Below are 115343 nucleotides of genomic sequence, written 5' to 3' on the forward strand. Positions count from 1 at the left end.
CGGTCAGACCGGACGCTTACGTTTGAACCTCCAAAATGCTGCGCGTTGCATGTCTGGCGGCAATGACGAGCCGCGCCGCCGCATCTCGTGATACAGTGCCTTGGCAACGTCGGGTCACGACCGCACCATCCTGCCAAACGGCGGCGTGTACCGATGTCCTGAACATTTTGAACGGCGTTGCGGCGATGGTACCGGTCCTGCCATCACCGCCACCGGAAAATGCGATAGAAGCGCATATGCGGTACTTCACACCGCCGCGCCGCCCCTGTTCCGTGTCAGATGACCTACTTCCATCGAAGGTATCGCCGGGACCTGACCGAGCAGCGCCGCCGGGTCGGCTTGCCTATCTGGGTAGGTATTTGGCTGCCCAGACTGCCGCCTGGGTGCGGTTCTTGACCCCAATTTTACGATAACACGAGCGCAGATGTACCTTGACGGTATTTTCGACGATATTGAGCTTTTTCGCGATGTCCTTGTTCGAAGCGCCATCCCGCAGCTTTTGAATCACCGCCATTTCGCGGGCGCTCAGTTTGGTTTCGCGGGCAATTTCCTCCAGCGTGGCCATCCGAGGCGCAGTCGCGTCAGCGGGGTTTTCGGCCGCTGGCAGTTCGCAGACGTTTTCCAGACCGCTGGCCGTACCGTTTTCCATGCGCAGCAAATGCAGGCCGCCGGTGGACTGGGCAGCAAAGCCGGACTCGGCACTGCTGCGTTCTCTCAGCAGGCGGCTTTCCTCGGGCAGGCTGATGCGAAAGCCTTCGCGCACTGCGGAAAGCAGCCCGATCAACGATACTGCCGACAGATCGTCGGTAATGACCGCCTCGACCGAGGAACTGATCTCGTGCGAAATCTCTCCGACAACGGGGGCCGAGCCCAGAATGACCATGTTGGATTTTCCGAACCGCCGGCGGAAGGCCTCGATTTCTTCGAACGTGGGCAGATTTCCGGTCACGACATGCAGAATGGTGGTCGGAACCTCTGAATGTTCGGGAACGTCTGCAAGTGTCGGGTAGGCCCCACATACTGTCAGCCCATTCTGTGAAAGAACCGCTGTCAACGTTTCGGCAAAGAGCCGTCTTTGGGAAACAATAATAAACGACATGCGTAATTATCCCGCAAATCAAAAACCAAAAAATAAAAACCAGGGATTTGCCCGAATTGAGGGTCAAGTTCGAGCGTGCGCATCCCCATGCATCATTATCATCATACTTTTGTTGAAAATTCATCTAAAAAAAGCCAACTTCCTGAAAGAAAAGGGATAATGGTTTCCCGTAGCAACCGATGGGTGATTTGGAACATAGTGGGTATCCTTAAGGGGGAAATCCGAATCGAAAAAATGCGTGAAATGGACTAATCTATTGTTGGCGCTAACAGTGGTGAAGGTTTGTGCATCACGACCGGCACGACATTGAAAATAAAGAAAAAAGACAAAAATGCGGCAGGCTTAGTACTTAAGTATTATATCGCGCCATCTGCACGCAGAGAACGGATCAGAGGTCACGAAATGGCCCGTATCACCCGTTCGGAAGCTAATGGATTAATCCGCTTGCTGCGTTGAGGACAATTCGTTTCAAAGCATGTGGAATTCATGGTTAAGGCTGCCTGAGCCTAGGGCGTAGTACCTTGGGGGCACTTTCACTGAGGAAATTTTACTCATAGTATGTTCGAAGATTTTGAATTTCGATTGGAGGTTTATCTAGTTATTGTCTGAGCCTTTTGGGGGGTAGCATGAGTGTATTGGGTCGATCTGTTTTTTCGGCAGGTCAAATGTATCATTGTGAAGTATTGAAGAACTTTATTGGTCAGAAGTTCGCGATGTCCGCGGTTTGTCTGGACGTCACGGGCGCGCGCGTCGGGCTGACTTCGGCAGCTACGGGCGATTGCCCGGCCACGAATTTCGACGTCGAGCCGGAGACGGGCGCGCTGCGCTCGGTCGAATTGATGGACATGTCCATCGAGGACTCGTCTCTGTTGATCAACTTGTCATCCTTACAGGATGCCTATGAAGCCACGCGCCATTGGCAGGCGTATCGCTGTGAGTTCGAAAGCGGCGCCGTCGATATGTTCGCGGTCATCAGTTCCGAAACGCCTGAGATCAACGCCGAATTTCTGGCGATGATCTGGCCGGGATTGCGGCGCATGTGCATCCAGGAAACCTGTCAGTCGCTGTCAGATCTGTCCGACGATGCGATGCTGTGGATGGTCAGCCAGAAAGTCAACGCGTCGATTCTGGTTCTGGATCAGGACTGCAAGGTTCTCAAGGCCAACGCCGCCGGGCGCGATCTGATGTCCGAAGGCGTTCTGGTGCGCAACACGCCGCATGGCCTGGCCTGCGGCCGAGAAGACGAGTCGCGGCTGTTGCGCAAGGCGATCGCCGAAAGCAGCGCCGACGGTGGCCACGGCACGTCGGAATATGTCCTGATCCTGCGCGGGCCCACCAAGGCGGCACATGTCCCGCTGTCCCTGTCGCGCTATTTCGAACCCAAGAGCGGCCGTCAGCTGTTTCTGGCGATGCTGCCGATGCCGCCCGAACAGAAGCGGATCGAGAAACTGGCCATACGTCTGGGTCTGACACCATCCGAGGCGCGCGTCGCGGCCTTGATGCGGGCCGGACATTCCAACCGCAAGGCGGCCGAGATTGCCGGTCTCAAGATCGAGACTTTTAACACATACGCCAAGCGCGTCCTGTCCAAGATGAACGTGACCTGCAGGGCGGAAATGGCGCAAATGCTGACCTGGCAGTCGGCGGTGGAGCGTTCGCTATGAATATCGCAACGACACAGGACGAAAAGCAGAGGTTGAATCTGAAGATGCCGGACGGCGACGGAAAGAACATATCCGCGACGGTCCACGAGGACGATCTGGAACGCATGCGGGCCTATCTCAGTCAGGGGCTGGGCGGGTTCGCCCGGCAGGGGGACATCGTCGAGCTGCACAAGCGGATCGGCGAGAAATTCGAAAGGCTCCCAGGAGAGTTGCAGGCGCTGAATGACACAGCCGGCGACGATCGCCAGGCCGAATTCGAAGAGTTGCAGGCATCGCTGAACAGTCTCGAGGGCGCGTTGCGCATCGAACTGGCGCCGATGTTGCAGCAGGCGATCACCGAAACCCTGCAGAACGCGGATCCGGCCCGTGGCAGTGCCCGGAAAACCCTGTTCTGGGTCATTCTGGCGCTGGTTGCCGGCACCGGGATTGGCGTGGCGTTCCAGGAAACGATTCTCGGGCTGTTGTCTCAAGCTGGCAGCCTGTTGCTGGCGGTCGGCGGCGCCTGACGTTTCCACCCGTACCGGGCGCGCGGCCTGCCCGCCGCGCCCGTCCTTCGTTATTGTTAGTTTGTTATCAAGGGGCACATTATGCGCAATAGGCGAGTATTCGATGGCCAGCGCGGTTTGATCATAGCCGTGTTCGTGGCCAGCCTTTGCATCAACCTTCTGGTCCTAACGGCACCAATTTACATGCTGCAGCTGTTTTCGCGGGTGCTGTCCTCGGGCAGCATGTCGACATTGGTCGCGTTGACCATCGGCGCCGGCATCGCCCTGGTGTTCTTCATGCTGTTTGACGGGCTGCGTCAAAAGCTGATCTCACGGCTCAGTAACCGGCTCGAGGCGAATATCGGGCCCGCCATTCTGGGCGCCGTGGTCAAGGGCACTGGCGGGATTTCCGACACCCAGCCGGTGCGCGATCTGCATGAGATCCGAAGTTTCGTGATTTCGCCGATCTTCACCGCGCTGCTGGATGCGCCCTGGTCGGTGATGTTCGTCCTGCTGATCTATGCGTTCCACCCGTTGCTGGGCATCGTGGCCACCGTTGGCATCGGCATTCTGTTTCTGCTGGGCGTGATCAGCGAGCTTTCCGGCCGGGATTCGGCCAAACAGGCCTCTGAAACCGTGCGAAAGGCCAATTCAACCGCAGACGAAGTGCTGCGGAACGCAGATATCGTGCGTTCGATGGGCAAGACGCCTACGCTGGTGCGCCGTTGGCAGCAATTGTCCTTTGCCTCGATCGTGTCCGGCACCCGGGCCACCGACCGGGTGGCTGCGATGTCGTCCATGGCCAAGATGATCCGCATGTTCCTGCAGATTGCCGTCATGGCCACGGGTGTGATCCTGGTGCTGCGCGGCGAGATGGGGCCGGGCATGATGATCGCCGCCTCTATTCTGCTGGGCCGCGCGGCGGCGCCGGTGGAACAATCGATCGCCGGTTGGCGGACGTTGTTGCAGGTGCGTCTGTCGCACCAGCGGCTGAACGAGTTGCTGGCCTTGACAGAGGTCGAGCAGGCTCAGATGGAACTGCCGGAACCCGAGGGACACCTGTCGGTCGAGAATGTCACCGTGGTGTCGCCGTCGCGCCAGGATCCGCTGGTTCTGGATGTCAGCTTTCAACTCAAACCCGGCGACACACTGGGTCTGATCGGCCCATCCGGCGCCGGCAAGACAACGCTGGTGCGCGCTCTGGTCGGGCTGCAGCCACTGACCCGCGGATATATCCGCATGGATGACGCCGCGCTGACCGACTGGCCCCCAGAGCAGATCGGCCGCAATATCGGCTATCTGCCGCAGCGGGTCGAATTGTTCAACGGCACCGTCGCTGAAAATATCGCGCTGATGGATCAGGACGCCCAGCCCTCCAAGGTTGTCGAGGCGGCCAAGCGGGCCCAGGTGCATGAACTGATCCTGAGCCTGCCAGGCGGCTATAACGCGCAGGTTGGTCCGCATGGCGATTTCCTGTCCGCCGGACAGCGCCAGCGCATCGGACTGGCGCGGGCGTTCTACGGCAATCCGAAACTGATCGTGCTGGATGAGCCGAACGCCAATCTGGATCCGGCGGGCGAAGAGGCGCTGGCCGCCGGTATTCAATCCATGGCCGAGCAGGGCGCCGCGGTTGTCGTGGTCACGCATCGCATGAGCGTGCTCAAGGCACTGAACCATGCCGGGCTGATGGATCGCGGCCGGTTGGTCCGGTTCGGCAAGTCCAACGCCGTTCTGGGCGCCGAAGCCCAGCCGATGGCGGCAAAAGTCTCTGGCAACGACGAGAAATCCAAGGTCTTTGTGCTGAAACGCAAACCTGCGGACAAAGCCCGGTTGGTCGAGGAGGGCGCATCATGAGCCAGATTATTTCCATGACAAAGAAATCGGACGTGGCCCTGCGCGATCAGATGCCGAATTCGGATCGCCCGCTGGCGCAGCCGCCGACCCGCATAGGTCGTCTCGTTCTGATCCTGGTGTTGCTGATCGCCGGTTTCTGGGGCGGGCTCGGCTCGTGGGCCGCTCTGGCCCCGATCCAGAGCGCGGTGGTTGCGATGGGCAGCTTCAAGGTTTGGGGCGATCTGCCCGAGGTTCAGCATCTGGAGGGTGGTCTGATACGCGAAATTCGCGTCCGCGAAGGCGATCATGTGGATAAGGGACAGATCCTGGTGGTGCTGGCCGACACGGTTTCCAGCGCTCAGGAACGGATTCTGGCCAATCAGATGATCGGGTTGCTGGCGATGGAACTGCGTCTTCAGGCGGAATACGCCAATGACGATGAATTTGTCCTGCCTGCAGACCTGCAGGCGATGGTCACCGGAAATCCGGAATTCGAGGAACTGGTGGCCACACAGCAGGAACTGTTCCACTCGAATGACGAGATGTGGCGTGGTCAGGCGGCGATCCTGCGCGAACGCATGGCCGAGCAAAAGGAACAACTGGCGGGTCTGGCGGCGCGGCGTGCCGCGTTGGGCAGCCGGCTGGCCTTTATCCAGGACGAACTGGCGGATCTCAAGCAGCTCTACGACCGCGGGCTGATCACCAAGAGCCGCTATACCGCCCGCCGCGAGGCCGAGGTTTCGATCATGGGCGATGCCGATTACGTCGCCAGCCAGATCGACGGCGTGCGCCAGCGGGTCGCCGAGACCGAAGAGCGGATCCTGCAAATCCGTCGTGACAGAATAATGCGGATTTCCGAGGAACGTCAGAATGTTAAGCAGCAAATCTTTGAGTTGCGTCAGCGCATTGTCGCCAACGACGACATCAAGGAACGCCGGCTGATTCGGGCGCCGCTGGCCGGCCGGATCATCGATCTGCAATTCACCTCGCCGGGCGAGGTGATTCAGGATGGCGAAAAGATCCTGCAGATCGTTCCGGATGACGCGGTCTATGTCGTTGAGGGCCGCGTGCGGCCCGAAGACGTGGACCAGGTGGCCGAGGGCAACGCCGCTCGCGTGCGCCTGACGGCGTACAATTTCCGTACGACGCCGGCGGTCGAGGGCGTGGTCACCCATGTCTCGGCGGACAGTCTGACCGACAAGTCCACCGGGTTGACCTATTACGAGGTCAACATCGAGATCCCCGACGAAATGCTGGCCACGCTTCCCAATGTGGATGTTCTGCCCGGGATGCCGGCGCAGATCATGATCGCCACCGGCGAACAGACTGTAGCGGATTACCTGCTGAACCCGGTTATCGGAGGATTCGAGACAGCGCTGCGCGAAAGCGACTGAAGCCTGTCAAGACTTTCCTGAACATGTGTAGGGCGGGCCGTGTTTTAAGCACGGCCCGCCTTGTCGTTTCGGGTCGACCCGAAACGCCGCGATATCTTGTAAAAGTTTTGAAAAATAGCGTCTTTGTCCCTGAATGGGGGCAGTTCGAAGAAGCGGTTCGGCGCTTAATGGCGTCATGAGCGGTTTTTCGCTCGCGTGACTAAGCCGGTAACCGGTCTTTTTTTGAACCGCAGGTCCAACGCCGCATTTCCAATCGGCCGACCTGCAAAAACGGAGATTGATAATATGTCAGGTAAGAACCCGACCCCGTATGACTATTGGGGCGAATGCGATCCGAACAAGCCTTTTCCCGACCTCAAGGATGCGGTGCTGCAGCTCAAGGACGATGATGACATCGGCACGCTGACCTCCGATTTCGACGCGGACCATGTCGAAGCCGGCAAAGGAAACGACGCGATTTTCGGCAACGAGAATTTCAACTACATCAACGGCCAGGAAGGCCAGGACAAGCTCTGGGGCATGGCCGGCGACGACTGCATCTATGGCGGTGACGATGACGACTATCTGTACGGCTATGATGGCGACTACAACTGGCTGACCCCGTTCCCGCTGTCGGATGACGATTACCTGAACGGCGAAGCAGGCGACGACTGCCTGTGGGGCGAGCAGGGCAACGACCGCATGATCGGTGGTACCGAGAATGACGTCATGTGGGGCGGCGATGGCGATGACATCATGGCCGGTGATGACGCCACCATCGACGTCGAAAACGCCCGTGACGGCAACGACTGGATGGACGGCGGCGCAGGCAACGACTGCATGGACGGCGAAGGCGGCGACGACTGCATGTGGGGTGGCTCGGGCTACGACCTCATGTATGGCGGCACCGGCAACGACCGCATGGACGGCCAGAGCGGCGCCGACAAGATGGCCGGTGGCCTGGGCGACGACCTGATGCGTGGTGGTTCCGAAAACGACGAGATGTACGGCGACGTGCGCGTCGGACTGGGACCGAACCTGAACTATGGCACCGACACCACCAAAGACGGCAACGACTGCATGTATGGTGAAGGCGGTGACGACGAGATGGACGGCCAGGGTGGCAATGACACCATGTTTGGTGGCATTGGCCGCGACCTGATGTTCGGTGGCCGTGGCCGCGACACCATGAGCGGTGGCGAAGGCAAAGACACCATGAATGGTGACCAGGGTCACGACCTGATGCGTGGTGGCGGCGATGCCGACATCATCGACGGTGCAGCCGGCAAGGACATCATCTTTGGCGACAGCGGCAACATCTATGGCATCCGTGGCTATGACTGCGACGCCGATTGGTCCTGCCCGCCGATCGCCTTTGGTCCGCAGTCCAGCAAGCATGATGGCGACTGCCCGACCTACTGCCCGCCGGAAGGTGACACCGAGAACGAAGGTTGCGACAACATCCACGGTGGTGGCGGCGACGACCAGATCTTTGGCGAAGGCGCCGATGACCGTCTGTACGGTCAGGGTGGCGACGACTGCATCTCGGGCGGCACCGGCGATGACCTGATCAAAGGTGGCAATGGTGACGACTTTGTCCACGGCGACCAGGGCAATGACCGTATCTACGGCAACGCGGGTAACGACATCGCGTATGGCGGTTCCGGCAACGACAGAATCATGGGCAACGACGGCGACGACACGCTGAAGGGCAATGATGGCCGTGACTACATCAAAGGCGGTGAAGGCAACGACTGGGCCGAGGGCGGTAACGATTGGGACCGCATCTATGGTGAGAACGGTGACGATGTCCTGCAGGGCAACGGCGACCGTGACATGCTGAGCGGTGGTGACGGCAACGACATCATGTTCGGTGGCACCGGCTATAACGGCGTGCTCGATCTGAACCAGGATGGCGTCTGCGAAAACTACGCACCGCGTCCGGAGCTGTTCAAGCCTTATGACTGCGTTGGCGGCAAGGACGTTTCGGCATTGCCCGAACTGGATCGTGCCGATGACATGTCCGGTGGCAACGGCAACGACTTTATGTTCGGTCAGGCCGGCGATGACACCATGCGCGGCGATGCCGGCGAAGATGTCATGTTCGGGGGTGTTGGCAATGACAGCATGGACGGCGGCGCCGACGATGATGTCATGTTCGGTCAGGCCGGCGACGACACCATGAACGGTGGCACCGGCGATGACTGCATCTCGGGCGGTACCGGAAACGACACCATCAACGGCGACAACGGCGATGACTTCATCACCGGCGGCGAAGGCGATGATGATCTGACCGGCGGCAACGGCAAGGATGTGTTCTTCTCCGACCTGAAACTGTCCTGGGATGGCGAGAAGTTCGCGTTCAGCTCGAATGACGGCACCGACATCATCCGCGACTTCGACTTCAACGAAGATCAGGATGTGCTTGGCTTCCGTGTTCATGTCGATCCGAGCGCCGATGGTCTGCTGGGCGACACCATGGCCCAGATCCGCACCAAGATCTTCGAGTTGCTGGACGATGCGGCGACGGTCACCGAAGGTGACGCGGGTGTTGGCACCTCGGCTGCTGATACCACCATCGAGATCGGTGGGCACAAGCTGATCCTGCAGGACATCAACTGGCAGGACGTTGTGGACTTCGACTTCCCGGCGACCACGTTCACTTCGCTGGGTCAGGACGCCAACCCGCAGGGCGGCGTGGGCATCAATGCCACCGCAAACGGTCTGGACTCGGGCGGGTACACCGCTGTCGGCTCCTGGGATGCAGAAAACGATCTGTACTGCCCGAAATGCCCCGAGGTGACAGACTACTACTGCCTGCAAACCGAGGCCTAAACCCCGGAAAAGATTGTCCGGTGTATCCTTGATACATCGGGCAATCTTGCGCCCCTGTTCAGACGTCTCCAGTAGATCCCCCCAATGGGCTCCTGCAGAGATTTTTGGACGGGGCGTTTTTCGTTCGCGGCGTGTTACATTCGGCGGGGTGATCCCGCGCGGCCGGCAGACGCCCGGCCTGTTTGCTGTTCCTGCCAGGGTGGTGCGGCCTTTGGCGCGTCAGCTGCGCATTTTGCTGCCGCCCGCATCATAGATCGGGCCGTCCAGAACGGTTGCCTCGCGGAACTTGCCCAAGATTTCCACCTGCAGCGCAGTGCCCGGTTCGGCATGGTCGGTGGTCACATAGCCCATCGCCATGGATTTTCCGACACGGTGCCCATAGCCGCCGGACGAAACATAGCCGACCGCCGTGCCATCCCTTAGAATCGCTTCGTCGCCAGATACGTCGATGCCGGTGACGTCGATGGTCATGGTCACCAATTTGCGCGCCGGGCCGTTTTGGCGGGCCTGCAGCGTCGCCGCCCTGCCGACGAAATCCTTGTTCCAGTTGATAAACGCATCCATGCCGCATTCGACCGCGTTGAAGTCGGGGCGGTATTCCTGCGTCCAGACACCCCAGCCCTTTTCCAGCCGCATCGACATCAACGCCCGCGCGCCATACCAGCGATAGCCCAGATCGGTACCGGCCTCTTCGATGGCCTCGGCCAGGCGCAACAGATATTGCGGCTTGCAATAGATCTCGTACCCCAATTCGCCGCTGAAAGAGATTCGGTTCAGGATCACCGGCACGCCGGCGACGAATGTTTGGCGCAGATCACGGAACCTGAAAGCCTCGGCACGAACATCGTCGCGGGTGATCCGCGCCAGCAGGTCCCGCGAATTCGGCCCCGAAAGCGCAATACCGTGCCAGTCATCGCTGAGATTGGCATAGGCCACATCCGCTGGCAGGTCGCGTTCAAACCAGCGCCGGTGGGCGTTCTGCATGGCGCCCGAGCCGAACAGCATGAAATGATCCTCGGCCAGGCAGCCCACGGTCAGATCGCCGTAAAGGCGGCCCCCGGGTGTCAGCATCGGGGTCAGGGTCAGCCGGCCCGGTTTCGGCACGTGGCCCGCCAGCACCCGGTCGAGATAGGCGCGCGCGCCGGGGCCGGTGAACGCGTGTTTGGCGAAATTCGCGATCTCGATGCCGCCGACCGCCTGCTGCACGGCTTTGACCTCGCGCGCGACATAGTCATGGCTGCGATTGCGCTGAAAGCTCGGCTCTTCATGGGCGTCATCGGGCCCGTCTGCGAACCACAACGCGTTTTCCAGGCCGAAGCTCTGATCCATCACGGCCCCCTTGGCCCGCAGGCGGTCAAAAAGCGCGGTGGTCTTTTGCCTCCGTCCTTTGGGCAGGGTTTCATTGGGAAAGGTCATGACAAAGCGACGTTCGTAGTTTTCCGACGATTTCACCGTGCCCCAGTCGGGCGTTGCAAACTCGCCGAACCGCGCCACGTCCATGGCCCAGACGTCGATCGAGGGTTCGCCGTCGATCATCCATTCGGCCATTGTCAGCCCGACGCCGCCGCCCTGGCAGAACCCGGCCATGACGCCCACCGCGACCCAGTAATTCCGCATCCCCGGCACCGGGCCGATCATCGGGTTGCCATCGGGGCCAAAGGTGAAGGGGCCGTTGATCATGTCCTTGATGCCAGCCGCGCCGATGGCCGGGATGCGCTCGAACGACATCTCCAGCCGGTCGGCAATGCGGTCCAGATCGGGCTGCAACAGTTCGTGTCCGAAATCCCAAGGCGTGCCCTCCACCTTCCACGGTGTCGAATTGGGCTCGTAAGTGCCCAAAAGCATGCCGTGCCGTTCCTGCCGGAAATAGATATTGGCCTCATAGTCGATCCCCGCCGGCAGCCGCCCGGCCTCGCCCATCGCTGCCATGCGCTCGGCGATCATCGGGATCTTTTCGGTGATCAGATAATGGTGCTCCATCGGCTGAACCGGCAGGTGGAGGCCCGACATATGCCCGACCTCGCGCGCCCAGAGACCGCCGCAATTGACCACCTGCTCGGCATTGATCATGCCTTTGGGCGTGGTCAGGTCCCAACTGCCATCAGGGCGCTGGCGCATATTGGTGACACCGCAATGGGTAAAATACCGGGCACCATGCGCACGCGCCGATTTGGCAAAGGCATAGGTCGCGCCCGAGGGGTCGAGATCGCCGTCCTGTTCGTCCCAGAGCGCGGCATAATAGTGCTTGGGGTCGATCAGCGGGTGCCGCTCGGCCAGCTCGGCCGGGCTGATGAATTCCTGATGCAACCCCATATAGCGCGCCTTGGACCTTTCGCGCTTGAGATAGTCGTACCATTCCCGGGTCGATGCGGCATAGAATCCGCCGGTGATATGCAGCCCGACAGAATGCCCCGAGGTTTCTTCGATCTCCTTGTAAAGGTCGATCGTATAGCTCTGCAGGCGGCTGATATTGGGGTCCGAACTGATCGTATGAATCTGCCCCGCCGCATGCCACGAACTGCCGCTGGTCAGTTCGTCCCGCTCCAGCAGGACCGCATCCTTCCAGCCGAGCTTGGCCAGGTGAAACAGGATCGAGCAGCCAACGACGCCACCGCCGATCACCACCACCTTGGCATGAGACGGAAGAGCCTTGCCGCCGCCTTGCGTATCCGTCTGAATGTCGGGCATCGGGCTCTCCTGTGTTCACTGGGGCTGGACTTGCAGAAAACCGGGCAGGGCATACCCGTTCGATCCGGCGCCCAGGGCGCGGCGCCGAGCCTTCCACGGGTCGAATCGGTGGCGCCCCAGCATGTCGGTTCTCCGGGTTGGCGGCCCGCTAAGTCATTCAAAAAGAATGCGTAATTCAGGTGGCCGCGCTGTTCGGAAAAACTGTATCGCAGAGATATCCCCTTGACTATATGTGGCGATCACCCGGTGCCTGGAGCGTCGTCTGCCTGCCGTGCTGCGCCCCGTGTCATACGGAAACGGCACCCAGCAGATCCGCCTTGTCGATATCGGCCTTGGGACCGTGCAGCAACACGTCGCCGCGGCGCAGAACAAAGAACTGGTCGGCCAGTTCATAGGCAAACTCGAAATACTGCTCGACCAGCACAATCGCCATGTCGCCCTGATCGCGCAGGTGCCGGATGACCGCACCGATTTCCTGAATGACATTGGGCTGGATGCCCTCGGTCGGCTCGTCCAGCAACAGCAATCTGGGCCGGGTGATCAGGGCACGGGCGATGGCCAGTTGCTGCTGTTGCCCCCCCGACAGATCGCCGCCGCGCCGGGCCTGCATCCGTTTCAGAACCGGAAACAGCTCGAACATCTCTTCGGGCACCCGGTGACGGTCGCGCGGCAGGCAGGCGAACCCGGTTTCCAGGTTTTCGCGCACGGTCAGCAGCGGAAAGATCTCGCGTCCCTGGGGCACACAGGCCACCCCTTTACGGGCCAGGACATGCGCGGGCAGCACGCCCAATTCCTCGCCATCCAGCCAGACCTGACCCGCGGAGCGCGGGTGATTGCCCGAGATTGCCTTGATCAGGCTGGTCTTGCCGACACCGTTGGTGCCCATCACGCAGGTGACCTCGCCCATCCGGGCCTGCATCGAGATGCCGTTCAGGATTTGCGAATGGCCGTAATGCAGTGTCAGGTCTTGCAGTTTCAACATGGTTCAGCGCCCCAGATAGACATCGATTACGTTCTGATTTGCGGTCACGTGGTCCAGGCTGCCCTCGGCCAGCACCGCGCCCTCGTGCAGAACCGTGACCCGGCAATCCAGGCGGCGGACGAACTCCATGTCATGTTCCACCACCACCACGGCGCGGGTCTCGGCAGCCTGCAGCAGAATATCGGTCGTCTGTTCGCGCTCGGCCGGGGTCATTCCCGCGGCGGGCTCATCCACCAGCAACAGCCGTGGTTCCTGCGCCAGCAGCATGCCGATCTCCAGCCATTGTTTCTGCCCGTGGCTCAGTTCGCCCGAGCGGCGCAGCAGGGCTGCGGCCAGCCCGATCCGGTCGGCCAGTTCGGCGACCTTGTCCAGATCGCCCGAACTGGGCCGAAACGCCAGGACCGACAGCCAGCCGCGCGGTTTCTTCAGGGCCATCAGCAGGTTTTCCTGCACCGTCTGATCCTCGAAAACGGTAGGTTTCTGGAACTTGCGGCCAATGCCGGCCTGTGCGATCTGCGCTTCGTTCATCTTGAGCAGGGATACCGATTTCTCGCCCCACAGGATGCGGCCCTCGTCGGGTTTGGTCTTGCCGGTCACGATGTCCATGAAGGTGGTCTTGCCAGCACCATTGGGGCCGATTACCGCGCGCAATTCGGCCTCGGCGATCTGAAAGGACAGGTTGTTGATGGCGCGGAACCCGTCAAAGGTGACGGACACGCCGGACACTTCCAGCAGGGTGCTCATTGGCTGGCCTCCTTTTCGCGCAATGCGCCATCATCCGGCCCCAGATCGGCGCCATGGCGGTCGGGCGTGCGGCGCTGGGTCCACAGATCGACCAGCCCGCCCATGCCCTTGGGGGCAAACAGGGTCACGGCGACAAAGGCCAGCCCCAGCAGAACAAGCCACCAGTCGACCCATTTGAGGGTATAGAAACCCAGCGGGATGTCGGGCGCCTGTCCGCCGGTGAACCAGGTCGACAACAGGCTGACCGAGGCCGCGCCGATCACCGCGCCATAAAGCCGGCCCCGCCCGCCGATGGCGACCCAGACCGCCAGATAGATCGAGGCGATCGGGGCGATCTCGGCCGGGTTGATGATGCCCGCCTGCGGATAGTAAAGCGCGCCGGCGATGGCCGAGATACAAGCGGTCAGCGTGAACACCACCAGCTTATAGGTCTCGACGGAATAGCCCAGAAACCGCACGCGGGCCTCGTTGTCGCGGATGCCGCGAACCACCGAGCCGAACTTGCCCGATACGATCCACGCGGCCAGCACATATCCCGCCGCCAGCGCCAGCGCCGATCCCCACAGGAACCACAGGGACACGACGGCCTGCGAGGCGGTCACCCCGGGCAGGTTCTGCAGGCCCGACAAGCCGTTATTGCCACGCAACCCGCTGTCGTTCTGAAACAGGTACAGCGCCAGTGCCAGGGTCATCGCCTGCATCAGGATCGACAGATAGACCCCGGTGACGCGGCTGCGAAAGGCCAGCCAGCCAAAGACCAGCGCCAGGAGGCCGGGCACCAGCAAAACCATTGCCAGTTGCAGCCCCAGACTGTCGGCAAATCCCCAGATTAGGGGAAAGTCGCTGGAACCGACGACACCGAAAATCTGGTTGCCGATGGCGTCGACGATCTCGGTTTCCGTCGGCGGTATCTCGGATTGCGCCAATGCGCCGGCGACGATCAGGCGCGTGCGCTCGTACATCAGCCACATGCCGATCATATAGCCGCCCAGTCCGAAAAACGCGAAATGTCCGAGGCTGAGAATGCCCGCAAAGCCCCAGATCAGATCCATCGCGATGGCAATCAGGCACAGGCACAGCGTCTTGCCCAGGGCCTTGACGAAACTGGTCGAGATCACGCCGATGCCAAAGCCTTCTGACAGCACCGTGACACTCAGGGTGAACAGGGCCAGCAGGGCCAGAAAGACCAGCACGGACGGGTTTTTGGCGATAAAGGAACGTTGCATGGTTCAATCCCCCGCTGCGCGGCCCTTGAGGGCGATGATGCCCCTGGGACGGAACTGGATGAAAATGATGATGAAGACGATCATGTAGGTCTGGGCGGCCAGCGTGTTGGATGGGTTCAGCCACTCGATGCCTTTTTGCAGAAACCCGATCATCGCGGCCCCGGCCAGCGTGCCCCAGATATTGCCGACACCGCCGACCACCACGGTCATAAAGCTTTGCACGATATAATCCGAACCCAGTTCCGAGGTGACCTTGGCAAACAATCCGATGGCGACGCCGGCAACCCCGGCAATGCCCGATCCCAGCCCAAAGGTCAGCATGTTGACCCGGCCCGGATTGATCCCCATCGCCGCCGCCATGCGCGGGTTCTGCGTCACGGCGCGGGTTTCCAGGCCCAGCCGGGTGCGTTTCATGATGAACAGGAACAGACCCAGGAAGACAAAGGCCAGGACAAAGATCGCGATGCGGATATAGCTGATCGCCACCACATCGTTCAGCACCAGCGCGCCGTCCAGCCAGGCCGGCGACGTCAGCGGCCGCGCCTGGGTGCCAAAGATGTTCTTGGCCAGCTGTTGCAGCGCGATCGAGATGCCGAAGGTTGCCAGCAGGGTTTCCAGCGGGCGGGCATAGAGCCAGCGGATCACCAGCCGTTCCATCGCCACACCGGCGGCAAAGGTGACGGCAAAGGCCAGCGGGATCGCCAGGATGATCGACAGCGTGTGATCGGGAACGATCTGCTGCACGACATAGCCGGTATAGGCGCCCATCATGATAAACTCGCCATGCGCCATATTGATCACCCCCATAACGCCAAAGGTGATGGCCAGACCGATGGCCGCCAGGAAATAGATCGAGGCCAGCGACAGCGCGTCCAGCGTCAGATCCAGCGTCTGGTTCAACCCGACGCGCAGGTCGATGTCACGCAGGGCCTGCACGGCCGCCGCCGTTACCGCCGCCGAAGGTTCGGCATAGGCATCGTAAAACACATGGGCCTGCAGGCTGGCGTCGATCTGCGCCTCCGTGACAGGGGCGGCCACCTGTCCGGTTTCGGCCAGGGCCCGATAGGCGCGCAGGCGGGCGGCATCCGTGTCCAGCCCGGCCACGGCAAATCCTGCGACGCGCCCGGCAACGATGTGCTGGGCCAGGGCCTGACGCATCTCGGCGCGGTCCACGCGGGCCGAGGCCAACCCTTTGGCGACCAGCAGGTCATAGGCCTGATCGCGCGAAAATCCGGGGTCTCCGGGCTGCAGCACCGCCGCCGGGTTCACCCCGGGCGGCACCGCACCCGGTGCCGCATCGCGCCGGGTGGCAACCAGCGGGTTCAGGGCCGAGCGCAGATCGACGCCCAGATCGCCCGACATTTCGCCGATCGCGGCAACGCGGGCGTCGGTGTCGGCGCCGTGACCGATGATCAACAGCCGCAACTGCCGTTCCTTTTGCGCCTTTAGCGGGGCATCCGTCTCGGTGGCCAGCGCGGCGCGCAGGGGCGCGATCAGGCCGGCATCCGGTGCGCGCTGGATGGCGACAAGGGCCGCGGCGCGCTTTTCCGGGTCCGGGTCGGTCAGTTGGAAACGCACCAGCGCGGTTGCGATCAGCGCCCGCACGCCGCTGTTGGGCTTGAGCTGTTTCAACTCGGATCTGGCGGCCTGACCGACCGCCTGGCCGCTGTCGAAATCATAAAGTCGATAGGTCTTGTCCCCGGATTTTTCGGCGCGAAAAAACAGGCCGTCCGCCCGGCGCATCCACAAGTCCTTGGCCGCCCAGGCCTCTAGAACCGCCTGGGCCTGTGGCAGACCGCTTTCGGCGATCGCAGTGATGGCGGGGCCAATCGTCTTGCGTGAGCTTTTGGCGATAGTGGTCTGATTATCCTGTAATATGACCTGAATGCCACCCTCTTGGGCCGCAGCGGGCAGGCACAGGAACAGCAGCGCAAAAAGCGCGGAAGAGAGATGTTTCATGTCAACGGGGTCCGTGTGTCGCGAAAGGGGGCGCCACGGCCCCCTTTCCTTGGTCGGGGATCAGTAGTTGGACAGGGTCTGTACGCAGATCTCGGTCTGGGTGTTGTACATGCCGCAACCCAGATCCTTCCAATCCGATTTCAGCACCGCCGATTCCGGCAGATAATCGGTCCAGGCATCGCCCGGAACCTCTTCGGTCTGGCTGATGATGTCGAACTGGCCATCGTCCTGGATTTCGCCGATCAGCACCGGCTTGGCCAGGTGATGGTTGGGCAGCATCACCGCAGTGCCACCGGTCAGGTTCGGGAATTCCTGTCCGTACATCGCCGCGCGCACCGCGTCGATCTCGGTGCTGCCGGCCGCGGTGGCGGCATTCACCCACATGTTGAACCCGATGTAATGCGCCTCCATCGGGTCGTTGGTGACGCGATCCTCGCCCATGCGCGCCTGCCAGGTCTGCACGAATTCGGCGTTGACCTCGGTATCGGCCGACTGGAAATAGTTCCAGGCGGCCAGGTGCCCGACCAGGTTGGCGGTATCCAGACCCGACAACTCTTCTTCGCCAACCGAAAAGGCCACGACCGGAATGTCATCCGCCGACACGCCGGCGGCGGCCAGTTCCTTGTAGAACCCGATATTGGCGTCGCCATTGATGGTCGAGATTACTCCCACCTTTTTGCCGTCCGCCCCCAGCGCGACCACGTCGGCGACGATCTTGGACCAGTCGGAATGGCCAAAGGGCGTGTAGTTCACAAAAATGTCGGACTCGGCGATGCCTTTGGAGGTCAGATAGCTCTGCAGGATGTTGTTGGTCGTGCGCGGATAGACATAGTCGGTGCCCAGCAGCGCGAATTTTTCGACGCCCAGTTCTTCGAGGAAATAGTCGGTCGCCGGAATCGCCTGCTGGTTGGGGGCGGCGCCGGTATAGAACACGTTTTTCGAGGATTCTTCGCCCTCGTATTGCACCGGATAGAACAACAGCCCGTTCAGTTCCTCGATCACCGGCAGCACCGATTTGCGGCTGACTGAGGTCCAGTTGCCAAAGATCACGTCGACCTCGTGCACGGTCAGCAATTCGCGGGCCTTTTCGGCAAAGAGCGGCCAATCCGAGGCCGGGTCGACGACCACGGCTTCGAGTTGCTTGCCCAGCAGGCCGCCCTTTGCGTTCTGCTGCTCGATCAGCATCAGAACCGTGTCCTTGAGCGTGGTTTCGGAAATGGCCATCGTGCCGGACAGAGAATGCAGGACGCCGACCTTGATCGTGTCTTCAGAGGCCAGGGCTGCGGTGGACAGCGCGGCAAAGACCAGCGATCCGGCGAGCGTGGATTTCAGAATGTTCATGCTTTTCTCCTGGCGGAAACGCCGGTGGGGCCTTGCGCGCCTGCGCGGACTTCCCTTAGCTGTTTCCGCAACTTCGTGTTGCAATCCGTGTGGCGGCCGTCTCGAGGTCCAATTCGCAAGGTCGCCACACACCCCCGGTTTCAAGTCCGATCGCAGAACCGATCCCTCCGGCGGGCGCCCCAACTGATTCTGCATCGCAGCGCCAATGGCAAATCCGCGGGGTCGCAATTGCCCCGGGCCGCTGCGGGCTGCCTGTATTTTCACCGATGTTTTGCGGCGGCGATTAGAAATTAGACATTTCGGCGGGGTCTGAAGGGCGTGGATACCGATTCCGATAGCGCTGTGACCGTGTGGCGGCAAAACCAAGGGCAAGTTCACACCGACGAGGGGCCCGATGACCTGCCACACCGCGATTGCCAACGCTGCGACACCGGCCTGCCAGCCGCGGGCGCGGGGTACGCTGCGGCTCAGCACCAAGCTGTCGGGCAATAGCACGGTGCTGGACGGGCTGCGCCAGGCGGGGGCGCTCAAGGGGCTGTTTCCGCGCGGTGCCGGCGGCGCGCTTCAGGCGGTGACGCTGAACACCGCAGGCGGCATTACCGGTGGCGACCGCCTTTCCGTCGCGATGCGCGCCGCCCCGGGTACCACATTGACCGTGACCACACAGGCCTGCGAACGGATCTATCGGGCGCAGCCGGGCCAGACCGGACATGTGCGCAACCGGGTGCGCATCGCCGATGGGGCGCGGGTCAACTGGCTGCCGCAAGAGACCCTGTTATATGACGGCGGCGCGCTGCGGCGCAGCCTGACGGTCGACATGGCCACCGATGCGTCGCTGCTGTTGGTCGAACCCATGGTCTTTGGCCGCGCGGCGATGGGCGAGACGCTGACCGATATCCGGCTGGACGACCGGATCGAAATCCGCCGCGCCGGTCAACCGCTCTATCTTGATGCACAACGGCTGCAGGGCGACGCCGCTGCACATCTGCGCCGGCCGGTGATCGCCGATAGCGCCGGCGCGATGGTCGCGCTGGTTTTTGTCGCGGCGGCGGCCGCTGCGCATCTGGATGCGGTGCGCGCCGCGCTGCCCGCTACCGGCGGTGCCAGCCTGATCCGCGACGATGTGATGGTGCTGCGCCTGCTGGCCGCAGACAGTTTCGAATTGCGCCAAGTGCTGCTGCCGGTGCTGCAGCGCCTGCTCGGCGGCGACCTCCCCAGATGCTGGATGATATGACATGAACCTGACCCCACGAGAAAAAGACAAGCTGTTGGTGGCGATGGCCGCCGAAATTGCCCGCAAACGCCTGGCACGCGGCGTCAAGCTGAACCACCCCGAGGCCATCGCGCTGATCACCGAAGCGGTGGTCGAAGGCGCGCGCGACGGCCGCTCGGTGGCCGACCTGATGGAGGCCGGCGCAAATGTCGTCGCGGTCGATCAGTGCATGCCGGGCATTTCCGAGATGATCCACGATGTCCAGGTCGAGGCGACCTTTCCCGACGGCACCAAGCTGGTGACCGTTCACAACCCGATCCGCTAGACGCAAAACAGGAGCTTTGCCATGAAACCCGTTCTGACCCTGATCGCCGCCTGCGCCGCAGGCCCCGCACTGGCCCATGATGGCGCGCATCTGCATCCGCATACCGCATCAAATGGCTGGCTTCCGCTGATCCTGGCGGGGCTCGCGATCATTGCGGCAGCCGGGCTGGCCCGGAGGCGCCGGTCGTGATCCCGGGGCAGATCCTGCCCGCCGCGGGCAGTCTGACGCTGAATGCCGGTCGCGCGGTGACCGTTCTGATGGTCGCCAATACCGGCGACCGGCCGGTGCAGGTCGGCAGCCACTATCACTTTGCCGAAACCAACCCGGCGCTGGACTTCGACCGCGCCGCAGCCCTGGGACAGCGGCTGGACATCGCTGCGGGCACGGCCGTGCGATTCGAACCCGGACAACGCCGTGAAATCGCACTGATCCCGCTGGCCGGTGCGCGCCGGGTGTTCGGGTTCAACAACCGGGTGATGGGGGCGCTGGACGCCACCTAGTCCATTCGCGCTTCGGACGCCCGCATCCGATCACCCAAAAACAGCAAGGAGCCGAGAATGCCCGCAACCATTTCCCGAGCCGATTATGCCGCCATGTTCGGTCCCACCACTGGCGATCGCGTGCGTCTGGCCGATACCGATCTGATCATCGAGGTCGAACGCGATCTGACCAGCTATGGCGACGAGGTCAAGTTCGGCGGCGGCAAGGTGATCCGAGATGGCATGGGACAGGCCCAGACCACGCGAAAAGAGGGGGCGGTGGACACGGTCATCACCAATGCGCTGATTGTCGATCACACCGGGATATACAAGGCGGATGTCGGCCTCAGGGATGGACGGATTGCAGGCATCGGCAAGGCCGGCAACCCGGACACGCAACCCGGGGTCGATATCGTCATCGGGCCGGGCACCGAGGCGATCGCGGGCGAGGGGCGGATACTGACGGCGGGCGGGTTTGACAGCCATATTCATTTCATCTGCCCGCAACAGATCGAAGAGGCGCTGCATTCCGGGCTGACGACGATGCTGGGCGGCGGCACCGGTCCGGCGCATGGCACGCTGGCCACGACCTGCACGCCCGGGCCCTGGCATATCGGGCGCATGCTGCAAGCCGCCGATGCCTTTCCGATGAACCTGGCCTTTGCCGGCAAGGGTAATGCCAGCCTGCCCGCAGCACTTGCCGAACAGGTCCTGGGGGGCGCTTGCGCGCTGAAACTGCACGAAGATTGGGGCACCACACCGGCAGCCATCGATTGCTGCCTGTCAGTGGCCGATGATCTGGACGTGCAGGTGATGATCCACACAGACACCCTGAACGAGTCGGGCTTTGTCGAGGACACCGTCGCCGCCATGAAGGGCCGCACCATCCACGCCTTTCACACCGAAGGGGCCGGTGGAGGGCATGCGCCTGATATCATCCGCATCTGCGGCGCGCCGAACGTTCTGCCCTCGTCCACCAACCCGACGCGTCCATTCACGGTAAACACGCTTGAGGAACATCTGGACATGCTGATGGTGTGCCATCACCTGGACAAGTCCATCCCCGAGGATGTGGCCTTTGCCGAAAGCCGCATCCGCCGCGAGACGATCGCGGCCGAGGATATCCTGCACGACATGGGGGCGTTTGCGATCATCGCCTCGGACAGTCAGGCCATGGGGCGGGTCGGCGAGGTGCTGATCCGCACCTGGCAGACCGCCGACAAGATGAAGAAACAGCGCGGGCGGCTGCCCGAGGAAACCGGCGACAACGACAATCTGCGGGTGCGCCGCTATATCGCGAAATACACGATCAACCCGGCCATCGCGCACGGGATTTCCGGCCATATCGGCTCGGTCGAGGCGGGCAAACGCGCCGATCTGGTGCTGTGGGACCCGGCGTTTTTCGGCGTCAAGCCCGAGATGGTGCTGCTGGGCGGCAGTATCGCCATGGCTCAGATGGGCGATCCGAATGCCTCTATTCCGACGCCGCAACCGGTCTATTCGCGACCGATGTTCGCGGCCTTTGGCCGGTCCGTCGAACAATCCTCGGTCAGCTTTGTCAGCGCGGCGGCGCAGGATGCCGGCATCGGCGCGCGTCTGGGGCTGGCCAAGAGCACGCTGTCGGTGGCCGAGACGCGCAGCATCGGCAAGCGCGATCTGGTCCTGAACGACGCTATGCCCGAGATCGAAGTGAATCCCGAGACCTATGAGGTGCGCGCCGACGGTGTTCTGCTGACCTGTCAGCCGGCGGAAACGCTGCCGATGGCGCAACGCTATTTCCTGTTCTGAGAAAAGGCCTTCCCACAAATGCAACATCCCATCTGCCGGCAGATCCACCGGAACGGGCATTGGACCGGCGACAGCAGCCGGGTCATGCTGAACTATGAGCAGCGGTTTCTGCGCCGCATGGTGCTGGAGACCGCGCACAAGCAGCGGTTTCTGGTCGATCTGGCCAAGACGACCTCGCTGGATCACGGCGATGCCTTTGAACTGGAAGACGGCCGTCTGGTCCAGGTGATCGCCGCGGATGAGGACCTGATGCAGATCACCGGCGACGATCTGCTGCGCTATGCCTGGCATATCGGCAACCGTCACACGCCCTGTCAGATCGAGGCCGGGCGTCTGCTGGTACAGCGCAACCACGTGATCCGCGACATGCTCGAACGGATTGGCGCGACGGTCACCGACGTGACTGCGCCTTTTGCGCCCGAGGGCGGTGCCTATGGGCATGGACGGACCCATGGCCACGCCCACTGACGCCGATGTCCTGACCCTGTCCCAGTGGTTCTCGCCGGCCTATCCGGTGGGGGGCTTTGCCTATTCACATGGTCTGGAATGGGCGATCGACAGCGGTGCGGTCACCGATGCCGAACGTGCCGGCAACTGGGTGTGCGATGTCCTGCGCCACGGGGCAGGGTGGAATGACAGCCTGTTTCTGATCGCCGCGTACCGGGCCGGATCGCCCGCCATGGTGGCCAAGGCAGAGGCGCTGTGCCGCGCCACGGCCGCCTCGCGCGAGCGACTGCAGGAAACCTGCCTGCAGGGTCAGGCCTTTTGCCGCATCACCAGCGACATCTGGGGCGGCGGGCTGCACGATCTGACCTATCCGGTGGCGGTGGGACGCGCCGCGCGGCAGTTGAACCTGCCGCTGGAACTGACGGTGCAGATGTATCTGCAGAGCTTTGGCGCCAACCTGGCCGGTGCGGCGATGCGTCTGGTGCCGCTGGGCCAGACCGAGGGGCAGGCGATGATCCGCGATCTGGCGCCGCTGTGCCGCCAGATTGCCGGGCGGGCGCTGCAATCCGGGCTGCAGGATATCGGCAGCACGGTCTTTCTGGCGGATATCGCCGCGATGAGACACGAGACCCAGCAATCAAGGATATTTCGCACATGACACAGATGAACGGCCCGCTGCGGGTGGGCATTGGCGGCCCGGTGGGCGCGGGCAAGACCACGCTGACGGCGGCCTTGTGCCTGGCGATGCGTGACACCCATTCCATCGGGGTGATCACCAATGACATCTATACCCGCGAAGACGCCGAGGCCCTGATGCGGCTGCAGATCCTGCCCGGGGACAGGATCATCGGGGTCGAAACCGGCGGCTGTCCGCACACGGCGATCCGCGAGGATGCCTCGATCAACCTGGGCGCGGTCCACGAGATGGTGACCCGTCATCCCGACGTCGAGATCGTGCTGATCGAAAGCGGCGGCGACAACCTCTCGGCGACGTTCAGTCCCGAACTGGCCGACCTGACGATCTATGTGATCGACGTGGCGGCGGGCGAGGACATTCCGCGCAAGGGCGGGCCGGCGCTGACCCGGTCCGATATTCTGGTGATCAACAAGACCGATCTGGCGCCTCATGTCGGTGCCCGCCTTGAGGTCATGCAACATGACGCGGGCGCAATGCGCGGCGATCGTCCCTTTGTGTTCGCTTCGCTGAAAAACCGGCAGGGGGTCGCGGAAATCGTGGCGCTGATCGCCCGGATCGGCGGTTTGGACATCGGCAGCGACCAGCCTGCCGATCAGACCGTGTTTGCCGAGGTCGCCGGAGCGCGCTGACGCGGGGACGGCTGAACATGACGGGGCCGGATCGTGCCGGCCCATCGGTCCCGCGGCACTTTGTGGCTTGAAATCGCGCGAGGGATCGGTAGTTATAAGGCTATAACCTAAATCCTCTCTCAGCCCCTCTGCGAGCCAGCGATGCCGTCACAGTCCGAAACCCGAACGTCGCATTCCATTACGCGCCCAGATCCACCCCGGCGGCGCTGGGCGCGGCCGGTGGCGGTACTGGCGGCGGTGTTTGGGCTGGCTACGCTGGTCTCGGGCGGCGGGGTTCTTTTCGGCCCCGAGGCGGTGCAGGCGCGGGCGGGCAACTATATGCCCTTTGTCGTCTGGTTCAATTTCCTGGCGGGGACGCTGTATCTGGCCGCCGCTCTGGGTCTGTGGTTGGGTCGCGGATGGACCTTGCCGCTGAGCCGGTGGATCGCGCTGTTGACGGCCGGAGTGGCGCTGATCTTTGCCGTTCAGGTGCTGCGCGGGGCGGCCTTTGAGATGCGCACCGTCGGCGCTTTGATCCTGCGGACCGGGTTCTGGGCTGCCATCGCGCTGGCGCTGGGGTACCGCCGCTCATGAGCCAGCGAAAACCCGCCGCAGACCGCAAGGACGACATACGGGCCGCCACGCTGGCGCTGGCCTTCGAGGTTGGTCCCGACCGGGTGACGACCGGTATGGTCGCGGACCGCCTGGGTCTGACCCAGCCGGCGATCTACAAGCATTTTCCGCGCAAAGAGGATCTGTGGCTGTCGATCACCGAGCATCTCTGCGCGGAGATTACCGGCAATATCGCCCGCGAGACCCGCCATGCCTGTCCGGTCGCGCGCCTGCGCGGGCTGGTTTTGGGGCATCTGCGCCTGGTGCATGCCACCCCGGCCATGCCGGCGATTATGGTCGCGCCCCCCGGGGATGGCGCGCAGAGCCTGGTGCGCTCGGGCATCCGCAACCGGATGGAGGGCTTTTTCGACGCGCTGCTGGCGGCGGTGCGCGCGGCCCAGTCCGAGGGCTGGTTTCGCGCCGAAATCGATGCCCGCGACATCGCCCTGCTGGTTATGGGGGTGGTGCAGAGCCTGGTGCTGCGGCTGCTGATATCGCGCAATCCCGAGGTGCTGCTTAAGGATGCCGACCGTTTGCTGGACCTGCAATTGTCGACTTTCACCCGCCATGGAGAGCGCCCATGAAGATTGGATTCAAACTGGCGCTGGTGACCTTGCCGCTGGCGACCATGGGGGCGGGTTTTCTGGCCTATGTCATCGCGTCGCGCCCGCCGCCGGTGCAGACGCCCCCGAGCGAACGCGCCACCGCGGTGCGGGTGATCGAGGCGCAATCCCGGGCGGTGGCGCCGCGTGTCACCGGTTTCGGTCTGGTCGAGCCGGCGCATGTCTACGAGGCCATCGCGCAGGTCGGCGGCACCGTGGACTATGTCAATCCCGATCTGCGCAAGGGCGCGATCCTGCCCGCCGGGTCGGTGCTGATGCGGCTGTCGCCGGCCGATTTCAACCTGGCGATCGCCCAGGCTCGCGCCAATATCCGGGCTGCCGAGGCGAAACTGGCGGAATTGGCGGTGTCCGAAGAAAACCAGCGCGCGGCACTCGCCATCGAAACCGAGGCGCTGGCGCTGAAGGAAAAGGAACGCGAACGGGTCGAGTCGCTGTTTCAGGGCGGCACCGCTTCGCAGAGCACGCTGGACACGGTCCAGAGCGCGACCCTGGCGCAGCGGCAAAAGGTTCTGACCATCAAAAGTTCGCTCTCGCTGATCCCGACACAGCGTCAGGTCCAGCGCGAGCAGATCGCCGTCTACCGCGCCAATCTGGAAACCGCGGCGTTGAATCTGGCCCGCACCGAACTGACGCTGCCCTTTGCGGCGCGGGTTGCGGCCGCCCCGGTCGAGACCGGGGAATATGTGCGCGCCGGCTATACGGCCGCGGTGCTGGACGGGGTCGAGACCGCCGAGATCGCAGCCCAGGTGCCGCTGCCGGCCTTTCGCACCCTGATGCACCTGACCCGGTCCGATACGGCGGGGATCCTGCCGGATCCGTCGATGCTGACGCGGGTGCTGCGGCAATCGAACCTGTCGGCCGAGGTGCGCCTGTCGCTGGGGCCGGAAACCGTGCGCTGGCCCGCCAGGGTCGACCGGATCAGCGATACGCTGGACCCCAGGACCGGCACGCTGGGGGTGATCGTGCAGGTTGACGATGCCTATGCTATCGCCCGGCCCGGCGACCGTCCGCCGCTGGCCAAGGGCATGTTCGTCGAGGTGGTGCTGACGACTGGCGCCGTGTCCGGCACCGTCATCCCGCGCAGCGCGCTGCGCGATGGCCAGGCGCTGGTGGTCGGCGCCGATAGCCGGCTGGAACTGGTGCCGGTGACGCCGCTGCTGGTGCAGGACGGCATCGCGGTGATCCCGGCACCCGACCTGCAGGGCCGGCAGGTCGTGGTCAGCGATCCCGGACCGATCCTGCCGGGCATGCTGTTGCAGACGACCCCCGACCCGGGGCTGATCGACCGTCTGATCGCCGGGGAACCGGCGCCATGATCCGCTATTTCGCCGGCCATCCCACCGTCGCCAACCTGTTGATGGTGCTGTTTCTGCTGTCCGGGCTGTTCGTCGGCCCGTCGCTGTTGCGCGAGACCTTTCCACGCGCCGCCCCCAACGAGCTGGAAATCACGGTGCCCTATCCGGGCGCGCGTCCCGAGGATGTGGAAAGCACGATCTGCCTGCGTATCGAAAACGCGCTGGATGCGGTCACGGATCTGGAGCGGCACAGTTGCGAAGCGCGCGAAGGATCGGCGCGCTCGGTCGTGCGGATGCGCGAGGGCAGCGATTTTCAGGCCTTTGTTGCCGAAGTGAAATCCGAGATCGACGCCATTGACGACTTTCCCGACCGGGCCGAGATGGCCCGGGTGAAACCGCTGGGCCTGACCGAATTCGTCGCTTCGGTGGCGATCACCGGGCCGCAATCGCGCCCCGATCTTGAAGCCTATGCCGACATTGTCCGTACCCGGATGCTGCACTGGGGCGGCATTCCAAAGGTCGACATCCGGGGCTTTTCAACGCTGGAACTGCAGATCGAACTGCGCCCGGCGGCCTTGCGGCAATTCGGGGTGTCCGTCGCCGATGTGGCGCGCGTGGTCGGACAGGCCAGCCTGGATCTGCCGGCGGGCACTCTGGATTCGACCACCGAAAGCCTGCTGATCCGGATCGTCGAGGAACGCCGCAGCCCGCGCGAACTGGCCGGGCTGATCGTGCGTGCCTCGCCAGAGGGCGGACAGGTCCGGCTGGGCGACATCGCCGACATCACCCGGCGGTTCGATCTGGAAGAGGACAGCATCTGGTTTGACGGCCGGTTGGCGGCGATGCTGGACATCTCAAAGACCCGGGCCGAGGACAGCCTGCGGATCATCGACGCGCTGACCGCCTTTCTGGCCGCCGAACGGGCGCAGGCACCGCCGGGGGTGACGATGACCCTGACGGCGGACGGTGCCTCGGTGGTGCGCGACCGTCTCAGCCTGGTGGTCAGCAACGGCGCCCAAGGGCTGGCGCTGGTCTTTCTGGTGCTGTGGCTGTTCTTCGGATTCCGCTTTTCCTTTTGGGTGGCAATGGGGTTGCCGGTCTCGTTCATGGGCGGCGTGGCGCTGATGGGGCTGGTGGGCTATTCGCTGAACCTCATGACCACCCTGGGTCTGCTGATCGTGATCGGATTGCTGATGGACGATGCCATCGTCATCGCCGAGAACATCGCCCGGCTGCGCGAAAAGGGTCACAGCGCGATCGAGGCCGCCGTCCGCGGCGCGCGGCAGGTCTTTCCCAACGTGCTGGCCTCGTTCGGTACCACGGCGATGATCTTCGGCTCGCTGGCCGTTCTGTCCGGCGATCTGGGGGCGGTTCTGCGGGTAGTGCCGGTGGTCATGCTGTTCGTGCTGTCCGTATCGCTGATCGAGGCGTTTCTGATCCTGCCGCATCACCTGATCCACAGTCTGCAGGCGCCGCGCTCCGAGACCGGGCTGCGCGCCCGGGTCGAGACCGGCCTGGCCGCTGCGCGCGACCGGCTGGTCGGCCCGCTGGTCGATCGCAGCATCCGCTGGCGCTATGGCGTGGCGGGACTGAGCCTCGCCGGGCTTCTGATCTCGGTCAGCATGATCGCCGGCGGTTTTCTCAAGTTCACCGCTTTTCCCGAACTGGACGGCGACACCATCGTGGCGCGGGTGCTGTTGCCGCAGGGAACGCCGCTGGCGCGCACGCAGCAGGTCGTGGACCGGCTGGTGGACGGGCTGGACCGCACCAACGCATCGCTGTCGCCGCAACAACCCGGCGGGGCGGCGCTGGTGCGCCATGTCACGGTGTTTTACGGGGTCAACAGCGATGCATTTGAGAACGGCGCGCATGTGGCGACCGTCAGCGTCGATCTTCTGGCCTCGGATCGGCGGACCCTGCGCCCGGATGCGATCATGCAGGACTGGCGCAACAATGTCGGCCGGGTGCCGGACGTGATCAGCCTGAAATTCGCCGAAAGCCGGATCGGCCCCGCCGGTGTCGCGATCGACATGCGCCTGCGGGGGGACGATCTGCAACAACTGAAATCCGCCGCGATGGAACTGCAGGACTGGATCTGGCGCTATCAGGGGGTGACTTCGGTTCTGGATGACCTGCGCCCCGGAAAGCGCGAACTGCAGATCACCCTGACGGATGCCGCCGGACCGATGGGCATCACCGCGGCCATGGTGGCCGACCAGCTGCGCGCCGCCTATTTTGGCGCCACGATCAGCGAATTGCAGGTGGACGGGCGTACCGTCGAGGTCACCGCGCAGGTGGCCGGCCCGGATCGCACAGGGTTTGCCGGCTTTGACGATTTCCGCATCACCCGGGCAGACGGCGCCCATGTGCCCATCGACATGATCGCCGATATCCGCGTGGGGCGTGGCGTCAGCCGCATCAACCGCGAAGACGGCCGGCGCACGGTTACGGTTCAGGGCACGATCGACACCCGGGTCGCCAATGCCAACGCCATTGTCGGCGACACGCTGGCCCGGTTCGTGCCCGACCTGCTGACGCGGCATCCGGGCCTGTCTCTGGATATCGAAGGCCAGCGCGCCGAGGCCGGCAAGACCCAGAAATCGATGATGAAGGGCTTTGCGATCGGGCTGATCGGCGTGTTCCTGCTGCTCAGCTTTCTGTTTCGGTCCTATGTCGAACCGATCGTCGTCATGCTGGTCATTCCGTTTGCGCTGGCCGGGGCGATCTTTGGCCATATGGCCATGGGTCTGGATTTCTCGATGCCCAGCATGCTGGGATTTGTCGCGCTGGCCGGCGTGGTGGTCAACAACTCGATCCTGCTGGTGGATTTCGTCAAACGCGAACATCAGGCGATGCCCAACGTCGCCGCCGCGGCGGCGCTGGCGGCGCGGGCGCGTTTCCGGGCGATCTTTCTGACCACGACGACGACCACCGCCGGGCTGCTGCCGATCCTGACGGAAACCAACCTGCAGGCGCAAATCCTGATCCCGCTGGTGACCAGCCTGGTCTTTGGTCTGTTGACCGCGAGCCTGGTCGTGCTGTTCGTGCTGCCCGCGGTCTATGCCATTCTGGACGATCTGGGCGTCAGCACGTTGTCCGAGAGACGGTCTGATCAGCCCGGCGCTGCAGCGGATCCGGCGCCGTAAGCTGTTGCTTTGGATTGGGGCAGGTGAGACGAGCTCTGCTCGCAGTGGCCGCAAGGCCGGATGGTCGGACACGGGGCCGGTTTGACTTTTGTCAATCTGTACGCGGGCTGTTTCCAGTATTCCGGCGGCACGCCCCGTCGCAGTGCGATACCAACAAAGTCAGCGGAATGAGACAACCTCCACGCCTCCGCGTCCTGGCATTCTGTTGGGACGCACCGCACAAACCTCTGTTTCTGGCGTCGGTCCTGTGCGCCCTGATGGCGGTCGCATGGTGGCCCCTGGGGGTGCGGCTGGGCGTCCCTGCACCGGCCCTTGATCCCTTGTCCCTGTGGCACGCGCATGAACTTATATTCGGCTTTGGCGGTGCTGCTGTCGGCGGCTACCTGCTGACGGCCTTGCCCAGCTGGACCGGGGCTCCACCGCTGAACCACGCGCCGTTGATGGCCCTGACCGCGATCTGGGTTCTGGCCAGGGCAACAACGGCCCTGGCCGAGCATCTGCCACAGGTGCTGCTGATTGCGGCGAATGCGGGGTATTTTTTCGGCCTCGGTGGGATCATCGGGTATCAGCTCGTTGCGGCGGGGGCCTGTCGGAAACTGGGGTTCTGCCTGATCCTCTTATTGATGGGCGCGCTGGATGGGCTGATCCTGGGCAATCTGGCTAATCGGGAACCGGCGATCGGTGCGCGCCTGTTGGCGGTGGCTCCGATGATCCCGGTGATCCTGATGGTGCTCGTCGGCAGCCGTGCCATCCCGGCCTTTGCGCGAAACTGGCTGTTGCGCACCGGCCAAGCGACGGGGTCGAACGCCCCGGGTCCGGCGTCCGGGCAACCGGCAATCGCGGCAGTGTCGCTTGCGGCCGGTTTTGCCTTTGCCGGGTGGCAGGCTGCAGCGGGCATCGCCGAGGGATGTGCCGCGATCCTGCTGGTTTGGCAGATGCGCCGCTGGCCGATCCGTCGGACCATGACCAACCCGTTGCTGGCGGCGCTGCATCTGGGGTTTTGCTGGCTGCCTGCGGGGCTGGCGCTGTCGGGATGGGCCCGGCTGTTTCCCGGCAGTTACCCGGCGGCCGATGCGGTTCACGCCATCACCATCGGGGCCATGTCCGGCCTGATCATGGCCTTTGCCGCCCGCGCGGCGGCGCATCGCGGCGGGGGCGATCTGCGCGCCCGCTCGGGGTTTCGCGCCGGTTTTCTGCTGCTGTGGTCGGCCACCTGGGTTCGTCTGGCCGTGCCGCTGTTTGCGGATCACTCCGCCGCGCTGACCGGCCTTGCCGGAGTCATCTGGTGCGCCGGATGGGGGCTGTTTCTACCGGGTTTTCTTGCCGGGCTGGCAGGCCCAGTCAGACGTCCGGTCCTGAGCGGCAAGAAACATCCACAGGACATCAGCCATCCCGCAACTTCCACCGCGCGGACTGCGCCGCCAAGCTCAAAGCATGCAGGGCGCCGGTAGGGACTCGCCGTCGTGCACCGTCGCAGTCCCGGCCGCGGTTCGCACCACGGTCCGAGGCGCCCGCTCGCAATCGAGGTAGGGGATTCGCGGAAACCGCCGAAACCGCAATGAAATATGATTGATGGTGCCCCATAGTCAGTCACATGAGACGCCAAGTGATCAATGGGTTACGATGAAAGTGTACCACAAAGAAAGTGAACTGGCGCGGTGGATACCCCCACCCAACGGCACCGAAAATGCCATAACGCGAGCCGGCACATGCAACCGCGGAATTCGGCCTCGATGCGATTGAGCCTACCGGCAGACAATGCATCTCATCAGGCAGAACACCGCCACAACTCTCTTTCTCCAGTAAAAAACGGTCGCCCTATTGATTTCGGTCTTGCGACAGACCTCCGCAGCCGGTGTCCCTTGCGCGCCCTGTTTCAGGATGAAGCCCTCAGTGTTTCCGTGGGTTTCGGTGCATTCATGCGGCTCCGTTTCTCGCCCAACCCTGGAAGCTTCGCGGAAAACTTCGGCTTCAAACAATTCACTCCAAAGGGGCAGAGCCTGGCAGATTGATCCCGACATTCTTGTCCGCGTGCTGCTATTTAGTTCGGGCGCGCGAAATTGCGCGACCAGCGGACCAGAGCATTGGGGTTGAACGGACGGGGAGTGGCGTCGGATGGACATAAATGAATTCGGCAGCTGGCCAGCCAAAAGCCCGCAGAATACTGACGGTATCGCCACCTGCTGTGCGTATCATATGCTGGATGTGGCTGCGGTTGCAGAGGTTCTGCTGCGGCCCCATGCGGGCCTTGCAGCCTTTCGCGACGCCCTTGTTCTGTTGGTCGCGCTCCATGATCTGGGAAAGGTCAGCGACGATTTCCGCAACATGCTCGAACACGGAACTCGGCAGAAGTCCCGACACTGGAAACTGAGCGAAGCGCTGTATTACCTGAATGACGATCTGCTTGGTGCGCAATTGGGCAGTACGCCGCGACCACGCCAAGTGCTGTATGCTGCAGTCGCGGGGCATCACGGAACACCTTCCGAGTTGGCCCTTGGCCCTCTGCCGACCGGCCGCCGCCCGGCACCGGACTTGCACAGGGCGATTTGTGACATAGGCGGTGGGCAAGACGACGCAAGGCGCCATGTCAAAGCGTTTTGCGCACTTTGGCCGGACGCCTCGCTTGGCGAGATATCGCTGGCAGAAGCGCAGCAGTTGAGTTGGTGGCTGTCGGGACTTTGCACCGTAGCGGACTGGATTGGCTCGAATATCGATTGGTTCCCGCCGCGTTTTCCGGATCTTTCGCTCGCTGGCTACCGCGACCTTGCACGGGACCGGGCCGAACGGGCGGTGGCCGAGGCCGGGTTGGGCGGGGTCCTGACCCGGGATGTGGACCTCTACGATTTTTCCCTGCGGCCGATGCAGAAAAAAGCCATGGACATGCCCCTGACCGACGGTCCGATGCTGGCGGTGATCGAGGATGAAACGGGCTCTGGCAAGACCGAAGCCGCGCTGTTGCTTGCGCAGCGAATGCTGCTTGCCGGCAAGGGGCGCGGACTTTACTTCGCGCTGCCGACCATGGCCACGGCGGATGCGATGTTCGCGCGCTCGGTCGAAGTCATGGGACGATTGTTTCAGGAGAACCCGACATTGACGCTGGCGCATGGACGGGCGCGGCTTTCGCAGGATTTTGCGTCCCTGCCGGACTTCGCAGATCTTCGGCCGCATGGCGCGTCCAGCCCCGATGCCGCGACCTGTTCGGACTGGTTGCGCAGTTCTCCACGCCGGGCCCTGTTGGCGGATGTCGGTGTGGGAACCGTGGATCAGGCGCTGCTGGCGACGCTACCGGTCCGGTTTCAGGCCTTGCGCGTCTGGGGGCTGTCTTCGAAGATTTTGATTATTGACGAGGTCCACCAGATGGGCGTGCCCTACATGGCCGCCGAGCTTGAGGCCCTGCTGAAACTGCATCGGGCGCAGGGGGGATCGGCCATTCTGCTCACGGCCACCCTGCCGCTGGACCAGCGCGCGCGACTGTTGGACACCTATGACGGCACAGCCGATGACCCGGCCTATCCGGCACTCACCATCGCCGGTGGAGCCACAGCCGTCGATCTGCCGCAGCAGACTGGCGCGCGTGGCGCGGTCGAGGTCGTGCGCCTTGCACAGCAGAAAGAGGCGGTACGGCTGCTAGCAGAGGCAGCCCGCGCTGGGGCGGCATGTGTCTGGGTGCGCAACGCCGTGGATGATGCGATTGCCGCGGTTGAGGCTCTGCGCGATGCCGGGATCGATGCGGATCTGTTGCATGCCCGCATGGCGCTGTGCGACCGCAAGCACGTCGAAGCCGAGATGCGCATGCGGTTTGGCAAGGACGGTGGCGATCGTGCGGGTCGGATCCTGGTCGGCACGCAAGTACTGGAATCCTCGCTGGATCTGGATTTTGACGTGATGGTCAGCGACCTCGCACCGATGGCTTCGCTGATCCAGCGGGCAGGGCGGCTCTGGCGGCATATGGATCACCGGCCCGCCGCGGTGCGACCCGTCAAGGCTCCCGTGCTTTATGTGTTGTCTCCGGACCCCGGGCACGTCGAAGATGCGCGTTGGCTGCACGGCACGCTGGATCGCGGCGCCTATGTCTATCCCGTCAGCGAGACTTGGCGCACCGCGCGCGTGCTGTTTGACGCCAACCGGATCGTTGCACCGTCGGGACTGCGGGCGTTGATCGAGGCTGTGCATGGGGCAGAAGCAATAGACCTGCCCGAAACATTGCAGACCGCCGAGTTTGAAGATTTCGGCAAGCGGGCCGCGGAAAGGGGGCACGCCGCGCAAAATATCGTCGATTTTGCATCCGGTTATCGGGTTGCGGGGCGCGGCGATGACGACACCGATTATCCGACCCGGCTGGGCGAGCCACAGCGGATACTGGTCCTGGCCCGTTCTGAGGGCGGGAAACTGCACCCCTGGTCGCGCGGCAATAGTCTTGAAGAATGGGCGCTTTCGGAGGTCTCCGCCCGGCGATCCCTGCTTGACGCTTTGCCGCTGCCGGATCAGCAGGCGCCAGAGATCCAGAGCGTCACGGCGGACTGGCCCGACTGGAAACGCCGCGAGATGCGTCTGTGCCCGGTGGAACGGGACGGGCGGATTTGTGACGGGTTGCATTACGGCCAGCGGCGGGGCCTTCAATTCAGGCGGCAATAACCGTCAAATTGCAAATTTTTGCCGTTTACAATTATTGCGTTTGCTTGTCACATGGCATGAATTATTGAATTAAGGCTTTTCATGCCCCTAAATCTCATCGAATCCGCATGGATTCCAGTGCTTTGCAATGATGGATCGCGTCGGATTATCGCGCCGTGGCAGATGGCCGAGGCCGATATCCTGCGCCCCGACTGGCCACGCGCCGATCTCAACCTGGGCTGTCTCGAATTGCTGATCGGGCTGGTCTATCTGGCCGATCCGCCCGTCGATATCGAGGATTGGGATGCCCGCCGCGACGGCGATCCGGTGCGGTTGCGCGAAAAGCTTGGGCCTTTTGCACCGGCCTTTGATCTGCTGGGCGATGGTCCGCGTTTCTTGCAGGACCTGGAGCCGCTGGACGGAACACCCGCCCCCGTGGACATGTTGTTCGTTGACAGTGCCGGCGGCAATACCGCGCGGAACAATGCCGACCTAATGGTGCATCGCGGACGCTATCCGTCGCTCGACGTTGCCACCGCTGCCATGGCGCTGTTCACCTTTCAGGCCCATGCGCCGTCGGGTGGCGCAGGCAACCGCACCTCGATGCGCGGCGGCGGACCGATGGTGACGCTTGCCGATCCGCAGCAGGACCTCTGGTCGCTGGTCTGGGCCAACGTGCCCGAGGGAAAACCTGGCAGGATCGAGGAACTGCCATGGATGCGCCCCACTTGCGTTTCCGACAAGAAACAGGAGGTGCACCCGCCAGAGGGGCGTGTCTTTTCGACCGAAGCTTTCCTTGGCATGCCGCGCCGGTTGCGGCTGATCGAAAAGGAGGGCGCGATCACAGGGGTAATCCAGAAACCCTGGGGCACGAATTATGCGCTTTGGAAGCACCCGCTCAGTCCACATTACCGGCAGAAGGCCGGACAGAGCTGGCTGCCGAAACATCCGCGCGCCGGGCATTTCGGCTTTCGCAACTGGGTCGGCGTGATCGTCAATGGCGAAAAGGACACCTTGACCGAATTGGCGCGTTGTCTGAGGGACGGTCAGCAGCGGGGCGGCCAGGCGGTGCTGGTCGCAGGGTGGTCCATGGACAACATGAAGCCGCGCGATTTCATCTGGTCTGAACAGCCGCTGGTCGATCTGTCCCTCGACGCTGAATTGCGGGTGATCGGAATGATCGAGGCAGCCGAGGCTGCGGGGGTCGCCCTGCGCGCGGCGCTGGCTCCGGTGCTGGCCGAAGGTGAAAGCCGCGAGGCCGAGCGCGAAGCCTTTTACCTTGATGCCGAGCCCGCCTTTCTGCGCCAGGTGCAGTCGCTTGCGGCGAAAGGCGACCAACGCGCGGAATGGCTTGATCATCTTCGTGACGTGGCCTTGCGGCGTTTCGGGGCGCTGGCATTTGACGGGTTGGACCGCCGGCCGACGCGCGAAATTGGCGCAATCGTCAACGCGCATCGCAATCTTCAATCCAGTTTTCGGGGCTACGGAAAATTCGGCGGTCAGATGTTCGATGCCCTGGGTTTCGATCGTCCGACCGGCAAGAAGGGAAAAGCGGCATGAGCGAAGAAAAGCAGAGTGTCGGCGGCATTGTTCTGGGCTGGTGGTCCAGCAGGATCGGCAATCGCGACATTGCCGGGAACAGGGCGCTGGCGGCCAGGTTGCGCAGAGCCGGCCGCGTCGAAGTGCTGGCCGAGCGCGCGGTTATCGATTTCGCCGGACAACTGGGCATTGGTGCCGGCAGCGAACGGCTGCAACGCTTTGTTGCAACTGTTCGCCTTTTGTCCGAGGTGCGCGCCCATGGGGGCAGAACGCTGGCGCGTCGTATCGGCGGTGGCGATCCGCTGGTGTCCGAATTGCGGTTTCAGCGGCTCTTGCGGGCCGAGGGCGACGAGTTCGAAGGCCTGATGCGACGCGCGATCCGCATGGTGCCCGACCGCAAATGCAATGTCGCGTCGCTGGGGGCGGACCTGCTGTTTTGGGACGCACCTGTCCGCCAGCGATGGTGTTTCGAATATTTCGGCGCCGAGGCGCCCGCAAACAATTTCAAAGAGAGCCAGAAATGACCACATTCATCCAGTTTCACAGCCTGACCCGTTATGGTCTGTCCAATCCCAACCGCGACGATCAGGGTCGCCCAAAGCAGGCGATGATCGGCGGCAGCCCGCGGTTGCGCATGTCTTCGCAATCGGTCAAGCGCGCGTTGCGGGAAAGCGCCTTTTTTGCGCTAGACCTGGGCGGCAACAGGGGCATCCGCACCAAGCGGCTGCACGATCATCTGCTGGACCGCCTGATCGCTGCGGGTCAGGCAGAGGCAACGGCCGCCGAGATTGCCGAGCAGGTCGCGGGTGTCTTTGGCAAGCTTGACGCTCCGGCCAAAGGGGAACGGCGTCGCCATGCCACAACGCTGGCCTTCATCTCGCCCGAGGAGTGGGCCTTTGCCGAAGAGCTTGCCGACAAGGCCGCGGCAGGCGAGGCGCTTCCCGACAAGAAGGCGCTGACCAAGCTGATCCTGCGCCGGGCCGATGGCGCGGTGGATATCGCCATGTTCGGGCGGATGCTGGCGGACAATGCCGACTATAACCGCGAAGCCGCGGTACAGGTCGCCCATGCCTTTACCACGCATGCCGCACAGATCCAGGAAGACTGGTATTCTGCGGTCGACGACCTCAACAAGAAGGAAGAAACCGGCGCTGGCCATCTGGGCGAAACCGGGTTTGGCTCGGGTATCTATTATCAATATGTCTGCGTGAACGCCGATCTGCTGATCGAAAATCTTGCCGGCGACAAGGAACTGGCCGCCAAGGGCGGCGAGGCGCTGACGCAGGCCCTCGCGCTGGCCACGCCACGCGGCAAGCAGAACAGTTTTGCCCATCATCCTCACACCGAATATCTGCTGGCCGAGGTCGGCCCGCAGACTCCGCGTGACCTGTCGGGGGCGTTTTTCGCGCCGGTGCATGGACAACCCTGGTTTGAAACCTCGGTGGAGGCGCTGCACAAGACGCGCGCCGACCTGGACGCGGCCTACGGGCCGAGCTGTGCGGAGCACCGGCTGATGCAGGTTGGCCAAGGCGGGACGCTTGCCGATATCGTGGCCTTCGTCGGTGACACGATCCGGGGGCTGTAATGCGCCCATATCTGATCTTTACGCTGACCGCCGCGCTCGGGTCGATGGGCGAACTGGCGGGTCATGAACGGCGTGGCACGCTGTTGTGGCCGGGCCGGTCGGCCATCCTCGGTCTGCTCGGCGCGGCCTGCGGCATCCGTCGCGGCGGCGATTTCTCGCGGCTGGACAGGCTGTCGCTCGCGGTCGCGATCTTTGACGAAGGGCAGGCTTTGCGCGACTATCACACCTATCAGACCATTCCTTCGGCGGCCGTTAAGGCACCGAATTCGCGCCCCGAGGCGCTGATCGCCGCGGGGCTGCGCAGCAACACCGCGATCACGTTGCGCGACTACCGCTGCACCCCGCTATACGGCATCGCGTTGTGGTCCGATGACGACGCGCCACTTGAACCTTTGCGCGATGCGCTGCGCCGGCCGGCCTTCACCCTCTATCTCGGACGCAAGGCCTGCCCGCTGGCGGCACCGCCGGGGGCGCAGGTGATCGAGGCGCACACGCCGCAGGACGCTTTGCAGCATCTCAACCTGCCGGCCTGGCGCAAATACGCGCGGGCGCACCGTCTGGTGCGCGATGCCGCCACGGGCGAGGTTGTCCATGATCTGCCGCTTGACCGTCTCAAATGGCATTTCGCCCCGCGATCCGTCGCCATCGACCGGGTCGATATCGCCCCTTCGGAGGGGGCATCATGAGCCTGTATCTGTCCCGCCTGGAAATCGCCTCCAACCCCTCGACCCGGGCGCTGTCGCGTCTCATCTCGCCGGATGAGGCCGGCGCCCGGCGCGGCGCCCATCACCGGCTGATTTGGACTGCCTTTGCCGATCATCCCGGCCGCCAGCGCGATTTCCTCTGGCGCGAGGAGGGGCGGGGCATCTTCCTGACGCTGTCGGCGCGCCCGCCGAAGGCCCTGGACCTGTTCCGGCACCCCGATGTCAAGCCCTTTGACCCGCAGCTCGCACCCGGCGACCAATTGGCCTTTTGCCTGCGCGCCAATGCAACCCGCAGCCGCAAGGGGGCAGGGCGGGTCGATGTGGTGATGGATGCACTGCACGCTCTGCCGAAGGATGAGCGGGCCGAAGCGCGCGGGGAGGCTGCGCAGCGCGAGGGTGCCGCCTGGCTTGCGCGACAGGGACAGGATGCAGGCTTTCGGCTGCAGGAATGTACAGTCGAAAGCTATGCCACCGAAACGCTCCCCGAATATCGCGGTCCGCGCAAAGGCGCGCCGCGTTTCGGCATCCTCGACATCCGGGGGCAGTTGGAAATCACCGACGCTGACCGTTTTCTCACGCGCCTTGTGCAAGGCTTCGGCCGGGCCAAGGCGTTTGGCTGCGGTCTCATGCTGATCCGGCGCGCCGGATGAGCAGCGGGCCGCCCGGCCTGAAGCCGCCAAAACCCATCCCTCTCAAGGATCGCGCCTCGCTGGTCTTTGTCGAACGTGCCCAACTGGACGTGATCGATGGCGCTTTCGTCGCGGTCAATGCCGATGGCACGCGCACCCAGATTCCGGTCGGCGGGCTGGCCGGGATCATGCTGGAACCCGGTGCCCGGATCAGCCATGCCGCAGTGGCGCTGGCCGCGCGTGTCGGCACGCTGATCACCTGGGTGGGCGAGGGCGGCGTGCGGCTCTACTCGGCCGGACAGCCGGGCGGGGCGCGGTCCGATCGGCTGCTCTGGCAGGCCGCCATTGCGCTGGACGATGCCGCCCGGCTCCGCGTCGTGCGCAAGATGTTCGAGTTGCGCTTTGGCGAGGCGGCCCCTTCGCGCCGCTCGATCGATCAGTTGCGCGGCATCGAAGGCGTGCGCGTGCGCGAGACTTACGCCCTGCTCGCGCGCCAGCATGGCGTGGATTGGCGCCGCCGTGCCTATGATCCCAGCGACTGGGAGGCCGGCGACGTTCCCAATCGTTGCCTTTCCGCCGCCACAGCATGTCTGCACGGTCTCAGCGAAGCGGCGGTATTGGCCGCTGGCTATGCCCCGGCGATCGGCTTTCTGCACAGCGGCAAGCCGCGATCCTTCGTCTATGATATCGCCGACCTCTACAAGCTCGAGATCGTGGTGCCCGAAGCGTTTCGCATCGCCGGCCAGGCGGCCAGGGGCAAACTCGACATGTCGCCGGATCGGGCGGTTCGTCTGGCCTGCCGCGATGTGTTCCGAAAGACCGGGTTGCTGAACCGGATCATCCCCACGATCGAAGAGGTGCTGTCCGCCGGCGCAGTGCCGCGCCCCGATCCCCCGCCCGAAGCGATGCCGGTGGCATTCGAAGAGCCGAAATCCGATGACGGGGGACACCGCACATGATGGTCGTCGTGGTTTCCAACGCGCCGCCCAGGCTGCGCGGCCGGTTGGCGGCATGGCTGGTCGAGCTGCGGGCCGGCGTCTATGTCGGCGACTATTCCGCCCGAACGCGACAGATGATCTGGCAGCAGGTCCTGGGCGGTCTCGATCAGGGGGATGCGATCATGGTCTGGAAAGCGCCGACCGATCAGGGCTATGAATTCCAGACAGCCGGGCGCAACCGGCGCATGCCCGTCGATTTCGATGGCCTCAAGCTCGTGGCATTCCGGAACTGAAGGCTCTGCCGACCTGTTTCTGATCAGCGTCGTTGCGCTGGTACGTTCTTTGACATTGCGAAAAATTCGGTGGATCAATGGGTTCCACAAAGACCGTTCCCCGCCCACGCGGGGATGAACCGTGGCTGCCGTGCATGTCACAGGGCGTTCGGCGCCGTTCCCCGCCCACGCGGGGATGAACCGGCGGCCTATAACTGGGTCAATGGGTCAGCCTGCCGTTCCCCGCCCACGCGGGGATGAACCGTTTGGGCGCGCTGCCGGGTGGCCAGCGGATCGCCGTTCCCCGCCCACGCGGGGATGAACCGTGGTTCGGCGCGGTGTTTTTACATTGCCGAAGCCGTTCCCCGCCCACGCGGGGATGAACCGCCAGCACCGTGATTGGCGGATTGATCAGTACCCCGTTCCCCGCCCACGCGGGGATGAACCGCGTGAAGTACGCGTTCCACTCACGCACTTCAGCCGTTCCCCGCCCACGCGGGGATGAACCGATGACATCGAAAGAAACAACGATTGGCGTGCGCCGTTCCCCGCCCACGCGGGGATGAACCGCGCTGCGGGGAAACGCCGAAACCCGCGCGCGACCGTTCCCCGCCCACGCGGGGATGAACCGGATCCGCAATAGCTTCATGCAGCCGGATGCGACCGTTCCCCGCCCACGCGGGGATGAACCGCCCGCCAGCCGCCCGTCGCCTTCCTGAATGTCCCGTTCCCCGCCCACGCGGGGATGAACCGTTGGCAGGGCAACTGATGCAGCAGGGGCTGTTCCGTTCCCCGCCCACGCGGGGATGAACCGGATGCGAGGGCATATGCCTTGAGTTCGGAGCGCCGTTCCCCGCCCACGCGGGGATGAACCGGCATGAACATGCCGCGTATAAACAAACCCGTGCCGTTCCCCGCCCACGCGGGGATGAACCGGCGGCACGGGTTGCTGGGCGATCCATGCGTCCCCGTTCCCCGCCCACGCGGGGATGAACCGGTCACGTGCCGGTTGCGAGACATGCCGTGGAACCGTTCCCCGCCCACGCGGGGGTGAACCGGGCATCAGAAAGTCAAAGACACTTCCGACCAACCGTTCCCCGCCCACGCGGGGGTGAACCGGGCATCAGAAAGTCAAAGACACTTCCGACCAACCGTTCCCCGCCCACGCGGGGGTGAACCGGGCATCAGAAAGTCAAAGACACTTCCGACCAACCGTTCCCCGCCCACGCGGGGGTGAACCGGGCATCAGAAAGTCAAAGACACTTCCGACCAACCGTTCCCCGCCCACGCGGGGATGAACCGTGCCCGCCCTTTTTGTCCGTGCGGGCGAGCAGCCGTTCCCCGCCCACGCGGGGATGAACCGGGCATCAGAAAATCAAAGACACTTCCGACCAACCGTTCCCCGCCCACGCGGGGCTGAACCGATGGACGGGCAGGGGATCGACCCGTCGATGCCCGTTCCCCGCCCCCGCGGGGATGAACCGAGCATCAGAAAATCACAGACACTTCCGACCAACCGTTCCCCGCTCACGCGGGGATGAACCGGGCAGCAGAAAATCAAAGACACGTCCGACCAACCGTTCCCCGCTCACGCGGGGATGAACCGGGCAGCAGAAAATCAAAGACACGTCCGACCAACCGTTCCCCGCTCACGCGGGGATGAACCGGGCAGCAGAAAATCAAAGACACGTCCGACCAACCGTTCCCCGCCCACGCGGGGATGAACCGAGGTTGGGCTAGGTCTCACCTGCGCCGTGCCTCCGTTCCCCGCCCACGCGGGGATGAACCGATGGACGGGCAGGGGATTGACCAGTCGATGCCCGTTCCCCGCCCACGCGGGGATGAACCGGCCGGTCACAGCTATGCGCTGAATTGCCAGACCCGTTCCCCGCCCACGCGGGGATGAACCGTTCCCCTTGACAGCATCGACTGCACAGGGCGGCCGTTCCCCGCCCACGCGGGGAGGAACCGCTCTGGATCAAGTCGAACGGACTGGAGATGAGCCGTTCCCCGCCCACGCGGGGAGGAACCGCTCTGGATCAAGTCGAACGGACTGGAGATGAGCCGTTCCCCGCCCACGCGGGGAGGAACCGCTCTGGATCAAGTCGAACGGACTGGAGATGAGCCGTTCCCCGCCCACGCGGGGAGGAACCGCTCTGGATCAAGTCGAACGGACTGGAGATGAGCCGTTCCCCGCCCACGCGGGGATGAACCGAGGCGCATTTGGCGCATGCGGTGCCGTTGGCGCCGTTCCCCGCCCACGCGGGGATGAACCGGGCGGCCAGTCGGTCGCCCGTCGCTTTTACGGCCGTTCCCCGCCCACGCGGGGATGAACCGCTCTGGATCAATTCGAACGGACTGGAGATGAGCCGTTCCCCGCCCACGCGGGGATGAACCGGTTTATTCTGCATTTTTGTTCAGCAGCATCCTCCGTTCCCCGCCCACGCGGGGATGAACCGGATTGCGGCGCAAGGCTCACAATATCCTCATCCCGTTCCCCGCCCACGCGGGGATGAACCGACAAATCGGACCTGGGATCGTGAATGCGCCGGCCGTTCCCCGCCCACGCGGGGATGAACCGTCGGTCACCATGAACCTTGCTGGTCAAAACCCCCGTTCCCCGCCCACGCGGGGGTCAAACAGCTAAACTCTTTGTCTCAAGGCCCCGGTCGCTCTTGCTATTGGATGCCATTGGCGCGCTGCAATGCCCTGACATAGCTGACGATGCCCTTGACATCGCCCTGTGTCAGCCCCGCGACAGGTGGCATGTTTCCGAACGGCCAGTGGTGGCTCTGCACGCCATTCGCCACAGCCATCTGAAATGCATAATCCGCATGATGGCTGGGTTCGTAGAGCTTGTGAATAAATGGTGGCCCTGCGCCGTCTTTCCCCAAACCGTCTTCTCCGTGGCAAGCCGCACATTTTGCGTCAAACGCAATTTTGCCCAATGTTTCTGCCTCATTCAGAGGCGGAATATTGATCTCCGCTCTGGCGGGAACAGGGTGGGATGGCGGAGGGCGCATCCAGATCGCAACCGCTGCGACGACTGCAATGGCGGCAAACGCGGCAATGTATTTCTTCATGTTCGGTTCCGTTTCAGATTTTTTCGCGCGGGCCGAGAGACCATCAAGGCCCGCGCGGGTATCAAAGGTTATTTCAATTCAATGACGGTCAGTTTGCCGTTCACCCGGTCTGCGACGAACTCGATGTTCTGACCTTCGGACATCTTTGAGATCATTTCCTCGTCGACGCGGAACACCATGGTCATCGCGGGCATTTCGAGATCAACGAGTTCCTCGTGAATGATTGTGACCTTGCCAGCCTTTTCATCGACCTTCTTCACCGTGCCCTTGGTGAAGGTTCCAGCCATCGCCACTGACAGCATGGCCGCCAGGATTGCCGCGGTTGCGGTGCTGATTTTCAGAAGTTTCATGTCCGATCCGATCCTCAGGAGCCTTGTTTGCCAACATCGAGCGCGCCGTGCATACCGGATTCGTAGTGTCCCGGGATCAGGCAAGCGAACTGGAACCGCCCCTCATTGGAAAAGGTCCAGACGATTTCGGCGGTTTGACCCGGTTCCAGACGGGCGGAATTGGGATCGTCATGTTCCATGTCGAACTTGGCCATCATCGCTTTGTGTTCTTCGTTCTCTTCATAGGTATCCATCACGAATTCATGCTCGAGTTCGCCGTTGTTGGTGATGATCAGCTTGACGGTTTCGCCCGTTTCAAAATCCAGCGTTCGCGGTTCGAACAGCATTTCACCGTCGTCGGTTTCCAGCATCGAGATTTCAACCGTGCGGGTTGCGTGGTGATCGTCGCCGGGGCGGCCGATTTCCGTTTCATCTCCATGTCCGCCGCCATGGGTTCCGCCGGCGAAGGCGGGCGCGGCGAGCGCCAACGCGATGACGGTCGTGAGAAGTGGTTTTTTCATGATTTGGTCCTGTTTTCAGTGGTTTCGTTTGGGTTGATGGTACAAGGGGCCCGGTCAGCCCCTTGAGGTGGTTTTGGGCGTGATCCGGGTTTTGGCATCGTGAACTTGCGCGAAATCGGGCAACTCCCCGGTCCATTCATAGGCCTGCGTTCCTGGCGGGTTTTCGTACCATCCAGGATCCGAGTAATCGTCGGCGCCGATTCCCTCACGGACCTTCACGACCGAGAACATGCCGCCCATTTCGATCGGGCCGTATGGTCCCCAGCCGGTCATCATCGGCACCGTGTTGTCGGGCAGCGGCATCTCCATCATGCCCATGTCGGCCATCCCGGCGGTGCCCATCGGCATGTATTCGGGTTGCAATTCGCGGATCTGCCTGGTCAGTTTGCGCTTGTCGACACCAATGAAGGTCGGCACGTCATGGCCCATCGCATTCATCGTGTGATGGGACTTGTGGCAGTGGATTGCCCAGTCGCCGAGATGGTCCGCAACAAATTCATATGCCCGCATTGCACCCACGGGGATGTCGATGGACACTTCGGGCCATTGCGCCTCGGGCGGTACCCAACCGCCATCGGTGCAGGTCACCTTGAAGTCATATCCATGCATGTGGATCGGGTGGTTGGTCATCGTCAGATTGCCGACCCGCACCCTTACCCTGTCGCCCTGATTGACCACCAGCGGGTCGATGTCCGGAAAGATCCGGCTGTTCCACGTCCACAGGTTGAAATCCGTCATCGTCATGATGCGTGGCACAAATGTGCCTGGATCAATGTCAAAGGCGTTGAGCATGATCAGGAAATCACGATCCACCGGCATGAAGGCCGGGTCCTTTGGGTGGACGACGAACATACCCATCATCCCCATCGCCATCTGCACCATCTCGTCGGCATGGGGGTGATACATGAAGGTGCCGGATTTGATCAGGTCGAACTCGTAGACATAGGTCTTGCCGGGCGGGATTCCCGGATGGGACAGCCCGCCGACCCCGTCCATTCCCGAGGGCAGGATCATCCCGTGCCAATGGACCGTAGTGTGTTCCGGCAGCTTGTTGGTCACGAAAATGCGGACCCTGTCGCCTTCCACCGCTTCGATGGTGGGTCCGGTCGATTGCCCGTTATAGCCCCAGAGATGCGCAATCATCCCATCGGCCAGTTCTCGTTCGACGGGTTCGGCAACCAGGTGGAATTCCTTGATCCCGTTGTTCATCCGATGCGGCAGGGTCCAGCCGTTCAGCGTGACCACCGGATTGTAGTCCGGCCCCGTTGTCGGGCGGGTCGGCGACTGGGTCGCCGCACTGTCCATGAACGCCGCCTCGGGCAGCCCCATGTTGCTGGTCTGCCCCCAGGCTTTTGAAGAGACCAGTGCCGCTCCTGCAGCTCCGGCACCCAGCAGTTGACGTCTGTTCATCATTTTATCAGCCCCTTCAATGTCCTGCACCGCCGCCGGACGCGATTGTCATGCCACCGCCATCGCCTGCAGCACCGGACCCGCCGCCGTAGATCGCCGCCGTCAGATTGGCCTGCGCTATCCAGAAATCGCGCTTGGCATTTGCGGCTTGCAGCGAACTGGCCAGCTTTTCGCGGACATCCGTCAGCAACTCGAAAGTGTTGGTGATCATGCCGTTGTAACTGAGCAGTCCCTCTTCCTCGATTGTGGTACGCAAAGGCACGACCACGTCGCGGTAATGGCGGGCAATCTTGTAGGACGAATGATAGGACACCTCAGCGCTTCGGGCCTCGGAGCGTACATTCACCGCCTTTTCCGCCAGTGAGTTCGCGGCCTGCATATAAGCCAACTCAGCCTTGCGCATCCGGGCCTGACCGGTGTCGAAAATCGGAATTGCAAATTCCAGTTCGATCTGTGGCCGGGTGCTGGTGTCGGTGTTGCCGTCCTCGCGTTCACGCTCGGATTCAAACCCTGCGATCAACTCCAGATCCGTCACAAGCCGGGTCTGATCGGTCAACCCAAACGCACGCGCCTGCGCCTCCAATCCGGCTTTGACGACTTTCAGATCAACCCTGTTGGACAGTGCCGCTGCTTCGATCGAAGACACGCGCCCCAGAGATTTCGGCAGGCTCGGCAGCGCGTCAGGGACAAAAAAGTCAACGTCGGTGCCCCACAGCCCCATCAGGCGGGTCAGTTCCTCTTTTGCCAATGTCGCATCCAACCGCGCCCTCGCGACCTGTCCCGCAAGTTCAGCATTGAACGCAAACTCGCGTGCCTGCCCCGCCTTGTTCAGCGCCCCGGTCTTGCCCAGTTGCTCGGCCAGTTCCGCCCCGGCTCCTGCAGCTTCACCAGCCTTGCGTAAATAGCTCAGGGTTTCGAATGCCGCCACGGCATCGATCCACGCCCGCCGGGTCTGGTTTGCCAGCGACAGGGTGTCATTGACAGCGTTCAACTGCGCCTGTTGGAACTGGGCGTCAGCGACCGCGATCCGCTGTTTACGCGTTTTGACATCCAGCAGATTGAACGCGATCATCGTCTCAAGGGACCTGTACAGCCCCAACTCGGGCGCACCGACGCCGAAAAGCCCAAGCGAAACGACCGGGTTCTGCGGCGTGGACTGCTGCCAGACCTCGGCTGCCGACAAGCCGACATTCGCGTAGGACGCCTGCAACCCCTTGTTGTTCAACAGGGCCGCCTGCACGGCGGTGTCCGCCGAGATGGTCTTGCCTTGCACCATGCCGCGCACCTCTTTGATCAGCGCGTCGTTCTCGGCCCGTGTCTGTGCGAAAGCCGTTCGCTTGCCAATCGCGCCATTCGTTTGGGTGGAGACGGCCAGAAACCCGGCCTTGGCATCGGTGTATTTCATCGGAACTTGCGGCGCGCAGGCCGCCAGCACCAGCGGCGTGATCAACAGCGCCGGCCATTTGATGCTCGCCATCAATTTGCCTCCGACTGCTTGTCATTCGCAGCCCGCCACGGGGCGGGGCCAGACGGGACATAGCCCTGATAGCCGGCAAACGGGTTCTGATAGCCGACAGCGGACGAAGAAGAGGATGGCAACGTGGTTGCCAGTTGTGCCGCACTGTCCGGCAGCGGCGTAGGCTCGGACGAGCACGCAGCAAGCGCCAGGGCCGAAGCCCCGAGCAAACCTGGAATTTTCATGGTATTCACCTGAGAACTATAGAGGAATAGTCAACGCACAAGCGCCGACCTGGTTCAGCATCAGGGCCGGGCGGCCCTATGTCTCAGATACTTGGGGGCCGCAAAAGTCCATGCGTTTCGCGCGAGGTCAACGCCTGCAACGGCAGTCCGAAATGGGAGTCTTGTTGATCAGATGTCGCGGCGGCAATAGCTTCAACCAGAAATGCCGTCGAACACATGGCCGAACAGCAGTTCAAGCCATCATCAGTGAGAGAACCGTCCTGTGCCGATGACGTACAATCAGCCGACTTGGCCGTCGCATGTTGCATCATCGCTTGTTCATCCGCAGCCTCAGAGGCAAACGTGCCGCTATGATGTTTCATTGAGGCATGCGCCGAAGAAGAAGTAGAAAGCGTCAGCGCGCAAAGGCTGACCACCATCAAGGCGATCTGCAAAAGTCGAGTTATGGTCACAGGTTTGCACACAGCCGCTTTGTGCCCATCCAAGCACCATCGGTCAAGCGCCTTCATCTTTTAGGTCGGCAACGTCCGTGCGATCTTGAAACTGCCGCCAATGGTGCTGCCGTTCGATCCCTCATATTGCGGTTCTGTCTATCGACAACGGCTTTGGTGATGGTTTTCCGGCGCAGGTCGCGGCGAGACGCTGGACCATCCGACACCTCGTCGGTGATTCGCCGTCTGTTGCACCTCGATCATGCGGGCTGGCCTGGCAGCGTGGAAGAGTCCAGGTTGGCTGAGAGCCATCCGGACGATCCGCGGGCGGACAACGCCCGCCTCTGCGCCGAGGCAATCGCGCGCGGTGTCCGGGCCCTGGCGGCTCTGGATCGCGCCCGCGTAAATCCAATGCTGGGGGTGACGTGATGGATGCAATCGTTGATCCCCCGGCGGAAGCCAGGGCGCTGACATTGCGCGCCGGACGCTGGCTGGCGCTGCTCGGGTTCCAGACACGCCCCGGCGCCCCGCGCTTTTTACCGGGCATGTGCAGCTATCACGACATGCTCGACCCCGCCGCGCCAGATGAGAGGCACCGTGTCTCCGTCCGCGCCCTGCTGCCGGCGGTGGAAAGAAAGACAGAGATCGAACGCTGTAAAGGCGGGGAGGCCTTGGCCGCAAGACCGCGTCATGATCCACATGGAGGCCAATGGCGCATGACCGAGCGTGGCGCCGCCCTTGAAGTCACCGCCGGTCTTCTGCGGGACGCAGTCAAACGCTATCGGGCTTGGGAAGCCAACTGAAAACACCCCGGTGGCGGCGTGATCCGTTCAGGCCGCCGCCGACCAGATCGAAGGCCCGAGGACGGCCTGCCGTCGCCCGCAGACCGCGTGGCGCACCTATTCGGGCACCGGCTAGGGGTAGACCTGCCCGACGTGCTGACGGTCGCCCTGTCGTCGCCTGCGCAAAGCTTCATGGACGTTCTGGCCGGGGAAGGGCTAGGCGACTTGGACCTTGCCGCCGTGGCCGTCTTGGCGGTGCCCCTGTGGGCACTTCCCGCCGATCAGCGGTCAACCGTCGCGTCCCTGTGCGAACACCCCTGACAACCAATCCCTGGTGCCAAGGGCAACTAGCCCCGGTTCGCGTGCACCGACGCAGCCGGGGCATTTTTATGCACTCACGTCGTCGTAGTTGCTTTCGCCGCGCGGGCAGTTTTCCCGCAGTAGGTAGGCACAGCGTTTCAAGGACGGGTCGTCGGTGCCGAAGCTTTCTTCGGAATGGCCGCACTTGCTGCAAGTCACTTCGACGCCTTCAACGGTGCCGTAGTCGCCGTCTAGGTCAACATAGTCGGTGGTCGTGGAAACGTAGCCCATGCTGAAAACTCCTACGTGTCGTCGGGATGGGGGGCTTGGGGAACTCTGTGGCACCAATACGGCATGTCTCGTGCGTCAGCTTCGCCCGGCTCATACCACTTATGCCCCGTCCACATCCAAACTTCCCAATCTTTGCCGGGCTGCGTGACAACGTAGTAATACCCCGGTCGGCCATCGTTCGTGTCTTGGGTCATGGAACGAACTCCTAGCTGCAAAGAAGAATATCCGCGTATATAGTCGCATTAGGCCGAAGCGACGCAAGCAGTTGTGGCGTAGTATACACCGGGCAGGCACACGAAGGAACTGCGCATGGCACTCAAACCGCTAATCTGGAACGGCTACGCCTACACGCTTTCCATTCGTCGTCACTGGAACACGTTCTTCGGGCTTGCGACTATCTGTGAAATCAATGCCCCTCGCATGACGAAGTTTCTGCCCGAAGGTGCGGGCCACCACATCACCGGGCTTCACGAACTTGTCGTTGGGGCGAAAGACTACTTCGACACGTTCGACAACTGGTGGTCGTATTCGTGTCGGCTGTGCGATCAATACTGCGACTTCTACGTGATGGAACGCCCGCGCGAGGGCAACACGTTCAACGAATTCCATAGCACCTACATCAACGACCGAACCGCCGTCCAAGACTTCGCCAAGGCGTCACGCGGCTACGTCGGGCCGGATCAGTGGAAGCTGACGTAGGCGAAGGGGCTTGCAAGGTGCGACATGCGGTCACGTCTTCGTGAGCGTCTACGGGGCTTTCGGGCAGCCTGTGCGCTTGCATTAGAGAATGTATAGAAATCCAGCTTTCTGAATTTCCGCTGCAAAATCAATATTTTTCAAGGAAAAGTGGCAGCCCGTAGGGGAATCGAACCCCTCTTTCCAGGTTGAAAACCTGGCGTCCTAACCGATAGACGAACGGGCCACTGTCGGTGTGCGGTTCATTAGGCAATCGAACCCTGTGGCGCAAGCGAAAAAACGCAGTTCGGGCAAGAATTCGACGCTGGTGCGACGTCAGCCCTGGTTGGCGGGGGCGGCGTCGTCCAGGCGCAGCTGTACGTTCTGCCTTCCGCCCCAGCTGTTGACCTCCAGACGGCCGGCCATGTGAAAACGGGCGCCGCCATGGGCGCTGAGCCGAGGACCCAGCTCGGTGTCAAAGGCGCCAAAGGCGATGGCGTCCAGACTGCCGCTGAGACCGTCCGACAGCGAAAGTTTCAGGTGCGACTCGCCAACCCGGCGGGCATGGCGAATCTGCAGGTCAGGCAGGGCATAGCGTGGCGCGGGCGCCCCGGCCCCGTAAGGACCGGCCTGATCGATCTGTTCGATCAGATCGATACTGGCCGCGCCCGGCATAAGAGCACCGTCCAGTTTCAGATCGGCCGGCCCGCCCTGACCGGCCCCCTGCCGGGCCAACAGCTCGGACAGGCGCTGCATGGCCGGTTCCAGCTGGGCGCGCTCCACGGTCAGGCCAGCGGCCATCCTGTGGCCGCCGCCCTTGATCAGCAGGCCTTCGCCCGCCAGCCGATGGATCGCCGCGCCCAGATCGACGCCCGCGACCGAGCGCCCGGACCCCTTGCCAAGATCGCCGTCCAGACCGATCACGATGGCGGGCCGGTTGGTGGCTTCCTTGAGGCGGGCGGCGACGATGCCGACGACCCCGGGATGCCAGCCCTGACCGGCGGCCCAGACCAGCGGCGCTTCCAATCCGCGCTGTTCGGCCTGTTCCAGAGCCGCGGCGCGCACCGCGTTCTCGATCTCGCGGCGTTCGGTGTTGAGGATGTCCAGACGTTCGGCCAGGGCCTGCGCCTCGGCACCCGATCCGGTTGACAGCAACCGCGCGCCCAGGTCCGACTGGCCGATCCGTCCGCCGGCATTGACCCGCGGCCCCAGCAGAAACCCCAGGTGATAGGTGCTGGGTGCCGAATCCATGCGCGCGACATCCGCCAGCGCCACCAGACCGGGGCGCTGGCGATGGCCCAGCACCTTGAGCCCCTGACGCACCAGCGCCCGGTTGGCGCCGATCAGGGGGGCCACATCGGCCACGGTGGCCAGCGCCACCAGATCCAGCAGCGCCATCAGGTCGGGGCCGGGGCCAGCGCCGGCCTCGCGCATCTGGCGGCGCACCTCGACCAACATCAAAAAGACCACGCCGGCGGCACAGAGATAGCCCAGCTCGCCGCTTTCGTCCTGCCGGTTGGGGTTCACCACGGCCAGGGCGGGGGGCAGGGTCTCGGCGCCCAGGTGATGGTCCAGCACGATCACGTCGGCGCCGGCGGCGGCGGCGATCGGCTCGTGGGACAGGGTTCCGCAATCGACGCAGACGATCAGGTCGTGGTCGGTCGCCAATTGCTGCATCGCCGGCACGTTGGGGCCATAGCCCTCGTCGATGCGATCCGGGACATAGAGCGTCGCGGTCAGCCCCATGTCGCGCAGCCAGACGATCAGCAGGGCCGCCGAACTGCCGCCATCCACGTCGTAATCGGCAAAGACCGCGATGCGCTGGCGGCGCTGAACGGCGGTCAGAAAACGCGCCGCGGCAATCTGCATGTCCCGAAGGCCGCGCGGGTCGGGCAGGAGGTCGCGCAGTTGCGGTGTCAGAAACGCCCGCGCCTCGGCCGCCGGCACGCCGCGCCGGGCCAGAACCTGGCACAGGGCGCGGGGCAGGCCGGTCGCTTGCACCAGGGCTTCCGAGGCGCGTTCGGTCTCGATATCCGGACCGATCCAGCGGCGACCGGTCAGCGAATGCTGCACTCCGAGAAAACCCATATCCGCTCCTGTCGCAAACCGCCGGATCACGCCTGACCCGGTCCGTCGCTTGTCCTGCGCAAGGGCTGGCAGGGCAAGCGGTCGATCAGACCGGGCTGCGATACTCCATGCGCCGCACCGATCCGGTCTTGGAGCGCATCAGCAGGGTCTGGGTGGTGACCCAGCCGGGTTCGCGCTTGATCCCGGCCAGCAATGTGCCGCCAGTGACGCCGGTGGCGGCAAAGATCACGTCCTGCTGCACCATCTCGTCGCGGGCGTAGATCTTGTTCAGATCGGTGATCCCGGCCTTTGCCGCGCGGGCCTTTTCATCATCGTTGCGGAACAGCAGGCGGCCATAGATCTGTCCGCCCATGCATTTCAGCGCCGCCGCGGCCAGAACCCCCTCGGGCGCACCGCCCGAGCCCATATACATGTCGATGCCGGTCTTGTCGGCCTCGGCGCAATGCATGACGCCGGCCACGTCGCCATCGGTGATCAGACGGATCGAGGCGCCGGTGCCGCGTACTTCGGCGATCATCTCTTCGTGGCGGGGACGTTCCAGAATACAGACGGTGATGTCTGACGGTTCACAGCCCTTTTCCTTGGCCAGCGCCGAGACCCGGGTGGCCGGCGGCATGTCCAGGGACACCAGCCCTTCGGAATAGCCCGGCCCGATGGCCAGTTTTTCCATATAGACATCAGGTGCGTGCAGCATCGAGCCGCGCGGCCCCATCGCGATCACGGTCAGCGCGTTGGGCATGTCCTTTGCCGTCAGCGTCGTGCCTTCCAGCGGATCCAGTGCGATATCGACGCCGGGGCCGCTGCCGGTGCCGACTTCTTCGCCGATATACAGCATCGGGGCTTCGTCGCGCTCGCCTTCGCCGATGACAACGACGCCGGCGATGTCCAGCAGGTTCAACTGTTCGCGCATGGCGTTCACGGCGGCCTGGTCGGCAGCCTTTTCATCGCCCCGCCCGATCAGCGAGGCCGAGGCCAGGGCGGCCTGTTCCGCCACGCGGGCCAGACCCAGCGACAGCATGCGGTCATGAAATTCGTTTGTGCCGGTCATGAAAAAAGCTCCTGTTCGGGTCGGGGTCGGGGTCGGGGTCGGGGTCGGGGTCGGTATGTGTGGCTGGAACGGTTCAGACGCTTTCGATGCGCAGGGCAACGGGCGGCGCCACCACCACATCGGTTTTTTCGATCGCTTCCAGCGCCTCGTCCAGTGCCGTGCGGGTGGTCTTGTGGGTGACAAACAGCACCGGCGCGGCGGGCTCGGAATGGCCGTACTGGCGCATCCGGTCGATCGAGACGCCGGAATTGCCGAGGATCGTGGCGACCTTGGCAAGCGCGCCGGGTTTGTCCAGCAGGGCCATCCGCAGATAGAAGGGCGCCGGCAGGCCGGTGCGCGCTGCCGGGGCTTCCTGCAGGGTTTGCGCCGGCTGGCCAAACGTTGGCAGACGCAGACCCCGCGCCAAGTCGCAGACATCGCCCATCACCGCGCTGGCGGTCGGACCCTGTCCGGCACCGGGGCCGCGCAGCACGATCTGTTCCACCGCGTCACCCTCAATCACCACCATGTTGGTGCCGCCTTCGAGCTGCCCCAGGGGCGAACTGTCGGGTACCAGACAGGGCTGCATCCGCTGTTCCAGCCCGCGGCCGGTACGTTGCGCGACCCCCAGCAGCTTGATCCGGTATCCCATGTCGGCGGCCTGACGGATATCCTCGATGGCGATGCGCTCGATGCCTTCGATCTCGATACCGTCAAAATCCGGTTTCGTGCCAAAGGCGATGGAACTGAGCAGCGCCAGCTTGTGCCCGGCATCGATGCCGCCCACATCCAGCGTCGGATCGGCTTCGAGATAGCCCAGATCGTCGGCCTCTTTGAACACGGTTTCATAGGGCAGACCGGCATGTTCCATCCGTGTCAGGATATAGTTGCAGGTGCCGTTCATCACCCCCATGACCCGGGTGATTTCGTTGGCGGCCAGGCCCTCGGTCAGGACCTTGATTACCGGAATGCCGCCGGCGACGGCGGCTTCATAACGAATCTGGCGGCCAGCGGCCTCGGCGCGTTCCGCCAGCGCCTGGCCGTGAATGGCCAGCATCGCCTTGTTGGCGGTGACCACGTCCTTGCCGCCATCCAGCGCCGCTTCGGTGGCGGCTTTTGCGGCACCATCCTCGCCGCCCATCAATTCCAGAAAAATGTCGACATCATCGCGCCGGGCCAGCGCCACCGGGTCGTTTTCCCAGGCATAGGGCGACAGATCGACGCCACGGTCCTTGCTTGGGTCGCGCGCCGAAACGGCGGTGATCCGGATGTCGCGTCCGGTGCGCGCGCGCAACAGCTGGGCCTGACGCCGGACGATGCCGACGACTCCCAATCCCACGGTCCCCAAACCGGCCACTCCCAGGCGCAATGGTGTCGTCATGAGGCTGTCCCTTGATCTTGTGTTTGGCTGTGCCTTAGCGGGTTCGGCGAAAGGGTGCAACGTATCAGGTGGCGTCCTTTGCTGGGCTCTATCGAGCAACTCCGCTGCGCATGCGCGCTGCGGTCGCGTCATCGACGACCGGCGCGTTCATCTGCCGGGCGCGCTGTTGCAGCCCGTCGCGCCGCGTCTCCAGTTCGGCGCGCAAGGCGTCGGCCTGTTGCTGCGGCGGCGGCAGCGGCGTCAACAACCCGTCCAGCGGTACCAATGCGGGGTAATCCGCCTGTTTCAGATGCGCGGGGACGGTTGCGTCCAGTTCCGGGATATCGGTACAGGCCGCCAGCATGGGACCGGCCAGCAGGGCAAAGGCGGCGGGGAGAAGCGGGCGGAAAGGTGGCAAAGCGGTCATCTTGGCACCGGTTTTCTGACGAAAGGTTCGCAATCGTGATGCACTGTCGCGGGAAAAGTCGCAAGCAAGGGTTTTTTCTGAACGAATGTTCAGATAGCCTTGGGGCATGGCGCGCACGACAGGTTCCCATTCTGACATCACCGGCCCCCGCATCCGCGACGCGGCGTTGCAGCTTTTCGCCCAGCACGGATATGCTGCGGTCTCGATGCGCCAGATCGCCGGCAAGGTCGGGGTGCAGGCGGGCGCGCTGTACAATTACACGCCGGACAAGCAAAGCCTGCTGTTCGGTCTGATGAAGGGCCATATGGAGGATCTGCTGGCCGCCCGGGCCGAGCGGGAAGCGCCTGGCGATCCAATGGGGCAGCTCGAGGATTTCACCCGGTTCCACATCGCGTTTCACCTGCAGCGTCTGGACGCGGTTTTTGTCTCTTATATGGAACTGCGCAATCTGGACGAAGAGAATTTCATTGCCATCGAGACCCTGCGCCGAACCTACGAGGATCAGCTGGAAGAGATCCTGCGGCGTGGGGTGGCGGCAGGGCTGTTCGCGGTTCCGGACACCAAGATCGCCACCCTTGCGGTCATCGCGATGCTGACCGGTGTCACGACCTGGTATCGCAGCGGCGGGCGTCTGTCGGTGCCGCAGGTCGAGACGATCTACTGGGACATGGTGCGCAAGTCGGTCGCCGCCTAGGGCACCAGCGCGGGTGCCAGTTCATAGTGGCTCAGCCGCCGGTCGCGGACCAGTTCGGCCTCGGCCGGATCAATATGCGGCTGCTGCCAATCCTCGCCGGAAAAGGCGCGGATGGCATCGACATTTTCCCAGACCATGACCATGCTGAACTCGGTCGGACTGTCCGGCCGCGGCAGTCCGGCTGTCAATGAGACCAACCCGGGCTGGCTTTTGACCAGCGGAATCGCGGTTTCGATGAAAAACCTGCGGAACGCGTCGACCTTTTCCTCGAATATGCTCACCTGAAAAATCCGTACAATCATTTTGCCCCCCATTTCTCGCAGGGGGCAATCATAGCACAGATCCGTGCAATCTACCGCGCTGGCCGGATAAAGCTGCCATTTCGCAGATCGCGCATCGCCTGGCGCAATTCCTCTTGGGTGTTCATCACGATCGGGCCGTGCCAGGCCACCGGTTCGTTGATCGGCGCGCCCGAGATCAGCAGAAACCTCACGCCTTCCTCGCCGGCCTGAACGGTCACCTCGTCGCCGGTTCCGAACCGGATCAGGGTGCGGTTGCCCGACAGGTCGCGCATATTGACCTCTTGCCCGGCGACTTCCTTTTCCAGCAACACCCCGGCCGGGGCCGCGGCATCGGCAAAGGTCGCAGCACCCTCGAAGACATAGGCAAAGGCGCGGCGATAGGTGTCGATGCGAAAGCTCCTGCGCAGGCCAGGTGGCACGCTGATGTCAAGATATTGCGGATCGGCGGCGATACCGTCGACCGGGCCGGTCCTGCCCCAGAAGGAGCCGACAATGATCCGGACACGGGTGCCGTCGTCGTCGATCACCTCGGGTATTTCGGCGGCGGCAACGTCCTGATAGCGCGGCGCGGTCATCTTCTGCGCGGCGGGCAGGTTGCCCCACAGCTGAAAGCCGTGCATCTGACCGGCGGCGTTGGCCTGCGGCATCTCCTGATGCATGATGCCCGAGCCAGCGGTCATCCATTGCACGTCCCCGGCGCCCAGCCTGCCGGTATTGCCCAGCGAGTCGCCGTGATCGACCTGACCGGCCAGGACATATGTAATGGTCTCTATTCCGCGATGAGGATGCCAGGGAAACCCCTTGATGAAATCCTCTGGGCGATCGTTTCGGAAATCGTCGAACAACAGGAACGGGTCCAGTTCCGTGGGATCCCGAAAGCCAAAGGCGCGGTGCAGTTTCACCCCCGCGCCCTCGATCGTCGGGCGTGCCAGGCGGGTTTCAAGCGTCGGTCTGATGGACATGGGCGGACCTCATCTGTGCGGTTGCGGTTCACAACACAGCTAGGCCGGGCGGGCGCGGATACAATCCGCGCCTATTCACCGGGCCTGTGCGCCGATGCGCATTGGCCGGGTTCAGCAGGCAGATGTCAGCGTCGCCGTCCCGTTGGCCCGCGTCCGCGCCGAGGCGGGCGGGCGGTGACCGGCACCGGGACGGGCGCGGGGGTCAGGCCCCACAGCGGCAGCTGGGCCGCGGGGGTGTCCTGACAGGCGCGAAACAGTGCGCGGCAGAGTCGGATCAGGATGTGATGCAAAACCAGGCCCCTTCGATGCAGACGGTTTCCGGCTCGGCGCAATGGAACCGGTAATAGGTCATCTCGGTCTGTTGCGACCGGTGAATGCTGGGATGGCCCTCGAAACCGGATGCGGGGCCGGTCTTTTGAGCGCCGACCAGCCCGGTGGTACAGATGATCTGGGCCGGGGACACCAGGATATTGCGCTGCGGCGTGCCCTTGCCCAACGCGCCTGCCCGCAGGTGCAACGGGTGGGCCTCGGTATGACGCGCCATGAAATCGGCATCCAGACGGATTTCATCGATTTTGACGACTTCCTTATAGGCGCCGGACAGGGTCTTGACCCGGTCGCGCACACGTAGAGCCTGGATTGGCAGTTCGCCAAAGCTGGTCGAGACCCGGCAGCGGCGGTCGAACCCGGGCAGGCTCCATACCAGTTCGGCCGATTTCGGCCGGTTCGGGCCAGGGGCCTCGGCCGCGCTCGATTCCAATGCCGATCGTATCGCCGAGGGCGCCGCCGGATCCGATCCGGCGGGCCACCCGGCCTTTTTCAAAACCGAGGCCAGAAGCGCGATGTCCCTTGCTTCGTTTTCACCCGTGCCCGAGGGGGTGCCCGGCCGCTTTTGGCGGTCGGGGCGCGGGGCGAGGTCCTGCGGTTTCGGGCGCGCCATCGGCTGTATCGACCCCACCGGGCGAACAGGGCGCACGCCGGGGCGGGCTCCCTGCTGCGGGTCGCGTTGGTCGCTGGCTGACGCCTGTCTATGTTTCTTCAATTCCATGTAAATCAATATAAGTATTTTCGGGAAAAACGCTACAAAATCAATGCGTTTAGGTTAATCATTGAATGCGTTACGGAAACGGTGAACCGACCCGAGGCGCCATTGTTGCCCCCAGCGCGACACTGACCCGTTGGACAGCAGCGGGCGTAGATCAACGAGTACCGCGTCGCGGTATGAGGTGTCGCAAACAGAGGCGACTGTCGCAAACCGACTCGCCAGTCTGAAGCCAGTCACAGCCGCGGAGGGCAGGGAATGCGCGTTGGTTTCATCGGTTTGGGCAATGTCGGTGGCAAGCTGTCGGGCAGCCTGTTGCGAAACGGCGTCGCGCTGCAGGTGCACGACCTGAATGGCGATCTCGTGGAACGGGCGGTCGCCGCCGGGGCGCGTGCCGCGCCCGGACCGGCGGCCATGATGCGCGATTGCGATGCGGTGATCACCTGTCTGCCCAGCCCCGCCGCCAGCGCCGCGGTGATGGTCGAGATGTTGGCCGAAATCGGCCCCGGCAAGATCTGGATGGAAATGTCGACGACGGATGAGGCCGAGATACGGCGCTTGGGAGCCGAGGTCATGGCGCGCGGCGGGGCGGCGGTGGATTGCCCGGTTTCCGGCGGCTGTCATCGCGCCGATACCGGTAATATAAGCATCTTTGCCGGCTGCGACCGTCCGACATTCGAACGGATCCTGCCGCTGCTGACGGTGATGGGCCGCCGGGTGCTGCATACCGGCGATCTGGGCAGCGCCAGCATTCTCAAGGTGGTCACGAACTATCTGGCGACCGCCAATCTGGTCAGTTGCGCCGAGGCACTGGTGGTGTCCAAGGCCGCCGGGATGGATCTGAACGTGGCGTACGAGGCGATCCGGATCAGTTCAGGCACCAGTTTCGTGCACGAGACCGAAAGCCAGGTGATCCTGAACGGCAGCCGCGATATCTCGTTCACCATGGATCTGGTGGCCAAGGATATCGGTCTGTTCCAGCAGATCGCCGAGCGCGCCGGCGTGCCGCTGGAACTGAACCCCCGGCTGATCGAGATCTTTGCCGACGGGATTGCCCGCTATGGACCGCGCGAATTGTCGCCCAACATCATCCGGCGGCTCGAGGACGCCACCGGACTGGAGATTCGTGCGCCCGGATTTCCGGCCGAAATGGTCGATGACGAGCCGGAGGCGCCCGGCACCGAGATCCGGCTGGACCGCCCGACGGCGGATTGACCTGTTCGCGCCCGCCGGTTCCGGGTAAACCGGTCGCGACCGGACAGAGGGACAGAGCATGGAAACCGAAATCAGGGCCGTCATCGAGGCCAGCGCGCTGCGCCGCTGGGTCGGGGTGGTGACGCTGGCCGCCATCGCGGGGTTGTTGATCTATGGTGTGCTGGCGCTGCCCGGCGATCCTTTGGTACAGGCAGTCATGGCCGGGCTTGGGGTGGCGGCGTTATGGCTGGCCGAGCGGTTGCGCCGTGCCACTGGCCATCGAATCGAGTTGACCGGGACCGAACTGCGCGACAGCAGCGGCGTCTGCATCGTAAAGATCGACAATATTGTGGCTCTGAATCGCGGCTCCTTCGCCTTCAAGCCGACAAACGGGTTTCTACTGCGGACCAAAACGCCGGGTTCCCGGGCCTGGCGCCCGGGCATGTGGTGGCGTATTGGGACGCGGATCGGGATCGGCGGCGTCACCCCGAGTCATCAGGCCAAGGCGATGGCCGCGCTGCTGGATCAGGACATCGCCGCGCGTGGTCAGGCGTCAGACCACTTGATCTGATCGACAAAGCGCGGGCGGGTAAAGACGAAATTGTCCAGATCCCGGTCGCCCATGCCGATGTCGAAAAGCGGGTGAAAAACATTGTTGGTTTCGACCAGAATGACGATTTCATTGTCGGGCATCGCGGGCAGCTTGCTGGCCAGATCCGAGACATTGGCGTTGGTCAGATCCGCCGGAAAACCGCGATTGGCCGACCAGTTGACGTAGTACCGGTCGTCCGGCCCGTCCCAGCGGATCACGGTGATGCGCATGCTGCTATCCGAGGGCGTGCGCGTCATCAGTTCGAACAGATTGACCATGCTGTCGATATATTCGTCGTTGATATCGGTGGTTTCGCGCGAAATCAGGTCGCTGATCGTATAGGCGGCTTTCAGGTTTGACGCACTTTGCTGGTAGCCGTCGAAATAGACGAATGTCGCCATAAAGGCCCAGAAGATGAAGGGCATGGCCAGAATGAACTCGACGGTGACGCTGCCGTCGGTGTCGTCGCAAAAGGCCTTGGCGCGGGGGAAAAGACGGAGTTTCAGCATCGTTTACCTCGGTTCCTGAACGAAGACAGAGGTCGAGACCAGGGCGTATTGACCGGCTCCGTCCTTCTGGATGTTCTTGCCCAATCCGGTCGTCGGAAAGACCGGATCGATCTTGGCGCAGGCCCGCAGGATCATCAGTTCGTTGTCTGCGGCATCATTCTTGAAGGTGGTCTTGGGCTGCACCTCCTTGGAAGCGTCCGAGCAGGTTGCGTATTCGGAAATGCCGACCCAGGCACGGGGATCGACCTGGACCATTTCCAGTTTCAGGTTATCACCACAATTGTGGATGAACCCGGCGCGCTGACAGATGAGGTCCTTGATCTGATCGTGTTGCGGCGCCGACCCGGTGCTGAGCCGGATATCGCGCACCGTCAGGTCCATCGCCCGCTCGAGACCCGAGTGATACAGGGTCACCATTCCCAGTTCGATGCCCGTCAGCAGGAACATCATCATTGCCGGAAAGGTGATGGCGAATTCAACCGTAGCGTTGCCGTTTTCACAGCCGGCAAACCGCTTGGCCTTGGACATCAGGGTTCGGATCATTGGGTCAGCCTCAGCTTGCGGATCGAGGATGCGATCGAGGCGAAGGCATCGGTGATTTCCAGACCGTCGACGTCAAAATAATGCGCGTCCGAGCTGGCGCAGTCCTTGAGCACTGCCTGACCGCCGTCCGGAGCTTCGAATCCGATGGTAAAGACGATGATCTGCTGATCTTTGGCGGTATCGCAAATAGCCTTTGTGCGGGCATTCTTGATCGTCGAGTTCACATAGTTGCGCACGTCGTAATACCACTGGCTATAAGCCGTGCTGTCGTTCATGAACGGGTAATAGCGGCGTTTGACATTGGCCTTGAGCGAAACATAGGCCCACAGGTCCGGATAATCGACATTCTCGGCCGTGCCGTCCTCGGTCCGATTGCTGCAGGACCAGCTGGCGACGCTGTCGCCGACGCAGCCCATGCCGTCCTGACCATAGGGATGATCGGCCCATTGGTCGTTATGCGGCCAGTAATAGGCGTCATAGGGCGGGTAATAGACTGACCAGCGGTCTTCCTGATCGTTGAACCACAGGTCCGACGGACCTTCGCGGAAACCGTCATTGATATAGTATTGCGACGTATTCTGACCGTCGGTCATCAGCACGATGACTTTCAGCGTATCGCCGTCATTGTAGTTGCCAGGTCTGGCGGCAAAATCGGCGGGCACGATGCCGTCGCCGATCATCGCGTTGATGGCCGGGCGCAGGCTGGGATCCAGCAGGGCCGTGCCCCATTTCATGCCCACATCGATCGAGGTGTTGCCGCGGGCGGTCAGATTGCTGATGTAATTCTTCAGCACGGTCGTGTCCTTTTGCAAAACCAGGACTTCGCGGCCCGACATCGCCTCGCAGACCGGCAGCGTACTGCTGGTGTCGCCCATCAGCACCTTGGGGTTGTTGTCCATGCCGTCATAGTCCTTCCAGGGATCGAAATGCATGGTCCGCTGATAGGCCTGGGTCGAGGACATGGACGGGGTGTCGAAATCGGCGCTCTGAAAGTTGATGCAATTGGAATAGTCATGTTCGGTCGAGACGTTGAATTCGGCCATCAGCCCGTCCGGCACCGACACCTGAGTAGCGTAGGGAATGATTGAGATCGACAGATCGCCATCGACGCTGTTGTTGTCCATGGTGTCGACGAAATCGCGGGCGGCGACGATCAGGTTGGGCAGGCGGCTGTTGCTGTTCATCGACCCGGAAACGTCCAGTACCAGCGAGATTTCCACCCCGTCGATGCGTTCTTCGGCGGTTCCCACCGCCGGAGCGGTCAGGGTGTCGACGCCGTTCATGTGCATGAACTGGGTCTTGACGTCGGCACTGGCCGTGGCCGAGACGACGCGATAGCCGGTGCCCTGATCGACCGAGACCGAGGCCAGATAATCGCCCAGCCCGGACTTGGCAAAATAATCCTGCACCACCGCTTCGGGTTGCATCGGCTGGTCCAGGTCGGCGGCAGCCAGCACCGCGCGATCCAGCGTGTATTGCAAGCGCGAGCGGTCGCGTTCAAAACGCATCAGGTCGATGCCGATTCCGCCGACCATGAGGATGATCAGAAAGGTGTAGACCGCGAAAACCAGCATGGCACCGTCTTCATCGCGACAGAACCTGCGCAGGAAACCGGCGCCGTCACGCAAGGGCGGAACCGGAGCGTATCGGTCTCGGGTCTTTGTCTGTCCTTGGTGCAGAAACATGGGTCACCTCGTTTGCCAGCTCTGGTTTTCTGGCCTTCGGATACATTGATGCCGGACCTGAATGCTCTGAAAACATGTCCGAAATTGGGCGAAATCGGTTCGAATCCATGGGAAATGGCCAAAATCCGCGCGACGAAACGGGCCGTCGGACCGGACTGTTACCGGATTGGCGACATCCGGTACGTGGCCGGAAAAGCTGCGGAAAAAGGCGAAATCGGCGTCTCGGGATGAAAAAAGTCGCACAACTTAGGTATCTCGTCATAGTCTGACGGACAGATAGAAACTGATGCTGAGTCGCTGCAACATATGTAAGGAGCGCAAATGACCCTCAAGCACGAGCCCACCTTCCGCGAAAGCGTGGATTTGATGTTCAACCGCGCCGTGGCCCTGATGGACCTGCCGCCGGGGCTGGAAGAAAAGATCAGGGTCTGCAACGCAACCTACACCGTGCGGTTCGGCGTGCGTCTGCGCGGCCAGATCCAGACCTTTACCGGATACCGCTCGGTCCATTCCGAACATATGGAACCGGTCAAGGGAGGTATTCGTTTCGCATCCAGCGTGCATCAGGACGAGGTCGAGGCGCTGGCGGCGCTGATGACCTACAAATGTGCTCTGGTCGAAGCCCCTTTTGGCGGCTCAAAGGGCGGGCTGCGGATCGATCCGCGCCAGTATGACGAACACGAGCTGGAACAGATCACCCGCCGTTTCGCCTATGAACTGGCCAAGCGCGATCTGATTCATCCCAGCCAGAACGTGCCGGCCCCCGACATGGGCACCGGCGAACGCGAGATGGCCTGGATCGCCGACCAGTATGCCCGGATGAACACCACCGACATCAACGCGCGGGCCTGCGTCACCGGCAAGCCGCTGAATGCCGGCGGTATCTCGGGACGGGTAGAGGCGACCGGCCGTGGCGTGCAATATGCGTTGCAGGAATTCTTCCGCAATCCCGAAGACATCCAGGCCGCCGGGATGTCCGGCAGCCTGGACGGAAAGCGCGTCATCGTGCAGGGGCTGGGCAATGTGGGCTATCACGCCGCCAAGTTCCTGGCCCAGGAGGACGGCGCCCTGATCACCGGGATCATCGAGCGCGATGGCGCGCTGTTCAACCCCAAGGGGCTGGACGTCGAGGCGGTCTATAACTGGATCAAGGGGCGCGGTGGCGTGACCGGCTTTCCGGATGCCGCCCATACCGCCGAGGGGTCGGCGGTGCTGGAGGAAGAATGCGACATCCTGATCCCGGCGGCGCTGGAAGGGGTGATCAACCTGACCAACGCCGACCGGATCAAGGCGCCCCTGATCATCGAGGCGGCAAACGGGCCGATCACCGCCGGTGCCGATGACATCCTGCGCGCCAAGGGTACGGTGATCATTCCGGACATGTATGCCAATGCCGGCGGTGTGACTGTTTCCTATTTCGAATGGGTCAAGAATCTCAGCCATATCCGCTTTGGCCGCATGCAGCGCCGTCAGGAAGAAGCCCGCCACCAGCTGGTGGTGGACGAGCTGGAGCGGCTCGACCGCTATCTGGGCGAGGCCTGGTCGATGACGCCGGACTTCAAGAAGAAGTACCTGCGCGGGGCCGATGAGCTGGAACTGGTGCGCTCGGGGCTGGATGACACGATGCGCATCGCCTACCAGTCGATGCGCGAGGTCTGGCATGGCCGCGAGGACGTGACCGATCTGCGCACGGCAGCCTATCTGGTGGCGATCCAGAAGGTCGCGGCCAGCTACCGCGCCAAGGGGTTGTAACACGCGCCGGTCGGCCGGTGCGATCCCGGCCGGCTGCCGCCTCTGCCGATGGGGGCCGCCGGGACCCGGGCGCCGGCACGTTATCTGCCGCTGGCCATCAGCAGTTGCCAGGCCGCGGCTATATGCGCGGTGTCAAAGCTGTGGCCGCCCTCGAACTGGCAAGACCCGAGGGTCGTGCCCGCATCGTTGCGTCGGATCCGGCAGGTCAGACCCGCCATTTCATGCGAATGAGGCGGGCCGTACCGACCGTGCCGCGCATAGGTTGACAGCGCGGCGGCAACATCGCCCTGGCGGGCATCCTTGATCGGGCGCCCGCCCGGAGGCACCACCCTGTCCGCCGTGCCGTGAATGTGGATCAGACTCGCGGCAGGGCTGGGGCAGGTGTCAGGAACCGGGTCCCAGAACGTGCCCGACAGCGCGATGAAACCGGCATAGCGGTCGCCCCGTTCGCAGGCCAGCGTCCAGACCATCATCCCGCCCGACGAGAATCCGGCCGCCACGATCCTGTCAGGATCAATGGGCAGCCGTTGCGTTGCATCGGCAATCACGGCGTCGAAATAGGCTGGCTCGTCGATATCGGCCATCCGGTCTGGGGACGGTGCGTTGGCGATGGACCAATCCTGCCCGACCGCCTGTGGTGCGATCAGCGCGACACCCAGATCGCCTGCCAGCCGGGTCAGCCGCGCATTGCCGATGACGGTGGCGGCCGTGCCCTTGTAGCCATGCGCGAATATCAGCGCCGGAACCGGCTCTTTGGCCACGCCGTCAGGCATTCGGATGCGATAGCTGCGCGTGCCGATCAGACAATCGCTGTCCGGACCGCAGGCCGCGGCAGGGTCGGGGGACAGCGCGACCGTCAGAAAGGCCGCCAGGAAAGCGCGCTTGCATGGCGACAATGCGAGAACTCCCGTATGTGTTGCCTGTCCGGACTCTGGCAATCTGTCCTGCGCCGGGCAAGCCGGCGTCGATCACGTTGGCATGATCCGGCGCGCCGGGGCGGAAACCGGTCCGCCCGCGCCGGGCTGAACGAAAAAAGTACCGGTTCGCAGGGGCGTCACCCATTGCCAGAGGCCACCGGAATTGCTTCACTCCGTTCGGACAGGGCGGGGAGTCTGGACATGCGTTTTTCGGGGCTTCGGATTCTCAGAGAGGGTCTGACCGGCAACCGGGGCTGGACACCGCATTGGCGCGATCCCGAGCCGAAATCCGAATACGATATCGTCATCATCGGCGGCGGCGGACACGGGCTGAGCACCGCCTATTACCTGGCTGCCGAACATGGTCTGCGCAACGTCGCGGTGCTGGAAAAAGGCTATATCGGCGGTGGCAATGTCGGGCGGAACACGACCATCGTGCGGGCGAACTATTTTCTGCCCGGCAACTCGGAATTCTACTCGCATTCGCTGAAACTGTGGGAAGGCCTGGAAGCCGAACTGAACTATAACGTCATGCATTCCCAGCGCGGGCTGATCAACCTGTTTCATTCCGACGGGCAGCGCGATGCCTTCGTGCGGCGTGGCAACGCGATGATCAACCAGGGCGACGACGCGATCCTGCTGGACCGCGAGGGCGTGCGCCGGCATTTGCCCTATCTCGATTTCGACAATACCCGGTTTCCCATTTATGGCGGTCTGCTGCACCCGCGCGGTGGCACCGCGCGTCACGATGCGGTGGCCTGGGGTTATGCGCGCGGGGCCGATCAACGCGGGGTCGACATCATCCAGAATTGCGAGGTGACCGGTATCGACATCGCCGGCGGCCGGGTCGCCGGCGTTCAGACCACACGCGGCGCGATCCGCGCCAAAAAGGTTGCCATCGTCACCGCCGGCCGGTCCGGTCAGGTGGCGGCGATGGCCGGGCTGCGCCTGCCGATCGAAAGCCATGTGCTGCAGGCTTTCGTCACCGAGGGTCTGAAACCGGTGATCGACCATGTGGTCAGTTTCGGCATGGGGCATTTCTATATCAGCCAGTCCGACAAGGGCGGTCTGGTCTTTGGCGGCGATCTGGATTTCTACGCCTCCTATGCCGCGCGCGGCAACCTGCCGATGGTCGAGCATGTGATGGAGGCCGGCATGACCCTGATGCCGATGATCGGCAAGGCGCGGGTGCTGCGCAGCTGGGGCGGCATCATGGACATGACACCGGATGGCAGCCCGATCATCGACAAGACCGACACCGAAGGACTCTATATCGACTGCGGCTGGTGCTATGGCGGGTTCAAGGCCGTGCCGGCTTCGGGTCATTGCCTGGCCCATCTCATCGCCACCGACCGCCCGCACGGCGCGGCGACGCGGTTCCGGCTGGACAGGTTCCGCACCGGGCGCGGTCTGATGGACGAAGAGGGCACCGGCTCTCAACACAATCTGCATTAGCTTTGGGGGCAGGGATGCAAAGCAGCGGTGCGATAACAGGTGGTGGGCACGGCCCAAGGGGGCGGCAATGAGGATCCCTTGCCCGATCTGCGGTTCGCGCGACCGGCGCGAATTCTACTATCAGGGTGCGGCGGCGGCGCTGGATCGACCGGCCCCGGATGCCGGCGACGAGGCCTGGCAGGACTATCTGCATCTGCGCGACAACCCCGCCGGGGTGACGCGCGACCTATGGTTTCACGAGACCGGCTGCACAGCCTGGATCGTTGTCACCCGCGATACGGTGACGCACGAGGTTCTGCATTGTGAGCTGGCATCGGATGCCGGGACGGGGGGCGGGACATGAGAGTCGCGCACAAGGGGCTGATCGACCGTCAGACTCCGGTGGCTTTTACCTTTGACGGCACGGCCTATTCCGGGTTTGCCGGCGACACGCTGGCCTCGGCGCTTTTGGCCAATGATGTCCGGCTGATGGGGCGTTCGTTCAAGTACCATCGCCCGCGCGGTGTTCTGACCGCGGGCAGCGAAGAGCCCAATGCGCTGATGACCATCGGCACCGGGGCCGCTGCCGAGCCGAATGTGCGGGCGACGGTGCAGGAACTGTATCCGGGGCTGACGGCCAACAGCCAGAACCGCTGGCCCACGCTGGAAGCCGACCTGATGGCGGTCAACGATCTGGTGGCGCCGTTTCTGGGGGCGGGGTTCTATTACAAGACCTTCATGTGGCCGCGTGCCTTTTGGGAGCGGCTTTATGAGCCGGTGATCCGCCGCGCCGCCGGGCTGGGCGCGCTGTCGGGTGCCCACAACCCAGACAAGTACGAGCGCGCCTATGCCTATTGCGATCTACTGGTGATCGGCGCGGGGCCGGCGGGTCTGATGGCGGCGCTGGTGGCGGGCCGGGCCGGGGCAGACGTGATCCTGGCTGACGAGGACAGCCGCATGGGCGGGCGGCTGCTGGCCGAGACCGGCGAGATCGACGGTCAGCCGGGGTCGCTCTGGGCTGACGGGGTTCTGGCGGAACTGGCGGGCATGACCAATGTGCGCCTGATGCCCCGCACCACCGTGACCGGCGCTTATGATCAGGGCGTGTTCGGTGCGCTGGAGCGGGTCGCACATCACCGCGCGGCGCGGCCTGCCGGCCTGCCGCTTGAAACGTTCTGGCGGATCACCGCCAGACAATCGGTACTGGCCGCAGGCGCGCTGGAACGCCCGGTGGCGTTTCGCAACAATGACAGGCCGGGGATCATGACCGCCGGCGCGGTGCGCGCCTATCTCAATCGCTGGGGCGTCGCACCGGGGCGGCGCGTCACCGTGTTCGGCAACAATAACGACTCCCACCGCACGGCCCGCGATCTGCTGGCCGCCGGGGTGCATGTCGCCGCCGTGATCGACAGTCGCTATGATGCGCCGGATATCGTCGGGGTTCCGGTCATCAAGGGTGCGGTGGTCAGCGACAGTGGCGGGCGGCAGCGGCTGGACAGCATCACCATCCGGTACGGCGATGGCCGCGAGGACAGGCTGGCCACCGATTGTCTGGCGATGTCCGGCGGCTGGAATCCCAGCGTGCATCTGACCTGTCACCTAAACGGCCGTCCAACCTGGCGCCCGGACGTTCAGGCCTTTGTACCGACCCCGGGGGCTGTGCCGAACATGCATGTGGCCGGGGCCTGCAACGGTGCCTTTTCCTCTGCCGCCTGTCTGTACCAGGGCGTTCAGGCCGCCAGCGACGCTCTGGTTGCTCTGGGGGTGAAGGTGCCCGACAGCGCGGTGCCGCGCGCCGAGGATGCGCCTTGTGCCATCGCGCCGCTCTGGGCGGTGCCGGGCCGCGGGCGGGCCTGGCTGGATTTTCAGAACGACGTCACCGTCAAGGACGTAAAGCAAGCGGCGGCCGAGAATTTCCGTTCGGTCGAGCACATGAAACGTTATACGACGCAAGGCATGGCTCCGGATCAGGGCAAGAATTCAAACGTTGCCGCTCTGGCGGTGCTGGCGGATGCGACCGGACGCGGCATACCGGAAACCGGCACCACCACCTTTCGTCCGCCCTTTGCCCCGGTTTCCATCGCGGCGATGGGGGCGGGGGCGCAGGGCAAGGGTTTTGCGCCGCAGCGGTTCACCACCAGCCACGCCGCCAGCGTCGCGCGCGGCGCGCCTATGATCGAGGCCGGGCTGTGGTATCGGCCCAGCTATTTCCCGGCGCCGGGCGAGAGCAACTGGCGGCAGTCCTGCGACCGCGAGGTGAAAACGGTGCGCAAGGCGGTCGGCATCTGCGACGTGTCCACGCTGGGCAAGATCGACATCCAGGGGCCGGACGCCGCCGCGTTTCTGGATTTCGTCTATGCCAACACCTTCAGCACCTTGAAAACCGGGCGCGCGCGCTATGGGCTGATGCTGCGTGAGGACGGGCATGTGATGGATGACGGCACCACCGCACGGCTGGGGGACCAGCATTTCCTGATGACCACCACCACGGCGGCGGCGGGGCAGGTGATGCGGCATCTGGAATTCGTGCATCAATGCCTGCGTCCCGATCTGGATGTGGCGATGATCTCGGTCACCGAGCAATGGGCGCAGTTCGCCGTCGCCGGTCCCCGGTCGCGCGAGTTGCTGAACGGGGTGTTGCAGGACCGGTTGAGCGACGCGGACTGGCCCTTCATGTCCTGCGGGCCGGTCATGGTTCAGGGCGTGGCCGGCCGCTTGTTCCGCATCTCGTTTTCCGGCGAGCACGCCTATGAACTGGCGGTACCGGCGCGTTATGGCGACAGCCTGTACCGGTTCCTTGTTCGCCGCGCCGAGGCGCTGGGCGGTGGACCCTACGGCATGGAGGCGCTGAATGTCCTGCGCATCGAAAAAGGGTTCGTCACCCATGCCGAAATCCACGGCCGCACCACTGCATTCGACATCGGCATGGCGGGCATGGTGTCGGCGAAAAAGGACTGTATCGGCAAGACGATGAGCAAGCGCGCGGGGCTGAGCGGCGCGCATCGCGAACAACTGGTCGGTCTGAAACCGACCGGCGCGGTCCGGCAGTTGAACGCCGGAGCGCATCTGTTCGACCCCGCCGATACGCCAGAGCGGGTGAACGATCAGGGCTATGTCACCTCGGTCGCGTTTTCGCCGACTCTGGGGCACATGCTGGCGCTGGGCTTTCTCAGAAACGGCCGGGCACGGCATGGCCAGACAGTGCGCCTGGTCGATCATCTGCGCGGGTTGGATGCGCTGTGCGAGGTGGTGCACCCGGTGTTTTTCGATCCGGATGGGGGGCGGGCGCGTGGGTGATCTGACAGCAGAAACGCCCGGCAAGGGCCTGTTGCCATTGGATATCGGGGGCATCGTTCTTCGCCAGGAAGAGGTCGGCACACTGACCTCGCTCGTGGCGTTTCGCGGGCGCCAGGGGGCGCTGTCCGAGGCGCTGATGGCGGCCCATGGCATGGGGTTGCCCCAGATCAACCGCAGCTCGGTCTCCGGGCGCGCGCGGGCAATCTGGTTCGGCCGGGGGCAGACAATGCTGCTGGGGGACGCGCCCGATCCCGGCCTGTCACGGCACGCGGCCCTGACCGATCAGAGCGACGCCTGGGCCGCGATGCGGCTGCACGGGCCGGGGGCTGTCGATGTGCTGGCCCGCCTGGTGCCGCTGGATCTGCGTTCGCACCGGTTCTTGCCGGGGCACACGGCACGCGCGCCCCTGATGCACATGGCGGCGTCGATCACCTGCCTGGACGATCAGGCATTCCTGATCATGGTTTTTCGCTCGATGGCGGCGACGGCCGTGCACGAGTTAAAAACGGCGATGGAAGGTGTCGCCGCACGCCGCTAGTCTGTGCCAACCCCAACTGATTCCGGAGACGTCCCGATGTTCCGCCTTGTGCTTGTCACCTGTCTGTTTGCGACACCCGTTCTTGCCGCCGAATCCAAGGAGAAAAGCTGTGGCTATCAGGGCCAGGTCATGAGTGCGGTGCAAAAGGCCCGGCTGGACAAGGTGAAAGAGGCGGATGTCGCCGCCACCATTGCCGCCAGCAATCCGCCCTGGCCGGCCAACTACAGCGCCGCCATCCCGCAGCTGACGCAATTCGTCTACAGCCAGAAGATGCGCGATCTGCGCAAGAACGATCTGGGCGCGTCGCTGCGCGCGCAATGCATCGAAAACTGGGACCAGATTCAGAAAATGCAGAAGAACCTGAAGAACTGACATGTCCCTGCCGCCCGGTTTCCTGGATGAATTGCGCAGCCGCACCAGCCTGTCCCAGGTGGTGGGACGCAAGGTCATCTGGGACAGCCGCAAATCGAACCAGGGCAAGGGCGACATGTGGGCGCCCTGTCCGTTCCACCAGGAAAAATCGGCCTCGTTCCACGTCGACGACCGCAAGGGATTCTATTACTGCTTTGGCTGTCACGCCAAGGGCGATGCCATTTCCTTCGTGCGGGAAACCGAGAATGTCGGCTTTATGGAGGCGGTTGAAATCCTGGCTCGCGAATCCGGTCTGGCGATGCCGGCGCGCGATCCCGGTGCCCAGCAGAAATCCGACCGCCGCAGTCAGCTGGCCGACATCATGGAACAGGCCGTGCAGTTCTATCGCCTGCAGCTGCGCACCGGGGCGGCGGATGCGGCGCGCACCTATCTCGGGCAGCGGCGGCTGGACGACGCCCGGCTGGAACGCTGGGAAATCGGTTTTGCGCCGGATGGCTGGCAGGCGATGTGGGATCACCTGCGCGGCAAGGGCGTCGCCGAAGACCTGATTCTGGCCGCCGGTCTGGCCAAACCCTCGACCAAGGGCGGGCGGCCCTATGACACCTTTCGCAACCGCATCATGTTCCCGATCCGGGATGCGCGCGGGCGCTGCATTGCTTTTGGCGGCCGAGCGATGGACCCGCAGGACAAGGCCAAGTATCTGAACTCGCCGGAAACCGACCTGTTCGACAAGGGACGCAGCCTGTACAACCACGGCCCGGCGCGCGCTGCCGCCGGCAAGGGACAGCCCCTGATCGTGGCCGAGGGATACATGGATGTGATCGCGCTGGACGCGGGCGGTTTTTCCGCCGCCGTTGCGCCGCTGGGCACGGCAATCACCGAAACCCAGCTGCAGATGCTGTGGCGCATCGCGCCCGAGCCGATCATCGCGCTGGACGGCGATGCGGCCGGATTGAATGCCGCGATGCGTCTGATCGATCTGGCGCTGCCGCTGCTGCAGGCCGGCCAATCCCTGCGCTTTGCGATCATGCCGGAAAAAATGGATCCCGACGACCTGATCCGCGACAAAGGGGCGGCGGCGATGCAGCGGCTGCTGGATAAGGCGTTGCCGATGGTTCAGCTGTTGTGGCGGCGCGAGACCGAAGGGCGGGTTTTCGACAGCCCAGAGCGCAAGGCGATGCTGGACAAGGCGTTGCGCGAAAAGATCAAACAGATTGGCGACGCTTCGATCCGCGCCCATTACGGGCAGGAAATCAAGGCTCTGCGGTGGGAACTGTTCGCGCCGCGCCGGGGCAGGGGCGGTGGCAAAAAGTGGACACCCGGGCAAAAGGCTGCCGCCGTCCCGCTGGCCGAGACCCGCGCTTCGTTGCTGGCGGCAGCGGACGAAGAGGCCCAGGATCATTTGCGCCAGGCAGTCGTCCTTGCCTCGGCCATCGCCACGCCCGCCGTCATCGCCGAATTTGAAAGCGGGTTGGAAACCATGCGCTGTTCCGACCCGCAGCATGCGCGCCTGCGCGATCTGATCCTGCAGCACGCCGACAGCGGCGGGCTGAAGGAGCGGATCTCCGAACAAATCGGCCCTCAGGTCCTTGAAAACCTGTTTTCCCTTCGCCATGTCGCCATCAGCCCCTGCATGCGCAACCCCGGCGATGTCGACCTGGCACGGATGACTCTGGCCGAAGAACTCGCGAAACTGTCGGCGCGGCACGGGCTGGATGCCGAAATCGCCGAAGCCGTCGAGGATCTGGGCGGTGTGGCGGACGAGGCCCTGACCTGGCGGCTGTCGCAGGCCGCCCAGGCCCGCAATATGGCGCAGCGCAGTGAACACAAGGACAAGGCCCAGTATGACACCGGCGACAACGGCGCGCGAATCAATCGGGACGAGCGCGCGCGTTTTGACGCCCTGTTGCACCAGATCGGGCACTCAAAGCCGCAACGTTGATTTGAATTGGTAGAGAATCGCTAACAAAAAGCAGGTAAACGGGTGGCCGAATCACCAGATCGCGCTAATGATTCGCAGCAAGCGAATCACCCTTGCCTTGACCCATCCCTTGCAGGAGCACCGAATGGCCGCCAAAGACACCGATGACCGCAAGTCTGACAACCAGGACGCTGAAATTTCCCTGGATATGAGCCAGGCCGCAGTCAAGAAGATGATCGGCGAAGCCCGCGAAAAAGGGTACATCACCTATGATCAGCTGAACCAGGTTCTGCCGCCGGATCAGGTCAGTTCCGAACAGATCGAGGACGTGATGTCGATGCTGTCCGAAATGGGCATCAACATCATCGAGGATGAAGAGGCCGAGGAGGAAGAGCAGAAAGGCTCGACCGAGGTCGCCACGACGGACACCGCGCGCGAAGTCACCCTGTCCAGCGGCACCACCGAAAAGTTGGACCGCACCGACGATCCGGTGCGCATGTATCTGCGCGAGATGGGCAGCGTCGAGCTGTTGAGCCGCGAGGGCGAGATTGCCATCGCCAAGCGCATCGAGGCCGGCCGCAACACGATGATCGCCGGGCTGTGCGAAAGCCCGCTGACCTTTCAGGCGATCACCATCTGGCATGACGAACTGCTGTCCGAGGACATCCTGCTGCGCGACGTCATCGATCTGGAAACCACCTTTGGCAACCAGATGGACGAAGATGGCGAGGTCGAGGCGCCGGTCGTGGATGCCAACGCCACCGCCGCCAAGCCGGCCGAAGAGGAAAAGCCGGAACTGGATGCCGATGGCAATCCGATCGTCAAGGACGATGACGACGACGAGGACGATCAGGCCAACATGAGCCTGGCCGCCATGGAGGCGGCGCTGAAGGACCAGGTGTTGAGCACGCTGGAAACCATCAGCAACGACTATGCCCAGCTCAGCGAGATGCAGGACAGCCGGATCTCGGCGACCCTGAACGAGGACGGATCGTTCAGCGCGGCCAACGAGGTGACCTATCAGGCGCTGCGCTCGGAAATCGTGTTGCTGGTCAACGGGCTGCATCTGCACAACAACCGGATCGAGGCGCTGATCGACCAGCTTTACGGCATCAACCGCCGGGTCATGTCGCTGGACAGCGCCATGGTCAAACTGGCCGATCAGGCCCGGATCAACCGGCGCGAATTCATCGGCGAATATCGCGGTCGCGAACTGGATCCCAACTGGCTGGCGGAAATGGCGGAAAAGCCCGGCCGTGGCTGGCAGATGTTCATCGAACGCTCGACCGAAAAGGTCGAGGGACTGCGCGCCGACATGGCGCAGGTCGGGCAATATGTCGGTCTGGACATCAGCGAATTCCGCCGCATCGTTCAACAGGTGCAAAAGGGCGAGAAAGAGGCCCGGCAGGCCAAGAAGGAGATGGTCGAGGCGAACCTGCGTCTGGTCATCTCGATTGCCAAGAAATACACCAACCGCGGCCTGCAATTCCTTGATCTCATTCAGGAAGGCAATATCGGCCTGATGAAGGCGGTGGACAAGTTCGAATACCGTCGCGGGTATAAATTCAGCACCTATGCGACGTGGTGGATCCGTCAGGCGATCACCCGGTCGATCGCCGACCAGGCGCGCACCATTCGTATTCCGGTGCATATGATCGAAACGATCAACAAGCTGGTGCGCACCGGCCGCCAGATGCTGCACGAGATCGGCCGCGAACCGACGCCCGAGGAACTGGCCGAAAAGCTGCAGATGCCGCTGGAAAAGGTCCGCAAGGTGATGAAGATCGCCAAGGAACCGATCTCGCTGGAGACCCCCATCGGCGATGAGGAAGACAGCCAGCTGGGCGATTTCATCGAGGACAAGAACGCGGTGCTGCCCCTGGACAGCGCCATTCAGGAGAACCTCAAGGAAACCACGACCCGGGTTCTGGCCAGCCTGACCCCGCGCGAAGAACGGGTGCTGCGGATGCGCTTTGGTATCGGCATGAACACCGATCACACGCTGGAAGAGGTCGGCCAGCAGTTCAGCGTCACCCGCGAACGCATCCGGCAGATCGAGGCCAAGGCGCTGCGCAAGCTGAAACATCCCAGCCGCTCGCGCAAGCTGCGGTCGTTTCTGGACCAATAGCCGAAAGATAGCGCCTGCCCGCCTAGTCGGCGATCTCGTCCTTGGGCAGGTCTTCGATCAGGCGGGATTCCAGCAACTGGCCGGTCCGGTACAGGATCGGATAGGCGATAGCCGAGATATGGCTGTTGAACTCGCGCAGGGCGCGCAGGGTTTCCAGGTGGATGTCACTGGTCTTGAAGCTGTCGGAATTGCCGCTTTGCAGCCGCCGCAGATGCCGTTTGCGGCTGTCGCGCTCGGCGCGCTTGAACTCGGTTTTTTCCACGTTCAATAGGCGGGCGCTTTCCAGATCGTCCGAGATCAGCACGTTGCTGGCCAGGCGCAGATTGGCCTGGATGCTTTCGTGCAGATGCACCAGTTCTGACCAGCCGTCTTTGCTAAAGGCCACACGTTGCCGCCGCTTTGCCTCGGCCAGAACCGTCAGACGTTTCGAGACGACATCGCCGGCGGTTTCCAGGCGGATCGCGTATTCCATCAGGTCCCGCGCGGTCTTGAGGTTCTGTTTGCCAAAGTCGTCCTGAGGCAGGGCCGCGACAAAGCTGCGAATGCCCGACAGGCTCTGGTTGACCTGTTCATCCATCGCCCGCACTGCCCGGATCGCGTGACGATCGCCCGACTGGTACAGGTCCAGCGCCGGGCGGAACATGCTTTCCACAAGGTCGGTCATGCGCAGCAACTCGCGCTTCAGGCTGGACAGGGCCTGTTGCGGGCTGCCGATCTGCTGCGGGTCCAGCACGCTGACCGGCTCGATGACGGCGGCCGCATCCGGGGTCTGGGGCGCCGGTTCGGGCAGCAGATGCTGCATCGGCGCCTGCAACAGGTGGCAAAAGGGCAGGGCCAGCACCAACAGCGCAGCGTTAAAGATCAGATGCGCATTGACCAGCATCTGGCCGCCCTGCAGATCACCCAGCAGTCCCGCGCGCAGCGCCAGATTAGCCGCGAACAGGGACGCGACCGCCCAGGTGCCGCGCAGCAGCAGGTTGGCCACGGGAATGCGCCTTGCCGGGTTGACCATGCCTCGGGTCAGCCAGACCGGGATCCAGGCGCTGCCGAAATTGGCGCCCAGCACCAGCGACAGGCCGGCGGCAAAGGGCAGGGCGCCGATCTGCACCAGCGTTACGCACATCAGGATCGCCGCCACCGAGGAATGCATGACGAAGGCCAGCGCGGCGCCGACCAGAAAAGCCGATATGTAATCCTGTGCCAGATAGTCGGCGATGGCCGGCAGAAAGGCGCTGTCCCGGATCGGTTCCATCGCCTGACGCAGAAACCGCAGGGAAATCAGGATAAAGGCGATGCCCATCAGGATGCGGCCCAGTTGCCGCCATTTCTTTTGTTCGACCTTGACGAAAAGGTATCCGCCGGCGGTCAGCAGCAGCGGCACCAGCCAGTCCAGATCAAAGGACAGGATCTGGATGATCAGCGCCGAACCGAGATCGCCGCCCAGAACGATGGCCAGTCCAGCGGGGAAAGCCACCATTCCCCCGGCGGCGAAGCCCGAAGCCAGCAACGCCACCGCGGCCGAGCTTTGCAGCACGATGGCCAGAACCAGCCCGACCATGCTGGCGCGCAAGCCGCTGCGTTGGCGCGTCATCAGCCGCTGGAACGAGGCGCCATAGCTGCGCTCGATCCCGGTGCGCACCATCCGCACCGCAAACAGCAGCAGCATCGTCGCGCCAGCCAGGCTGATGAGGAAATTGACAATTGCCATGGGTCAGCTGTCAGACCGGTGCCGCAAAGATGCCCACGAACTGACTGGGGCGAGGCAAGAGGCCGCGTCGTTTCGGGTCGGCAACATGCGGGCCTCCGGTGGTCAAAAGGGACGCTGGGTTCGGCCGGCGCGTCCGGGGAACCTTGGGCAGATTGACACGCGGACGGAAATCACGGCATCCGCGTCGCATGACACTGATCGCCTCGGGATACCGAAGACGAACAACATTTGTCAAAGATTACGTCGGAATATCCCGGAAAGCTCTGACAAAATGCACGGGATCGGCCGGGATTGGCCGGAACCGGTCGCGAAATTCCGGGACCGCTCTGGATCACACGGGGTTTGCCCCTTTGCGCGTTCAGACACCAGACGATAGGAATGCGTGCCCGACCTACTTGAGCTGATGCGGGATTTCGTTCTTGCTCAGCAGATCTTTTGCCCGATCGAACAGCTTGCCTCCGTCGCGATATGACATTCCGGGGATGCCGGCCGGCGGTTTCACATCGGCGGGTCCGGCAGTCGTCTGTTGCAGTGTACCGGGGGCCAAGGGTGCGGCACTGGGTGGCAGGCGTTCGCGCGCCCGGGCGTCCTGGTCCAACGGCTTTTCTTTTGCCTGGGATGCCTCGGGTTTCACGTCCTCCTCCTGTTTCACAGGTTTGTCTTCGGCGGACGTTTTCTTTGGCAAATCTTCTGCCTCGGGCTTTACATCGAGTTCCTCGGCTTCGGGTTTCGCCTTCTTCTCTTTCTCGGCGGCAATCGCTTGTTCGACCTTGGCGGCTTTGCCCAGGTAATAGTCGCGGTTTTCCTTGCGATAGATGTCGTTGAAACGCGATAGGCGGCGAATGGCTTCTTGTGCTGCCGCCTTGGCAACCTTGTTGGCGCTGTCTTTGTCCTTCATGGCGAACAATTGCTCCAGCAGGTCGATATGGGCCGTGATGTCCAACCGCTGGGTCACCATGGCCACGATCTTGGCAACCTTTTCCGGTGTCAGCCCCTGTTCGATGGCGTGGAAAAGCTCCGGATTGTTGACCACATCGGCCACCCCTTCGAGATAAGGCATCGCCGCGATGCAGTCGTCCAGCTTGGCAAGCCCCGCCTCGGGATCGTCGCTAAGACTGCGGATTGCCGCGTCGGCGCGATGCACCAGCAGTCTTTCGCGGCATTCCGGGCTGACCTGATCCAGCCCGCACTCCATCAGCGGATCCATCAATGCGTTGAATTCCGCATCGGCGGGCGGGTCGGTCTTGGTATCGCCGGGCTCGCGTTTGAATCCGATCGCCAGCATCAGGGCGCAGGAGGCGACAGCATTGGGCAAATGCGCCGCCTCGGGCGGCAGGCTGTCCGGCACCGGGCCATCCCATCCGGCGCGGACCTTGGTACGCAGGCTGTTGGCCTCTTCCAGTTCGGCCAGTTTCATGCGCGTCATGTCCGCCGCCACGGCTCCGGACTCGACGGCCTGAATCCTAGTCTTCAACCGCCCGATCTGCTGCAGCTTGTCAAAGCGGCCCTTGCCTTCCGAACGGGCAATGGTTTCTTCCAGATCGGTCAGCTTTTCGGCCAGCGGGCGGGTGTCCTCGACCTCGGAGCCGCCGCTTTCGGAAAGCAGTTTTTCAGCCGCTTCCTGCGTGGATTTCTGGCGTTTTTGTGTCGCTTCTTCAATGCTTTGCAGGAACTCTTTCATCTCTGCTTCGGGCAGTTGCCCTTGCAGGTTTTCCTGCGCCTCTTTGAACCAGGCGGCTTTTGCCTCACCCACAGCCTTTGCCAGGGCGGCGTCCAGTTTCGCGGGTGGCAGAGCACTGACGGTCCCGCGCTCGGCCGCGGGGATCAGTTGCAGGGCGTCGGAGCGGCGCTGTTCCAGTTGCTGCGCCTTCAGCTGTTCCAGGCCTTTGCGCAGCGCGCCGTCCAGTTCGGCGTCAGGTTTCTTGAAATTGTACTCTTTCAACAGCCCGGCCTTGATCAGCTGTTGGGCGGCGGTTCGGCGCCACACATCGTCACCGGTATCCGGCAGGTTCAGATCGGTCTGCGTCGGATCCTTGGGTATGCGCGTGGTGGACAGGTCATGCGCCTTGTCCTGAATCGTGTCGGTGCGCATGGCGGCGATCAGCTTCATCTGATCGGTCGGGACCTTGGCGATCTCTGCCAGCTTTGCCTGCAACTCGGTGTCCGAGGGTTTGATGATCATGGCGTCCGGGCCGCCGCGCAGGATGTCGGCCGGCTTTAGCAGTCCCGCCTTCAGCAATCGCCCGACGGTCGTCTCCCGCCAGCCGTTGTTGGCTGCCATATCCTCAGTGCAGACGGCACCGCGCAAATCCGCATCCTTGTCGTCCAGCCCAGTGCGCAGGGCGCGGATCTTACCGGCCAGGACCATCTCGGGAGTCGTGGGCGGTTTGATGTCCTTGATGGCTTCTGCCGCCAACTCCCATTCGCCGGTTTCGCCGATCGTCAACCCGGTCAGGGCCACGCCATTGGCCTCGGCCAGCTTGCGTTCGGCTTCGGTGGCTCTGGCACGCGCCTCTTTTGCCAGCGCGTCCAGTTCCTTGCTGACATCGGGATTCTCGTCGAACTTGTTCAATGCCATCTGGATATCAACGCGCAGGGCACTGTCCTCGGGCAGGATTTTCAGGCCGTCCGCTAGCGCCTGTCGCTTCCTATCGTTTTGCTCGTTGGTCAAATCCGCATTCAATTCGGCCAGTTTCGCCTGGATTTTTTCGTCCAGTTCCTTGCGCTGTGCCGCAATCACATCGGCAACGTGTTTTTCGTCATAGACAGCGGCGATTTCCGCGTCCCTGTCACCCGTGTAGTCCTTTTTCTTGGCCGCCTCATTGATCGCGCTTTCTTCCAGCCACAGCGCCTGTTCAAACGGAATCACCACGTCGCCGTTTTCGTCGCGCTCTATGAAGGGCAGGCTCGTGAAACGATCAGCATGGATTTCGAGCTGTTGAACCGCCAGATTCCGCCAGCGGTCCTGATCGTTCGGATCCTCGGGATAGACTTTCAGCGCATCGGTCGGCAGTCCGGATCCCGCCGTCCCGGCGTGCTGGGCGCAGGCTGCCAACTGCGTTATCTTTTGGCGTTCGGCGCGCAGTTCTTCGACGGCGCCCAGGTCGGCGGGCGTGGACAGAGCGTCCTCGTCCAGGCCGCTGAACACCGTCTCGTGCAAGGCCTTGCCCGCGATGGCGATGGCTTCGCTGGCCATGTCCGTCAGCACCTTGGGCGTGACAAGGTCCGGGGCCGGCTTTTTTACCTTTGTGGCCTCTTTGCCGTCCTTGCCCGGTACTTCCTCTTCGGTTTCCGGGCGTGTCAGTGCCGCCAGCCGTACCGTGGAGTACATCTTTTCCATCAGTTCGCCCTCGGGTTCGACCCCGATGGCCAGACGCATCCGCCCCGGGTCGATCCCCAGACAGGCCGAGTTTTGAAACGCGAAACTCATACGGTTTTCCAGACCCATGCCGTGGAATATCCACTGCATCTTTTTGCCTTCTGTGCCGCGTCCCTTGCCGGCAAAGGTCACCGGCGTATCGTCCAAGACCACGAATGGCAGCCCTGCGTCATAGGCCTGCCGTTCGGCGGCCTGATCGGAAATTTCCTCGGGCAAGAAGGAACTGACAAAGCTGGCATTCTTGGCGGCCCGGTCCAGCATCTGCCGTTCGATGTCGTCCTCATGGGTCAGGAAATGCATGACCAGCTGGTTTTCCTCGCGGTCCATGTGACCTTCGGCGCGCTGCGTTTCTAGGGCATCGGTCATCACGGTATCCACCGGATCGCCCGTGCCGATGATGGTCAGCCCGCCGGCCATGGTTTTCCCAACGCCCAGAGCGGGATATTTCTGATAGCTCTTGTTCAGCATGAACATCAGTTTGCCCTGCTCGACGTCGTCTCGAAACAGCTTGACCAGCATGTTCACGTCCTGATCGTCCTCGGACCCGTCCTTTTCGACGGTAATGTCGATGATCGCGACCGCAGGCTTGTCGGTCAGCTGGTCGCGGATCGGTGCCATGACCTTTTCGATATGCGCGTACAGCATCTCGACCGTCCAGACCTCGCCCTCGTCCTTGCGCTTGACCGGGGTCGACGGGTTCAGCGTGCCCAGGATCACGGGCGGCGTGAAGGGCGGTTTCTCGGTTGGGACTACGTCCTTGTCACCCTCGCTCCCGACCCGGCTTTCGGCACCGATGACGTTCCGTTCGACCTCGAAATAGGTGGCCCCGAAAGTGCCGGGATGGTCGACCACGTTCACCTTGTTTGACCCGGTCAGCGCATAGGCGGATTCGATGGCCATCGACATCGCCCCCATGCCGCTGGAGGTCATGAAAGTCTCGCAGGACACGTCTTTCAGGTCCTTGATCACGGGAATGCGTTTTTCCGAGATCTTCTTGGTGGCCTCGTGAAAGTCCTTTTCCTTGTAGGGTTTGGTGATCGCCAGCACCAGATAGACCTCGTCGGCCAGCAGATCGAAGAACCGCGAAAACCGGGGGGCGTCCTCGGTATAGGTGGACAACATGTCCATCAGCCGGTCGATCTTGGCCAGGGCCGAGCCCAGCACCGCATTCTGTTTCAGGTGATCCGGCGCCTTGGCCAGCGCAGCGGCGGCGCCGGATTCTGCGTCGTATCCGGGGCAGGTCTTGGCCAGCGCGTCGCGCAGACCCGTGACCATGTTGGCCGCCGCCTTGGCCGGCTGTGCCATCGGGTGATCCCCGGGAATGGCGGCCAGCATGCGGCAGGCAGAATTGTCGGCCATGCCGGTCAGAGCCGAACCGTTATCCAGTTCCGGGTCCATCGGCCCTTTGGTCAGCAGGTCCGCGCTGTCCGGATACTTGGCGCGCAGAACGTCATTGTTGCTGGGAATCGCGCCGGTGCCGTCCAGCAGACGGGTTTGAAAGTTCTCGGCGTCCTTGTCGCTGAGGTCGGCCTTGTCCATGATCAGCGCCAGCACCCCCGGCGCCAGTTCGACGAGTTCGCGAAAATAGGTTGGCTTGAACTCGACTGCCGGGTCCTTGTCGGGGTTCGGGTCTTTCCAGGTCGGGCCATAGATGCTGTTCAGCCGCTTGACCACGGACTTGGAGGAGACAAAGAACACGGACTTGGAATCAAAGGGCGGGTAATCCTTGTCCTTTGGCACCAGTTTCATGTCCTCGGTGGCTTTAACGAGTTTTTCCTGGTTCGCCGCCAGTTTCCCTCGCGCGATCTCCAGCAACTGCTCGGGGGTCTTGGGGGGCTTGCTCTTTTTCTTCTTTTGCTGGGCCTTCTTGCCGCCGGTTTCCGGTGCCGTCACCACTGGTTCGGTGTCGCTGACATCGGATTCGCTGCCCGGTTTGGTCGGTGCCTTCTTGGCTTCCTGGATCTGCCGTTCAAGCGCCAAGATCTCTTCTTTGGTGCTGGCGACGATGTCCGTGTATCTGGCGAAGTCCTTCTTGGTCTGGGCATGTGCCTGGCATTTTTCGTCATAGAGGTTCTTGAGGTCGGTCTTGTATTGCCCGGATGTATCTCCGCGCTGATAGGCGGCGTTATAGGGGTTGTACAGGCGCAGGCCGGCATGCGGGTCATCCGCCTTCAATTCATCCCGGTCGGCGATGGTGCGCATCGCAAAGGCTTCGATCAGCAGATGGGATGACTTGTTTTTCTTGCCCTTTGGCTTGCCAAAGATCAGCTCTGTCAGCTCTGCCTGACGTTCCACCGAATAGAACGCGCGGGTGACCTGATCGCGCGTGGCGCTGGCATCGGCGGCGCGCCGGTCGCGGACACGGTTCTGGATCGATTGTGCCAGCGGTGCCGACATCGGATCGTATTTCAGCGCGTCGATCTGGTCTGCCTTGGCGCGCAGTTTGGCGACGCGGGCGAGATCCTCTTCGGTCTCGGCAGTCTTTGCGTCCTCGTCGGCCATGGCACGCAGCATCGCCGACGGATCGCCCATGGTTTTGAGCTTGCCGCCCGGTCGCACCGCCAGATCGTCATAGCCCCACAGGCGTTTCCAGGCTCGAATTTTTTCCAGATCGCGCATCAGGACCTCGCCTTTGCCGAAAGTCGACACCGATCACTGTACCAGTCGCTGACTGATTTGAAACACCGCCGGCTTTGCTCATGTCAAATTCTTCGTGCGCCTGTCGGCATGCCCGGGACGGTTGAAATGATCAGGATCTGCCGTTTAGATATGGGTGTTGCTTTGTTTCCGCAGGCGGTCGGGCCGGGGCAATCCAATTCGCGACAATGGTGGATCACGCATGTCATTGACAGAGACCCAGGCGACGTTTCTGACCACCTTCCTGGGGGTGCGCTGGCCGCCCGAGGGCGCCCCTGCCGGTGACCAGGATGGTGTCGCGCTGTCCGAATATGCCGGAACCATCGGCAGCGACATCGCCGGGCTGAGCGCCGCCAGCGATGCCGAACGGGCGCGGTTGCAGGCGGGGCTGGACGCTGGCAGGGCGGCCGCAAAAGCGGGCGACACGGCGCGCGCCATGCAGTTCTATGACGCCTGCAGCAAGGAAATCGCCCGCATTCAGACCGCCGCCCGTACCGAAAAGGCGGCGGCCGAGATCCCCGAGGGGCTGGTGGCCAGGATGGCCGGCGCAATCGAACTGGCGCAAAGCCGATGGCAGACCGAACGGATGCGCTCGATCGACGGGCTGTCGGCGCTGACCGCGCGGCTGAAGTCGGAAGACGACCCGCAACTGCGCGACATCGCGGCGACCATCGACAGGCTGATCAACGATATCCCGGATGCGTTGAATGCGGCCCTGGATGGGGTCGCGCGGGCGCTGGAGGCCGGCAATCTCGATGCTGCGGTGCAGGCGACCGATCAGGTCAACACCGAAATCGACGCCGGGACCGCATTCCTCAAGGATAATCTGGCAGCGCTGGGGAATTGCGAGGTCAATCCGTTTGACATCCCTGTGGACATCATCGGACCCGTCGGCGACGCGTTGAAGACCGTCAGGTCAAGCGTCGCGACGATTCGGCGCTGAGACGGTCTGTCCGGTCCGGCGGACAGGGATGAGCGGGGCAGGGCGCAAGGGCGCCCGGGCGGGGCAAGCCCATGATCGGGCACATCGGCGGCGGCCCGCGATTCACCGGATCAACCGGTCGCACCAAGTTCGCCCCCGGCATCCGCCCTTCGCGTTTCGCGGGGCATTCCGGGGTTTCAAACAACCCTGTCGGGCATCGTGACGTGCCTGGCAGCAACCTGCGTCAATTCCGCGTCCGGTTGTCCGCATTCTGCGCTTGGATTGCGCGTATACCGTCGTATACTTCGTCTCGTTTCAACAGGGAGGCGGATTTGAAACCGACCAATGCCGGGGATCCGGAGTATTTTCACAGAGTTGTCGATTGCCAGTATGCCTGTCCCGCGCACACCCCTGTGCCGCAATATATCCGTCTGATCGCGCAACAGAGATACAGCGAAGCCTATCTGCTGAACTGGGAAAGCAACGTCTTTCCCGGCGTGCTGGGGCGCACCTGCGACCGGCCCTGCGAGCCGGCCTGCCGCCGTGGCCGGGTCGAAGAGGAACCGGTGGCGATCTGCCGCCTGAAACGGGTTGCCGCGGATTTCAAGGACGACATCACCGCGCGCCTGCCCAAGGCCGGGCCGCGCAACGGTAAAAAGATCGCACTGATCGGTGGCGGGCCGGCCTCGTTGACCGTGGCCCGCGACCTGGCGCCGCTGGGATACGAGATGCATCTGTTCGATGCCCAGGCCAAGGGCGGCGGGTTCATGCGCAGCGAAATCCCCTCGTTCCGGCTGCCCGAAAGCGTTCTGGACGAAGAGATCGGCTATATCCTCGACATGGGGATCACGGCGCAGTTTGACACCTATGTCGACAGCATGGCCGCGATCCTGGCCCGCGACTATGACGCGGTGTTTGTCGGCAGCGGCGCGCCGCGGGGCCGCGACTTGCCGGATCTGCCGGGCCGCGTCGAGGCGGATGCAAACATCCATATCGGGCTGGACTGGCTGTCCAATGTCGCCTTTGAACATGTCCACGGCATCGGCGAACGGGTGATCGTGCTGGGCGGCGGCAATACCGCCATGGATTGTTGCCGCACCTCGCTGCGGGTGGGCGGGCAGGACGTCAAGGTGATCGTCCGCAGCCCCTATGAGGACATGAAGGCCTCGCCCTGGGAAAAAGAGGATGCGGTGCACGAGGGCATCCCGATCATCGACAATCATGTGCCCCAGGAATTCGTGATCAAGGACGGCAAGCTGGCCGGCATGATGTTTCAGCCGGTTCAGGCGGTCTATGACAAGGCCGGCCGCCGCGATCTGGTGCCGACCGGCGATGCGCCGGTGTTCTATCCGTGCGACGACGTGCTGATCGCCATCGGGCAGGAAAACGCCTTTCCGTGGATCGAACCCGCGACCGGCATCAGTTTCACCAGCCGCGGCCTGCCGGTTCTGGACAAGGTGACGCTGCAATCGACGCGACCGGACGTGTTCTTTGGCGGCGATGCGGCGTTCGGCCCGGAAAACATCATCACCGCCGTGGCCCAGGGTCATCAGGCGGCGGTGTCCATCGACCTTTACTGCAGCGGGCGCGCGCTGGATGACCGGCCGCCGCCGATGGTCAACCTGGTCAGCACCAAGATGGGCATTCACGAATGGAGCTACGACAGCGCCCCGACCGAGGACAAGCGCCTGACGGTACCGCTGGCCGATCTGGAACAGGCGCTGGACAATCGCAAGCTCGAGGTCGAGCTGGGCTTTGACGTCGAGGCCGCTTTCGTCGAGGCCGAGCGCTGTCTGAACTGCGACGTACAGACGGTATTCACACCCGGCAATTGCATCGAATGCGACGCCTGCGCCGATATCTGCCCGACCAGTTGTATCAATTTCACCCGCAACGGACCCGAGCCCGACCTGCGCGCCCGCCTGGCGGTGCCGGCGGCCAATACCGAACAGGCGCTGTATGTTTCGGACACGCTGGAAACCGGCAAGGTGATGGTCAAGGACGAGGATGTCTGCCTGCATTGCGGCCTGTGCGCCGAACGCTGCCCGACCGCGGCCTGGGACATGATGCAATTCGACTATTCCGTGACCAAAGCCACCCCGGACCTGATGGAGGCCGAATGAAACCGATCCAAGGCACAAACGATTTCGTGGTCAAGTTCGCCAATGTGAACGGCAGCGGATCGGCCAGCGCCAACAGCCTGTTCGCCAAGGCGATCTTTCGCATGGGCATCCCGGTCAGCCCGCGCAACATCTTTCCCTCCAACATCCAGGGCCTGCCGACCTGGTACGAGGTGCGAGTCAGTTCGCAGGGCTATCTGGGGCGCCGGGGCGGGGTGGATGTCATGGTCTGCGTCAATCCCCAGAGCATGGCCGACGACATCGCCAGCGTCGAGCCCGGCGGCTATTTCATCTATGACAGCACCAAGCCGCTGGATCCGCATCTGCAGCGCGAGGGCATCCATTTCATGGGCATGCCGTTCACCGAGATGTGCATGCGCGAATACAGCTCGCCGCGGCTGCAGCAACTGCTCAAGAACATGGTCTATGTCGGCGCGCTGTCGGCCCTGCTGAACATTGATTTCTCGATTCTCAAAGGCTTGCTGAACAGCCAGTTCAAGGGCAAGGAAAAGCTGATCTCGTCGAACCTGCACGCGCTGGAGATGGGCTATCAATACGCCAAGGACCATTTCGACTGTCCGCTGCCCGTGCGGCTGGAAAAGGGCGGCAATATCGCGCCGCATATCCTGGAATTCGACCATATCCTGATGAGCGGCAACACCGCGACGGCGCTGGGGGCGATCTATGGCGGCGCCACCGTGGCCGCCTGGTATCCGATCACGCCCTCGACCTCGGTCGTGGACGCCTTTGCCAAATATGCCGAGCGCATGCGCATCGATCCGGGCAGCGGCAAAAAGAATTTTGCCGTGGTTCAGGCCGAGGACGAACTGGCGGCGATGGGCATGGTCATCGGCGCCAGCTGGAACGGCGCGCGGGCCTTTACCGCCACTTCGGGGCCGGGCCTGTCGCTGATGAGCGAGTTTCTGGGGCTGGCCTATTTCGCGGAAATCCCGGTGGTGCTGGTCGATGTGCAGCGCTCGGGGCCCTCGACCGGCATGCCGACCCGCAGCCAGCAATCCGACGTTCTGGCCGCTGCCTATGCCAGCCATGGCGACACCAAGCAGGTGTTGCTGTTCCCGGCCACGCCGCGGGAATGTTTCGACATGACGGTCAAGGCCTTTGATCTGGCCGAGCAGTTGCAAACCCCGGTCATCATGATGTCCGATCTGGACCTGGGCATGAACGACTGGATGTCGCCGCCGCTGGAATGGGACGACAATTACGCCATGGATCGCGGCAAGGTTCTGGACGGCGCGGGGCTGGACGCGGTCGAGACCTGGGGCCGGTATCTGGATGTCGACGGCGACGGCATCTGCTATCGCACCCTGCCGGGCGCGCATCCGTCCAAGGGCGCCTATTTCACCCGGGGTTCGTCCAAATCGGAAATGGCCGTCTACAGCGAGCGCGGCGAAGACTATGTGCAGAATGTCGATCGCCTGCTGCGCAAGTTCGAAACCGCCAAGCAATACGTGCCGCGGCCAAAGACCAAGGACGCGCCCGAGATCGCCAAACCGGCCACCGAACTCAAGTTGGGGGCGATGTTCTTTGGCACCAGCGCCTCGCCCAGCTATGAGGCGGTCGAGATGCTGGCCGCCGAAGGCCACGCGATCGATACGTTGCGCATTCGCGCCTTTCCGTTCCACCAGAGCCTGGACGAATTCATACAGGCCCATGATCTGGTCTTTGTGATCGAACAGAACCGCGACGGCCAGATGCGCCGGCTGATCATCAACGAATGCGAGATTCCGCCGGGCAAGCTGGCGCCGGTGCTGAACTATAGCGGCATGCCGATCACCGCCCGCCACATTGCCGCGAAAATCCGCGAAACCCTGAACACGGCGCAGGGCAATGTCATTCCCCTGCACCCGGAGACGGCCTGATGTCCTATATCAAACCGAAATTCCGCCACCCGCGGCTGCCGACGAACAATCTGGGCTATACGCTGGCCGATTATGATGGCGCCATTTCGACCCTGTGCGCGGGCTGTGGCCATGACAGTATCTCGGCGGCGATCCGCAATGCCTGTTTCAAGTCCTCGCTGCCGCCACACCGCATCGCCAAACTGTCGGGCATCGGCTGTTCGTCCAAGATGCCGACGTATTTTCTCAGCCGGTCGCACGGGTTCAACTCGGTGCATGGGCGCATGCCCAGCGTGGCCACCGGCGCCAGCCTGGCCAACCGGACATTGACCTATTTTGGCGTGTCCGGCGATGGCGATACCGCCTCGATCGGCATGGGGCAGTTCATCCACCTGATCCGGCGCAACGTGAACATGACCTATATCGTTGCCAACAATGGCTGCTATGGCCTGACCAAGGGGCAGGACAGTGCCACGGCGGATCTGGGCTCGGTCAGCAAGGCGGGTGCCGCCAACCCGTTTGACGGCATCGACCTGGCCAGCCTGGCCATCCTGCAGGGGGCCAGCTTTGTGGCCCGCAGCTTTTCCGGCGACAAGGAACAGCTGGAACCGCTGATTCAGGCGGCGATGGCGCATGGCGGGTTCGCCTTTATCGATGTCGTGTCGCCCTGCGTGACCTTCAACAATCACGCCGGTTCGACCAAAAGCTATGCCGATACACGGGCGCATCTGGATGCCATGCCGCTGGATTTCGTGCCCATGCAGGACGAGATTTGCGCCCAGTATGCCGAAGGCAGCAGCCATGCGGTCACCTTGCATGACGGCTCGGTCATCCACCTGCGCAAGGCCGCCGCCGACTATCGGCCGAATGACCGCAAGGGCGCGATGGCGGCGATTCAGACCGCCCAGGCCGACCAGCGGATTCTGACCGGCCTGCTGTATCTGGACCCGGATACGCGCGATCTGAACAACACGCTGAACCTGGCCGAACGACCGCTGAACGAACTGGGCAAGGACGAGCTGTGCCCGGGCAGCAAGGTACTGGCCAGCATCAACGAAGGGCTGCGCTGAGCCGCGGGCCCTCCGCAGCCATGCGCCGGCCCTGCGGTCGGCCCGATACGCCGGATCCGGGGAACACCGGATCGTGCAGGGCGCGGGTTTCAACGGTGGTTCCGGCGGTGCTCTCTATGGACGCTAAAAATGGCGCGCGCTAGAACGGCGGTGCTAGAAGCCTGCAATTAAAAAGGGTATCTGTTGATGAATTTTCTTATCAAGGTGGCAGCTGCCGCATGTGTCATAGCCGGGGCAACCGGCGCGATAGCCGACAGCACGGTTCCGCCCGGCAATGACGGGTTTACAAAGTTCGGAGAGGTCGGCGACTGGAACGTCTTTGTGGACAATGAACGCCGCTCTTGTCTGATCGAACGGGCCTCTGACAACAATGTCGTGCAGATGGGCCTGACCAAGGACCACCAGTTCGGTTACCTCGGTGTCTTCGCCAAGGGCGACACGGGGATCACATCCGGCGAAAAAGAGGAAATTTTCATCGTGATCGACGATGCCGTGTTCTCGTCGGTCGCAACCGGCATGAAGGGCAACGTCACCGAGGGCTATTCTGGCGGCTATATTCTGGCCAACAACCCGGAATTCATCGATGCGGTGGCCAACAAGCATGAAATGATCGTTTTTCCGGAAAAAGAGGCGATGTTCGCCGTCGATCTGACCGGCACCAAAAAGGCCATGGAAATGGCCCGTACCTGCAACGCGGAACAGGGCGGCTGACCCTTTATCGCGCTGTTTCAAGGACCGGCCGTGTTTCGCCACGCGGCCGGTTACGGGGCATATGTCCGGTGGCGGAATATCCGGTCATCTGCATCGCTCGGGCCAACAAAGCGGCCAGTTTGAACGAAACCTGTCTTGACGCCACTGGGTCCGCGCCATATTACCGCCTGACGCAGCGGGCGGTTGTAGCTCAGATGGTTAGAGTACCGGCCTGTCACGCCGGGGGTCGCGGGTTCGAGCCCCGTCAACCGCGCCACTGCTGCCAAAGCAAGGCCCGCCCCGGCGGGCCTTTTTTGTGTATTGCGCCAATGTCCCATGCCGGTTTCCCCATTCGGCCTGCCAGTGCTGGACAGGTGTCAAGGGCTGCATGGAAACAGTGACCGGGCCTGAATAAATCCGCTTGACGCTTGCGATGGCTTGGCCTATCCAGCCCCTCACGCGGTTGTAGCTCAGATGGTTAGAGTACCGGCCTGTCACGCCGGGGGTCGCGGGTTCGAGCCCCGTCAACCGCGCCACTTTCCCAGAACATTCCCGTTTTGCGGTCCGGCGCAGTCACACCATGTGTGCGGCATTCGCCAAGATGGATTCGGCCCGCCAATGACCCATAATCAGATCGGCTGACGCCGTTCCGGGTCAATAGCGATAACCCAGCATTGCCTCTTGCTCGGGGTCGACCCGGGTTCGCATCCAGGTCAGATCCGCATCGGACAGGCTGGCGGGGGTGGTCGGGCGTTCCGGGATGGCCGGTTTGAAACGCTTGCCCAGACGCTGTCGCACAGGCTGAAACGGCTGGTCGCGCGGGGCATGGTCCAAAGCCAGCAGCAGACTGTCCAGAACCTGTTCAGGCGCGTCCTGCAGGGTTTCAAGCCGCAGGACCGCGCAGCTGCAGCCGCGGTTCAGATAGCTCAGCAATCCGGTCAGCTTGGCCCGGCGCAGTGCGAATAGGTCGTCAAAGACCGCGCCGGTCACCGGGTCGCGATCCTGTTGCAGCGGCTGGCCCTGCAGCTCCTTTGCTTTGCCAAAGTAACGCGGCCGGTCGATCCGGGTCTGCCAGGGCGCGCGCAGGAAATCCGGAAACTCCAGCGCCTGCAGGTCTGGCGTGGCGTGCCAGGGTTTGGCATGCATCGATCGCGCCCAGTCCGCGGCATTGCGCACGAGACAGATCACCACCAGATCCGGAGGAATCGCCAGGGCGCCGGGAAAGCCGTGTTTCCAGCCCAGCGCCTGACTGGGCTGCCAGCGGCTGTTGCGTTTTAGCAGCCGGGTCACCAGGTTGGTGCCCGAGGACCGCTCGCCCAGTACCTGAAACCGGGTCGGCGGGACGCCGTTCTGTTGAACATGCAGGCCAAGGCGGGAAAATTCGGGCGGCAGCAGGGGGGTGTCCTCTGATTTGGTCGGGTCGGTTTGTCAGCGCTGCGACAGCGGCGGCAATTTACGATTCTCTTATAGCCTTGTTGCGGTTAAGGATAAGGCAAAACGACACAGAGCAGGATGGCCCCGATGCAGACAGTTGCCGCGCTGACCATGGTGCGAGACGACGCGTTTTTCCTTGGCGTGTGGCTGCGCCACTATGGCGGGCTGCTGGGGCGCGAAAACTGCTATGTCGTCAATCATGGCCGCGGGACCGCGGTCGCCGAGCAGGCGCGGGGCTGCAACGTGATTGGCATTCCCGGCGAGGCGCATCGCAATTTCGACATGAAACGCTGGCGGATGCTGAACAATCTGGTCATGGGGCTACGCTGTTACTACGACCACGTGATCGTTGGCGATGTTGATGAACTGGTGGTTCTTGATCCCGTTGCCGGGACCGATCTGCCGGGCTGGCTGGCAACGGTGCCCGCGAACCGGGTACTGACACCCCTGGGGTTGGAGGTGATCCATCGCACCGATTGCGAGACCGAGACGATTACCGACCGGGTGCTGGGGCCGCGCCGGCACGTGCGCCCGGCGCCGCATTATTCCAAGCCCTGCGTGGTCTCGACGGGTACAAAGATCGCCCGGGGCGGCCATTTCACCCGCTATGAAAAGCTGCACACGCCCGAGCATCTGTACCTGCTGCATCTCAAGTTCTGCGACTACGCGGCCTATGTCGAGGCGATGGACCGGCGCAATGCGGTCAGCGCGGCCACCGGTGCCAGCTATCGCGATGCGGCGATCGGGCGACACTGGTTCGCCGAGGCGCGGGGCGAGGACCGCGCGGTCTTTGAGGGCTTTCAACACCTGCGGATGCAGGACGGGTTCGACATGGCACCGCTGCGGCGGCAGATGCACCGCAGCTGGCGTGCCCGCGGCGAGACCGGTTATTGGCAGTTCGACCGGTCTGAGAGCGACACGCAATATGTGCTGCCGGAACGGTTCAGCGGTCTGTTCTGAGCCCCGGATCGTGCGCCCGGTCAGGCCGGCATCAGCGCCGCGCCACCAGACGCTGACCTTTGTCGCCGTGCAGGACCAATGTACCGTCATCGGTGATCTGCACGGTCACACCGGCATCCAAAATCGCAAAAAGCGTTTGTTCCCGATGGGCGATCTGGGGGGCACAGGCCATTTGTGTGGTCGCCAGGGGGCCGAATTGCAGCATCGAGCCGGACAGCACATACCGACCGGAAAAGCGGTTGCAGCCGCCCGATCCAGACAACGTGCCTTGCGGCTGAAACTGCAGTGTCATCGCTGCGTCCTCGGGCACGTCCTGGCCGTCGATTTCGCTGATCCGCCAGACGCCGCCGGTCAGCCGCGTGTCCAAGGGGGCGCCCGAGATGCCGGCCGTGTCCCCATCGGCATGCGCATCGGCACCGACCTGCACCAGCATCACCACGCCCAGATCAATCTCAGCTTGGGCCGGGTCGATCGGAATCGCCGTGTCGCTGATCCAGCGCAGCCGGCCCTGGGCGTCATGGATGCTGGCGCTCAGCCCATAGCCGCGGTGCCGGTTCAGCCGGTCGGCGGGCAGGCTCAGCCGGAACGCGATGGGCACCTGTTGCCCAGCAATTTCGGTTTCCGCCACTACTGATGCGGCGGCATCCGCGCGTGACACGTCGCTGACCCGCACGCGGGCAATGCTGCCCGGGGGCAGGGCGATCCGCTGCGGATAGGCAATCTGGCCCGTCACCGTCGTGACGTGGGCCGTGTCCCCGGTTTGCGCCACAACCGGGGCGGCGGACAGGGTCGCCGTCAGGCAGAGCGCGGCGGCGGTCGGAGAAAGCAGGGCGGGGTACCAATTCATCTGGGCAAAGGCTTTCTGGCTGTGGCGGTGTATCCGGGTCGTTGCTTGAGATGGCCACCGGATCGGCGATTGCAAGGCATCGGCCGGATGACGGCGTGTCACCTAGAGATCGGACAGAAAGTCCTGCAACGCCTCGATGGTTTCCCCGGGATGAGAATCGGGAAAGAAGTGACCGCCGGGCAAGGCGCGCGCGCGCATGTCCGACAGCCGGTCGGTCCAGGTGGCGGGCACGTCATACCGTTTCGCCATGACGCCATCGCCACCGAACAGCACCAGCGCCGGGCAGGTCACCTGCCGCGTCAAATCCGCCGCGTCATGGGCGAAATCGAATTCCAGCGCCGCGCGGTAATCATTGCACATGGCTGTGATCGTATCGGGCCAGCGCCAGGCCTGACGATAGGTGAGCAGGGCTTCGGGATCGAAATCCTGCAGCGCCGCGCCGCCCCAGCCGGTCAGGCAGGTTTCAAAGAACCAGTCGGGATCATTGCCGATCAGGGTTTCCGGGAAGGGCGCCGGCTGGGCCAGAAAGACCCAGTGATAATAATCGGCGGCGATCTCCTTGGTCAGATGCGTCAACAGGTGATGTGTCGGCACGATGTCCATCAGCGTCAGGCTCTGCACCGCCTTGGGCGCATCCAGCGCCAGCCGGTGCGCGGTGCGCGCGCCCCGGTCATGCCCGACCAGGTGAAACCGCTCGAACCCCAGCTGTTTCATCAGCCCGCGCTGATCGGCCGCCATGTTGCGAAAAGTATAGGATTGCACCCCCTCGGGCTTGGCGCTTTCGCCATAGCCGCGCAGGTCGGCCGCGATCACGGTGAACCGCCGGGCCAGCGCCGGGGCAATACGGTGCCACATCGCCCGGCATTGGGGAAAGCCGTGCAGCAACAGCAGCGGCGGCCCCTCGCCGCCGCGGGAATAGGCGATGGTCTGGCCGTTGATTTCAGCAGTGGCGTCGGTAAAGCCCGCGATCAGGCTCATGTCCGGGTCAGCGCGTGCAGGATGCGCGCCCAGCTGCGGATGCCCTTGTGAAAGCTGTTCATGTCATATTTCTCGTTCGGCGAATGGATCGCGTCATCGTCATTGGCAAAGCCGATCAGCATGGAATCCAGCCCCAGAATGTCGCTGAAAAAGCCGGCGATCGGGATCGATCCGCCCATGCCGACAATCACCGCCTCGCGGTCCCATTCCTGCGACAGGGCCTGCCGCGCGGCCTCGAACTCGGGCCGGTCGGTGTTCATCACCGCGGCTTTGGAGCCTTCGGGGGTCTTGTCCCAGGTGACCCGCGCATCCGGCGACAGGCGGTCCTGCACATGGGCGCGGATCTGGCGGCGCAGATGGTCGGGATCCATGTCGCCGACCAGGCGGCAGGTCAGCTTGCAATGGGCCTCGGCGGGGATCACCGTCTTGGACCCCGCCCCCTGATAACCGCCCCACAACCCGTTGATTTCCAGCGTCGGGCGCGCCCATTGCTGTTCCAGCGTCGAATAGCCCCGTTCGCCATGCGGCTGGCTGTAGCCGACCGAGGACAGATAGGTCTGTTCGTCAAACCCGCTGTTGCGCCATTGCCGCAACAAGTCCTCGGGCACCTCGCGCACGCCATCATAAAAGCCATCGACCGCAACCGCACCGGTGTCATGGTCGTGAAAAGAAGCGACGATGCGGGCCAGTTCGCGCAACGGGTTCAGTCCGGGGCCACCGTAATGGCCGGAATGCAGGTCGATGCGCGGGCCATGGATGGTGAATTCGTCCTTGAGCATGCCGCGCAGCTGGCCGGCGATCGAGGGCACCCCTGGCGACACCATCGAGGTGTCGCAGATCAGCGCGATGTCGGCCTTTAGCTCGTCTGCATGTTCGCGCATGAACGGCACCAGGCTGGGCGAGCCGCTTTCCTCTTCGCCCTCCAGAAAAAAGGTCAGCTTGCAGGGCAGGGTGCCATGCACTGCCTTCCAGGCCCGGCAGGCTTCGACAAAGGTCATCAGCTGGCCCTTGTCGTCCGAGGCGCCGCGGCCCCGGATCACCCGCCCTTTGGGGGTGTCCTGCACCTGCGGGTCAAAGGGATCGCGGTCCCACAAATCCAGCGGATCGACCGGCTGCACGTCGTAATGGCCGTAAAACAGCAGATGCGGTCCGGCGCCGTCCAGATGCCCCACCACCATGGGATGGCCGGGGGTTGTGCGTTTTTCGGTGGCGATGCCCAGCCCGTTCAGGTCGGCGACCAGCCAGTCGGCCGCGGCCTGGCAATCGGCCGTATAGGCGGGATCGGTCGAGATCGACGGTATGCGCAGCAATTCCATCAGCCGGTCGGTGGCGGCGGGCAGGTTGGCGTCGATGCGGGTCAGAACGTCGGTCAGGGACATGGGGACGGCTCCTATCATCGGGGTCGAGCCGGACCGTAGCAGCGCCGTCGTCCATGTCCAGCCTGACAATGCGGCCAGCAACCGCACCGTTACCGGATCGCCAAAACGCTGCGCGGAATGGCATCCGAAACGGGTCTCGCCGGTTGCCAGAACGATGACCCGAACCCGCCGGAGGTCACATCACGGTCCCCAAAAAGAAACAACGGCCGGGTCAGCTGCAATCGCGCTGCGCCCGGCCGTTGCCTTTTTGCCCCGCCATGTTCCGGAACTGATCCGGATCCGTACACCTATCATGTCTTAGAAACTCTTGAACCCTGGCCGGGCGGGTATGGGAAACCGCACGCGCAAACCGAACACTACGAACTGAAATCTTTACCTTTCCAACGAGGCCAGAGTGCAAATTTGCCTCCGTTTCAACAAGTCAGGTATTCCGGACCTTTTATTTTGCATCTGCAGCATGGCAGCCCGGCGGGTGTCCTGCATCGGCGCGCTGGGCCGCTTGATCCAAGTCAAGGATGCGACCAAAGGTCAAAGGTTAATGAGTTGAACAAGACGGGCGCGACCTGTAATCATCTGACACCCGGTTGTGGCCTTTGGCTGCGGCCATGCTGCCGAAACCGGCGCCAACAGACGGAGGACTCCGGTGGATTACGCTGCGAAACTCGACACGGCCATCGCGCGCCTGCATCAGGAAGGCCGCTACAGGACCTTTATCGACATCGAACGCCGCAAGGGCCAGTTCCCACATGCGGTCTGGACGCGTCCGGATGGCGGCGAACAGGAAATCACCGTCTGGTGCGGCAACGACTATCTGGGCATGGGGCAGAATCCGGTGGTTCTGGCGGCGATGCAAGAGGCGATTGAGGCCACAGGCGCCGGGTCGGGCGGCACCCGCAACATTTCCGGCACCACCGTCTATCACAAGCGACTCGAGGCAGAGCTGGCCGATCTGCATGGCAAGGAAAGCGCGCTGCTGTTCACCAGCGCCTATATCGCCAATGACGCCACGCTTTCGACCCTGCCCAAGCTGTTTCCGGGCCTGATCATCTATTCGGACGAATTGAACCACGCCAGCATGATCGAGGGCGTGCGCCGCAACGGCGGTGCCAAGCGCATCTTCCGGCATAACGATGTCGCGCATCTGCGCGAGCTGCTGGCCGCCGACGATCCCGACGCGCCCAAGCTGATCGCCTTCGAATCGGTCTATTCGATGGATGGCGATTTCGGTCCGATCGAGGCAATCTGCGACCTGGCGGACGAATTTAATGCATTGACTTATATCGATGAAGTCCACGCCGTCGGCATGTACGGCCCGCGCGGCGCCGGGGTTGCCGAGCGCGACCGGCTGATGCACCGGCTGGACATCATCAACGGTACTCTGGCCAAGGCCTATGGCGTCATGGGCGGCTATATCGCTGCCAGCCACAAGATGTGTGACGCGATCCGATCCTATGCGCCGGGCTTCATCTTTACCACCTCGCTGCCGCCCGCGGTGGCGGCCGGGGCGGCGGCGTCCGTGGCCTATCTGAAACAGGCGCCCGAGCTGCGCGAAAAACACCAGACACAAGCCAGAATACTGAAAACACGCCTGAAAGCGCTGGGCCTGCCGATCATCGATCACGGCAGCCATATCGTGCCGGTGATCGTCGGCGATCCGGTCCACACGAAAAAGTTGAGCGACATGCTGCTGCAGGATCACGGCATCTATGTTCAGCCGATCAACTATCCGACGGTTCCGCGCGGCACCGAGCGCTTGCGCTTTACGCCGTCGCCGGTACATGGGCCCGGCGAGATGGACAAACTGATCCAGGCGATGGACGCGCTGTGGTCCCATTGTGCGCTGAATCGCGCCGAGTTGAGCGCCTGATCCCAAGCCTGTGTGCAAATCGCATGCGCTGTGTTAATGTAGTCGAAACAAAAACGTGAACGAGTCGGTGGGACGACTCAAGGCGTTGCGACAGACCTCGGCAGGCAAAATGGGGCAGCAGGCATGATTGGGCGCAAACAGACGCGCAAGTCAGAAGACGAAGTAGAGGTTGTCAGACCGAAGGGGTTTGACGACTTTGAACTGCGTCTTGGTGATACGATGCGCGGCGAGCGTGCAACCATGGGTAAATCGCTGCTGGATGTGCAGCGGGAATTGCGAATCAAGGCCAGTTATATCGCCGCGATCGAGAACTCGGATCCGTCGGCCTTTGATACACCGGGCTTTATCGCCGGCTACGTGCGTTCGTATGCGCGGTATCTGGGCATGGACCCGGACGTGGCCTTTACCGCCTTTTGCGAGGAAAGCGGTTTTTCCGTCGCGCATGGCATGTCCGCCGCCGCCTCTGTGGTCAAGAAATCCGATGCCCCTTCGCGCAAGCCAAATGGCGGTGTACGCGATCCGTTCACCGCGCCCAACACGCCTTTCATTCCCTCCCGTCAGGGGGTGTTGAGCGGCATTGAACCGGGCGCCATCGGGTCGGTTCTGGTGCTGGTAGCGCTGATCGGCGGCATTGGCTATGGTGGCTGGTCGGTTCTGAAACAGGTGCAGCAGGTGCAATTTGCGCCGGTCGAGCAGACGCCGGTGGTGTTGTCCGATCTCGATCCGATCCGCGATGCGCTGCGCGGCGCCGCAGATCCTGATCAGGACGAGACGGTTCTGGCCGACGGTGGCGACGGGCTGGTTTTGCCCAGTGCCGAGGCGCTGGATCGGCTCTATCGGCCGCAGGCGCTGGACGTGCCGGTGCTGGTGGCGCGGGACGCGCCGATCTCGACGCTGAACCCGCGCAATGTCGGAGCCTTCAGCCAGCCGGAACTGCCGCATGTGCAGGTGGCCGAGCGCGGCGATTACGATCCGCGCCAGTTCGGGCCGATGCCGCAGCCGCAGGTCGTCGAAGAGGCGGCGCCGCAGTTGCGCATGGTTGCCGTGCGCCCGTCCTGGGTGCGGGTCAGTGCCGCCGATGGCACGGTGATCTTCGAAGGTATCCTGGAAGGCGGGCAGAGCTATCCGGTGCCCGCGACCGAAGAGCCGCCGGTACTGCGGGCCGGCGAATCCGGTGCCATCTATTTCGCGCTGGCGGACAAGCATTTCGGCCCGGTGGGCGAGCGCGGCACCGTGACCTCGAATCTGCCTCTGTCGATCGATGCGGTTCAGACCCGGTTCCAGGTTGCCGATCTGGAACAGGATCGCGACCTTGCCCGTATGGTCGCCGAGGCGCAGACGGTGGTCGCACAACCCTGATTCGGCCCCGCCCTGATCCGACATCGCGCCGCGCGGCATTGCCGTCGGCGGGTTCCGGGTTTATCTAGCCCCCAGAACCCGACCCTGACCCCTATACGGAAAGCGGACCCGTCCCATGTCGCTGAACACCGTGCGCCCCTGGCGCAACATCTACCGCCGAGAGTCCCGCCGGATCATGGTGGGTGACGTGCCCGTCGGCGGCGGCGCCCCGATCGCTGTTCAGACCATGACCAATACGCTGACGACGGATGTGGCGGCGACAGTGGCGCAGGTACAGGCCGCGGCCGAGGCCGGCGCCGACATCGTGCGCGTCTCGGTGCCCGATCAGGCCTCGTCGCGGGCATTGAAAGAGATCGTTGCCGAAAGCCCGGTGCCGATCGTGGCCGACATTCATTTCCACTATAAGCGCGGCATCGAGGCCGCCGAGGCCGGTGCGGCCTGCCTGCGCATCAATCCGGGCAATATCGGCGATGAAAAGCGGGTCAAGGAGGTCATTCAGGCGGCCCGGGACCATGCCTGTTCGATCCGCATCGGCGTCAATGCGGGCAGCCTGGAAAAACATCTGCTGGACAAATATGGCGAACCCTGTCCCGACGCGATGGTCGAAAGCGGGCTGGAACATATCCGCATCCTGCAGGACAACGATTTCCACGACTTCAAGATCAGCGTAAAGGCCTCGGATGTGTTCATGTCGGCGGCGGCCTATCAGCAACTGGCCGAAGCTACCGACGCGCCGATCCATCTGGGCATCACCGAGGCCGGCGGGCTGGTCAGCGGCACGATCAAATCGGCGATCGGGCTGGGCAACCTGCTGTGGATGGGCATCGGCGACACCATCCGTGTCAGCCTGTCCGCCGATCCGGTGCAAGAGGTCAAGGTCGGGTTCGAGATCCTGAAATCGCTGGGTCTGCGCCATCGCGGCGTCAATATCATCAGTTGCCCCAGCTGTGCCCGGCAGGGGTTTGACGTGATCAAGACGGTCGAGATGCTGGAAGCCCGGCTGGAACATATCAAGACGCCGATGAGCCTCAGCATCATCGGCTGTGTGGTGAACGGCCCCGGCGAGGCCTTGATGACCGATGTCGGTTTCACCGGCGGCGGCGCTGGCAGCGGCATGGTCTATCTGGCCGGCAAGCAGAGCCACAAGCTGGATAATGACGCGATGGTCGATCACATCGTCGAGCAGGTGGAAAAGAAGGCCGCCGAGATCGAGGCCGACGCGCAACGCGCCCGCGCCGCCGAGTAACCCTGGCACCGCAGCACCGCGAGACACGACCGGCGTCGGCGGCGGTCTTGAAATGTCCAGATTTGGATGCTATGTTTGAAATCGGACATATAGGAACATAACCATGCCCCGTGCCGCCCGGCTGCCAAAGGAATTGCCGCATCATGATGCCGCGCCGCAGATGGTCGCGCCTCAGGACATGGACACGGCCCGGCGGCGGCGGCTGTCGGGGCCGGGTCTGCGCAGCTTTCTGAACATCGCCGATGCCTGGCAGCTCAGCGAAAAGGAACGGCTGGCCATGCTCGGCCAGCCTTCGCGCTCGACCTATTACGGCTGGGTGAAAAAGGCCCAGGGCGGCGAGTCCCTGACACTGGGCATTGACATTCTGTTGCGGATTTCCGCCATTCTGGGCGTGCACAAGGCGCTGACGATCCTGTTTCAACAACCCGATCAGGCGCTGTCCTGGCTGCGCGGGCCGCATGCGGGGCTGCCGTTTTCCGGTCAGGCGCCGATCAGCCTGATGCGGTCGGGCACGCAGGACGGGCTGTTGCTGGTACGCCGCTATCTGGACGCCTGGCGCGGCGGCTTTGCCAGCCAGCCGGATCCCTCCGTGCCCATCGAGCCTGTCGACCGTGAATCCATCGTCTTTGGCTGAACGCGTGCAGCCAGACGACTTTCCACGGGCCGAGGCCCCGCCGCGGACACACCGCGCCATTCCCAGCCGATTTCCGCCAGTCGCGGCGTTTGACACGGTCACCTCGCCGGACGATCTGGCCGCGGTGATGGAGCTGGAAGGCTGGACCAACGACCGTCTGGTGGCGCATCGTCTGCGCCGATTGCCGCCTCGGGACTGGGTGTTCGGCCGGCCGAATTCCAGCGTCGTGATGGCGGCCTTTCTGCATGGCAGCCCCGCCGGAGCCCGGTTTTCGGGTCGCGATCTGGGGGCCTGGTATTGCGCCGCGACCGCCGAAACCGCGCTGATCGAAGTGCTGAACGGGCTGCGCCGCGAGGTGACGCTGTCGGGGCTGACCGAGATGACGGCGGAGTATCGCGGTTATCTCGGCCGCCTGTCGGGCTGGTTCGTCGATATCCGCGGCCGCGCTGATGCGTTGCACAATCCGGACAGCTATGCCGCCGGGCAGGTGTTCGGCGAACAGGTCCGCGCCTCGGCGCAGGCCGGAATCAGCTATGACAGCGTCCGCGATCCCGGCGGCTGGAACCTGGTCTGCTATCGCCCGCCGCAGATCCGCGCGGTGACGCAGGGCGCCCATTGGCGGGTGCGGATCGGGCAGACCGGCAAGGTGTTCGTGGAAACGCTGGAGCAGGGTGGCGGCTAGCGGTTCGCCGGGCTGCCAGGTTCAAGGGGAGACCGGGGCGCGTGCCCCGACCGCGCCCTAGTTGCCGCGCTTGTCGGCGACGATCTGCGCCAGCTGATCGGCAGGCAGATAGCCGCGCAGCATCTCGTCCTGCAGCACAAAGGTCGGGGTGCCGCCGATCTGCAGCCGTTGCGCCAGCGCGCGGGTGGCGGCGATCTCGGCGCTGACCTCGGCACTGTCCATGCGGGCCAGGATCGCGTCGCTGTCCAGCCCCAGCCCGTCCGACAGGCGCCGCAGGGTCACGTCGGTGGGTTCGCCGCTGAACGCCATCAAGGCGTCATGCACCTGTTCATAGGCGGTATCGCCGGCGACCTGACGCGTGGCGATGGCAAAGCGCGAGGAAATCACCGAGGCCTCGCCCAGGATCGGGAGCTCCTTGACGATCAGGCGGATATTGCCGTCGCCGGCCAGCAGCTTGGCGACCTCGGGTTTGGCCTTGCGGCAATAGCCACAGCGGTAATCCATGAACTCGACCAGGGTGATGTCGCCGTTCGGATTGCCGCCGACCCAGGAAAAGCCGTCATTGAACAGGGCGTCGGCATTGGCCTGCACCAGGGCCTCGTCGGCCTGCGCCTGGGCCTGGGCCTTGCGCTCTTCCAGCTGGTTGACGGCCTCGATGATCACCTCTGGATTGTCCAGCAAATAGGCCCGGACCTCGGCGCGAAACGCGGCGCGTTCGCTGTCGGTCATCTTGGCCGCGTCAAAGGCGGTGGCCGGCCCGGCCAACAGGGCCAGCGCGGTCAGGGCGGGGACGGCAAAGCGGATCATCGTTTCTTCCTTTTCTCAAACTGTTCTGCGGCAATGAGCACATCCTGCGCCCGTTGCCAAGGGACCGAGCCGCGTGGCAGAAGCCCGACGGCGCGTCGCGCCTGTTGTCCGGCATCGCGCATCCGGCCCTGCAACGCGTAGCGTTCGGCAGTGACCAGCGTGGCCATGCCGTTGTCGCCTGTCCGGGCATAGGCCAGCGCCAGATCGCGCAGCACACGGCTGTCGCGAAAATCCCGCGCCCGGCTCTTTTCCAGCGGTTCCAGCGCCGCGCGGGGCTGGCCGGCGGCCAGCAGGGCGCGGCCATACCCGCCCAGGATCATCGCGTTGCGCGGTGCCAGTTCGACAGCGCGGCGATTGGCGGACAGGGCAGCCTCCATCTGCCGGTTCTCCAGCATTATCTGACCCTTGAGGTCCAGATAATAGGCGTCGCCGGGCCGCAAGGCCAGTACGGCATCGATCGCCTTGCGCGCCCGGGCCAGATCGTTGAGCCGGTGATAGGCGACGGCTTCGCGCATCAGACGCACGTCCTCGAACGCATCCTCTGCGGACCGACGCAGGGTCCATTTGGGCGCACGCGTAAAGGCCGACAGCTTGCCCCGCACCCGGGCGAACCAATAGGCATTCGCTGTCCGGTTCGGGGGATCACCGCTGCCATGGGCGGCGACATAAGCCTCGGCGGCGCGGATGCGGTCGCGGGTCAGCGGGTGCGATTGCATGTACGGGTCCTGGCGGTCGAGGCTCAGCGAGACCTGCCCCTGAAAGGTCTTGTGCAGATCGACCAGCCCCTGCGGGTTCAGCCCGGCATTGCGCATGTAGGCGGCCGCCGAACGGTCCGCGGCGGCTTCTTCGGCCCGGGTGTGTGAGAGAAACCCGCGCATCGCCGACGTGGCCGTTCCGATGGCAATCCCGCCGGCGGCATTGCCGGCCCCGGCGGCGGCGGCAATCACAGCCAGCGCCGTACCCAGTCCGGCAGCGGTGCGGGCGCTGCGCAGGTTGCCCATGCGGCGGGCGATATGACCGTTGGCGATATGGGCGGCCTCATGCGCAATCACCGCCTGCAGCATGTCGCTGGATTGTACTTTGAGGATCAGGCCGTAATGCACGAAAATCGTTTGTCCATCGATCACAAAGGCGTTCAACGAACTGTCATTGACAACCAGGATCCGCACCCGGTTCGGGTTTAGACCGGCCGCCCGCAGAACCGGCGCCGACAGTTGCGACAGCCCGTGTTCGATATCGGCATCGCGCAGCAAGGTGATCGCGGCGGCGGGGACGGTGGACACAAGATACAGCACCACGGTCAGCGCGTGGAGGCGGCCCGTGCTGCGGCCCAAGCCAAGGATTGACGCCAGCCGGGATAAACGGTCAATACGCATGGCCGCACCATGGGAGAAGCACATGCGAAACTCAACCAGGTCACAGGTCGATCCCTTTATTGTGATGGACGTGATGGAGGCCGCCCGCCGCGCCGAAGAGGCCGGGCAGCGGATCATCCACATGGAAGTCGGCCAGCCCGGCACCGGCGCTCCGAAACAGGCGATGCGGGCGCTGGCGGGGGCGCTGGAAAGCGACTCGCTGGGTTATACCGTGGCCTTGGGGTTGCCGGCATTGCGGCGGCGCATCGCGCGGCTCTATGGCGAATGGTATGATGTCGATCTCAATCCCGACCGGGTGGTGATCACGCCGGGCTCGTCGGGCGGGTTCATCCTGGCCTTTACGGCGCTGTTTGACACCGGCGACCGCGTCGGCATCGGCGCGCCGGGCTATCCCAGCTATCGCCAGATCCTGCGGGCGCTGGATCTGGTGCCGGTCGACCTGCCGACCTTGCCGGAAAACCGCCTGCAGCCGGTTCCGGACGACTTTGCCGGGCTGGATCTGGCCGGGTTGATGGTGGCCTCGCCGGCCAACCCGTCCGGCACCATGCTGAACCGCGCCGCGATGGGCGCGCTGGTCGAAGCGGCCCGGGCGCAGGGTGCGGCGTTCATCAGCGACGAGATCTATCACGGCATCGAATACGAGGCCAAGGCGGTGACCGCGCTGGAGCTGACAGACGAGTGCTATGTGATCAATTCCTTCTCGAAATATTTCAGCATGACCGGCTGGCGGGTCGGCTGGCTGGTGGTGCCCGAGGATCACGTGCGGGTGCTCGAGCGGATCGCGCAGAACATGTTCATCTGCGCGCCCCATGCCAGCCAGGTGGCGGCGCTGGCGGCGATGAATTGCGACGCCGAATTGCAGGCCAATCTCGATGTCTATCGGGCCAACCGGGCGCTGATGCTGCGCGGGTTGCCCGAGGCCGGGTTTCACAAGATCGCGCCGCCGGATGGAGCTTTCTATGTCTATGCGGATGTCTCGGACCTGACCGATGACAGCCGTGCCCTGGCCGCCGAGATCCTCGCGCAGGCAGGGGTGGCGGTCACGCCGGGTCTGGATTTCGACCCCGCGCGCGGCCATACCACGCTGCGGTTTTCCTATGCCCGGGCGACCGCGGATATCCAGGAAGGGCTGGCACGGCTCAAGGCCTTTATGCAGGCGCGCGGTTAGCGGCGATTGCAACCCTGCCGGCGTCGGGTATCCTTGCCCCAGAGGCCGCGAACGGTCCAAGACAGGACGGGAATCACTGATATGAGCAGACTCCTTGCGGCACTGGCCGCGCTTTGGCTGATCGCCGGCGCCGGCGCCGCCGCCGCGCAGAATTTCAGCGGACTGGCCCGTATCGATGCCGCCAACAGCCGGATCTCCGAGACCGGACGGGATGGCGTGCAGATCGATCTTTTTCTCAGCCAGGGCGTGCCGTACCGGCTGTTCACACTGACAGAGCCGCCGCGGCTGGTCCTCGATTTTCAGGAGGTCGACTGGACCGGTCTGGACCCCGACTTTCTGCTGGCGACCCAGCGGTTGCAACGTGTGCGGTTCGGCACCTATGTGCCGGGCTGGTCGCGTATGGTGGCGGAACTGGCAGCCCCGATGGGCGTCCGCGCGGCCGGTGTGCAGCTGGACCCGGTAACCGGGGCGGCGCATCTGACGGTGCAACTGTCGCCGGTCTCGGCCGAGGTCTTTGCGGCGCAGGCCGGCGCGCCCCACGATCCGCGATGGGATCTGCCGACGCCTGCCGCCTTGCCTGCACCCGCGGTCCGTGACGCCGATGCACCACTGCTGGTGGTTCTGGACCCGGGCCATGGCGGTATCGATCCGGGGGCCGAAGCCGGGTCGGTCAACGAAAAGTCGCTGATGCTGCAATTTGCGCGGGAATTGCGCGAGCAATTGTTGCGCAGCGGTGGGTTTCAGGTGGTGCTGACCCGCGACAGCGATCATTTCGTGTCGCTGGAACAGCGGGTTGCGATCGCGCATCGGGCCGGTGCCGACGTGTTTCTGTCCTTGCACGCGGACTCGCTGGCTGAGGGGCTGGCGCATGGCGCCACCGTGCATGTGCTGTCGCGCGACGCCTCGGATAAGGCCAGCGCCAAGCTGGCCGAGCGCCATGATCGCGGCCAGCTGCTGTCGGGCGTCGATCTCAGCGATACCGATGACCAGGTGACCGGCATTCTGCTGGATCTGGCCCGCCAGGAAACCCAGCCCCGCACCGAGGCGCTGGCCCAGGCGCTGGTCGAGGGCATGGCCCATGCCGGCGGGCCTATGAACCGTCGTCCCCTGCGCCGCGCGGCGTTTTCGGTGCTCAAGGCGGCGGATATCCCCTCGGTTCTGGTCGAGATCGGCTTTCTCAGCAGTCCCCGCGATCTAAAGAATCTGCGCGATCCGCAATGGCGCGCGGAAATGGCATTGGGCATCCGCAACGGCCTGTTGGCCTGGCGTCAGGCCGATCTGGCGATGCGCCCCTTGCTGCGGCAATAGGCGCCACTGTTCACAAAACCTGAACAGTCCGGTCAATCTTGTACCATTGTTTATGAAAAGCGTACGCCCTGCTTCATTCTTTACCCTTGGTTAACGATGCAATGCTTTGAAAAAGATAATAAAAATTTTAGATTCTGGGCGGCAACAAGGTTCGATGACTTGGCGCCGGATCATCTCCGGGCTAACCTAAGAAACCAGTTCAACTAAATATGACCAGATCAGGACAGTACATGATGGAATCCGTTCGAACAGCACTCTCCACCGGCGCTTTGTCGCTGGCGGTTCTTTTTTCGGTTCAGGGCGAGGCCCAGGCCGCCACAATGTTTTCGTCCTCTGCCACGGTCGGTACGGTCGACCGGGTCGCGACGTTTGACTCGCTGACATCGAATGGCATCGATCTGAGCACCTATACCGAGGCATCCCTGTCCGTCACCGTCAGTGACGTCACCTTTCAGGGCTTCTCGGCGTTTTCGCCGAATGACTCCCGGACAACCGGATTTCACTATGGCAGCGGCGGCAACGACGACTTTGTGACCATCAAGGGCACGGACGGAGCGGTCTTTACCGCGCTGGATTTCCTGCTGGGCGATGGTCAGAGCGGCACGACGACCAATGTGCGCTGGCAGGCCTATCGGGGCGGTGTGCTGACCGGTTCCGGCACTGAAAGCAACATGGCGCGGGGCACCGTCATGGGGTGGTCGGACATCGATGGCTTTGACACGCTGCTGGTGGCGGCAGCCCGAACAGTGGATCAGCCCGGTTTCGGCAATCACCAGTCGGTGGCCATCGACGATCTGCGCGCCCAGGTGGGGGTGACACCGGTGCCGCTGCCGGCGGGTCTGCCGCTGATGATCGGCGGTCTGGCGGCATTCGGGCTGTTGCGGCGTCGCCAACAGGCCTGACGCGAACATATCTGACAGAGGAAGGCGGGGTGGTGCGGGGGCGCCGCCCCGCATGTTTTTTGTCCTTGCCCCTGCGACAGATGGCGCGAAACCGCCGTCTTGTGTTTTGACCCTCGGGGCCGGCACCCCTATATAGAGGACAGCGCGCCAGCAGAGGCCATCATTACGTGACCCGGTTCATCTTGTCATTCTTCGGAGCGATCTTCACGCTTCTGACCTTGGGTATTGCCCTGATTGCGCTCACCATCGGCGCAGTATTCTGGATCTATGGCCGGGACCTGCCCAGCCATGAATCGCTGGCGCAATACAAGCCGCCGACGATCAGCCGCATCTATTCCGGCGAAGGCCACATGATCGACGAGTTCGCCCAGGAGCGGCGTCTGTTCATGCCCGCCGACGAGATCCCCGATCTGGTGAAACAGGCGTTCATCTCGGCCGAGGACAAGAATTTCTACAGCCACAAGGGCTATGACACCCGAGGTATCGCCGCCGCCGCCATCGAGGCGGTGCGTTCGCGCGGGCAGAACGTGCGCGGCGCCTCGACCATTACCCAGCAGGTGATGAAGAATTTCCTGCTGTCCGGTGACCGCCGTATCGAGCGCAAGATCAAGGAAATCATCCTGGCCGCGCGGCTCGAGGAAACGCTGGACAAGGAACAGATTCTCGAACTGTACATGAACGAGATCTTTCTCGGGCAGAACTCCTATGGCGTGGCGGCGGCCAGCCAGACCTATTTCAACAAGACCCTGGCCGAACTGGCCCCGCACGAGGCGGCGTTTCTGGCGTCGCTGCCCAAAGCCCCCAGCGACTATCACCCGGTGCGCAAGAAAGACCGGCTGATGGCGCGGCGCAATTTCGTGCTGAAAGAGATGTACGAGAACGGGTATATCGACGCCGCAACCTATGAGACCGAGGTCGCAATGCCGTTGCGGTCGGTGCAGAACGGCGATTTCGAGAGCTTTCGTACCGCGCTGCCGCCGCGCGACTATTTCACCGACGAGGTGCGCCGTCAGCTGAGCGAGGATTTCGGCGAGGGCGAGTTCTTTACCGGCGGCTTCACGGTGCGCGCCACCATAGACGAAGAGATGCAGAAGGTCGCCGCGCAGGCGCTGCAGGCGCAGCTGGAGACCTATGACCGCGGGCTTGGCATCTGGCGCGGCGCCGAAGACACGATCGATGCCGATCAACTGGGCGACGAGGCCAGTTGGCGCGCGGCGCTGGCGAGCGCCGATGTGCCCCGCGATGTGCATCTGCACGGGCGCTGGTATCCGGCGGTGGTACTGGAACTGCGCGGATCGGATGCGCGCATCGGTATCGAGGACGTGGCCGAGGATGAAGACGGTCACTGGATCGTCGCCAAGGACGTGCAATGGGCGCGCAAGCGGCACAGCGACGGCACGCTGTCGCGCAAGGCCAAGGTGGCGGGCGACCTGTTGTCGGTCGGCGATGTGGTTCTGGTGCGCAAGATGACCAATGACGCGGATGGCGCGTTCATCCGCTGGACCCTGCGCCAGGTCAGCGAAGTGCAGGGCGGGTTCATGGCGATGGACGTGAACACCGGGCGCGTGCTGGCGATGCAGGGCGGGTTCAGCTATCAGGATTCGGTGTTCAACCGCGCCACCCAGGCGCAGCGCCAGCCGGGGTCCAGTTTCAAGCCCTTTGTCTACGCCGCGGCACTGGACAGCGGTTACAGCCCGGCCACGATCGTCGTGGATGCGCCGATCGAGATCAACACGCCGCAGGGCCTGTGGCGGCCGCGCAATTCCACGAACAAGTTTTATGGTCCGACGCCGCTGCGCACCGGTATCGAACAGTCGCGCAACCTGATGACCATCCGTCTGGCGCAAGAGGTCAGCATGCCCGTCGTGGCGCGCTATGCTGAAAAGTTCGGCGTCTATGACGAGATGGGGCCGTACCTGGCCAACGCGCTGGGGTCCGAGGAAACCACGCTGTACAAGATGGTCGCCGCCTATGCGATGTTTGCCAATGGCGGCGAGCGTGTCGAACCGACTCTGGTCGACCGTATCCAGGACCGTTACGGCAAGACCATCTACCGCCATGACAAGCGCGATTGCGTAGATTGCGCTTCCGCCAGCATTGCGCCGAACCAGATCCCGCGCATCGTGTCCAACCGCGAACGTGTGATGGATGCGATCACCGCTTATCAGCTGACGTCGATGATGAAGGGGGTGGTCGAGCGCGGCACCGCCAGCGGCGCCGTCAAGCTGCCGGTGCCGACCGCCGGCAAGACCGGCACCACCAACGAAGCGCGCGACGTTTGGTTCATCGGCTTTACCAGCAACATCGTTGCCGGCTGCTATATCGGTTACGACCGGCCGCGCCCGCTGGGGCGGCGCGCCTATGGGTCGTCCCTGTGCGGCCCTGTGTTCCAATCCTTTATGACCAAGGCCACCGAGAAGTACGGCGGCGGTCCGTTCGCGGTGCCGCCGGGCGGGCATTTCATCAAGATCGACCGTTTCACCGGCGGGCGCCTGCCGGATGACGCCAGTGGCCCCTACGTGGTGGCCGAATATTTCCGCGATGGCATCGACCCGATCTTTGGCCTGACCTACGATGGCGGCTTTGCCATGGGATCGAACCTGCCGCTGTTCGAAGAGGTGCAAAGCGGCGGTCGCCAGGTCAAGACGTCGACCGGTGGCACGGCCGTTGTTGGGCCCAAAGCCACTTTTGGCACGATCAGCTCGGGCGGCCTGTACTAGCAGATAAAGGTGGCCGCGCCTGCGGCTCTGTATTCGGACGGGGGCGCTGGTTTCGCCGTCAGGTCCGCCCGGCGATCCGGCGGTGGAAACCGCTGCCTTCACCCGTTCCGGTCATCCGCCATCGGTCGCCCGTGATCCATGACCGACACATGGCGCCATGCGCCGGGTCGCTGGGTTCGGCAGGGTCAAGAAAACGTCGATTGTGTTATCTTTGCCGGTTCCATTTTTTATTAACTTGCGATTAATCTCTGATCCATTGACGTGTGTTTTATTGATGGAGAGATTTCGATGGATGTCATTGGTACGTTTCAATTCGTGGATTCGGTTGCCCAGCATGCCACAGCCCCCGAGCTGTCCGGCGCCACCTATGTGAAAACCATTCAGGTCAACGGTGTGACCTATGTGTATGTCGCAGGCGAAAGTGCGCACGGAATCCAGGTGCTGAAAATCGCCGCTAACGGCACACTGACGCCGGTGATGTCGATTGCCAACAGCACTGCCGTCGAACTGCACAGCGTTGTCGGGCTGGATGTGGTCAAGGTGGGCAACGAGTATTTCCTGGCCGCTCTGGCCTATGGCGGCAGCGCCATTTCGATGTTCCGTATTGACGATGACGGGGTCGGCACCGATGGTCATCTGATCCACCTGGACAGCTACCGGAACTTTCCCGGCACCGGCGAGCCGACAGCCGCGCAGGGGCTGGTCAGCAATCCGACCTCGATCGACAGCGTCAAGGTGGGCGGCAACACGTTCTTTGTAACTTCAAGTTACAGCAGCGATGCCTTGTCGGTCTACAAGGTGGGGCCGACCGGGGTGCTGACCCTGACGGACTCGCTGAAAGATGTCGAAAAACCCGGCTATCAGCTGGATCAGCTCTGGGCGATGGACACGCATGTGATCGGCGACAAGACCTTTGTGATCACCGGATCCTACGGCGGCGATGACGGGTTCAGCGTGTTCCGTCTGACCAATGCCGGCAATCTGGTCGATGTGCAGAACGTCACCTTTGCCGAACAGCGCTCGGTCCGCGACGTCACCGCGCTGGAAATCGACGGCAAGCATTACGTGGTTCTGGCCAACAGCAACGGCTATGACATGCTGATCTATCGCATGGCGCCCAACGGCACGATGACCCATCTCAGCACCACGGACATGAACGCTAAGTACAAGCTGTGGGGCTTTCAGAATGTCGAACCCCTGACCGTGGACGGGGTGCAGTATCTGCTGGCCACGTCGGGCGCCAACGACACGCTGGCGGTGTTCTCAATCGACGCGGCCGGCGTGCCGACCCTGGTGCAGTCGATCACGTCTTCGGTCGAACTGGACAATGCCGATGACATTCATGTCCAGCAGATGGGGTCGCGCACATTCGTGTTGGTCACGGCCAAGAGCGGCAACCGTGTGGCGGTCTATGAGATCGGCGCCAATGACGATCCGCTGGTCGGGACCAACGGGGCCGATCGCATCGTCGGGCAGAACGGCGATGACGATCTGGTGGGCCGGGCCGGCAAGGACCTGCTGTTGGGGGGCAATGGCGATGACGTGCTGTCGGGCCACCGGGGCAACGATATCCTGCAGGGCGGCAACGGCTTTGACGTGCTCAGCGGCGGTCGCGACAATGACATCCTGGAAGGCGGAGCCGGCCCGGATGTGCTGATCGGCGGCGGCGGTGTCGACCAGATCAGCTATGCCGGTTCGGCGCAGGCGGTTACCGTCAACCTGGCCACCGGTCAGGCCTCGGGCGGTGATGCCGCCGGCGACATCTTTTCGCAGATCGAAGGTATCATCGGCTCGGCCCATGCCGACACGCTGATCGGAGACGCCGGGCGCAACAACATTCGCGGCGGCAATGGCAATGACAGCGTGACCGGCGCCGGCGGCAACGACATCCTGAACGGGCAGGGCGGTCACGACACGGTTATGGGCGGGGCCGGCAATGACCGGCTGATCCTGGGCGGCGGCAATGACACCGGCAATGGCGGTGACGGCAATGACCGCATCGACGGCGGCTCCAAGAACGACATCCTGATCGGTGGCGCCGGCAATGACGATCTGAACGGGGGCGGCGGCCGCGACCGGCTGGTCGGCGGTTCGGGCGATGACAGCCTGAATGGCGGCGGCGCCAATGACGTCTTTGTCTTTGAAACCCTCCATGGCGGCGACACAATCGAGGATTTCAACGTCAACGGCGATCGCATCGATCTGTCCGGGCATAGCGGGTTCAACAATTTCTCGCAGGTGCTGGCGGGATCGTTCGAATTCATGGGCAACACGGTGATCGGCGGCGGTGCCAATTCGATCCAGTTGATCGGCGTGGCCAAGGCCGATCTTGGCGCCGACGACTTTATCTTCTGACCCGGATCCCGGGCCCTTTCCTGGCACCAAATTTCGGACCCGTCCCTTTCTTGGGGCGGGTCTTTTTCCGGCGTCGCTTGCCCGCCTGCCGGTGCTGGTCTATCACCGGCACTTACAGATCACATGGCAGGACTATCATGCGCGCCGAAACCCAGAATACCGTCGCTGAAATCGAGAAATCGCTGAACCTGCTGGCGCAGCGGATGGATTGGGACACCGCGGCCCACCGGCTGGAGGAGTTCAATGCCCGTGTCGAGGATCCGAACCTGTGGGACGACCCGACAGCGGCGCAGAAACTGATGCGTGATCGGCAGATGCTGGTCGATGCGATGGAAACCTATGAGACCATCCGACGCGATCTGAACGACAATGTCGAGATGATCGAGCTGGCCGAGATGGAAGAGGACGAAGAGGTCGCTCGCGAGGCCGAGGCGGCGCTGAAATCGCTGGCCGTGAAGGCCGCGCAGAAAGAGCTGGAGGCGCTGCTGGACGGCGAGGCGGACGGCAACGACACGTTTCTGGAGATCAATGCCGGGGCCGGTGGCACCGAAAGCTGCGACTGGGCCAGCATGCTGGCGCGCATGTATGTCCGCTGGGCGGAAAAACAGGGCTACAAGGTCGAACTGCAATCGGAAAGCGCCGGCGACGAGGCCGGGATCAAGTCGGCAACCTACAAGATCAGCGGCCAGAATGCCTATGGCTGGCTGAAATCGGAAAGCGGCGTGCACCGGCTGGTGCGTATCAGCCCGTTTGACAGCGCTGCCAAACGGCACACCTCGTTCTGTTCGGTCTGGGTCTATCCGGTGGTCGACGACAATATCGAGATCGAGGTGAACCCCGCCGATATCCGCATCGACACCTATCGCAGTTCGGGCGCCGGCGGGCAGCACGTCAACACCACCGATTCCGCGGTGCGGATCACCCACCATCCCACAGGGATCGTGGTGACCAGTTCCGAGAAATCCCAGCACCAGAACCGCGACATCGCCATGAAGGCGCTGAAATCGCGCCTGTATCAACTGGAGCTGGACCGGCGCAACGCGGCGATCAACGAGGCGCACGAAAGCAAGGGCGATGCCGGCTGGGGCAACCAGATCCGATCCTATGTCCTGCAGCCCTATCAGATGGTCAAGGATCTGCGGACCAATTTCGAGACCAGCGACACCAAGGGCGTCCTGGATGGCGATCTGGACGGGTTCATGGCTGCCACACTGGCGCTGGACGTTNGCACGTCAACACCACCGATTCCGCGGTGCGGATCACCCACCATCCCACAGGGATCGTGGTGACCAGTTCCGAGAAATCCCAGCACCAGAACCGCGACATCGCCATGAAGGCGCTGAAATCGCGCCTGTATCAACTGGAGCTGGACCGGCGCAACGCGGCGATCAACGAGGCGCACGAAAGCAAGGGCGATGCCGGCTGGGGCAACCAGATCCGATCCTATGTCCTGCAGCCCTATCAGATGGTCAAGGATCTGCGGACCAATTTCGAGACCAGCGACACCAAGGGCGTCCTGGATGGCGATCTGGACGGGTTCATGGCTGCCACACTGGCGCTGGACGTTTCCGGCAAATCGCGCGCCGAGGCGCAGAACGAGGGATAGGTGCGCGCGCGTGCGTTCAACGTGCAAACCACAGTTGCGCGGGATCAGGTGGCCCGGACAATCCAAGGCAACTATGATATGACATTTCGGCGGGATGGCGGGCGATGAAGAGAACCGCGCCTGCCCTGTTACCGGCGCGCCGAACCGCGCATCGGGCTAGGATGGAGGAGAGGCACATGCAGAGGAGAGGTGCAGAGTGAGCGAACTGAAACATGGCGTGCCGAAACTGGCGCCGGCAGACGGCGATATCCTGCGCACAGCGCTGGCCCGAGGCTGGCAGGACTTCCGCAATGCACCGTTTTTCGGTCTGGCCTTTGCCGGATTCTATGTGTTGGGCGGCTGGCTGATGACCTGGGTCACGGCGCAGACCGGAACGACCTATTGGCTGGTTCTGGCGGCGATCGGCTTTCCCCTGATCGGTCCCTTTGCCGCGGTTGGCCTTTATGAGGTGTCGCGCCGGCTGGAGCTGAAGGAGCCGCTGGACCGATCGGCGATTTTCGGCGTGGTGCTGAAACAGGGCCGGCGCCAGTTGCCGTCGATCTGCGCCATCATCATCGTGGTTTTCCTGTGGTGGTTTTTTATCGGACACATGATTTTTGCGCTGTTCATGGGCCTGTCGACGATGACCAATGTCTCGACCTCTTTTGATGTCTTTCTGACCGTCAACGGGATCACCATGCTGCTGGTTGGCACTGCGGTCGGGGCGCTGTTTGCGCTGCTGCTCTATATGATCACGGTGCTGGCCCTGCCATTGCTGCTGGATCGCGAGGTGGATTTCGTCACCGCCATGATCACCAGTTTCAAATATGTCCTGGCCCACCCGGTGCCGATGCTGGGATGGGCAATCATCATTGCCGCTGTGACTTTTGCGGCGCTGATCCCCTGGTTTGTCGGATTGTTCCTGGCCTTGCCCCTGTTGGGGCACGCAACCTGGCACCTTTACGACCAGCTGAAAATCGACGAGCCCGCCGAGACTGACACTGAGATCGAAGCGGAAGTCGGTGCCTAATCGTCCTGTTCGCGCCCGGCAGAGACAAGCCGGGCGCGCAGGCTGACTGCGGCCGGATCCCCCTGTTCCAGCGCATAGACATAAGCATGGGTGAGATAGAACCCGGCCGCGTCCGGGTCGGGCGCGGTATCTGCGGCCTCGGTATACAGCTGCACCAGTGCACGACGATCGCCGCGTGCATGCGCGGCCAGAAGCCGAGCTTCTAGATCGCTCATTCGGCGGCGTGGGCCTGCTGGCGGTGATGCTGCATCCTGCCGGCAACCCAGTCGTGAAACAGATGCGTCGGCCCGTCCATCGCCGGCGAAAAGCGTCCGCCGTCAAAGCCCGGCGCACGGCGTCCGCGCTGCATGCCCTGAACCACAAAGATATCCTCTTCGAACACCGTCTTCCATTGCTGGGCGTTTCGGGCGCGCAGCCCCTCGTCGGTGGCGGGCTGGGTATAGTAGAGATGCACCTGCTCGATCGTGCGATCCGGCGCCATCGGCACCAGGATGATCGCAAAGGCGTGGTCGCGATGCACGCCCAGCAGAACATTGGGATAGGCGGCGATATATTCCGCCGCCGTGTCCCAGCGCGCGGACAGATCTGGGAAATCGGGAAAGACCTGGCCGTTTTCGTTGGTGATCTGGCGATAGACCCGCGTGCCCTGGCCGGAAAATGCTCCGGGCTGTTCGATGTGATAGTGATCTTCCAGCCGGGAATAGCTGTTCAGACCCGGATGCACCCAGGGCAGGTGGTAGCTTTCGCAATAGTTTTCGACCGCCAGTTTCCAGTTGCAGGCGACATCCAGCTGAAACCGGCTTTCGGCGCCGCCGTGAAACAGCGGCCTGTCGAACTCGGCCCAGCGGGCCATCAGATCGGACATCGCCACGTCAAAGGCCGGTGCGTCGCCCGACAGGTTGATCCACACCACGTCGAACCACACATGGCTGCGCACCTCGATCAGGCCCAGCGTGGCGCGGTCGATGCCGTCATGCGTGTTCTGCCCCGGTCCGCCCACATGCGGGGTGCTGACCAGGCGGCCGTCAGTGGCATAGCACCAGCTGTGATAGGGGCAGCGTATGGCGCCCTCGATCTTGCGCGGCGCCTCGACCAGGATCATGCCGCGGTGGCGGCAGGTATTCTGAAACACCCGCACCGCGCCCTGCTTGTCGCGGATCAACAGCAGCGGCATGCCGAGAAAGCTGATCGGCACCGCATCGCCCGGTTCCGGCACGTCCGCCGCCACGGCCAGCCCGGCCCATTGGCTGGCCAGCAACGCCTGTTTTTCTTCGTCAAAGACGCCGGCATCGGTGTAATGCGCGTTGGGCAACCCTTGAGCGCGGTCGATTGGACGGCGCACGGCGGAAAGATCGGTGGCGGTTCTAGAAATGATCCTCTCCTCATCTGGTCGGTTATTCCTAACCAGACAGGGGCGTCTGTCCGCTCTCTCAGCGACGCGAGTTTTCTCACCGCGACATTCCGGGTCGCTTTCGTCGGCAATCAGCGAAAGGCTTCGTCCGGTTGCAGCAATCGGCGGTGAAACGGCGGCAGTTCGGCGTCGGTGCGAAAACCGGCGCCGCGGGCGGCTTCGAGGATGGTCTTTCGGTTGTTGCCGAGATGTTCATAGACCATACGGGCGGCGCGGACAGCGGTGGCGCTTTCGCGCATCGTCCGCGTGACGTAGCCGACCCAGTAATTGTTCTCGAACGAGGGCACGCGGGCGAGATAGTTGAACGAACTGGTCATTGCCTTGCGGCGCGAGATCATCAGCGCGATGCCATCCTCCTGGCGGATCGCATAGCCCCGGAATTCGCGGGTGCGGGCATCGGTGGGCAGGCCCTGCATCTGCATGGCCTGGCGGGCCTCATAGCCGCGCACATAGGTGTGTCCGCAATTGCGGAACACATAGACCAGTCCGACGACAAAGCGCGCGTCGTCGGTAAAACTGCGCCGGGAAAAACGGTACAGGCCGCTTGGAAACAGGTCATGCGGGATGTCGCGAATGCCGGCACCGACAAAGTCCGACAGGATCGGTCCGCTCAGGACCGGCCGCGCGGTGACCAGGCTGTCGACCGGATCCAGCAGGATTCGCGCATCGACATTGAAGAAATCGCATATACGGTCCAGAACATCGGGACGCGGAAAGCTTTCGCCAGAGAGATAACGATTGAACTGGGTACGGTTGATGCCAAGCTGGCGGGACAGCTCGGAAACCGATGGGTAGCGTTTGGACAGAAGGCGCAGGTTGGCTCCGAACATGTTGCGCAATTCCGCCGGGGATCGTACCGG

General features: G+C 63.2%; 98 protein-coding genes, 3 tRNA genes and 1 CRISPR repeat array (1 of these 102 running past the window's edge). Of the genes, 63 read left to right on the forward strand and 38 right to left on the reverse strand.

Annotation, left to right across the window (positions count from 1 at the left end; all coding sequences use genetic code 11):
- Positions 1–343: 343 nt before the first annotated feature.
- Both ACFMPD_RS01755 and ACFMPD_RS01760 read right to left on the reverse strand, forming a co-directional pair.
- The gene (locus ACFMPD_RS01755; protein ID WP_380991103.1) at positions 344–949 is read right to left on the reverse strand and encodes a response regulator transcription factor; all 606 of its coding nucleotides are present in this window, start codon (positions 947–949) and stop codon (positions 344–346) included.
- Between the two features lie 101 nt (positions 950–1050).
- Positions 1051–1182 (reverse strand): hypothetical protein, encoded by a 132-nt coding sequence (locus ACFMPD_RS01760; RefSeq protein ID WP_380991106.1) that lies wholly within the window; start codon positions 1180–1182, stop codon positions 1051–1053.
- A gap of 630 nt (positions 1183–1812) precedes the next feature.
- Here ACFMPD_RS01760 and ACFMPD_RS01765 point away from each other — a divergent pair.
- The 5 genes from ACFMPD_RS01765 (at position 1813) to ACFMPD_RS01785 (ending at position 9289) form a co-directional block, all read left to right on the forward strand.
- Entirely contained in the window at positions 1813–2763 is a 951-nt protein-coding gene (locus ACFMPD_RS01765) for a helix-turn-helix transcriptional regulator (RefSeq protein WP_380991109.1), read from the forward strand.
- Entirely contained in the window at positions 2760–3269 is a 510-nt protein-coding gene (locus tag ACFMPD_RS01770) for a hypothetical protein (protein ID WP_380991112.1), read from the forward strand. Before ACFMPD_RS01765 ends, ACFMPD_RS01770 begins: the two co-directional genes overlap by 4 nt.
- Before the next feature lie 81 nt (positions 3270–3350).
- Complete coding sequence (locus tag ACFMPD_RS01775; protein WP_380991115.1) at positions 3351–5102, forward strand: type I secretion system permease/ATPase; 1752 nt, start codon at positions 3351–3353, stop codon at positions 5100–5102.
- Positions 5099–6475, forward strand: coding sequence for an HlyD family type I secretion periplasmic adaptor subunit (locus ACFMPD_RS01780; RefSeq protein WP_380991118.1), 1377 nt, complete (start codon positions 5099–5101; stop codon positions 6473–6475). Before ACFMPD_RS01775 ends, ACFMPD_RS01780 begins: the two co-directional genes overlap by 4 nt.
- A 285-nt stretch (positions 6476–6760) precedes the next feature.
- Positions 6761–9289 (forward strand): calcium-binding protein, encoded by a 2529-nt coding sequence (locus ACFMPD_RS01785; protein WP_380991121.1) that lies wholly within the window; start codon positions 6761–6763, stop codon positions 9287–9289.
- A 219-nt stretch (positions 9290–9508) separates the two neighbouring features.
- On the opposite strand, the gene ACFMPD_RS01790 is transcribed toward ACFMPD_RS01785, so the two are convergent.
- The 6 genes from ACFMPD_RS01790 to urtA form a co-directional block, all read right to left on the reverse strand.
- Positions 9509–11977, reverse strand: a complete 2469-nt coding sequence (locus ACFMPD_RS01790) for a GcvT family protein (protein ID WP_380991124.1) — start codon at positions 11975–11977, stop codon at positions 9509–9511.
- A 286-nt stretch (positions 11978–12263) separates the two neighbouring features.
- Positions 12264–12959, reverse strand: a complete 696-nt coding sequence (urtE, locus tag ACFMPD_RS01795; RefSeq protein WP_380991127.1) for an urea ABC transporter ATP-binding subunit UrtE — start codon at positions 12957–12959, stop codon at positions 12264–12266.
- Between the two features lie 3 nt (positions 12960–12962).
- Entirely contained in the window at positions 12963–13703 is a 741-nt protein-coding gene (urtD, locus tag ACFMPD_RS01800; RefSeq protein WP_380991130.1) for an urea ABC transporter ATP-binding protein UrtD, read from the reverse strand.
- A complete protein-coding gene (locus tag ACFMPD_RS01805) occupies positions 13700–14929 on the reverse strand; it encodes an ABC transporter permease subunit (protein WP_380991133.1) in 1230 nt (409 codons plus the stop codon). The genes urtD and ACFMPD_RS01805 overlap by 4 nt, the downstream gene beginning before the upstream one ends.
- 3 nt (positions 14930–14932) lie before the next feature.
- Complete coding sequence (urtB, locus tag ACFMPD_RS01810) at positions 14933–16888, reverse strand: urea ABC transporter permease subunit UrtB (RefSeq protein ID WP_380991136.1); 1956 nt, start codon at positions 16886–16888, stop codon at positions 14933–14935.
- Positions 16889–16948: 60 nt separating this feature from the next.
- Positions 16949–18229, reverse strand: coding sequence for an urea ABC transporter substrate-binding protein (urtA, locus tag ACFMPD_RS01815; protein ID WP_380991139.1), 1281 nt, complete (start codon positions 18227–18229; stop codon positions 16949–16951).
- Between the two features lie 394 nt (positions 18230–18623).
- Between urtA and ACFMPD_RS01820 the strand changes: the two genes are divergently transcribed.
- The 22 genes from ACFMPD_RS01820 (at position 18624) to cas2e (ending at position 39764) form a co-directional block, all read left to right on the forward strand.
- A complete protein-coding gene (locus tag ACFMPD_RS01820) occupies positions 18624–19463 on the forward strand; it encodes an urease accessory protein UreD (protein ID WP_380991142.1) in 840 nt (279 codons plus the stop codon).
- 1 nt (position 19464) lies between these two features.
- Positions 19465–19767, forward strand: coding sequence for an urease subunit gamma (locus tag ACFMPD_RS01825; RefSeq protein WP_380991145.1), 303 nt, complete (start codon positions 19465–19467; stop codon positions 19765–19767).
- A 21-nt stretch (positions 19768–19788) separates the two neighbouring features.
- Positions 19789–19956, forward strand: a complete 168-nt coding sequence (locus ACFMPD_RS01830) for an LPXTG cell wall anchor domain-containing protein (protein ID WP_380991148.1) — start codon at positions 19789–19791, stop codon at positions 19954–19956.
- A complete protein-coding gene (locus tag ACFMPD_RS01835; RefSeq protein ID WP_380991150.1) occupies positions 19953–20267 on the forward strand; it encodes an urease subunit beta in 315 nt (104 codons plus the stop codon). Before ACFMPD_RS01830 ends, ACFMPD_RS01835 begins: the two co-directional genes overlap by 4 nt.
- Before the next feature lie 57 nt (positions 20268–20324).
- Positions 20325–22034, forward strand: coding sequence for an urease subunit alpha (ureC, locus tag ACFMPD_RS01840; RefSeq protein ID WP_380991153.1), 1710 nt, complete (start codon positions 20325–20327; stop codon positions 22032–22034).
- 18 nt (positions 22035–22052) lie between these two features.
- Complete coding sequence (locus ACFMPD_RS01845) at positions 22053–22502, forward strand: urease accessory protein UreE (protein ID WP_380991155.1); 450 nt, start codon at positions 22053–22055, stop codon at positions 22500–22502.
- Positions 22486–23139, forward strand: coding sequence for an urease accessory protein UreF (locus ACFMPD_RS01850; protein WP_380991158.1), 654 nt, complete (start codon positions 22486–22488; stop codon positions 23137–23139). The genes ACFMPD_RS01845 and ACFMPD_RS01850 overlap by 17 nt, the downstream gene beginning before the upstream one ends.
- Positions 23136–23807: an urease accessory protein UreG gene (gene ureG / locus ACFMPD_RS01855; RefSeq protein ID WP_380991161.1), complete on the forward strand. Its 672-nt coding sequence runs from the start codon at positions 23136–23138 to the stop codon at positions 23805–23807. Before ACFMPD_RS01850 ends, ureG begins: the two co-directional genes overlap by 4 nt.
- A gap of 219 nt (positions 23808–24026) precedes the next feature.
- Positions 24027–24380 (forward strand): hypothetical protein, encoded by a 354-nt coding sequence (locus ACFMPD_RS01860; protein ID WP_380991164.1) that lies wholly within the window; start codon positions 24027–24029, stop codon positions 24378–24380.
- On the forward strand, positions 24377–24982 hold the full coding sequence (locus ACFMPD_RS01865; protein WP_380991167.1) for a TetR/AcrR family transcriptional regulator: 606 nt from the start codon (positions 24377–24379) through the stop codon (positions 24980–24982). The genes ACFMPD_RS01860 and ACFMPD_RS01865 overlap by 4 nt, the downstream gene beginning before the upstream one ends.
- Entirely contained in the window at positions 24979–26337 is a 1359-nt protein-coding gene (locus ACFMPD_RS01870; RefSeq protein WP_380991170.1) for an efflux RND transporter periplasmic adaptor subunit, read from the forward strand. The genes ACFMPD_RS01865 and ACFMPD_RS01870 overlap by 4 nt, the downstream gene beginning before the upstream one ends.
- Positions 26334–29462, forward strand: a complete 3129-nt coding sequence (locus tag ACFMPD_RS01875; protein WP_380991172.1) for an efflux RND transporter permease subunit — start codon at positions 26334–26336, stop codon at positions 29460–29462. Before ACFMPD_RS01870 ends, ACFMPD_RS01875 begins: the two co-directional genes overlap by 4 nt.
- 167 nt (positions 29463–29629) lie before the next feature.
- Positions 29630–30913 carry an NnrS family protein gene (locus ACFMPD_RS01880; RefSeq protein WP_380991175.1) on the forward strand — a complete coding sequence of 428 codons (1284 nt, stop codon included), beginning with the start codon at positions 29630–29632 and terminating at the stop codon, positions 30911–30913.
- 288 nt (positions 30914–31201) lie between these two features.
- On the forward strand, positions 31202–31474 hold the full coding sequence (locus ACFMPD_RS01885) for a hypothetical protein (protein WP_380991177.1): 273 nt from the start codon (positions 31202–31204) through the stop codon (positions 31472–31474).
- A 103-nt stretch (positions 31475–31577) separates the two neighbouring features.
- On the forward strand, positions 31578–34097 hold the full coding sequence (cas3, locus tag ACFMPD_RS01890) for a CRISPR-associated helicase Cas3' (RefSeq protein WP_380991180.1): 2520 nt from the start codon (positions 31578–31580) through the stop codon (positions 34095–34097).
- An 81-nt stretch (positions 34098–34178) separates the two neighbouring features.
- Positions 34179–35636: a type I-E CRISPR-associated protein Cse1/CasA gene (gene casA / locus ACFMPD_RS01895; protein ID WP_380991183.1), complete on the forward strand. Its 1458-nt coding sequence runs from the start codon at positions 34179–34181 to the stop codon at positions 35634–35636.
- Positions 35633–36139 carry a type I-E CRISPR-associated protein Cse2/CasB gene (gene casB / locus ACFMPD_RS01900; protein ID WP_380991186.1) on the forward strand — a complete coding sequence of 169 codons (507 nt, stop codon included), beginning with the start codon at positions 35633–35635 and terminating at the stop codon, positions 36137–36139. The genes casA and casB overlap by 4 nt, the downstream gene beginning before the upstream one ends.
- Positions 36136–37200 carry a type I-E CRISPR-associated protein Cas7/Cse4/CasC gene (cas7e, locus tag ACFMPD_RS01905; protein ID WP_380991189.1) on the forward strand — a complete coding sequence of 355 codons (1065 nt, stop codon included), beginning with the start codon at positions 36136–36138 and terminating at the stop codon, positions 37198–37200. Before casB ends, cas7e begins: the two co-directional genes overlap by 4 nt.
- On the forward strand, positions 37200–37886 hold the full coding sequence (cas5e, locus tag ACFMPD_RS01910; RefSeq protein ID WP_380991192.1) for a type I-E CRISPR-associated protein Cas5/CasD: 687 nt from the start codon (positions 37200–37202) through the stop codon (positions 37884–37886). The genes cas7e and cas5e overlap by 1 nt, the downstream gene beginning before the upstream one ends.
- Positions 37883–38554 carry a type I-E CRISPR-associated protein Cas6/Cse3/CasE gene (cas6e, locus tag ACFMPD_RS01915; RefSeq protein ID WP_380991195.1) on the forward strand — a complete coding sequence of 224 codons (672 nt, stop codon included), beginning with the start codon at positions 37883–37885 and terminating at the stop codon, positions 38552–38554. Before cas5e ends, cas6e begins: the two co-directional genes overlap by 4 nt.
- Entirely contained in the window at positions 38551–39492 is a 942-nt protein-coding gene (gene cas1e / locus ACFMPD_RS01920) for a type I-E CRISPR-associated endonuclease Cas1e (protein WP_380991197.1), read from the forward strand. Before cas6e ends, cas1e begins: the two co-directional genes overlap by 4 nt.
- Positions 39489–39764: a type I-E CRISPR-associated endoribonuclease Cas2e gene (gene cas2e / locus ACFMPD_RS01925; RefSeq protein WP_380991200.1), complete on the forward strand. Its 276-nt coding sequence runs from the start codon at positions 39489–39491 to the stop codon at positions 39762–39764. Before cas1e ends, cas2e begins: the two co-directional genes overlap by 4 nt.
- A 93-nt stretch (positions 39765–39857) precedes the next feature.
- Positions 39858–42385: a CRISPR direct-repeat array (repeat unit 29 nt; unit sequence CCGTTCCCCGCCCACGCGGGGATGAACCG).
- A gap of 36 nt (positions 42386–42421) precedes the next feature.
- On the opposite strand, the gene ACFMPD_RS01930 is transcribed toward cas2e, so the two are convergent.
- The 6 genes from ACFMPD_RS01930 to ACFMPD_RS01955 all read right to left on the reverse strand — a co-directional run bounded on the left by ACFMPD_RS01930 (position 42422) and on the right by ACFMPD_RS01955 (position 47296).
- Positions 42422–42826 (reverse strand): c-type cytochrome, encoded by a 405-nt coding sequence (locus tag ACFMPD_RS01930; RefSeq protein WP_380991203.1) that lies wholly within the window; start codon positions 42824–42826, stop codon positions 42422–42424.
- Positions 42827–42894: 68 nt separating this feature from the next.
- The gene (locus ACFMPD_RS01935; RefSeq protein WP_380991206.1) at positions 42895–43176 is read right to left on the reverse strand and encodes a copper-binding protein; all 282 of its coding nucleotides are present in this window, start codon (positions 43174–43176) and stop codon (positions 42895–42897) included.
- A 14-nt stretch (positions 43177–43190) separates the two neighbouring features.
- Positions 43191–43676: a cupredoxin domain-containing protein gene (locus tag ACFMPD_RS01940; protein ID WP_380991209.1), complete on the reverse strand. Its 486-nt coding sequence runs from the start codon at positions 43674–43676 to the stop codon at positions 43191–43193.
- A 54-nt stretch (positions 43677–43730) separates the two neighbouring features.
- Entirely contained in the window at positions 43731–45089 is a 1359-nt protein-coding gene (locus tag ACFMPD_RS01945; RefSeq protein WP_380991212.1) for a multicopper oxidase family protein, read from the reverse strand.
- A 13-nt stretch (positions 45090–45102) separates the two neighbouring features.
- Positions 45103–46563 (reverse strand): TolC family protein, encoded by a 1461-nt coding sequence (locus ACFMPD_RS01950; RefSeq protein ID WP_380991214.1) that lies wholly within the window; start codon positions 46561–46563, stop codon positions 45103–45105.
- A 307-nt stretch (positions 46564–46870) separates the two neighbouring features.
- Entirely contained in the window at positions 46871–47296 is a 426-nt protein-coding gene (locus ACFMPD_RS01955) for a hypothetical protein (RefSeq protein WP_380991217.1), read from the reverse strand.
- 219 nt (positions 47297–47515) lie between these two features.
- On the opposite strand from ACFMPD_RS01955, the gene ACFMPD_RS01960 reads away from it, so the two are divergent.
- Both ACFMPD_RS01960 and ACFMPD_RS01965 read left to right on the forward strand, forming a co-directional pair.
- Entirely contained in the window at positions 47516–47647 is a 132-nt protein-coding gene (locus ACFMPD_RS01960) for a hypothetical protein (protein WP_380991220.1), read from the forward strand.
- A complete protein-coding gene (locus ACFMPD_RS01965) occupies positions 47647–48021 on the forward strand; it encodes a hypothetical protein (RefSeq protein WP_380991223.1) in 375 nt (124 codons plus the stop codon). Before ACFMPD_RS01960 ends, ACFMPD_RS01965 begins: the two co-directional genes overlap by 1 nt.
- A gap of 366 nt (positions 48022–48387) precedes the next feature.
- Here ACFMPD_RS01965 and ACFMPD_RS01970 read toward each other — a convergent pair whose 3' ends face one another.
- Positions 48388–48591, reverse strand: coding sequence for a hypothetical protein (locus ACFMPD_RS01970; protein ID WP_380991226.1), 204 nt, complete (start codon positions 48589–48591; stop codon positions 48388–48390).
- Positions 48592–48900: 309 nt separating this feature from the next.
- Between ACFMPD_RS01970 and ACFMPD_RS01975 the strand changes: the two genes are divergently transcribed.
- Entirely contained in the window at positions 48901–49290 is a 390-nt protein-coding gene (locus ACFMPD_RS01975; RefSeq protein WP_380991229.1) for a hypothetical protein, read from the forward strand.
- A gap of 148 nt (positions 49291–49438) precedes the next feature.
- Here the strand turns inward: ACFMPD_RS01975 and ACFMPD_RS01980 are convergent.
- The 5 genes from ACFMPD_RS01980 to ACFMPD_RS02000 all read right to left on the reverse strand — a co-directional run bounded on the left by ACFMPD_RS01980 (position 49439) and on the right by ACFMPD_RS02000 (position 54168).
- Positions 49439–49513 (reverse strand) — tRNA-Glu (locus tag ACFMPD_RS01980).
- An 89-nt stretch (positions 49514–49602) separates the two neighbouring features.
- A complete protein-coding gene (recJ, locus tag ACFMPD_RS01985) occupies positions 49603–51354 on the reverse strand; it encodes a single-stranded-DNA-specific exonuclease RecJ (RefSeq protein WP_380991231.1) in 1752 nt (583 codons plus the stop codon).
- A gap of 85 nt (positions 51355–51439) precedes the next feature.
- Positions 51440–52402, reverse strand: coding sequence for a class II fructose-bisphosphatase (gene glpX / locus ACFMPD_RS01990; protein ID WP_380991234.1), 963 nt, complete (start codon positions 52400–52402; stop codon positions 51440–51442).
- 73 nt (positions 52403–52475) lie between these two features.
- Positions 52476–53762 (reverse strand): homoserine dehydrogenase, encoded by a 1287-nt coding sequence (locus ACFMPD_RS01995; protein WP_380991238.1) that lies wholly within the window; start codon positions 53760–53762, stop codon positions 52476–52478.
- 88 nt (positions 53763–53850) lie between these two features.
- A complete protein-coding gene (locus ACFMPD_RS02000; RefSeq protein WP_380991240.1) occupies positions 53851–54168 on the reverse strand; it encodes a hypothetical protein in 318 nt (105 codons plus the stop codon).
- Positions 54169–54274: 106 nt separating this feature from the next.
- On the opposite strand from ACFMPD_RS02000, the gene ACFMPD_RS02005 reads away from it, so the two are divergent.
- Complete coding sequence (locus ACFMPD_RS02005) at positions 54275–54862, forward strand: TetR/AcrR family transcriptional regulator (RefSeq protein ID WP_380991243.1); 588 nt, start codon at positions 54275–54277, stop codon at positions 54860–54862.
- On the opposite strand, the gene ACFMPD_RS02010 is transcribed toward ACFMPD_RS02005, so the two are convergent.
- The 3 genes from ACFMPD_RS02010 to ACFMPD_RS02020 form a co-directional block, all read right to left on the reverse strand.
- Positions 54859–55176: an antibiotic biosynthesis monooxygenase family protein gene (locus ACFMPD_RS02010; RefSeq protein ID WP_380991246.1), complete on the reverse strand. Its 318-nt coding sequence runs from the start codon at positions 55174–55176 to the stop codon at positions 54859–54861. The two genes, ACFMPD_RS02005 and ACFMPD_RS02010, sit on opposite strands and share 4 nt — an antisense overlap.
- A 38-nt stretch (positions 55177–55214) precedes the next feature.
- A complete protein-coding gene (locus tag ACFMPD_RS02015) occupies positions 55215–56126 on the reverse strand; it encodes a pirin family protein (protein WP_380991249.1) in 912 nt (303 codons plus the stop codon).
- A gap of 274 nt (positions 56127–56400) precedes the next feature.
- A complete protein-coding gene (locus ACFMPD_RS02020) occupies positions 56401–57102 on the reverse strand; it encodes a Hint domain-containing protein (RefSeq protein ID WP_380991252.1) in 702 nt (233 codons plus the stop codon).
- Between the two features lie 324 nt (positions 57103–57426).
- Here ACFMPD_RS02020 and ACFMPD_RS02025 point away from each other — a divergent pair, with 324 nt between their 5' ends.
- A complete protein-coding gene (locus ACFMPD_RS02025) occupies positions 57427–58383 on the forward strand; it encodes an NAD(P)-dependent oxidoreductase (protein ID WP_380991255.1) in 957 nt (318 codons plus the stop codon).
- Positions 58384–58441: 58 nt separating this feature from the next.
- Positions 58442–58933, forward strand: a complete 492-nt coding sequence (locus ACFMPD_RS02030; protein ID WP_380991258.1) for a hypothetical protein — start codon at positions 58442–58444, stop codon at positions 58931–58933.
- Here ACFMPD_RS02030 and ACFMPD_RS02035 read toward each other — a convergent pair.
- From ACFMPD_RS02035 to ACFMPD_RS02045, 3 genes are read right to left on the reverse strand one after another with little or no spacing between them, the layout of a single operon-like run.
- Entirely contained in the window at positions 58909–59463 is a 555-nt protein-coding gene (locus ACFMPD_RS02035; protein ID WP_380991261.1) for a TadE/TadG family type IV pilus assembly protein, read from the reverse strand. The two genes, ACFMPD_RS02030 and ACFMPD_RS02035, sit on opposite strands and share 25 nt — an antisense overlap.
- Before the next feature lie 3 nt (positions 59464–59466).
- Positions 59467–60006, reverse strand: coding sequence for a TadE/TadG family type IV pilus assembly protein (locus tag ACFMPD_RS02040; protein ID WP_380991264.1), 540 nt, complete (start codon positions 60004–60006; stop codon positions 59467–59469).
- Entirely contained in the window at positions 60003–61580 is a 1578-nt protein-coding gene (locus ACFMPD_RS02045) for a pilus assembly protein TadG-related protein (RefSeq protein WP_380991267.1), read from the reverse strand. The genes ACFMPD_RS02040 and ACFMPD_RS02045 overlap by 4 nt, the downstream gene beginning before the upstream one ends.
- A 159-nt stretch (positions 61581–61739) precedes the next feature.
- Here ACFMPD_RS02045 and ACFMPD_RS02050 point away from each other — a divergent pair, with 159 nt between their 5' ends.
- Both ACFMPD_RS02050 and ACFMPD_RS02055 read left to right on the forward strand, forming a co-directional pair.
- Positions 61740–61922, forward strand: a complete 183-nt coding sequence (locus tag ACFMPD_RS02050; RefSeq protein ID WP_380991270.1) for a hypothetical protein — start codon at positions 61740–61742, stop codon at positions 61920–61922.
- A gap of 90 nt (positions 61923–62012) precedes the next feature.
- Entirely contained in the window at positions 62013–63443 is a 1431-nt protein-coding gene (locus ACFMPD_RS02055; protein ID WP_380991273.1) for a Glu/Leu/Phe/Val family dehydrogenase, read from the forward strand.
- A gap of 80 nt (positions 63444–63523) precedes the next feature.
- On the opposite strand, the gene ACFMPD_RS02060 is transcribed toward ACFMPD_RS02055, so the two are convergent.
- Positions 63524–64339 carry a CE1 family esterase gene (locus ACFMPD_RS02060; protein WP_380991276.1) on the reverse strand — a complete coding sequence of 272 codons (816 nt, stop codon included), beginning with the start codon at positions 64337–64339 and terminating at the stop codon, positions 63524–63526.
- Positions 64340–64561: 222 nt separating this feature from the next.
- Here ACFMPD_RS02060 and ACFMPD_RS02065 point away from each other — a divergent pair, with 222 nt between their 5' ends.
- The 7 genes from ACFMPD_RS02065 to rpoD all read left to right on the forward strand — a co-directional run bounded on the left by ACFMPD_RS02065 (position 64562) and on the right by rpoD (position 74050).
- Complete coding sequence (locus ACFMPD_RS02065) at positions 64562–65815, forward strand: sarcosine oxidase subunit beta family protein (RefSeq protein WP_380991279.1); 1254 nt, start codon at positions 64562–64564, stop codon at positions 65813–65815.
- Between the two features lie 67 nt (positions 65816–65882).
- Positions 65883–66158: a sarcosine oxidase subunit delta gene (locus ACFMPD_RS02070; RefSeq protein ID WP_380991282.1), complete on the forward strand. Its 276-nt coding sequence runs from the start codon at positions 65883–65885 to the stop codon at positions 66156–66158.
- Positions 66155–69091: a sarcosine oxidase subunit alpha family protein gene (locus ACFMPD_RS02075; protein WP_380991285.1), complete on the forward strand. Its 2937-nt coding sequence runs from the start codon at positions 66155–66157 to the stop codon at positions 69089–69091. The genes ACFMPD_RS02070 and ACFMPD_RS02075 overlap by 4 nt, the downstream gene beginning before the upstream one ends.
- The gene (locus tag ACFMPD_RS02080; RefSeq protein WP_380991287.1) at positions 69084–69629 is read left to right on the forward strand and encodes a sarcosine oxidase subunit gamma; all 546 of its coding nucleotides are present in this window, start codon (positions 69084–69086) and stop codon (positions 69627–69629) included. Before ACFMPD_RS02075 ends, ACFMPD_RS02080 begins: the two co-directional genes overlap by 8 nt.
- A 36-nt stretch (positions 69630–69665) precedes the next feature.
- On the forward strand, positions 69666–70001 hold the full coding sequence (locus ACFMPD_RS02085) for a hypothetical protein (protein WP_380991290.1): 336 nt from the start codon (positions 69666–69668) through the stop codon (positions 69999–70001).
- Position 70002: 1 nt separating this feature from the next.
- The gene (gene dnaG, locus ACFMPD_RS02090; protein ID WP_380991293.1) at positions 70003–71943 is read left to right on the forward strand and encodes a DNA primase; all 1941 of its coding nucleotides are present in this window, start codon (positions 70003–70005) and stop codon (positions 71941–71943) included.
- Between the two features lie 124 nt (positions 71944–72067).
- Complete coding sequence (rpoD, locus tag ACFMPD_RS02095) at positions 72068–74050, forward strand: RNA polymerase sigma factor RpoD (RefSeq protein ID WP_380991296.1); 1983 nt, start codon at positions 72068–72070, stop codon at positions 74048–74050.
- A gap of 22 nt (positions 74051–74072) precedes the next feature.
- Here rpoD and ACFMPD_RS02100 read toward each other — a convergent pair whose 3' ends face one another.
- Together ACFMPD_RS02100 and ACFMPD_RS02105 are read right to left on the reverse strand one after the other, a co-directional pair.
- Positions 74073–75758, reverse strand: a complete 1686-nt coding sequence (locus ACFMPD_RS02100) for a Na/Pi cotransporter family protein (protein WP_380991299.1) — start codon at positions 75756–75758, stop codon at positions 74073–74075.
- Between the two features lie 391 nt (positions 75759–76149).
- The gene (locus ACFMPD_RS02105) at positions 76150–81756 is read right to left on the reverse strand and encodes a hypothetical protein (RefSeq protein WP_380991302.1); all 5607 of its coding nucleotides are present in this window, start codon (positions 81754–81756) and stop codon (positions 76150–76152) included.
- A 220-nt stretch (positions 81757–81976) separates the two neighbouring features.
- Between ACFMPD_RS02105 and ACFMPD_RS02110 the strand changes: the two genes are divergently transcribed.
- From ACFMPD_RS02110 to ACFMPD_RS02140, 7 genes are all read left to right on the forward strand, one after another.
- On the forward strand, positions 81977–82717 hold the full coding sequence (locus ACFMPD_RS02110) for a hypothetical protein (protein ID WP_380991305.1): 741 nt from the start codon (positions 81977–81979) through the stop codon (positions 82715–82717).
- Positions 82718–82788: 71 nt separating this feature from the next.
- A complete protein-coding gene (locus ACFMPD_RS02115) occupies positions 82789–84819 on the forward strand; it encodes an FAD-dependent oxidoreductase (RefSeq protein ID WP_380991308.1) in 2031 nt (676 codons plus the stop codon).
- The gene (locus ACFMPD_RS02120) at positions 84816–86696 is read left to right on the forward strand and encodes a 2-oxoacid:acceptor oxidoreductase subunit alpha (RefSeq protein WP_380991311.1); all 1881 of its coding nucleotides are present in this window, start codon (positions 84816–84818) and stop codon (positions 86694–86696) included. The genes ACFMPD_RS02115 and ACFMPD_RS02120 overlap by 4 nt, the downstream gene beginning before the upstream one ends.
- The gene (locus ACFMPD_RS02125) at positions 86696–87745 is read left to right on the forward strand and encodes a 2-oxoacid:ferredoxin oxidoreductase subunit beta (RefSeq protein WP_380991314.1); all 1050 of its coding nucleotides are present in this window, start codon (positions 86696–86698) and stop codon (positions 87743–87745) included. The genes ACFMPD_RS02120 and ACFMPD_RS02125 overlap by 1 nt, the downstream gene beginning before the upstream one ends.
- A 186-nt stretch (positions 87746–87931) precedes the next feature.
- The gene (locus tag ACFMPD_RS02130) at positions 87932–88456 is read left to right on the forward strand and encodes a hypothetical protein (protein WP_380991317.1); all 525 of its coding nucleotides are present in this window, start codon (positions 87932–87934) and stop codon (positions 88454–88456) included.
- Positions 88457–88635: 179 nt separating this feature from the next.
- Positions 88636–88712 (forward strand) — tRNA-Asp (locus ACFMPD_RS02135).
- 182 nt (positions 88713–88894) lie between these two features.
- Positions 88895–88971, forward strand: a tRNA-Asp gene (locus ACFMPD_RS02140).
- Between the two features lie 118 nt (positions 88972–89089).
- On the opposite strand, the gene ACFMPD_RS02145 is transcribed toward ACFMPD_RS02140, so the two are convergent.
- Positions 89090–89725 (reverse strand): hypothetical protein, encoded by a 636-nt coding sequence (locus tag ACFMPD_RS02145; protein ID WP_380991319.1) that lies wholly within the window; start codon positions 89723–89725, stop codon positions 89090–89092.
- 231 nt (positions 89726–89956) lie between these two features.
- Between ACFMPD_RS02145 and ACFMPD_RS02150 the strand changes: the two genes are divergently transcribed.
- Positions 89957–90829, forward strand: a complete 873-nt coding sequence (locus ACFMPD_RS02150) for a glycosyltransferase family 2 protein (RefSeq protein WP_380991322.1) — start codon at positions 89957–89959, stop codon at positions 90827–90829.
- 31 nt (positions 90830–90860) lie between these two features.
- On the opposite strand, the gene ACFMPD_RS02155 is transcribed toward ACFMPD_RS02150, so the two are convergent.
- The 3 genes from ACFMPD_RS02155 to ACFMPD_RS02165 all read right to left on the reverse strand — a co-directional run bounded on the left by ACFMPD_RS02155 (position 90861) and on the right by ACFMPD_RS02165 (position 94033).
- The gene (locus ACFMPD_RS02155; RefSeq protein WP_380991324.1) at positions 90861–91676 is read right to left on the reverse strand and encodes an META domain-containing protein; all 816 of its coding nucleotides are present in this window, start codon (positions 91674–91676) and stop codon (positions 90861–90863) included.
- A 102-nt stretch (positions 91677–91778) separates the two neighbouring features.
- Positions 91779–92654, reverse strand: coding sequence for an alpha/beta fold hydrolase (locus ACFMPD_RS02160; RefSeq protein ID WP_380991327.1), 876 nt, complete (start codon positions 92652–92654; stop codon positions 91779–91781).
- Positions 92651–94033, reverse strand: a complete 1383-nt coding sequence (locus tag ACFMPD_RS02165; protein WP_380991330.1) for a M20/M25/M40 family metallo-hydrolase — start codon at positions 94031–94033, stop codon at positions 92651–92653. Before ACFMPD_RS02165 ends, ACFMPD_RS02160 begins: the two co-directional genes overlap by 4 nt.
- 643 nt (positions 94034–94676) lie before the next feature.
- Here ACFMPD_RS02165 and hemA point away from each other — a divergent pair.
- The 5 genes from hemA (at position 94677) to ACFMPD_RS02190 (ending at position 99821) form a co-directional block, all read left to right on the forward strand.
- Complete coding sequence (gene hemA / locus ACFMPD_RS02170; RefSeq protein WP_380991333.1) at positions 94677–95900, forward strand: 5-aminolevulinate synthase; 1224 nt, start codon at positions 94677–94679, stop codon at positions 95898–95900.
- A 123-nt stretch (positions 95901–96023) separates the two neighbouring features.
- Positions 96024–97259: a helix-turn-helix domain-containing protein gene (locus ACFMPD_RS02175; protein ID WP_380991336.1), complete on the forward strand. Its 1236-nt coding sequence runs from the start codon at positions 96024–96026 to the stop codon at positions 97257–97259.
- Positions 97260–97374: 115 nt separating this feature from the next.
- Positions 97375–98505 (forward strand): flavodoxin-dependent (E)-4-hydroxy-3-methylbut-2-enyl-diphosphate synthase, encoded by a 1131-nt coding sequence (ispG, locus tag ACFMPD_RS02180; RefSeq protein ID WP_380991339.1) that lies wholly within the window; start codon positions 97375–97377, stop codon positions 98503–98505.
- Positions 98506–98608: 103 nt separating this feature from the next.
- Positions 98609–99139 (forward strand): MbcA/ParS/Xre antitoxin family protein, encoded by a 531-nt coding sequence (locus tag ACFMPD_RS02185; protein ID WP_380991342.1) that lies wholly within the window; start codon positions 98609–98611, stop codon positions 99137–99139.
- 4 nt (positions 99140–99143) lie between these two features.
- Positions 99144–99821: an RES family NAD+ phosphorylase gene (locus ACFMPD_RS02190; RefSeq protein ID WP_380991344.1), complete on the forward strand. Its 678-nt coding sequence runs from the start codon at positions 99144–99146 to the stop codon at positions 99819–99821.
- Positions 99822–99878: 57 nt separating this feature from the next.
- Here the strand turns inward: ACFMPD_RS02190 and ACFMPD_RS02195 are convergent, their stop codons facing one another.
- Positions 99879–100628 carry a DsbA family protein gene (locus tag ACFMPD_RS02195; RefSeq protein ID WP_380991346.1) on the reverse strand — a complete coding sequence of 250 codons (750 nt, stop codon included), beginning with the start codon at positions 100626–100628 and terminating at the stop codon, positions 99879–99881.
- Positions 100625–102028 carry a M48 family metalloprotease gene (locus tag ACFMPD_RS02200; RefSeq protein ID WP_380991348.1) on the reverse strand — a complete coding sequence of 468 codons (1404 nt, stop codon included), beginning with the start codon at positions 102026–102028 and terminating at the stop codon, positions 100625–100627. The genes ACFMPD_RS02195 and ACFMPD_RS02200 overlap by 4 nt, the downstream gene beginning before the upstream one ends.
- On the opposite strand from ACFMPD_RS02200, the gene ACFMPD_RS02205 reads away from it, so the two are divergent.
- The 8 genes from ACFMPD_RS02205 (at position 102027) to ACFMPD_RS02240 (ending at position 113072) form a co-directional block, all read left to right on the forward strand.
- Positions 102027–103172, forward strand: coding sequence for a pyridoxal phosphate-dependent aminotransferase (locus tag ACFMPD_RS02205; protein ID WP_380991350.1), 1146 nt, complete (start codon positions 102027–102029; stop codon positions 103170–103172). The two genes, ACFMPD_RS02200 and ACFMPD_RS02205, sit on opposite strands and share 2 nt — an antisense overlap.
- A gap of 81 nt (positions 103173–103253) precedes the next feature.
- Positions 103254–104480 carry an N-acetylmuramoyl-L-alanine amidase gene (locus ACFMPD_RS02210; RefSeq protein WP_380991352.1) on the forward strand — a complete coding sequence of 409 codons (1227 nt, stop codon included), beginning with the start codon at positions 103254–103256 and terminating at the stop codon, positions 104478–104480.
- A gap of 230 nt (positions 104481–104710) precedes the next feature.
- Positions 104711–105382, forward strand: coding sequence for a VPLPA-CTERM sorting domain-containing protein (locus ACFMPD_RS02215; protein ID WP_380991354.1), 672 nt, complete (start codon positions 104711–104713; stop codon positions 105380–105382).
- A gap of 167 nt (positions 105383–105549) precedes the next feature.
- On the forward strand, positions 105550–108102 hold the full coding sequence (locus ACFMPD_RS02220; protein ID WP_380991356.1) for a penicillin-binding protein 1A: 2553 nt from the start codon (positions 105550–105552) through the stop codon (positions 108100–108102).
- A gap of 288 nt (positions 108103–108390) precedes the next feature.
- Positions 108391–110457 (forward strand): beta-propeller fold lactonase family protein, encoded by a 2067-nt coding sequence (locus tag ACFMPD_RS02225; RefSeq protein ID WP_380991358.1) that lies wholly within the window; start codon positions 108391–108393, stop codon positions 110455–110457.
- Positions 110458–110594: 137 nt separating this feature from the next.
- Positions 110595–111746, forward strand: a complete 1152-nt coding sequence (gene prfB, locus ACFMPD_RS02230; protein ID WP_380991360.1) for a peptide chain release factor 2 — start codon at positions 110595–110597, stop codon at positions 111744–111746.
- Positions 111710–112063: a peptide chain release factor-like protein gene (locus ACFMPD_RS02235; RefSeq protein WP_476463227.1), complete on the forward strand. Its 354-nt coding sequence runs from the start codon at positions 111710–111712 to the stop codon at positions 112061–112063. Before prfB ends, ACFMPD_RS02235 begins: the two co-directional genes overlap by 37 nt.
- 196 nt (positions 112064–112259) lie before the next feature.
- Entirely contained in the window at positions 112260–113072 is an 813-nt protein-coding gene (locus ACFMPD_RS02240) for a DUF2189 domain-containing protein (protein WP_380991362.1), read from the forward strand.
- Here the strand turns inward: ACFMPD_RS02240 and ACFMPD_RS02245 are convergent.
- From ACFMPD_RS02245 to ACFMPD_RS02255, 3 genes are all read right to left on the reverse strand, one after another.
- The gene (locus tag ACFMPD_RS02245) at positions 113069–113287 is read right to left on the reverse strand and encodes a hypothetical protein (RefSeq protein WP_380991364.1); all 219 of its coding nucleotides are present in this window, start codon (positions 113285–113287) and stop codon (positions 113069–113071) included. The genes ACFMPD_RS02240 and ACFMPD_RS02245 overlap by 4 nt on opposite strands.
- The gene (locus ACFMPD_RS02250; protein ID WP_380991717.1) at positions 113284–114444 is read right to left on the reverse strand and encodes an aromatic ring-hydroxylating oxygenase subunit alpha; all 1161 of its coding nucleotides are present in this window, start codon (positions 114442–114444) and stop codon (positions 113284–113286) included. Before ACFMPD_RS02250 ends, ACFMPD_RS02245 begins: the two co-directional genes overlap by 4 nt.
- Before the next feature lie 110 nt (positions 114445–114554).
- Positions 114555–115343, reverse strand: the 3' portion of a protein-coding gene (locus ACFMPD_RS02255) for a helix-turn-helix domain-containing protein (RefSeq protein ID WP_380991366.1). The gene runs 9 nt beyond the window's last position; only the last 789 of its 798 coding nucleotides appear in the window; its start codon lies beyond the right edge, outside the window — the gene reads right to left on this strand; it ends in the stop codon at positions 114555–114557.

Source organism: Sedimentitalea sediminis (assembly GCF_042687825.1).
Classification (GTDB): domain Bacteria; phylum Pseudomonadota; class Alphaproteobacteria; order Rhodobacterales; family Rhodobacteraceae; genus Sedimentitalea.

Bases quoted from the DNA above. Each gene is read 5' to 3' on its own strand.
- ACFMPD_RS01760 (WP_380991106.1), bottom strand. From the start codon at position 1,182: ATGCGCACGCTCGAACTTGACCCTCAATTCGGGCAAATCCCTGGTTTT.
- ACFMPD_RS01765 (WP_380991109.1), top strand. From the start codon at position 1,813: ATGTCCGCGGTTTGTCTGGACGTCACGGGCGCGCGCGTCGGGCTGACT.
- ACFMPD_RS01770 (WP_380991112.1), top strand. From the start codon at position 2,760: ATGAATATCGCAACGACACAGGACGAAAAGCAGAGGTTGAATCTGAAG.
- ACFMPD_RS01775 (WP_380991115.1), top strand. From the start codon at position 3,351: ATGCGCAATAGGCGAGTATTCGATGGCCAGCGCGGTTTGATCATAGCC.
- ACFMPD_RS01780 (WP_380991118.1), top strand. From the start codon at position 5,099: ATGAGCCAGATTATTTCCATGACAAAGAAATCGGACGTGGCCCTGCGC.
- ACFMPD_RS01785 (WP_380991121.1), top strand. From the start codon at position 6,761: ATGTCAGGTAAGAACCCGACCCCGTATGACTATTGGGGCGAATGCGAT.
- ACFMPD_RS01790 (WP_380991124.1), bottom strand. From the start codon at position 11,977: ATGCCCGACATTCAGACGGATACGCAAGGCGGCGGCAAGGCTCTTCCG.
- urtE (WP_380991127.1), bottom strand. From the start codon at position 12,959: ATGTTGAAACTGCAAGACCTGACACTGCATTACGGCCATTCGCAAATC.
- urtD (WP_380991130.1), bottom strand. From the start codon at position 13,703: ATGAGCACCCTGCTGGAAGTGTCCGGCGTGTCCGTCACCTTTGACGGG.
- ACFMPD_RS01805 (WP_380991133.1), bottom strand. From the start codon at position 14,929: ATGCAACGTTCCTTTATCGCCAAAAACCCGTCCGTGCTGGTCTTTCTG.
- urtB (WP_380991136.1), bottom strand. From the start codon at position 16,888: ATGAAACATCTCTCTTCCGCGCTTTTTGCGCTGCTGTTCCTGTGCCTG.
- urtA (WP_380991139.1), bottom strand. From the start codon at position 18,229: ATGAACATTCTGAAATCCACGCTCGCCGGATCGCTGGTCTTTGCCGCG.
- ACFMPD_RS01820 (WP_380991142.1), top strand. From the start codon at position 18,624: ATGACCTGCCACACCGCGATTGCCAACGCTGCGACACCGGCCTGCCAG.
- ACFMPD_RS01825 (WP_380991145.1), top strand. From the start codon at position 19,465: ATGAACCTGACCCCACGAGAAAAAGACAAGCTGTTGGTGGCGATGGCC.
- ACFMPD_RS01830 (WP_380991148.1), top strand. From the start codon at position 19,789: ATGAAACCCGTTCTGACCCTGATCGCCGCCTGCGCCGCAGGCCCCGCA.
- ureC (WP_380991153.1), top strand. From the start codon at position 20,325: ATGCCCGCAACCATTTCCCGAGCCGATTATGCCGCCATGTTCGGTCCC.
- ACFMPD_RS01845 (WP_380991155.1), top strand. From the start codon at position 22,053: ATGCAACATCCCATCTGCCGGCAGATCCACCGGAACGGGCATTGGACC.
- ACFMPD_RS01850 (WP_380991158.1), top strand. From the start codon at position 22,486: ATGGCCACGCCCACTGACGCCGATGTCCTGACCCTGTCCCAGTGGTTC.
- ureG (WP_380991161.1), top strand. From the start codon at position 23,136: ATGACACAGATGAACGGCCCGCTGCGGGTGGGCATTGGCGGCCCGGTG.
- ACFMPD_RS01865 (WP_380991167.1), top strand. From the start codon at position 24,377: ATGAGCCAGCGAAAACCCGCCGCAGACCGCAAGGACGACATACGGGCC.
- ACFMPD_RS01870 (WP_380991170.1), top strand. From the start codon at position 24,979: ATGAAGATTGGATTCAAACTGGCGCTGGTGACCTTGCCGCTGGCGACC.
- ACFMPD_RS01875 (WP_380991172.1), top strand. From the start codon at position 26,334: ATGATCCGCTATTTCGCCGGCCATCCCACCGTCGCCAACCTGTTGATG.
- ACFMPD_RS01880 (WP_380991175.1), top strand. From the start codon at position 29,630: ATGAGACAACCTCCACGCCTCCGCGTCCTGGCATTCTGTTGGGACGCA.
- cas3 (WP_380991180.1), top strand. From the start codon at position 31,578: ATGGACATAAATGAATTCGGCAGCTGGCCAGCCAAAAGCCCGCAGAAT.
- casA (WP_380991183.1), top strand. From the start codon at position 34,179: ATGCCCCTAAATCTCATCGAATCCGCATGGATTCCAGTGCTTTGCAAT.
- casB (WP_380991186.1), top strand. From the start codon at position 35,633: ATGAGCGAAGAAAAGCAGAGTGTCGGCGGCATTGTTCTGGGCTGGTGG.
- cas7e (WP_380991189.1), top strand. From the start codon at position 36,136: ATGACCACATTCATCCAGTTTCACAGCCTGACCCGTTATGGTCTGTCC.
- cas5e (WP_380991192.1), top strand. From the start codon at position 37,200: ATGCGCCCATATCTGATCTTTACGCTGACCGCCGCGCTCGGGTCGATG.
- cas6e (WP_380991195.1), top strand. From the start codon at position 37,883: ATGAGCCTGTATCTGTCCCGCCTGGAAATCGCCTCCAACCCCTCGACC.
- cas1e (WP_380991197.1), top strand. From the start codon at position 38,551: ATGAGCAGCGGGCCGCCCGGCCTGAAGCCGCCAAAACCCATCCCTCTC.
- cas2e (WP_380991200.1), top strand. From the start codon at position 39,489: ATGATGGTCGTCGTGGTTTCCAACGCGCCGCCCAGGCTGCGCGGCCGG.
- ACFMPD_RS01930 (WP_380991203.1), bottom strand. From the start codon at position 42,826: ATGAAGAAATACATTGCCGCGTTTGCCGCCATTGCAGTCGTCGCAGCG.
- ACFMPD_RS01935 (WP_380991206.1), bottom strand. From the start codon at position 43,176: ATGAAACTTCTGAAAATCAGCACCGCAACCGCGGCAATCCTGGCGGCC.
- ACFMPD_RS01940 (WP_380991209.1), bottom strand. From the start codon at position 43,676: ATGAAAAAACCACTTCTCACGACCGTCATCGCGTTGGCGCTCGCCGCG.
- ACFMPD_RS01945 (WP_380991212.1), bottom strand. From the start codon at position 45,089: ATGATGAACAGACGTCAACTGCTGGGTGCCGGAGCTGCAGGAGCGGCA.
- ACFMPD_RS01950 (WP_380991214.1), bottom strand. From the start codon at position 46,563: ATGGCGAGCATCAAATGGCCGGCGCTGTTGATCACGCCGCTGGTGCTG.
- ACFMPD_RS01955 (WP_380991217.1), bottom strand. From the start codon at position 47,296: ATGAAGGCGCTTGACCGATGGTGCTTGGATGGGCACAAAGCGGCTGTG.
- ACFMPD_RS01965 (WP_380991223.1), top strand. From the start codon at position 47,647: ATGGATGCAATCGTTGATCCCCCGGCGGAAGCCAGGGCGCTGACATTG.
- ACFMPD_RS01970 (WP_380991226.1), bottom strand. From the start codon at position 48,591: ATGGGCTACGTTTCCACGACCACCGACTATGTTGACCTAGACGGCGAC.
- ACFMPD_RS01975 (WP_380991229.1), top strand. From the start codon at position 48,901: ATGGCACTCAAACCGCTAATCTGGAACGGCTACGCCTACACGCTTTCC.
- recJ (WP_380991231.1), bottom strand. From the start codon at position 51,354: ATGGGTTTTCTCGGAGTGCAGCATTCGCTGACCGGTCGCCGCTGGATC.
- glpX (WP_380991234.1), bottom strand. From the start codon at position 52,402: ATGACCGGCACAAACGAATTTCATGACCGCATGCTGTCGCTGGGTCTG.
- ACFMPD_RS01995 (WP_380991238.1), bottom strand. From the start codon at position 53,762: ATGACGACACCATTGCGCCTGGGAGTGGCCGGTTTGGGGACCGTGGGA.
- ACFMPD_RS02000 (WP_380991240.1), bottom strand. From the start codon at position 54,168: ATGACCGCTTTGCCACCTTTCCGCCCGCTTCTCCCCGCCGCCTTTGCC.
- ACFMPD_RS02005 (WP_380991243.1), top strand. From the start codon at position 54,275: ATGGCGCGCACGACAGGTTCCCATTCTGACATCACCGGCCCCCGCATC.
- ACFMPD_RS02010 (WP_380991246.1), bottom strand. From the start codon at position 55,176: ATGGGGGGCAAAATGATTGTACGGATTTTTCAGGTGAGCATATTCGAG.
- ACFMPD_RS02015 (WP_380991249.1), bottom strand. From the start codon at position 56,126: ATGTCCATCAGACCGACGCTTGAAACCCGCCTGGCACGCCCGACGATC.
- ACFMPD_RS02025 (WP_380991255.1), top strand. From the start codon at position 57,427: ATGCGCGTTGGTTTCATCGGTTTGGGCAATGTCGGTGGCAAGCTGTCG.
- ACFMPD_RS02030 (WP_380991258.1), top strand. From the start codon at position 58,442: ATGGAAACCGAAATCAGGGCCGTCATCGAGGCCAGCGCGCTGCGCCGC.
- ACFMPD_RS02035 (WP_380991261.1), bottom strand. From the start codon at position 59,463: ATGCTGAAACTCCGTCTTTTCCCCCGCGCCAAGGCCTTTTGCGACGAC.
- ACFMPD_RS02040 (WP_380991264.1), bottom strand. From the start codon at position 60,006: ATGATCCGAACCCTGATGTCCAAGGCCAAGCGGTTTGCCGGCTGTGAA.
- ACFMPD_RS02045 (WP_380991267.1), bottom strand. From the start codon at position 61,580: ATGCTGGTTTTCGCGGTCTACACCTTTCTGATCATCCTCATGGTCGGC.
- ACFMPD_RS02050 (WP_380991270.1), top strand. From the start codon at position 61,740: ATGCCGGACCTGAATGCTCTGAAAACATGTCCGAAATTGGGCGAAATC.
- ACFMPD_RS02055 (WP_380991273.1), top strand. From the start codon at position 62,013: ATGACCCTCAAGCACGAGCCCACCTTCCGCGAAAGCGTGGATTTGATG.
- ACFMPD_RS02065 (WP_380991279.1), top strand. From the start codon at position 64,562: ATGCGTTTTTCGGGGCTTCGGATTCTCAGAGAGGGTCTGACCGGCAAC.
- ACFMPD_RS02070 (WP_380991282.1), top strand. From the start codon at position 65,883: ATGAGGATCCCTTGCCCGATCTGCGGTTCGCGCGACCGGCGCGAATTC.
- ACFMPD_RS02075 (WP_380991285.1), top strand. From the start codon at position 66,155: ATGAGAGTCGCGCACAAGGGGCTGATCGACCGTCAGACTCCGGTGGCT.
- ACFMPD_RS02085 (WP_380991290.1), top strand. From the start codon at position 69,666: ATGTTCCGCCTTGTGCTTGTCACCTGTCTGTTTGCGACACCCGTTCTT.
- dnaG (WP_380991293.1), top strand. From the start codon at position 70,003: ATGTCCCTGCCGCCCGGTTTCCTGGATGAATTGCGCAGCCGCACCAGC.
- rpoD (WP_380991296.1), top strand. From the start codon at position 72,068: ATGGCCGCCAAAGACACCGATGACCGCAAGTCTGACAACCAGGACGCT.
- ACFMPD_RS02100 (WP_380991299.1), bottom strand. From the start codon at position 75,758: ATGGCAATTGTCAATTTCCTCATCAGCCTGGCTGGCGCGACGATGCTG.
- ACFMPD_RS02105 (WP_380991302.1), bottom strand. From the start codon at position 81,756: ATGCGCGATCTGGAAAAAATTCGAGCCTGGAAACGCCTGTGGGGCTAT.
- ACFMPD_RS02110 (WP_380991305.1), top strand. From the start codon at position 81,977: ATGTCATTGACAGAGACCCAGGCGACGTTTCTGACCACCTTCCTGGGG.
- ACFMPD_RS02115 (WP_380991308.1), top strand. From the start codon at position 82,789: ATGATCGGGCACATCGGCGGCGGCCCGCGATTCACCGGATCAACCGGT.
- ACFMPD_RS02120 (WP_380991311.1), top strand. From the start codon at position 84,816: ATGAAACCGATCCAAGGCACAAACGATTTCGTGGTCAAGTTCGCCAAT.
- ACFMPD_RS02125 (WP_380991314.1), top strand. From the start codon at position 86,696: ATGTCCTATATCAAACCGAAATTCCGCCACCCGCGGCTGCCGACGAAC.
- ACFMPD_RS02130 (WP_380991317.1), top strand. From the start codon at position 87,932: ATGAATTTTCTTATCAAGGTGGCAGCTGCCGCATGTGTCATAGCCGGG.
- ACFMPD_RS02150 (WP_380991322.1), top strand. From the start codon at position 89,957: ATGCAGACAGTTGCCGCGCTGACCATGGTGCGAGACGACGCGTTTTTC.
- ACFMPD_RS02155 (WP_380991324.1), bottom strand. From the start codon at position 91,676: ATGAATTGGTACCCCGCCCTGCTTTCTCCGACCGCCGCCGCGCTCTGC.
- ACFMPD_RS02160 (WP_380991327.1), bottom strand. From the start codon at position 92,654: ATGAGCCTGATCGCGGGCTTTACCGACGCCACTGCTGAAATCAACGGC.
- ACFMPD_RS02165 (WP_380991330.1), bottom strand. From the start codon at position 94,033: ATGTCCCTGACCGACGTTCTGACCCGCATCGACGCCAACCTGCCCGCC.
- ACFMPD_RS02175 (WP_380991336.1), top strand. From the start codon at position 96,024: ATGATTGGGCGCAAACAGACGCGCAAGTCAGAAGACGAAGTAGAGGTT.
- ispG (WP_380991339.1), top strand. From the start codon at position 97,375: ATGTCGCTGAACACCGTGCGCCCCTGGCGCAACATCTACCGCCGAGAG.
- ACFMPD_RS02185 (WP_380991342.1), top strand. From the start codon at position 98,609: ATGCCCCGTGCCGCCCGGCTGCCAAAGGAATTGCCGCATCATGATGCC.
- ACFMPD_RS02195 (WP_380991346.1), bottom strand. From the start codon at position 100,628: ATGATCCGCTTTGCCGTCCCCGCCCTGACCGCGCTGGCCCTGTTGGCC.
- ACFMPD_RS02205 (WP_380991350.1), top strand. From the start codon at position 102,027: ATGCGAAACTCAACCAGGTCACAGGTCGATCCCTTTATTGTGATGGAC.
- ACFMPD_RS02200 (WP_380991348.1), bottom strand. From the start codon at position 102,028: ATGTGCTTCTCCCATGGTGCGGCCATGCGTATTGACCGTTTATCCCGG.
- ACFMPD_RS02210 (WP_380991352.1), top strand. From the start codon at position 103,254: ATGAGCAGACTCCTTGCGGCACTGGCCGCGCTTTGGCTGATCGCCGGC.
- ACFMPD_RS02215 (WP_380991354.1), top strand. From the start codon at position 104,711: ATGATGGAATCCGTTCGAACAGCACTCTCCACCGGCGCTTTGTCGCTG.
- ACFMPD_RS02225 (WP_380991358.1), top strand. From the start codon at position 108,391: ATGGATGTCATTGGTACGTTTCAATTCGTGGATTCGGTTGCCCAGCAT.
- ACFMPD_RS02245 (WP_380991364.1), bottom strand. From the start codon at position 113,287: ATGAGCGATCTAGAAGCTCGGCTTCTGGCCGCGCATGCACGCGGCGAT.